This is a genomic window from Aliiruegeria sabulilitoris, assembly GCF_001558155.1.
GTDB lineage: Bacteria > Pseudomonadota > Alphaproteobacteria > Rhodobacterales > Rhodobacteraceae > Tropicimonas > Tropicimonas sabulilitoris.
The window spans coordinates 1-95,359 of sequence record NZ_LOAS01000024.1 but is presented as its reverse complement, the minus strand read 5'-3'; the positions used below and the strand labels follow the sequence as shown (position 1 = coordinate 95,359).

General features: G+C 62.9%; 91 protein-coding genes and 1 tRNA gene. 26 read left to right on the top strand and 66 right to left on the bottom strand.

Annotated elements, in window-relative coordinates:
* Positions 1-178 precede the first annotated feature (178 nt).
* The 5 genes from AX756_RS18905 to AX756_RS18885 all read right to left on the bottom strand — a co-directional run bounded on the left by AX756_RS18905 (position 179) and on the right by AX756_RS18885 (position 8,355).
* Entirely contained in the window at positions 179-1,630 is a 1,452-nt protein-coding gene (locus AX756_RS18905) for a TULIP family P47-like protein (protein ID WP_068315432.1), read from the bottom strand.
* A 41-nt stretch (positions 1,631-1,671) separates the two neighbouring features.
* The gene (locus AX756_RS18900; RefSeq protein ID WP_068315424.1) at positions 1,672-3,414 is read right to left on the bottom strand and encodes a TULIP family P47-like protein; all 1,743 of its coding nucleotides are present in this window, start codon (positions 3,412-3,414) and stop codon (positions 1,672-1,674) included.
* Positions 3,411-5,684 carry an SPRY domain-containing protein gene (locus AX756_RS18895; protein WP_068315421.1) on the bottom strand — a complete coding sequence of 758 codons (2,274 nt, stop codon included), beginning with the start codon at positions 5,682-5,684 and terminating at the stop codon, positions 3,411-3,413. Before AX756_RS18895 ends, AX756_RS18900 begins: the two co-directional genes overlap by 4 nt.
* A gap of 31 nt (positions 5,685-5,715) precedes the next feature.
* The gene (locus tag AX756_RS18890; protein ID WP_068315418.1) at positions 5,716-7,074 is read right to left on the bottom strand and encodes a TULIP family P47-like protein; all 1,359 of its coding nucleotides are present in this window, start codon (positions 7,072-7,074) and stop codon (positions 5,716-5,718) included.
* A 327-nt stretch (positions 7,075-7,401) separates the two neighbouring features.
* Positions 7,402-8,355: a LysR family transcriptional regulator gene (locus tag AX756_RS18885; RefSeq protein WP_068315415.1), complete on the bottom strand. Its 954-nt coding sequence runs from the start codon at positions 8,353-8,355 to the stop codon at positions 7,402-7,404.
* Positions 8,356-8,507: 152 nt separating this feature from the next.
* Between AX756_RS18885 and AX756_RS18880 the strand changes: the two genes are divergently transcribed.
* The 11 genes from AX756_RS18880 (at position 8,508) to AX756_RS18830 (ending at position 17,955) form a co-directional block, all read left to right on the top strand.
* On the top strand, positions 8,508-9,293 hold the full coding sequence (locus AX756_RS18880; protein WP_068315412.1) for a transporter substrate-binding domain-containing protein: 786 nt from the start codon (positions 8,508-8,510) through the stop codon (positions 9,291-9,293).
* Positions 9,294-9,359: 66 nt separating this feature from the next.
* On the top strand, positions 9,360-10,151 hold the full coding sequence (locus AX756_RS18875) for a creatininase family protein (protein WP_068315409.1): 792 nt from the start codon (positions 9,360-9,362) through the stop codon (positions 10,149-10,151).
* A gap of 8 nt (positions 10,152-10,159) precedes the next feature.
* Positions 10,160-10,810 carry an amino acid ABC transporter permease gene (locus tag AX756_RS18870; RefSeq protein WP_231701101.1) on the top strand — a complete coding sequence of 217 codons (651 nt, stop codon included), beginning with the start codon at positions 10,160-10,162 and terminating at the stop codon, positions 10,808-10,810.
* A gap of 39 nt (positions 10,811-10,849) precedes the next feature.
* Positions 10,850-11,506, top strand: a complete 657-nt coding sequence (locus AX756_RS18865) for an amino acid ABC transporter permease (RefSeq protein ID WP_068315407.1) — start codon at positions 10,850-10,852, stop codon at positions 11,504-11,506.
* 15 nt (positions 11,507-11,521) lie between these two features.
* Positions 11,522-12,292, top strand: a complete 771-nt coding sequence (locus AX756_RS18860; RefSeq protein WP_068315404.1) for an amino acid ABC transporter ATP-binding protein — start codon at positions 11,522-11,524, stop codon at positions 12,290-12,292.
* Positions 12,289-13,641 (top strand): aminotransferase family protein, encoded by a 1,353-nt coding sequence (locus AX756_RS18855; protein WP_068315401.1) that lies wholly within the window; start codon positions 12,289-12,291, stop codon positions 13,639-13,641. The genes AX756_RS18860 and AX756_RS18855 overlap by 4 nt, the downstream gene beginning before the upstream one ends.
* The gene (locus AX756_RS18850; RefSeq protein WP_068315398.1) at positions 13,638-14,135 is read left to right on the top strand and encodes a GNAT family N-acetyltransferase; all 498 of its coding nucleotides are present in this window, start codon (positions 13,638-13,640) and stop codon (positions 14,133-14,135) included. The genes AX756_RS18855 and AX756_RS18850 overlap by 4 nt, the downstream gene beginning before the upstream one ends.
* Positions 14,132-14,824 carry a CoA transferase subunit A gene (locus tag AX756_RS18845; RefSeq protein ID WP_068315395.1) on the top strand — a complete coding sequence of 231 codons (693 nt, stop codon included), beginning with the start codon at positions 14,132-14,134 and terminating at the stop codon, positions 14,822-14,824. The genes AX756_RS18850 and AX756_RS18845 overlap by 4 nt, the downstream gene beginning before the upstream one ends.
* Positions 14,811-15,464, top strand: a complete 654-nt coding sequence (locus AX756_RS18840; RefSeq protein ID WP_438938415.1) for a 3-oxoacid CoA-transferase subunit B — start codon at positions 14,811-14,813, stop codon at positions 15,462-15,464. The genes AX756_RS18845 and AX756_RS18840 overlap by 14 nt, the downstream gene beginning before the upstream one ends.
* A 10-nt stretch (positions 15,465-15,474) precedes the next feature.
* Positions 15,475-16,767 (top strand): ArgE/DapE family deacylase, encoded by a 1,293-nt coding sequence (locus AX756_RS18835; protein WP_068315388.1) that lies wholly within the window; start codon positions 15,475-15,477, stop codon positions 16,765-16,767.
* Positions 16,768-16,779: 12 nt separating this feature from the next.
* Entirely contained in the window at positions 16,780-17,955 is a 1,176-nt protein-coding gene (locus AX756_RS18830) for a thiolase family protein (RefSeq protein WP_068315385.1), read from the top strand.
* A 282-nt stretch (positions 17,956-18,237) separates the two neighbouring features.
* Here AX756_RS18830 and AX756_RS18825 read toward each other — a convergent pair whose 3' ends face one another.
* From AX756_RS18825 to AX756_RS18805, 5 genes are all read right to left on the bottom strand, one after another.
* A complete protein-coding gene (locus AX756_RS18825) occupies positions 18,238-18,924 on the bottom strand; it encodes a D-lyxose/D-mannose family sugar isomerase (RefSeq protein WP_068315382.1) in 687 nt (228 codons plus the stop codon).
* 28 nt (positions 18,925-18,952) lie between these two features.
* Positions 18,953-20,065: an ABC transporter ATP-binding protein gene (locus AX756_RS18820; RefSeq protein ID WP_068315379.1), complete on the bottom strand. Its 1,113-nt coding sequence runs from the start codon at positions 20,063-20,065 to the stop codon at positions 18,953-18,955.
* A 4-nt stretch (positions 20,066-20,069) separates the two neighbouring features.
* A complete protein-coding gene (locus tag AX756_RS18815; protein ID WP_068315376.1) occupies positions 20,070-20,951 on the bottom strand; it encodes a carbohydrate ABC transporter permease in 882 nt (293 codons plus the stop codon).
* On the bottom strand, positions 20,948-21,826 hold the full coding sequence (locus AX756_RS18810) for a carbohydrate ABC transporter permease (protein WP_068315374.1): 879 nt from the start codon (positions 21,824-21,826) through the stop codon (positions 20,948-20,950). The genes AX756_RS18815 and AX756_RS18810 overlap by 4 nt, the downstream gene beginning before the upstream one ends.
* 99 nt (positions 21,827-21,925) lie before the next feature.
* Entirely contained in the window at positions 21,926-23,167 is a 1,242-nt protein-coding gene (locus AX756_RS18805; protein WP_068315371.1) for an ABC transporter substrate-binding protein, read from the bottom strand.
* A gap of 248 nt (positions 23,168-23,415) precedes the next feature.
* Between AX756_RS18805 and AX756_RS18800 the strand changes: the two genes are divergently transcribed.
* Positions 23,416-24,393 carry a LacI family transcriptional regulator gene (locus AX756_RS18800; protein ID WP_197431092.1) on the top strand — a complete coding sequence of 326 codons (978 nt, stop codon included), beginning with the start codon at positions 23,416-23,418 and terminating at the stop codon, positions 24,391-24,393.
* A gap of 225 nt (positions 24,394-24,618) precedes the next feature.
* Here AX756_RS18800 and AX756_RS18795 read toward each other — a convergent pair whose 3' ends face one another.
* From AX756_RS18795 to AX756_RS18715, 17 genes are all read right to left on the bottom strand, one after another.
* Positions 24,619-25,767, bottom strand: coding sequence for a M56 family metallopeptidase (locus AX756_RS18795; protein ID WP_068315367.1), 1,149 nt, complete (start codon positions 25,765-25,767; stop codon positions 24,619-24,621).
* Positions 25,757-26,149 (bottom strand): BlaI/MecI/CopY family transcriptional regulator, encoded by a 393-nt coding sequence (locus tag AX756_RS18790; protein ID WP_068315364.1) that lies wholly within the window; start codon positions 26,147-26,149, stop codon positions 25,757-25,759. Before AX756_RS18790 ends, AX756_RS18795 begins: the two co-directional genes overlap by 11 nt.
* Positions 26,150-26,214: 65 nt before the next feature.
* Positions 26,215-26,493 carry a DUF2160 domain-containing protein gene (locus AX756_RS18785; RefSeq protein WP_068315361.1) on the bottom strand — a complete coding sequence of 93 codons (279 nt, stop codon included), beginning with the start codon at positions 26,491-26,493 and terminating at the stop codon, positions 26,215-26,217.
* Positions 26,493-27,290, bottom strand: a complete 798-nt coding sequence (locus AX756_RS18780; RefSeq protein WP_068315358.1) for a carbohydrate ABC transporter permease — start codon at positions 27,288-27,290, stop codon at positions 26,493-26,495. Before AX756_RS18780 ends, AX756_RS18785 begins: the two co-directional genes overlap by 1 nt.
* A gap of 11 nt (positions 27,291-27,301) precedes the next feature.
* Entirely contained in the window at positions 27,302-28,165 is an 864-nt protein-coding gene (locus AX756_RS18775) for a carbohydrate ABC transporter permease (RefSeq protein ID WP_068315356.1), read from the bottom strand.
* A complete protein-coding gene (locus AX756_RS18770; RefSeq protein WP_068315353.1) occupies positions 28,162-29,247 on the bottom strand; it encodes an ABC transporter ATP-binding protein in 1,086 nt (361 codons plus the stop codon). The genes AX756_RS18775 and AX756_RS18770 overlap by 4 nt, the downstream gene beginning before the upstream one ends.
* A gap of 7 nt (positions 29,248-29,254) precedes the next feature.
* Complete coding sequence (locus AX756_RS18765; RefSeq protein ID WP_068315351.1) at positions 29,255-30,319, bottom strand: ABC transporter ATP-binding protein; 1,065 nt, start codon at positions 30,317-30,319, stop codon at positions 29,255-29,257.
* Between the two features lie 141 nt (positions 30,320-30,460).
* The gene (locus AX756_RS18760; RefSeq protein WP_068315348.1) at positions 30,461-32,197 is read right to left on the bottom strand and encodes an ABC transporter substrate-binding protein; all 1,737 of its coding nucleotides are present in this window, start codon (positions 32,195-32,197) and stop codon (positions 30,461-30,463) included.
* 638 nt (positions 32,198-32,835) lie between these two features.
* Positions 32,836-34,110: a glycerol-3-phosphate dehydrogenase subunit GlpB gene (glpB, locus tag AX756_RS18755; RefSeq protein ID WP_068315345.1), complete on the bottom strand. Its 1,275-nt coding sequence runs from the start codon at positions 34,108-34,110 to the stop codon at positions 32,836-32,838.
* Positions 34,107-35,702, bottom strand: a complete 1,596-nt coding sequence (glpA, locus tag AX756_RS18750) for an anaerobic glycerol-3-phosphate dehydrogenase subunit A (protein ID WP_068315447.1) — start codon at positions 35,700-35,702, stop codon at positions 34,107-34,109. The genes glpB and glpA overlap by 4 nt, the downstream gene beginning before the upstream one ends.
* Positions 35,703-35,707: 5 nt before the next feature.
* Positions 35,708-37,003, bottom strand: coding sequence for a (Fe-S)-binding protein (locus tag AX756_RS18745; RefSeq protein WP_068315343.1), 1,296 nt, complete (start codon positions 37,001-37,003; stop codon positions 35,708-35,710).
* 282 nt (positions 37,004-37,285) lie between these two features.
* The gene (hypE, locus tag AX756_RS18740) at positions 37,286-38,302 is read right to left on the bottom strand and encodes a hydrogenase expression/formation protein HypE (protein ID WP_068315335.1); all 1,017 of its coding nucleotides are present in this window, start codon (positions 38,300-38,302) and stop codon (positions 37,286-37,288) included.
* The gene (gene hypF, locus AX756_RS18735) at positions 38,299-40,608 is read right to left on the bottom strand and encodes a carbamoyltransferase HypF (protein WP_170307752.1); all 2,310 of its coding nucleotides are present in this window, start codon (positions 40,606-40,608) and stop codon (positions 38,299-38,301) included. Before hypF ends, hypE begins: the two co-directional genes overlap by 4 nt.
* Positions 40,609-40,610: 2 nt before the next feature.
* Positions 40,611-41,720, bottom strand: a complete 1,110-nt coding sequence (gene hypD, locus AX756_RS18730; RefSeq protein WP_068315332.1) for a hydrogenase formation protein HypD — start codon at positions 41,718-41,720, stop codon at positions 40,611-40,613.
* A 2-nt stretch (positions 41,721-41,722) separates the two neighbouring features.
* Complete coding sequence (gene hypB, locus AX756_RS18725) at positions 41,723-42,475, bottom strand: hydrogenase nickel incorporation protein HypB (RefSeq protein WP_068315330.1); 753 nt, start codon at positions 42,473-42,475, stop codon at positions 41,723-41,725.
* Positions 42,468-42,860 (bottom strand): hydrogenase maturation nickel metallochaperone HypA, encoded by a 393-nt coding sequence (gene hypA / locus AX756_RS18720; RefSeq protein WP_068315327.1) that lies wholly within the window; start codon positions 42,858-42,860, stop codon positions 42,468-42,470. Before hypA ends, hypB begins: the two co-directional genes overlap by 8 nt.
* A complete protein-coding gene (locus AX756_RS18715; RefSeq protein WP_068315324.1) occupies positions 42,853-43,080 on the bottom strand; it encodes a HypC/HybG/HupF family hydrogenase formation chaperone in 228 nt (75 codons plus the stop codon). Before AX756_RS18715 ends, hypA begins: the two co-directional genes overlap by 8 nt.
* Before the next feature lie 137 nt (positions 43,081-43,217).
* Between AX756_RS18715 and AX756_RS18710 the strand changes: the two genes are divergently transcribed.
* Positions 43,218-43,682, top strand: a complete 465-nt coding sequence (locus tag AX756_RS18710; protein ID WP_068315321.1) for a HyaD/HybD family hydrogenase maturation endopeptidase — start codon at positions 43,218-43,220, stop codon at positions 43,680-43,682.
* A 78-nt stretch (positions 43,683-43,760) separates the two neighbouring features.
* Here the strand turns inward: AX756_RS18710 and AX756_RS18705 are convergent, their stop codons facing one another.
* The 14 genes from AX756_RS18705 to AX756_RS18640 all read right to left on the bottom strand — a co-directional run bounded on the left by AX756_RS18705 (position 43,761) and on the right by AX756_RS18640 (position 54,651).
* Positions 43,761-44,912 (bottom strand): rhodanese-like domain-containing protein, encoded by a 1,152-nt coding sequence (locus tag AX756_RS18705; RefSeq protein ID WP_082739188.1) that lies wholly within the window; start codon positions 44,910-44,912, stop codon positions 43,761-43,763.
* A gap of 66 nt (positions 44,913-44,978) precedes the next feature.
* On the bottom strand, positions 44,979-46,262 hold the full coding sequence (locus AX756_RS18700; RefSeq protein ID WP_068315315.1) for a YeeE/YedE thiosulfate transporter family protein: 1,284 nt from the start codon (positions 46,260-46,262) through the stop codon (positions 44,979-44,981).
* Between the two features lie 52 nt (positions 46,263-46,314).
* Complete coding sequence (locus AX756_RS26115; protein WP_163886963.1) at positions 46,315-46,701, bottom strand: hypothetical protein; 387 nt, start codon at positions 46,699-46,701, stop codon at positions 46,315-46,317.
* A gap of 258 nt (positions 46,702-46,959) precedes the next feature.
* On the bottom strand, positions 46,960-47,292 hold the full coding sequence (locus AX756_RS18690; protein WP_068315309.1) for a TusE/DsrC/DsvC family sulfur relay protein: 333 nt from the start codon (positions 47,290-47,292) through the stop codon (positions 46,960-46,962).
* Positions 47,293-47,345: 53 nt separating this feature from the next.
* Positions 47,346-47,654 carry a sulfurtransferase complex subunit TusB gene (tusB, locus tag AX756_RS18685; RefSeq protein ID WP_068315305.1) on the bottom strand — a complete coding sequence of 103 codons (309 nt, stop codon included), beginning with the start codon at positions 47,652-47,654 and terminating at the stop codon, positions 47,346-47,348.
* Positions 47,655-47,664: 10 nt separating this feature from the next.
* Positions 47,665-48,072: a sulfurtransferase complex subunit TusC gene (tusC, locus tag AX756_RS18680; protein WP_068315303.1), complete on the bottom strand. Its 408-nt coding sequence runs from the start codon at positions 48,070-48,072 to the stop codon at positions 47,665-47,667.
* Positions 48,073-48,083: 11 nt separating this feature from the next.
* Positions 48,084-48,476 (bottom strand): sulfurtransferase complex subunit TusD, encoded by a 393-nt coding sequence (gene tusD / locus AX756_RS18675; RefSeq protein ID WP_068315300.1) that lies wholly within the window; start codon positions 48,474-48,476, stop codon positions 48,084-48,086.
* Between the two features lie 154 nt (positions 48,477-48,630).
* Positions 48,631-48,855, bottom strand: a complete 225-nt coding sequence (locus tag AX756_RS18670; RefSeq protein WP_068315297.1) for a sulfurtransferase TusA family protein — start codon at positions 48,853-48,855, stop codon at positions 48,631-48,633.
* Positions 48,856-48,882: 27 nt separating this feature from the next.
* The gene (dsrE2, locus tag AX756_RS18665) at positions 48,883-49,386 is read right to left on the bottom strand and encodes a sulfur carrier protein DsrE2 (protein WP_068315295.1); all 504 of its coding nucleotides are present in this window, start codon (positions 49,384-49,386) and stop codon (positions 48,883-48,885) included.
* Between the two features lie 62 nt (positions 49,387-49,448).
* Positions 49,449-51,167 (bottom strand): nickel-dependent hydrogenase large subunit, encoded by a 1,719-nt coding sequence (locus AX756_RS18660; protein ID WP_068315292.1) that lies wholly within the window; start codon positions 51,165-51,167, stop codon positions 49,449-49,451.
* Between the two features lie 13 nt (positions 51,168-51,180).
* Positions 51,181-52,443 (bottom strand): (Fe-S)-binding protein, encoded by a 1,263-nt coding sequence (locus AX756_RS18655; protein ID WP_068315289.1) that lies wholly within the window; start codon positions 52,441-52,443, stop codon positions 51,181-51,183.
* Positions 52,440-53,105 (bottom strand): hypothetical protein, encoded by a 666-nt coding sequence (locus tag AX756_RS18650; protein WP_068315286.1) that lies wholly within the window; start codon positions 53,103-53,105, stop codon positions 52,440-52,442. The genes AX756_RS18655 and AX756_RS18650 overlap by 4 nt, the downstream gene beginning before the upstream one ends.
* On the bottom strand, positions 53,102-54,169 hold the full coding sequence (locus AX756_RS18645; RefSeq protein ID WP_269432963.1) for a hydrogenase small subunit: 1,068 nt from the start codon (positions 54,167-54,169) through the stop codon (positions 53,102-53,104). The genes AX756_RS18650 and AX756_RS18645 overlap by 4 nt, the downstream gene beginning before the upstream one ends.
* Positions 54,170-54,204: 35 nt before the next feature.
* A complete protein-coding gene (locus AX756_RS18640) occupies positions 54,205-54,651 on the bottom strand; it encodes a hydrogenase expression/formation C-terminal domain-containing protein (RefSeq protein ID WP_068315283.1) in 447 nt (148 codons plus the stop codon).
* A 698-nt stretch (positions 54,652-55,349) separates the two neighbouring features.
* Between AX756_RS18640 and AX756_RS18635 the strand changes: the two genes are divergently transcribed.
* The gene (locus tag AX756_RS18635) at positions 55,350-55,607 is read left to right on the top strand and encodes a DUF167 domain-containing protein (protein WP_068315280.1); all 258 of its coding nucleotides are present in this window, start codon (positions 55,350-55,352) and stop codon (positions 55,605-55,607) included.
* Positions 55,608-55,929: 322 nt separating this feature from the next.
* Here the strand turns inward: AX756_RS18635 and AX756_RS25735 are convergent, their stop codons facing one another.
* Both AX756_RS25735 and AX756_RS18630 read right to left on the bottom strand, forming a co-directional pair.
* Complete coding sequence (locus AX756_RS25735; RefSeq protein WP_156461566.1) at positions 55,930-56,103, bottom strand: helix-turn-helix transcriptional regulator; 174 nt, start codon at positions 56,101-56,103, stop codon at positions 55,930-55,932.
* 270 nt (positions 56,104-56,373) lie between these two features.
* Positions 56,374-56,450, bottom strand: a tRNA-Met gene (locus AX756_RS18630).
* A 194-nt stretch (positions 56,451-56,644) separates the two neighbouring features.
* On the opposite strand from AX756_RS18630, the gene selD reads away from it, so the two are divergent.
* Positions 56,645-58,822, top strand: a complete 2,178-nt coding sequence (selD, locus tag AX756_RS18625) for a selenide, water dikinase SelD (RefSeq protein ID WP_068315278.1) — start codon at positions 56,645-56,647, stop codon at positions 58,820-58,822.
* Here selD and mnmH read toward each other — a convergent pair.
* Positions 58,787-59,878, bottom strand: coding sequence for a tRNA 2-selenouridine(34) synthase MnmH (mnmH, locus tag AX756_RS18620; protein ID WP_068315275.1), 1,092 nt, complete (start codon positions 59,876-59,878; stop codon positions 58,787-58,789). The two genes, selD and mnmH, sit on opposite strands and share 36 nt — an antisense overlap.
* 147 nt (positions 59,879-60,025) lie before the next feature.
* On the opposite strand from mnmH, the gene AX756_RS18615 reads away from it, so the two are divergent.
* On the top strand, positions 60,026-60,949 hold the full coding sequence (locus AX756_RS18615) for an isopenicillin N synthase family dioxygenase (RefSeq protein WP_068315273.1): 924 nt from the start codon (positions 60,026-60,028) through the stop codon (positions 60,947-60,949).
* Positions 60,950-60,970: 21 nt separating this feature from the next.
* Here the strand turns inward: AX756_RS18615 and AX756_RS18610 are convergent, their stop codons facing one another.
* Both AX756_RS18610 and AX756_RS18605 read right to left on the bottom strand, forming a co-directional pair.
* A complete protein-coding gene (locus AX756_RS18610) occupies positions 60,971-63,493 on the bottom strand; it encodes an ABC transporter permease (protein WP_068315270.1) in 2,523 nt (840 codons plus the stop codon).
* Entirely contained in the window at positions 63,490-64,185 is a 696-nt protein-coding gene (locus AX756_RS18605) for an ABC transporter ATP-binding protein (protein ID WP_068315268.1), read from the bottom strand. The genes AX756_RS18610 and AX756_RS18605 overlap by 4 nt, the downstream gene beginning before the upstream one ends.
* On the opposite strand from AX756_RS18605, the gene AX756_RS18600 reads away from it, so the two are divergent.
* Positions 64,184-64,873, top strand: a complete 690-nt coding sequence (locus AX756_RS18600; RefSeq protein ID WP_068315264.1) for an arylesterase — start codon at positions 64,184-64,186, stop codon at positions 64,871-64,873. The genes AX756_RS18605 and AX756_RS18600 overlap by 2 nt on opposite strands.
* 1 nt (position 64,874) lies before the next feature.
* Positions 64,875-66,281, top strand: coding sequence for an FAD-binding oxidoreductase (locus tag AX756_RS18595; RefSeq protein ID WP_068315261.1), 1,407 nt, complete (start codon positions 64,875-64,877; stop codon positions 66,279-66,281).
* A gap of 134 nt (positions 66,282-66,415) precedes the next feature.
* Here AX756_RS18595 and AX756_RS18590 read toward each other — a convergent pair whose 3' ends face one another.
* Together AX756_RS18590 and AX756_RS18585 are read right to left on the bottom strand one after the other, a co-directional pair.
* Complete coding sequence (locus AX756_RS18590) at positions 66,416-66,781, bottom strand: Rap1a/Tai family immunity protein (RefSeq protein WP_068315258.1); 366 nt, start codon at positions 66,779-66,781, stop codon at positions 66,416-66,418.
* A gap of 67 nt (positions 66,782-66,848) precedes the next feature.
* A complete protein-coding gene (locus AX756_RS18585; protein ID WP_068315255.1) occupies positions 66,849-69,221 on the bottom strand; it encodes a cytochrome C in 2,373 nt (790 codons plus the stop codon).
* Between the two features lie 255 nt (positions 69,222-69,476).
* Between AX756_RS18585 and AX756_RS18580 the strand changes: the two genes are divergently transcribed.
* From AX756_RS18580 to ccmI, 4 genes are read left to right on the top strand one after another with little or no spacing between them, the layout of a single operon-like run.
* Positions 69,477-70,253, top strand: a complete 777-nt coding sequence (locus tag AX756_RS18580) for a Crp/Fnr family transcriptional regulator (protein WP_068315252.1) — start codon at positions 69,477-69,479, stop codon at positions 70,251-70,253.
* Positions 70,250-72,226 carry a heme lyase CcmF/NrfE family subunit gene (locus AX756_RS18575; protein ID WP_068315248.1) on the top strand — a complete coding sequence of 659 codons (1,977 nt, stop codon included), beginning with the start codon at positions 70,250-70,252 and terminating at the stop codon, positions 72,224-72,226. Before AX756_RS18580 ends, AX756_RS18575 begins: the two co-directional genes overlap by 4 nt.
* A gap of 9 nt (positions 72,227-72,235) precedes the next feature.
* The gene (locus AX756_RS18570; protein WP_082739185.1) at positions 72,236-72,736 is read left to right on the top strand and encodes a cytochrome c-type biogenesis protein; all 501 of its coding nucleotides are present in this window, start codon (positions 72,236-72,238) and stop codon (positions 72,734-72,736) included.
* Positions 72,733-74,151, top strand: a complete 1,419-nt coding sequence (gene ccmI / locus AX756_RS18565; protein WP_068315245.1) for a c-type cytochrome biogenesis protein CcmI — start codon at positions 72,733-72,735, stop codon at positions 74,149-74,151. The genes AX756_RS18570 and ccmI overlap by 4 nt, the downstream gene beginning before the upstream one ends.
* 255 nt (positions 74,152-74,406) lie before the next feature.
* Here the strand turns inward: ccmI and mgrA are convergent, their stop codons facing one another.
* From mgrA to AX756_RS18520, 10 genes are all read right to left on the bottom strand, one after another.
* A complete protein-coding gene (gene mgrA, locus AX756_RS18560) occupies positions 74,407-75,438 on the bottom strand; it encodes an L-glyceraldehyde 3-phosphate reductase (RefSeq protein ID WP_068315242.1) in 1,032 nt (343 codons plus the stop codon).
* Between the two features lie 97 nt (positions 75,439-75,535).
* The gene (locus AX756_RS26665) at positions 75,536-75,661 is read right to left on the bottom strand and encodes a hypothetical protein (protein WP_269432962.1); all 126 of its coding nucleotides are present in this window, start codon (positions 75,659-75,661) and stop codon (positions 75,536-75,538) included.
* 3 nt (positions 75,662-75,664) lie between these two features.
* A complete protein-coding gene (locus tag AX756_RS18555; RefSeq protein ID WP_068315239.1) occupies positions 75,665-76,963 on the bottom strand; it encodes a c-type cytochrome in 1,299 nt (432 codons plus the stop codon).
* The gene (locus tag AX756_RS18550) at positions 76,964-78,202 is read right to left on the bottom strand and encodes a formate dehydrogenase subunit gamma (RefSeq protein ID WP_068315236.1); all 1,239 of its coding nucleotides are present in this window, start codon (positions 78,200-78,202) and stop codon (positions 76,964-76,966) included.
* A 133-nt stretch (positions 78,203-78,335) separates the two neighbouring features.
* Entirely contained in the window at positions 78,336-78,929 is a 594-nt protein-coding gene (gene fdh3B, locus AX756_RS18545) for a formate dehydrogenase FDH3 subunit beta (RefSeq protein ID WP_068315233.1), read from the bottom strand.
* A 13-nt stretch (positions 78,930-78,942) separates the two neighbouring features.
* A complete protein-coding gene (locus AX756_RS18540; RefSeq protein WP_068315230.1) occupies positions 78,943-81,945 on the bottom strand; it encodes a formate dehydrogenase subunit alpha in 3,003 nt (1,000 codons plus the stop codon).
* Between the two features lie 121 nt (positions 81,946-82,066).
* Positions 82,067-82,255: a ubiquinol-cytochrome c reductase iron-sulfur subunit N-terminal domain-containing protein gene (locus AX756_RS18535; protein WP_438938416.1), complete on the bottom strand. Its 189-nt coding sequence runs from the start codon at positions 82,253-82,255 to the stop codon at positions 82,067-82,069.
* 44 nt (positions 82,256-82,299) lie between these two features.
* Complete coding sequence (locus AX756_RS18530) at positions 82,300-82,905, bottom strand: TorD/DmsD family molecular chaperone (protein WP_068315224.1); 606 nt, start codon at positions 82,903-82,905, stop codon at positions 82,300-82,302.
* Between the two features lie 21 nt (positions 82,906-82,926).
* Positions 82,927-83,565: a DUF3306 domain-containing protein gene (locus AX756_RS18525; RefSeq protein WP_068315221.1), complete on the bottom strand. Its 639-nt coding sequence runs from the start codon at positions 83,563-83,565 to the stop codon at positions 82,927-82,929.
* Positions 83,562-84,113: a DUF3305 domain-containing protein gene (locus tag AX756_RS18520; protein ID WP_068315435.1), complete on the bottom strand. Its 552-nt coding sequence runs from the start codon at positions 84,111-84,113 to the stop codon at positions 83,562-83,564. Before AX756_RS18520 ends, AX756_RS18525 begins: the two co-directional genes overlap by 4 nt.
* Positions 84,114-84,429: 316 nt before the next feature.
* Here AX756_RS18520 and AX756_RS18515 point away from each other — a divergent pair, with 316 nt between their 5' ends.
* Positions 84,430-86,394, top strand: coding sequence for a 4Fe-4S binding protein (locus AX756_RS18515; protein WP_068315218.1), 1,965 nt, complete (start codon positions 84,430-84,432; stop codon positions 86,392-86,394).
* Here AX756_RS18515 and AX756_RS18510 read toward each other — a convergent pair.
* The gene (locus tag AX756_RS18510; RefSeq protein WP_231701098.1) at positions 86,388-87,140 is read right to left on the bottom strand and encodes a cytochrome c family protein; all 753 of its coding nucleotides are present in this window, start codon (positions 87,138-87,140) and stop codon (positions 86,388-86,390) included. The two genes, AX756_RS18515 and AX756_RS18510, sit on opposite strands and share 7 nt — an antisense overlap.
* A 119-nt stretch (positions 87,141-87,259) precedes the next feature.
* Between AX756_RS18510 and AX756_RS18505 the strand changes: the two genes are divergently transcribed.
* Genes AX756_RS18505 through AX756_RS18495 form a run of 3 tightly spaced genes read left to right on the top strand, consistent with a single transcriptional unit; the run spans position 87,260 to position 89,504 of the window.
* The gene (locus AX756_RS18505) at positions 87,260-88,321 is read left to right on the top strand and encodes an Mrp/NBP35 family ATP-binding protein (protein WP_068315213.1); all 1,062 of its coding nucleotides are present in this window, start codon (positions 87,260-87,262) and stop codon (positions 88,319-88,321) included.
* Positions 88,318-89,028: a biotin/lipoate--protein ligase family protein gene (locus AX756_RS18500; RefSeq protein WP_068315210.1), complete on the top strand. Its 711-nt coding sequence runs from the start codon at positions 88,318-88,320 to the stop codon at positions 89,026-89,028. Before AX756_RS18505 ends, AX756_RS18500 begins: the two co-directional genes overlap by 4 nt.
* Positions 89,025-89,504 carry a DUF6505 family protein gene (locus tag AX756_RS18495; protein ID WP_068315208.1) on the top strand — a complete coding sequence of 160 codons (480 nt, stop codon included), beginning with the start codon at positions 89,025-89,027 and terminating at the stop codon, positions 89,502-89,504. The genes AX756_RS18500 and AX756_RS18495 overlap by 4 nt, the downstream gene beginning before the upstream one ends.
* Positions 89,505-89,589: 85 nt before the next feature.
* Here the strand turns inward: AX756_RS18495 and AX756_RS18490 are convergent, their stop codons facing one another.
* From AX756_RS18490 to AX756_RS18460, 7 genes are all read right to left on the bottom strand, one after another.
* Positions 89,590-90,399 (bottom strand): ABC transporter substrate-binding protein, encoded by an 810-nt coding sequence (locus AX756_RS18490; RefSeq protein ID WP_068315205.1) that lies wholly within the window; start codon positions 90,397-90,399, stop codon positions 89,590-89,592.
* Positions 90,396-91,115, bottom strand: coding sequence for an ATP-binding cassette domain-containing protein (locus tag AX756_RS18485; RefSeq protein ID WP_068315202.1), 720 nt, complete (start codon positions 91,113-91,115; stop codon positions 90,396-90,398). Before AX756_RS18485 ends, AX756_RS18490 begins: the two co-directional genes overlap by 4 nt.
* Positions 91,109-91,813 (bottom strand): ABC transporter permease, encoded by a 705-nt coding sequence (locus AX756_RS18480; protein WP_068315199.1) that lies wholly within the window; start codon positions 91,811-91,813, stop codon positions 91,109-91,111. The genes AX756_RS18485 and AX756_RS18480 overlap by 7 nt, the downstream gene beginning before the upstream one ends.
* Before the next feature lie 147 nt (positions 91,814-91,960).
* Entirely contained in the window at positions 91,961-93,223 is a 1,263-nt protein-coding gene (locus AX756_RS18475) for a molybdopterin-binding protein (RefSeq protein ID WP_197431091.1), read from the bottom strand.
* Positions 93,220-93,732: a molybdopterin-guanine dinucleotide biosynthesis protein B gene (gene mobB, locus AX756_RS18470; RefSeq protein WP_068315194.1), complete on the bottom strand. Its 513-nt coding sequence runs from the start codon at positions 93,730-93,732 to the stop codon at positions 93,220-93,222. Before mobB ends, AX756_RS18475 begins: the two co-directional genes overlap by 4 nt.
* Positions 93,729-94,358 carry a molybdenum cofactor guanylyltransferase MobA gene (mobA, locus tag AX756_RS18465; protein ID WP_068315190.1) on the bottom strand — a complete coding sequence of 210 codons (630 nt, stop codon included), beginning with the start codon at positions 94,356-94,358 and terminating at the stop codon, positions 93,729-93,731. Before mobA ends, mobB begins: the two co-directional genes overlap by 4 nt.
* Positions 94,351-95,241: a formate dehydrogenase accessory sulfurtransferase FdhD gene (locus tag AX756_RS18460; protein WP_068315187.1), complete on the bottom strand. Its 891-nt coding sequence runs from the start codon at positions 95,239-95,241 to the stop codon at positions 94,351-94,353. The genes mobA and AX756_RS18460 overlap by 8 nt, the downstream gene beginning before the upstream one ends.
* Positions 95,242-95,359 lie beyond the last annotated feature (118 nt).

Below are 95,359 nucleotides of genomic sequence, written 5' to 3'. Positions count from 1 at the left end.
AACTCAAATCATCCCTTGCGCCAACGGAGCCGTCCACACATGGCAGCACTCGAAACCAAGCTGCAACGCCCGGACATTGCGCAAATGCTCAGGACCTAGGAGACTGTTTCGCAGGACGCGGAGGAGTTGCCCGGAGCCTGCGGTCGCCTCACACCAATAGCTACGGTTTTCTCTGTCCTCAGGCGAAATTGCCCACCAGTTGCAGGGATTCGGCAAGCCCTCCCTTGGTCAGGGTAAGATCGGTATCCGTCCATGTGAACGGCCCGGTAAAGGCATCGTGCAGCGCGCTGATGTCAGGCGGATCTTCCTGGGCGGCTTCAACCGCATTGCTCATGTTCAGAGAGCCGGCCAGACACGTCAACAACAGCGCCCCGAGGATGATCGCACCCTCTCCATCCGCCAACAACGCCAACACGCCAAAGACGATTTCAGCCCCGGTCAGAACCTTGCCCGCCGTCGCCCGAGCCGGGTCCACCCAGTGCCCCTTGACCGGCGCGATCTTGCGACTTGGTGCATAGACGAGCGTCTGGGCGCCCTTCTTGTTCTTGCCCAGACCGATCCGATACCAGTTCGTACTCAGGCTTGTGGCGTACAGCCCCGGATCCGTCTCGGCCTCGACCAAGGTCTCGACCATGACTTCGTCGCCTTCCAGGGAAACCGTCAGATTGGTCAGGATCGGCAAAAAGGACTGGCCGCTCTTGGGGTCCGTGGTCTTGGGCAAGTTGATGCGCAGATTGCTCTTGAGCCGCAAAACCTTCTTGTTGGTATCCAGTTCCAGATCCGTCGTGGCCAGATTGGGCCAGATCTTCGTCAAAGACGGTGCAACCATATCCAGCAGGAACCGCTGGGGCGCGATCACGAAAGCGGCCCCCGATCCGGCAGGCACCGCCTCGGGCGACAGGGCGGCGGCCGTCGGCATCGGATCGCCGGATGTCATGCACAGGATTCCCAGCAGACCCGGCCCCTGGATCCGGTCCACATAGGCATAGGTGCTGTGAACGGGGGCACAGAAGGCGAAATCGCCCGTGGCAACCCGGTCATTTATGTCGATGAAGGCAAACACATGGTCAAAGAGACCGAGGTTGTTCTGGCACCAGTTCTCCATCGCGTCCGACAAGGGATCTTCCGCATCCACGCCGACTTGCGGCGCCAGCCAGGTCATCTGCTTGAACACCGCCACGGGGTCCTTGGGGTTTGTGCTCTTGATGCGCGGTTTCAAGGCGTGCCGCGTTGTGCCGGATTTGGGCGGCGGCAAAGCAGTGCCGTCGGGCTTGGTGGCGGGCCCCTGATGCGGCATGAGTTCAAGCTTGATTGCGAAGACGGCCTCGCAGGAATCGCATGTCGTGGTGTAGGGCGTGTTGTTGGCGACCGTCTTGCAGACCAGGTTTTTCATCGGAATGCTCAGGTACAGGGTTTGCGTGTCTCCGCCCTCGGTCACGCGCCAATGGCCGAAATCCGCTTTGACACGCGTTTGGAACTGTCCATAGGGCGCTGTATCGATGTTTGGCGGGGTCTTGTTCGCCTTCACGATATCCGCGTTGACCTGATCGAGCGTGACCGCAAACACGGTATCCCAGTTCTCGGTGGACACTCCCGGTGTCGAGGGGGGGGCGGCTGCGGCGGCAGGCATGAGGTCTCTCCCGTCTACAAGTTCTTTGAATATCGTTCGGCTCAAGTATCGATCTTGCCATAAACCAGCAGGCTACCGGCCAGACGGGCACTATGCGGTGTAAATTTCTTGTATCCGGGCCAGTTTGAGGGCCCCAGGACGTTGTTGAGGAAATCGTCGAAGGGCGGCACGCTGGAGGTATCGATCTCCCCGTCGTTCAGCACCTTGATTTGTCGGCCCATCTTGGCCCCTGTGAGGATCCCTGACAGGATCCCGGTGAGGATCCCGAACCGAACCAGGAACGTGGCGTAGTTCGCCAGAAGCGGGGCGCCGCCGGTGGTCAAGGCAGCCGCGGCCGCCAGATTGCCCTCGACCTCAACCGCTTCCAGGGCGTTGGCCATGTCATCTGCGTCGGCCATGATATCGAACACGGCTTCGCCCGCACCGATCGCCGCCCGCACGGACGCCGCAGCCTTGGCGGCTTTGGCCCCGCGGATTGCCCAGCCTGCAAGGCTGGACGACCCCATCGAGACCAAGGCCAGCGCCATCGAGACATATGTCAGGGTGCGGTCCGCATCCATCGCCGCCTTGTCGGGTGTCACCGTCACATTGCAGTCCCGCAGATCGGGAACGTTCTTGGAACTGGGATCGTTGGGATCCTGATTGAACGCCATCAGCGTGTAGCCGCTGCCGCCGGGAACCGGCACGAGCCCGAGATACATGTGTTGGGTGAAGGACAGGGTGTAATCCTCGTTCCCGCCCATGAACAGAGGTTTGAGATAGCTCAGGTGCTTGAACTGGATCTTTATCCGGTTCTCCTCCACCTCCATTATGAAACAGTCCTTGGGCACCGTCGGGGAAATCTTCGTGCCGTCCGGCAGAACCATGTCGCGCCAGAGGAGTGCTTTGTTATTGCTCAGAATTCGCCCGGTCGAATCCATGGTGAAATCCGTGTCTATCGACCCATCCAGGACGTGCACCGCCCCTTTCAGAAGCATCTGCGATGTGACCAGCTCCGCGCTCAGGGCAATCACGCCATTGCAGCCCTTCGGCATATGATCCAGCAGCGCGGGACTGATCTGATGGGCGAGCAATGCGTTCATGGGGGATACGGTCTGCGTCAGCGCCGCAAACAGGGCTCCACCGGTTTTCGTCGCGAGATTGGCGTAGCTCAAATGGCTCGGCTTGAGCCATTGGAACGTATCGTCCTTGGCGATCACGTTCAGAACCGCCTGATGAAAAGGCTGGTCGAAATCGGCGATGCCCTGTTTCGAGTTGAACCAATGCCGGAACTCGTTCTGGTAATCCAGATCGGCGCCGTTCTTCTTGATGCTGACGATCTGCACCGCCGAGACCGGGCCGGTCGCCTTGTCCGTCGCCCGAAGAACCCGAGTTTCGGCCTTCGGGTTCGGGGCGTCGGATGCCGTTGGATCGCTCAGGGGGTTCTGGGGGTCATATTGCGCCTCCAGATCGACGAGGATCGTCACCACGGCTCCGCTCAGGTCCTCGGTCGGCTTTCCCGGCGCCGCTCCCTGGCCCGCGGCGATCTCGCAGGTCATCTGCACCGTCTTGCCGGTCGCCTGTGGCGACGGTTCGATCTGCCATGGGCCCCAGTTGCCTTGAAGCCGCTTGTCGAACGGCTCCGACTTGTCTGGAACCCAGGAGAATGTCGTGGGCCAGGCCGCGTTCTTCTTGATCGTGGCGTTGAGCGTCTCCGGCAAGACCGCCTGAACCAGATCCCATCCCTCAAGGTCGACGGACCCGCTGCCAGCGGAAGGCGGGGGTGTGCCCCCCGCAGCCGTCATGACAGTTTGCCCTTGAAGATGAGCGAACCGTCCAACTCGATCTCGTCGAGTTTCCATTCCGTGGTGGACGGCCAGATGAATTTGGCCATGGCCTTCTCGATGAAGGACTGGACCGACAACTGCGTAGATACCTGTGAGAAATCCTCATCCGATATCGTTGCCTTCGTTATTCCCCAAAGCGTCCAGCTCGCGCCTGACCCGAGCGCCGCGATGCCCGAAAGCACGCCCGAACCCACCGCCAGTTTGGACAGGAACGGGATCCCTGCGCCGTCCATCTGAATCGCCAGCGGCGCATTGCCATAGATGCCATCGACGACGGCCATCGGGGGCGGGCCGTAACCTGCGGGCAAATTGCCAAGCTGGACCTCATTGCCTGCCGCCGCCACAAGTCGTGCGGCCCGTGCGCTCTTGATCACGAAACTGCCGGCAGAAAACATCGCCAAACCCACAGACAGAGCCGCCAGCACGATGCCCGAAATGAGCTCGATCCGCTTGTTGCGCTGCGCGTCATGATCCAGATGCGAGGTCACAGACAGATCCAGGATCTGGGGCGCGTCCTTGGCCGTCTGGTCCTGTGGATCGGCAAAGGTCGGATACAGGATCTGGGTCGGATTGCCATCGTCGTCGTTGGGGCCATCGTGAAGGATCAGATACAACTCCTGATTGAAGCTGAAATCCACGATCTCGTTGCCGCCCAGCACGACCATCGGGTGGGTGAAGGTCAGTTTCTCGAAAGAGATCCTGATCTTTCTGCCGTCCACTTTCAGCGTCAGACCACCTACCGGGATATTCGGTGTGATCGTGGTGCCGTCCGGCAGATTGATATCCTGCCAATCCAGCGCCTTGTTGTTCGAAACACTCCTGCCATCGGCCGCCACGATGAAGTCCTGACCCGTGGCGCCCTTTTTGACCAGGCTCGGCGCGGCACGCCACAGGATCTGGGACACCACCTGCTCGTTGCTCAGAACCATCACCGCGTTCTGCTGGCCCTTCATGTAACTCACGATCTCGGGCGGGATGGCCTGTTGCGGCCCGGTTTCCCCGGGCGCGAGATCCTCGATCAGAGACATGACCGCCAGCACACCGGTTGTCCCGCCGGGCTCGTCGGCGACCGCGTAGTCGAACCCGCCCTTTGGCGCGAGCCACTCGTAGCCAGTGTTCTTCGCGCCGGCGACCTGCCCGCTGGCATCCACGATGTGAAAGACGTTCTTGAACGTCGTCAGGTTGGCTGCCAGCCAGGTTTTCAGCGCCCCGCCATATTCGGATTCGAGGTCCTTGCCATTGGCATCGGTGAAGGTGTCGACCATCGCTGCGGGCAGCGTCGCGCCCTTTTCGCTCCCTGCCATCAGTTGCGGCACGCCATTGGGCCCCGGCACCTTGGCCAGCGTGATCAGGACTGTCGCCGTTGCGCCCGCCAGGTCCACGCCGCTTTTGCCCGAAGGCGCGGGCCAGCCGGACACAAATCCCAGCGGCGGCATGTTCACGAGCGGGCTCGCTCCGAAATTGACCGTCACTTTCGCATCCGTGCGAACACAGACCGCAGGCACATAGTCGACACCGGAGCCCAGGGTCGCATCCGCCCCCGTGCCCTTGGCGGGATCCGCTCCGGCCGTCCGCCACGCGCCTGAAGGCGTCTTGAACCACAACAGCCCATTGTCGAGGTCCACGGCCACGCCGACAACGGAACCCTTGGTATCCCAATCGGCCGCCGGGACTGCCTGTCCCGGGGCCCCTTTGGTGATGACCGCGCCATCGGTGCGCATCCCGAAAGCGTTCTGGGCAAGGAAAAACTCGGCATCCCGAGAGCCCTTGGGCGACACGCCAACGAAGACGATGTCGCTGATCTGTGTATTGACCGACCCGTCATTCGTCACTTCGAAGTAGAACTTGCCGCTGCTCCGCGCATTGTCGCCGAAAGCGCTGCCGATGGCCGTCTTTGCCGGGCTGGGGTTGATCACCGCCAGCCCCGAAATGCCCACCGTCAAGCCGCCAACAGTCACGGGATCGAGCTTTGAGAAAGACGGGAAGGCCGTGTCGCTTGCGTGGCCTGACGCAATGGTCATCTTCATCCTGAGCTGTGCGCCGGACCCACCGGGCACAACCTCCCAGGTTTTCCATTTCCCATTCAGGCTTTTGCCGGTGCCAGTATCCGTCTGATCGAAGCCCGGCGGCATCTTGTTCTGGGTCGCTATCGCGTCATTGACGCTCGAATACAGCGCGGCATTCACCACGTCCCAACCCTGAAGATCCAATTCCGTTAAACCGCTCATATGTCGTCTCCTGAAAAATCTGGCGGGTACGTCAGGCGAGCGAACCGCCTAGAATAATCCCGTCATTCAAACCACCGCTGGTCATGGTAAATCCGCTGTTGCCGGGCCACTGAATGGCCATCAGGCCGATGTCTCCAATACCGACCGTCTGGCCCGAACTGGTCACTGTATTGGCCACCGCGTTCGTCACGCCGTAAATCGTCAGATCCACAATCGCCACGACGACCGCGGTCACGATCAGTCCAAGGGGGAGCGCGGCCAGCCCGGTCACATAATAGTACCAGGGGATCTTCATGTCGGTGTCCGGTGGTTGCGATGTGCCCTTGACGATTTCAAAGGCGTTTGTTCCGGGCAGCACAGTCGCCTTCAGGCCTTGGGTGATCTTGAACGTCGCCGAGGCATGGGGCAGCCCGGTGATGTGAAAGCCGCCATTGGCCTTTATCTGTAACTGGCTGCCCTGAATGACCATTTCGAACCAGCTCAACGCCGGGTGATAGCCGGTACCGGCATGGGTCACCTCCTTGCAGGGGATCATTCCCATACCGACGATGTCGTCGCCCTGCAGCCGGAATGCCTCGGTGTCCATCTTGCCGTTTATGTACTGGGGCAAGCCCGTTGCGCCGGGAAAGGCCTTCCTGATCGCGGGCAGGAATACATGCTCCAGCGCGACATCCTTGGCAATGGCGACACAAACTTCCTCGCCACTGTTGCACAGGCTGCTGTCGATATCGCGCTGGCGTGTCTTTGGGTCCAGATCGCGCACCATCATCGCCACCGCCAGATAGCTCTGGCCACCCGTCCCACTGGTAAAGAAATACGCCTGGTCCTTTGGCTTCATCCAGCCCTCGCCGGCCCCCGGCAGCAGCGGCAGCGAACTGATCGCGTAGGAAAGCGCCGCCTTGTTCGAGATCAGGCATTGCGGAAGGTGCTTGGCCAGCTCGCGCCCGGCGGTTCCGGGCGCACCGGCCTTTTTCAGCGTGTCGTTCACGTCCGGCACCGTGACCGTAACAACCCCGTCGCCCGTATCCGTTGGCGCGGCGCCCGGCGTCGTCAGATCGAAAGTCAGATCGAGCGTCTTGCCGTCCGCCGCCGTGATGAAATCAAGATTGAGAGAAATCTCTACCTCGACCCCGTCCAACACCACCGGCGTCGGCCCCGCGAAGACACTCGTCGATTTGAACGTCCCCTTGGCGATCGGAAGGGTCATGTTGAGCCGGTTCGTGCCGCTCAGCTTGGTGATCTTCCACGGACCAAAGGTCAGATCCAGTTCGACGCCCTTGCCATCCTTGTAATTGGCCGTTGGCGGCGCCGTCTTCATCCTCTTGGCGAGCAAGGAATTCACCCGGTCCAGCCGACAGGCGGCCACGACGTCCCAACCATGGAAATCCATGTTCTGAAAACTCCTCAAATAATAATAATATTAGAGTAGCCGCCAAGGCGCGCAAAACGCGAGCCTCAAGTTTGGGCACGACCTCCGGGGGACTCCATCCTCCAGAGAACAAAGCGGAACTCCCGCCGCCACCCCTTGAAAAGAGCAAAATTATACAGCAACCGCTCAATCTTTGGGCGGGCCGCTCTCACATCCCCTGCGCAATGCCGTCGGACGCGGACCATCCAGGTGTTCAGCCCGGGCATCTGGCAATCAAACCGCCTGCCGGGATTGATGAAACACCACCCGCCCCCTCTGAAACTGGGACCGGATGCCTTCAAGCGCTCTTCATCGATAGGTTCGCTCGGAGATATCCGTCCGGGTGATCATTTCGCGGCAAGCCGACAGGAATGCGGCTTCGGGGGGCGACAATCGCCGAGCCGGGTTGGTGAGAAGGTAGATGTTGATCAGGGGAAGACCGTCATAGGGCGGCAACTGGCGGAGTTTCCCGAGTTCGACGTCGGTATTGGCGACATGAAGCGGCAACGCGCCAATGCCGATATCTGCCACGATCATCCGCCGAAGCTCATGCAGGTTCGACGAAACGCCGCTCCAGCGGGTCTCGATCTTCGCGCGTTCGCGAAGCCGTGCGACAGGGTTCAAGGGCCCGTCCTCGGTCTCCGTCTGGAAAGAGACGGAGGGCTCGCCCTCAATATCGGAAAGCGCGATCGTGTCGGCGTCGAACAACCTGTGGTGCGGGCCGCAGAACAGGCCGAAGAACTCCCGATAGAGAATCGAGGCCTCGAGATCCGCCGGGATCTCCTGCAGCAGGCAAATTCCAAAACTGGCGCGATTTTGACTAATACGGGCGCGAATTTCATCACTCTCCGCAACGGCGAATGAAAAGGTGACCTTCGGGTGCTGGCAAGCGAACTCGTGCAGCACCTTGTCGAGATGCGGGGAGATCACGTGGGTGGCGATGGCAACGGAGATGTGGCCGCGCAGAACTTCACCGCCCACCTCGAGCAGAGACGGCAGTTGCGAGACGGCGCCAAAAATCGACGAGCATTCGGCATAGAGCATCCGCCCTGCCCGCGTCACCTTGAATTCATGGGGTTTGCGGACAATCAGCGCCTTTCCCGTGGCCTGTTCGAGACGCTTTAGCGCGGCGGAGACCGTGGGTTGTTTGAGGCCGAGGAAACTGGCCGCGCGGGAAATGCCACGCTGCTCCACGATAACCATGAAGGTCCGCAGGAGATTCCAGTCGAGTTGCCAGGGGAATCGCTGTTCGTAGGGCTTCATTATCGATTTTATCTATGATGGAAATTCGTATTATTTATTTGCTCGATACAACAGGCCGTGCAAGCGTTTTTTTGCAAGGCGGATGGAACCGTCGTCCCGACACTGGCTACCCCCGGTGGGAGCCACTGTCACAGATCCAACAGGAGAGACAGATGACCAAGCGCAGAACCTTATTGCAAGCCGCTGCCGCCGCTGGCGGCCTTGCCCTCGCCGGCCTTGTGGCGGTATCACCCGCTATTGCCGACGAGCTGGAGGCGCTCAAGGAAAAGGGTGTGATCCGGATCGCCATGTCCGGCGCCTACCCGCCCTTCAACTTCGTCAACGACAAGAACGAAGTCGTCGGCTTCGATCCGGCCATCGGCACCGAGATCGCCAAGCGCATGGGGTTGGAGGCCGAGATCGTCACCACCGCGTGGGACGGCATCATCGGCGGCCTTCTGGCCAACAAATACGACGCCATCGTCGGCTCGATGACGATCACCGCGGAGCGTGACGAGGTGGTCGATTTCGTCGGCCCCTACTACACCACCAAGCGGGCGATCTTCACCAAGCCCGGCTCCGAGTTCACCTCCGTGAGCCAGCTTGGCGATGCCAAGGTCGGCGTGACGCTGGGCGAAACGCACGAGGAATGGGCCACCGAGCAGGGGTATGACATCAACACCTACAAGGGTCTGCCCGAACTGCTGCTGGAACTGGAGAACGGCCGCGTCGACGCGATCGTGAACGACTCGATTGCCGCGATCCTGGCGATGACCGAAAAGGGTCAGGAATTCGCGATCATCGAGGATCTGGAGACCGATGCATTCGGTGCCGGCATCGCGATCCGCGAAGGCAACCCGGAACTGGCCGCGGCGATGCAGGAAGCGCTCGACGCGATGATGGACGACGGCACCTATGTCGAGATCGCCATGGAGTGGATCGGCGCCGACATCCGCTGAGTTTTGCGGGTCCGCCGGCCTCGGTTGGCGGACCCTCCCTACAGAACATTTCCGAATGAGAGCGTCATGACAGCCGAATATGGCAAGCTGACATGGGAAGAGGTGCGCGATGCGGACAAGGATCGCGTCGTGATCCTCAACGTGTCGGCCACCGAGGACCACGGGCCCCACATGCCGCTGGACACCGACACCGTGCTCGGCATGGCGGTGGCGAATGGCGTGGCCGAACTGGCCCCCGACGAGGTCTTCGTGATGCCGCCCGTGGCCTATGGCTTCAACGAGCATCACAAGGATTTTCCGGGTGTCATCTGGATCCAGCCCGAGACCTTGATCGCCTTCGTGACCGACATCACGAAATCGCTCGCCCATCACGGCTTCCGGCGGATCTTGCTGCTCAATTCGCATGGCTCCAACCACCCGGTTCTGGACCTCGCCGCGCGCAAGACGGTGATCGAGACCGGCATCCTGTGTGTCTCGGCCTCCTACTGGAACCTCTGCGCCGACCGGATCAACGCGGACCGCAAATCCGAGATCGGCGGCATCGCCCATGCGGGCGAGTTCGAGGCGGCGATGTATGCGCATCTCCATCCCGAACATGTGCATCTTGAAAAGGCCGCCGAGCAGAACCTGCACAACCCCGACAGCCGCTTCTTCAACCTCGATCTCGCGCGCGGTGGCGGCAAGGCGATACTGATGCGCTGGTGGTCCGAAGTCTCGCCGGACGGAACGATGGGCGATCCGACCGTGGCCGACGCCGAGACCGGGGCGAAATTCCTGAAATCCGCTGTCGAGGAGACACTGGCACTGGTGCGCGAAATCCGCGCCCTGCCGATCCTCGCGCGCAAAGATCATCACTAGGGGGCAAGGTGCTGGATTTCGAGCTGATGATGCGGATCTATCCGTACTTTCTCCATGCCGCCTGGGTGACGGTACAGTTGTCGATCCTGACGACGATCCTCGGGCTCGCTTGCGGCTCGCTCGGGGCGGCGGCGCGGCTGTCGCGCCACTGGTACCTGCGCATGATCGGCGCAACCTATGTCAGCCTGTTCCGGGGCACTCCGGCACTCATCCAGCTTTTTCTGCTCTATTTCGGCGGCCCGCAGATCGGCATCCAGCTCGACGCTTTCGAGGCCGGCGTGATCGGGCTCGGGGTCAATATCGGTGCCTACATGACCGAGACGATGCGCGGCTCCATCATCGCCATCGACAAGGGCCAGACCGAGGCCGCCCGCACGCTCGGCCTGTCGCGCTTTCAGGCCTTACGCAATGTCGTGCTGCCGCAGGCGCTGCGGTTGATGATCCGCCCGCTCGGGGTGAACATCAACGCGCTGATCAAGGGCACGGCGCTGGTGGCCGCGATTTCCGTGGTCGAGCTGACCTATACCGCACAGCGTTATATCGGCTCCACCTACAAGCCCTTCGAGATGTTCCTGCTCTCCGGCCTTCTCTACATGGTCATCATCTACATCGTTGGCAAAGGCATCACCTATCTCGACAGGAAGGTGCGCCTGACATGACCCGCGACATGACCAAGATCCGCCAGAAAGGATCCCGCCATGGGGCTTGATTTCTCCGTTGTCCCGGCCTGGATGGACACGATCCTGCTGGGCGTGCTCTGGACCATCGCCATCACCGTCACCGCGGCGCTGCTGAGTTTCGTCGGCGGCATCCTGCTCGCGGTCATCGCGCTCTACGCGCCCTGGATCGTGCGCCAACCCTTCCGGTTCTTCGCCTGGCTCTTCATGGGCACGCCGCTGCTGTTGCAACTCTTCCTGATCTATTTCGGCCTGATCCAGATCGGCATCGACCTTCCGGCCTTCGTCGCCGGTTTCATCGGACTGGGGCTGCATTTCGCCGTCTACAACTCGGAACTGATCCAGACTGCCATCATCGCCGTCGACACGGGCCAGATGGAGGCGGCGCGCACGCTAGGCCTGTCGCGGACCCAGGCGTTGCGCAAGGTGGTGGTGCCGCAGGCGGTGCGCGACGTGATCCCGCCCATCGGCAACAACATGATCGCGCTTCTCAAGGATTCCGCACTGGTCTCGGTGATCGGCGTGACCGAGCTGACGCTCTCGGCGCAGCTCGCCATCGGCCGCACCTATCGGCCCTTCGAATTCTACCTCGTGGCCGCTGTCTGCTACTACGTCATCAATCTCGGGATGGAGGCCGTCCTGCGCCGCATCGAGCGCCGCATCGCGCTCTCCCGTTAACCCTGCGAGGCTCCCATGTCCGACCCCCAGCATTTTGTCGAAATCCGCCACGCGCGGAAGAATTACGGCTATATCGAGGTCCTGAAAGACATCAGCCTCAATGTCGAGCGCGGCCAGATCGTTGCCATCATCGGCCCGTCCGGCTCGGGCAAGTCGACCCTCCTGCGCGCCATCAACGATCTCGACCCATTGACGGAAGGCGAGGTGTGGCTCGACGGTGTGCAGGTCAACAAGCAGCTTCCGCACCGGCAATATGAAAAGCACATCAACCAGATGCGCGAGCATGTCGGCATGGTGTTCCAGCATTTCAACCTGTTCCCGCACCTGACGGTTCGGGAAAACGTGACGATGGCGCCGAAGCTGCTCAAGGGCATTTCCAACGACGAGGCCAACAAGCTCGCCGAGGAACAGCTTGCCCATGTCGGTCTGCTGGACAGGATCGATTATTACCCCTCGCGGCTCTCGGGCGGGCAAAAGCAGCGCTGTGCCATTGCGCGTGCGCTGGCGATGAAGCCCAAGCTGATGCTTTTCGACGAGGCGACCTCGGCGTTGGACCCGGAACTGGTCGAAGAGGTCAACCTTGTGATGAAGAAGCTCGCCGAGGAGCACATGACCATGATTATCGTCACCCACGAGATGGATTTCGCGGCCTCCGTCTGCGACCGGGTACTGTTCATGGACCAGGGATACGTGGTCGAGGAGGGCCCGCCCGAGGTGGTCTTCAAGAACCCCAAGGAAGAACGGACCCGCGCATTCCTGCGCAAGCATCTTGGAGGTGCGAAGTGACCGACACCCCCTCAAACCTCTTCTACCAATCGCGCAACCCGCGCCCGTTTCTCGACCGGGGCGAAGGGATCTACCTCTTCGACCAGTCCGGCAAGCGCTATATTGATGGCTCCTCGGGCGCGATGGTCTCCAATATCGGGCACTCCAACCCGCGCGTTCTGGCGGCGATGAAGGCGCAGATGGACCGGTCCACCTTCGGCTACCGGCTGCATTTTCGTACCGAAGCCTCCGAGGCGCTGGCGACAAAGACCGCGCAGATGATGCCCGGCGATCTCGACCGGGTGTTCTTCGTCTCCGGTGGGTCGGAAGCCGTGGAAAGCGCGGTGAAACTCGCCCGGCAATACGCGATCACCCAAGGCCAGCAGAGCCGCTGGAAGGTGATATCGCGCTTCCCGTCCTATCATGGCTGCACCCTTGGGGCGCTCGATCTGACCGGGTACGACCCGCTCGCGCGCCCCTTCGATCCGATGATGCGCGGCATGCCGAAGATCCCCGCGCCGGCGACCTATCTCGACCGGGACAACCTCACCGAGCACGACCGCGGGCTGAAATACGCAGAGATGCTGCGCGATAAAATTCTGGCGGAAGGCCCCGATACCGTCCTCGCCTTCATCATGGAGCCCGTCGGTGGCGCCTCGACCGGCGCGCTGGTGGCCCCCGACAGCTATTACGGGCGCATCCGCGAAATCTGTGACGAGTTCGGCATCCTGCTGATCTACGACGAAGTCATGACCGGCGCGGGGCGCACGGGGCGGTTTCTAGCCGCCGAACACTGGGGGATCGTGCCCGACATCGTGGCGCTCTCGAAGGGGTTCGGCGCCGGCTATGTGCCGCTCGGCGCGACGGTCGCGCCCGCGCGCCTTGTCGAGCCGATCCTCGATGCCGGCGGTTTCCTGCATGGCTTCACCTATGCCGGCAACCCGCTGGCCTGTTCCGCCGGCCTGGCGGTTCTCGAGGAGCTCGAGACGCAGGGCCTGATCGATAACGCCGCCGCGATGGGCGAGGTTCTGATCGGGCGGTTACAGAGCCTGATGGCGCGGTATCCCTTCATCGGCGATGTCCGGGGCAAGGGGCTGCTGACCGCCTTCGAGTTCGTTGCCGACCGTGACACGATGGAGCCGCTGCCCGTCGGTTTGAACGCCCATAGCCGGCTGGTCGAAATCGCCTATGAGCGCGGCCTCATCACCTATTCGCGCCGCACGCGAGGGGGCGTGGCCGGCGATCATTTCCTGGTGGCGCCCCCGCTCATCATCTCCGAAGCCCAGATCGACGAGATAATGGAAATCCTTGTCGACAGCCTCGACGCCTTCGCGTCCGAAGCCGGGCTGAAAACGGGAACCGCCGCATGACGATCCGCCATGCAACCATTGCGGATGCCGAGGCCATTGCCGCGATGCTATTCCGCCTAGCCGAGGAAACCGGCGACGGGCCGCATTTCTCGACGACGGCAGAAACCATCCGGGCGCATGGCTTCGGGGATGCCCCCCTGTTTGAAACGCTGATAGCCGAGCAGAACGGTGCACCGGCGGGGCTCGCGCTGTTCTTTCGCCATTTCTCCACGACGCGCGGCCAACCGGGGGTCTATGTGCAGGATCTCTGGATCGCGCCCGAAGGGCGCAGCAGCGGGCTCGGCGCGGCCTTGTTGATCGCCGCGGCCGCCTATGCCCGCAACAGCTGGGGGGCGGCGTATCTGGCGCTCACCCGTCATGGCCACAACGAAGGCGCGGATGCCTTCTACACGCGGTTCGGCTTCACGGCACAGGAGAGCGACGTGCCCATGTTCCTGTCCGGCGACGGTTTCACCCGCCTTGCCAACCGCTCCAAATCGGAGGCCGCCGCATGAGACTGCCCGACAAGACCACAACCCTCGAAGAGGCCGTTGCCGGGATTCCCGACCGGGCGGTGGTGATGGTGGGCGGCTTCGGCGTGCCCGGCACGCCGTTCACGCTGATCCGGGAGCTCGTCCGCCAGGGCCAGCGCGGGCTGACCCTCATCAAGAACGACGCCAACGAAGCGGGTATGGGGGTCGATCACTTGCTCGCGGCCGGCCAGGTGGACCGGCTGATCACGACCCATATCGGCCTTAACGCCCATGCGATCGCGATGATGAATGCCGGGGAAATCGAGGTCGAATTCTGCGCCCAGGGCATCCTCGCAGAACGCATCCGGGCCGGAGGGGCCGGACTTGCCGCGATCCTGACCGATATCGCCGCGGACACCGAACTGGCCGCGCACAAGCAGCGCGTCGAGGTCGATGGAAAATCCTATGTCGTGGAGACCGCGCTGCGAGCCGATGTCGCGCTAATCCATGCCAACAGCGCGGACCCGTTCGGCAATCTCGACTACGTCGCCACCGCGCGCAATTTCAACCCGCTGATGGCGATGGCGGCCTCTCGGGTAATCGTCGAGTCGGAGCGCCTGCAGCCCTTCGGTGGACTGGCCGCCGATGACGTTCACACCCCGGGCCCCTTTGTCGATTGCGTGGTGGAACTGGGCGATCTCAGCAAGGAATATGCCGTTGTCCGACGCTAGGAACAGGATGGTCGCGCGCGCCGCGGCCGAGATTGCCCCCGGCATGGTGGTCAATCTCGGGATCGGGTTGCCGACCAAGGTGGTGAATTATCTCGATGCCGATTTCCCGGTCTGCCTGCATACCGAGAACGGGCTGTCCGGGATCGGCCCGACGCTGCCGGTCGAGCGCGCCGACCGCAACCTGATCGACGCCGGCGGGGCCTATGTCTCGACCGTACCCGGCTCGGCCTTTTTCGACAGCGCGGTGAGCTTTGCGCTGGTGCGTTCGGGGCGGCTCGACCTGACGATGCTGGGCGCTTTCGAGGTGTCGCAGGCGGGCGATCTGGCCAACTGGAAAATCCCGGGCAAGTTCTCTCCCGGTGCTGGCGGCGGGATCGAGCTTGCGCAGAAGGCGCGCCGCGTCGTCGTGCTCACCACCCATACCGACCGCGCCGGCAACCCCAAGCTCAAGGCGGACTGCACGCTGCCGGTAACGGCGCGCGGCTGCGTTTCGCGGATCTTCACCGATCTCGCCGTGATCGACGTAACGCCCGAGGGCTTTGCCCTGCGGGAGCGCGCCGAGGGCGTAAGCGCGGCCGAGATCGTCGGGGCGACAGGCGCGCCGCTCGCGCTGCCCGCCGGTGACATACCAACATTCTGAGGAGGCCCGCATGGACCAGAACCTGCAAACCGGCCTGCTTGATTCGGTCGACGCCGCATTCGACGCGCAATGCGCGTTCCTGGCCGAGCTCGTGTCGCACCCGTCCACCCGTGGGCAAGAACAGAGCGCCCAGGACTTCATGGCCGGGGAGTTGGCTGCGCGGGGCTACGCGGTCGATCGCTGGCAGATCGACGTGGACGAGATCCGGCAACTGCCGGGCTTCTCGCCCGTGCTCGGCCCCTATGACGATGCGGTGAACGTTGTGGGCAGCCACCGCAGCCGGACGGGCGCGGGCCGGTCGCTGATCCTTAACGGGCATATCGACGTGGTGCCGGAAGGCCCGCTGGATATGTGGGACAGCCCGCCCTATGCGCCGCGCATCGCCGATGGCTGGATGTACGGACGCGGAGCGGGGGACATGAAGGCGGGGCTGGCCTCCAACCTCTTCGCGCTGGACGCGCTACGGGCCTGTGGCCTCGCGCCGGCGGCGGATGTGTTCTTCCAGTCCGTGGTCGAGGAGGAATGTACCGGCAACGGGGCGCTGGCCTGCCTCGCGCGGGGCTACAAGGCCGATGCGGCGCTGATCCCCGAACCCTTTGCCGAAAGTCTCGTCACCGCGCAGCTCGGCGTGATCTGGTTTCAGGTCCACCTCAAGGGCCTACCAACCCATGTCGCCTATGCCGGCAGCGGCTCCAACGCCATCGAGGCCGCGATACCGCTCATCTCGGCCCTGCACGCGATGGAAGCGCGCTGGAACCTGCCCGCCAATCGCCATGCCGATTACGTGCATATGGACCACGCGCTCAACCTCAATATCGGCAAGATCCAGGGCGGCGACTGGACCAGCTCCGTGCCCGCCTGGTGCGTGTTCGACGTGCGCATGGCGATCTTTCCCGGCCAGAGCATCGAAGTGGCCAAGGCCGAGATCGAAACGGTGCTGATGGACGCGGCGCGCGAAAACGCGTTTCTGAAGAATTCCTTGCCGGAGATCGTCTATCACGGCTTCCACGCCGAGGGTTACGCGCTCTCCGCCGATGGAAGCACCGCCGCCGCGCAGGCCGTGGGCGCGTTGGAGGCGGCCCATGGCGCGGTGACGGGCGACTCGCTCGACCGAGCCGCGATCACCGCGACCACGGATGCGCGCTTCTTCGGCCTATATGCCGACACGCCCGCGCTCGTCTACGGCCCGCGCGCGGAGGCGATCCACGGCTTCAACGAGCGGGTAGACCTCGAAAGCATGCGCCGTGTCACCAAGGCCACGGCGCTGTTCATTGCCGACTGGTGCGGCACCGAAGAAATCTGATCGGAAGACCCAATGCGCGAAGCTGTTATCGTTTCCACCGCCCGCACGCCCATCGGCAAGGCCTATCGCGGCGCGTTCAACAATCTCGAAGGGCCGAGCCTTGCCGCGCACGCGGTGCGTGCCGCCGTGGCCCGCGCCGGGCTGGAGGGTAGCGAGATCGAGGATGCCGCTTTCGGCTCGGCCCTTACGCAGGGCTCGACCGGCGTGAATGTCGCGCGCCATATCGCGCTGGCCTCCGGCCTGCCCGATAGCGTCGCGGGCGTCACGCTCGACCGGCAATGCGCCTCGGGACTCAACGCGCTCGCGGTGGCCGGCCACATGGTCGCCGCCGAGGGGGCGAACGTGGTACTGGCCGGCGGGCTGGAGAGCATTTCGCTCGTCCAGGAAAAGCATTGGAACGCCTATCGCTACCGCGACCCGGCGGTGTGCGACGGCTACTACATGTCGATGCTGGAGACGGCCGAGATCGTGGCCGCCCGCTACGGCGTGAGCCGCGCGGCGCAGGATGCCTATGCACTGGAAAGCCAGCTTCGCACCGCACGGGCGCAGGCCGCGGGTGTTTTCTCAGACGAGATCGTGCCAGTGGATGTGGTGAAGCAGGTCACCGACAAGGAAACCGGCGAGACGCGAAGCGAGGCGGTGCGGCTGGAGGCGGACGAGTGCAATCGGGCCGCGACCACCGCCGAGGGGCTGGCCCGCCTCCCGCCCGTCATGGGCGACGACAAGACCGTGACCGCGGGCAATGCCAGCCAGCTTTCCGACGGCGCGGCGGCGCTGGTGGTGATGGAAGCCGCCGAGGCCGCCCGGCGCGGGCTGGAGCCACTCGGTGCGCTGCGCGGTTTCGCGGTGGCCGGGGTTGCCCCGGAGGAGATGGGAATTGGCCCCGTGGTGGCGGTGCCGCGCCTGCTCGAACGGGCCGGGTTGCGCGTGGAGGATATCGACCTCTGGGAGATCAACGAGGCCTTCGCCGCCCAGCTTGTTTATTGTCGCGACCGGCTGAAAATCCCGGCCGAACGGCTGAACGTCAACGGCGGCGCGATCTCCATCGGTCACCCCTACGGCATGTCGGGCGCACGTATGGCGGGACATCTGCTGCTGGAGGGCCGGCGCCGTGCTGCGCGCTATGGCGTCGTTTCGATGTGCGTCGGTGGCGGACAGGGCGCGGCCGGTTTGATAGAGCTGCTATGACGTCCTCTGTTCACCAGACGTAACGGTGGACCAATTCAGATGGGGCAGCGTGTTGTTCTCGTCACATGCCGAAATGGAAGCGCGCGGGACGCCAGCTTTTGGAGCCTTGTATTCAGTTTCCCCTGAATAGCTCCATGGATCGCGGGCGCCTTCTGCCGGGCTCTTGCGGCAGGAAGGCCGCGATCAGCACAGGCAAGATCGACAGCCGCCAATCCTGCACCTCCGCGTGGCACAGAACCCGCCCACCCGCGCCGTGCGCAGGCGGGTGGGCGTCCGCCGAGCCTATTTCAGCCAGATATCGTAGTCGCTGACCAGCAGATGAGTCGGGTCGACGTCTTCCTCGATCTTGGCAAACCGTCCGATTGGCGCGCGGAAGATATTGTCGGTCAGGTCGTCATTGACGGTCGAGACCTCCCCGATCAGGACATCACCGCCCTCGCCCCAGAAGGCATGCCAGTCGCCCGGCATCAGCGTCACGCTCTCGCCCGGCTGGAACAGCAACACCTCGCCCGGCTTGAAGTCCCGCGCGATGCCGTCGCACATCACCGTGCCGCCGGCGGTCTCGTCGAAATTGCCGTCCCCATCCGAGCCGTAGAGCTCGATGGCCATCGTGGCGCCGCCGCGGTTGATGATGTCTTCGGCCTTGATCACATGGGTGTGGCAGGGGCTGATCTGGTCTTGCCGCGAGATCAGCAGTTTCTCGGCATAGCACATGCCGCCGCCGCGCTGCAGATCGGCCAGTTCGCCGTTGCGCAGGGTGAACAGGAACAGACCGAGCTTCTCGAAGTCCCCCTGTCCGTAATCGGTGATGTCCCAGCCCATGCGGGCGTCAATCAGCCGACGCGCGGTCCCGGCCCTGGCCTTGAATTCGTCCGGGGTCCAATAGGCAAAGGGCGGAAGGACAAATCCGTAGTGGCGGATCATCTCGTCGGCCGCGGCCATGATTTCGTTGATGGTGGAGCGTTTCATGGGAGGTCCCCTTTGGAATCCCGGGCGCTTATCGAATGCGCCCGGTCGTCTGCGGGTCGAAGAACACCGCTTTCGTCATGTTGAAGGAAATCGGAGAGAAAGCGCCAAGCTCGATGCGGGCATCGGCGCGGAACCGGGCGATACACTCCTTGCCGCCAAGCGGTGTGAGCGCGAAGGTGTCAGAGCCCGCAGGCTGGCTGACTTCAATGTAACAGTCGCGCGTCTCGATATGCGGCGAAGTGCGGTCGGCACCGTCGGGGTCGGTCATCGCCTCGGGGCGGATGCCGAAGACGATCGGACCTCCGACATGCTTGCGCATCTCGGCACCGTCCGGAACCGGCAGGGAGATGGAGGATCCGCCATGGCCTGCGATCTGCACTTCCAACGCGCCATCGCGCTCAACCAGCGTGCCATCGATCAGGTTCATCGAAGGTGAGCCCATGAAGTCGGCGACGAACATGTTGTTGGGATCGTTATAGATCTCGTCGGGTGTACCGAATTGCTGCAGGTAGCCGGCTTCGAGCACGGCGATCTTCGTCGCCAGCGTAAGCGCCTCGATCTGGTCATGGGTGACATAGACGATGGTGGTGCCCATGCGCTTGTGCAGCCGCTTGATCTCGGTGCGCATGTCGACGCGCAGCTTGGCGTCGAGGTTGGAGAGCGGCTCGTCGAAAAGGAAGACCTGCGGATGGCGTACAAGCGCGCGGCCCATGGCGACGCGCTGCCGTTGTCCGCCGGAGAGCTGCGAGGGCTTGCGGTCGAGCAACTCGCCGATCTGCAGGATGTCGGCCACTTCCTGGATGGCCTTCTCCTGTTCGGCCTTGTCGACGCCGCGGATCTCCATGCCGAAGGAGATGTTCCCGCGCACGGTCATGTTGGGGTAGAGCGCGTAGCTCTGGAACACCATGGCGATGTCGCGCTTGGAGGGGTGGAGCCCCTCCACGTTGCGCTCGCCGATGCGGATCTCGCCGGAGGTCGTCTTTTCCAGGCCGGCAATGCAGTTGAGCAGCGTGGACTTGCCGCAGCCAGAAGGGCCGACGAGGACGAGAAAGCCGCCATCCTCGATCTCAAGGTCGATCCCCTTGAGCACTTCGACGGCGCCGAAGCTCTTGATGAGTTTGTCGATTGTCAGAGAGGCCATGGGCTTATCCCTTCACGGCGCCGGCCATGAGGCCACGCACGAAGTAGCGTCCGGAGACGATGTAGACGATGAGGGTGGGCAAGGCCGCGAGGATCGCACCGGCGAAATGGACATTGTATTCCTTCACCCCCGTGGAGGAGTTCACCAGGTTGTTCAGCGCCACGGTGATGGGCGTTGAATCGTAGCTGGAGAAAGACGCCCCGAAGAGGAAGTCGTTCCAGACATTGGTGAATTGCCAGATGATGGTGACCACGATGATCGGCCCCGAAGAGGGGATCAGGATCCGCCAGAACACCTGGAAGAAGCTCGCGCCGTCGATCTGGGCTGCCCGCACCAGCTCTGTCGGGAAGGCCGCGTAGTAGTTGCGGAAGAAGAGCGTGGTGAAGCCGAGCCCGTAGACCGTGTGCACAAGGATCAACCCGCCAATGGTGCCGGCGAGGTTGAGCATGCCGAGGATGCGCGCCATCGGGATCAGCACGATCTGGAACGGGATGAAGCAGGCCAGCAGCATCAGGCCGAAGATGAGGTTGGAGCCGCGGAAGGCCCATTTCGTCAGCACGTAGCCGTTCAGCGCGCCGAGGAAGGTGGACAGGAACACCGCCGGCACGACCATGATGATCGAGTTGAGAAAATAGGGCTTGAGCCCCGTCGCCTCGACGCCGATCTGGGTTTTTGACCAGGCCTGCCGCCACGGCTCGAAGGTGATATCCTTCGGCGGGGCGAGCATGTCGCCGCCCCGGATCTCGTCAAGCGTCTTTAGAGAGTTGGCCACCATCACCCAGAGGGGCAGCAGGTAGTAGATCACGAAGAAGATCAGCAGCGTGTAGATCAGCGCCCGCACCAGCCGGCCGGATTCAATGGCGTTGTCTTGGGATGAATGGCTCATCGCTTGTCGGCCCCCACCCGAATTTCGCTGTAGAGATAGGGGATGATGATCGAGAAGATCATTATCAGCATGATGATCGCGGAACTTGCCCCGACCCCCATCTGGTTGCGGGTGAACGTGTAGGAATACATGAAGGTCGCGGGCATTTCCGTCGCCCGGCCCGGGCCGCCGCCGGTCATCGCCACGACGAGGTCGTAGGACTTGATGGCGAGGTGGGTCAGCACGACGAAGGCGGAGAGGAACACCGGGCGCATCATCGGGATGATGATCCGGCGGTAGATCAGGAAGCCCGAGGCGCCATCGACCTGCGCGGCCTTGATGATCTCGTTGTCGACGCCGCGCAGACCGGCAAGGAACATGGCCATGACATAGCCAGAGCTTTGCCAGATCGCGGCGATGACGATGGTGTAGATCGCGAAATCGCGGTCCTTGATCCACTTGAACTCGAAACTCTCCCAGCCCCATTGATGCATGGTGTTTTCAAGCCCGATGCCGGGATCGAGGAACCATTTCCACGCCACGCCGGTAACGATGAAGGAGATCGCCATCGGGTAGAGATAGACGGTTCGGATGAAGCCTTCAGTCCGAATTTGCTGGTCGAGCAGGATGGCGAGGAAAAGACCGAGCACGCTGGAGATCAGGATATAGAGCGTCCCGAAGATCGCCAGATTTGTCAGCGCGATGCTCCAGTGTTTCAACCCGAAAAGCTTGGTGTAGTTGGCAAGGCCGATGAACTCGTTATTTGGCAGCATCCGCGAATTCGTCATCGACAGCCACCCGGTGTAGAGGATGAAGCCGTAGACGACGATCAGCACAGCCACGAAACTGGGCGCGAGCACGATACGCGGCACCCATTCCTGCAGTCGGTCTCTCATGGGACCCCCTTCGGGAAGTGCGACTGGCAGGCCACGGGGCCCGCCAGTCAGATTTGGCGCGCGCGGGAGGAGGGAAAGGAGCGCGCGCCCTTGACGGGATTACTTCGCGGCCTCAACAGCGGCGGCGAGTTCCTCGGCGGCTTCTTCAGCACCGTATTCACCGTTCAGATGCGCGGTGACGACGTCGAAAATGGCCGACTTGATGTTCGAGCTGGCACCGTGGCCGTGGGCCATCGAGCCTTGCAGCGTGCCATTCGCGGCGGCTTCGGCGAGATCGGCCATGCCTTTTTTGCCGCACGCGTCGAACTCGGTGTCGGGAATGTCGGTACGCGCCGGCACCGAGCCCTTCACCAGGTTGAAGGCGACCTGGAAGTCCGGGTTCATGACCGCGGATGCCATCATCTTCTGTGCTTCAACTTGCTCTTCGGACACGTCGAACATCGCGAACTGGTCGGAGTTGAAAAGCACCGAACCCTGCGTGCCCGGGAAGCGGATGCAGACGAAATCCTCGCCCGGAACCTGCTTGGCCTTCACGAACTCGCCCTTGGCCCAGTCACCCATGGCCTGCATGCCAGCCTCGCCGTTGATGACCATGGCCGAGGCCAGGTTCCAGTCGCGGCCAGAGAAGTTCTCGTCGAAATAGCCGCGCAGCACTTCCATGCGCTTGAAGGCTTCGACCATCTTCTCGCTGCTGAGCGCGTCCGGGTCCTGATCGATGATGGCGGCCTTGTAGAAGTCGTCGCCAAGGCCGAGCACGACCGAGTCGAACACCGTGCCGTCTTGCCAGGCTTGTCCGCCATGCGCGAGAGGGATGATGCCATTGGCCTTCATCGCGTCAAGAACGGCGATCAGTTCTTCCCATGTCTCGGGGGCCTTGCCGCCAGCGGCATCCAGCGCGGATTTGTTGATCCACATCCAGTTGGTGGAGTGCACGTTCACCGGGGCGGCAATCCACTTGCCGTCGTACTTCGAGAATTCCTGCAGCGCCGGCGGGACCACTTCGCTCCAGCCTTCGGCTTCCGCGACGTCGCCGAGATCCCCGAGGAAGCCTTCGGCCGCCCAGTCCTTGATGTCGAAGCCCAGCATCTGCACGGCGGTCGGCGGATTGCCCGAGGTCACCCGGGCGCGCAGCACGGTCATGGCCTCGACACCGGAGCCGCCGGCGACCGGCATATCCTTCCAGGTCACACCTTTGCTTTCGAGATCCTCCTTGAGCACGTTGAGCGCCGCGGCTTCGCCGCCGGCGGTCCACCAGTGCAGGACCTCCACTTCGGCGGCCGATACGGCCGATGCCGCAAGGGCCAGAGCGGTGGTCATGGACAGGGCAAGCTTGAGTTTCATGTTTTCCTCCCAATGAAACATAGGCGTAGTGTCTTGTTGCGTTGTTATAACGATTCAATTTTTTTCGCCTGTCAACACCGTTGGCGCAAACACCTTTTTTACAATCGGTTTCTTGATGCATACGCTCGACGTGCTCGATTGAAAGTGCAACAATGTGCATCGATTTAACCTTGCAAATGAGGGCCTCAGACATGCGATCGGACGCGCCGTCCCCAGCGGCCCCAAAGACAGCGGCAGATCGCCCCACCTTGAAGACCATCGCAGACCTGTCGGGTTTCGCAGTGGCGACGGTGTCCCGTGCCCTGGCGGAGGATCCCAAGATCGCCGTGGCCACACGCCGGCGCGTGGCCGAGATCGCCCGGCAGATCGGCTATGAGCCAGACCGCGCCGCCCGGCGCCTGCGCACCGGCAGGACCATGGTCATCAACCTCATCCTCGATCCGCATTTCGAAGTCCTCGGTTTCGGAAATGCGCTCCTGATCGGCCTCACGACAGCGCTTGAAGGCAGTGGCTACAATCTCGTCGTCACGCCGCATTTCGACGATACCGACCAATTGGCCCCGATCCGGCATATCGTCGTCAACCGGCAGGCAGACGGCGTCATCTTTACCAGAACCGCGCCCTTCGATTCTCGTGTCCGCTTCCTGATGGAGCACGGGTTTCCTTTCGTCAGTCATGGCCGAACGGACTTCACGGAGGAGCACTCCTGGGTCGATTTCGACAATGAGGACTTCGCCTATCGGGGAACGCTGCGCCTGATCGAAAAGGGCTGTCGCAACGTCTGTGCGATCCTGCCCCCGAGAACACTCACCTTCCGGCAACATCTGCAATATGGCTTCATGCGCGCCGTCAGGGAATTCGGGGTCGACACTCTGGTTCCGGAAAGCATCACGCTTGACACTCCAGCAGACGAAATCCGCGACTGGGCCTGTGGCATTCTGGATGGGCCGAACCGACCAGACGGTTTTCTGTGCCCCGGCGAGGCGTCATACCTTGCAATCCGCAGCGCCTGCCAGAAACGCGGACTTGTTATCGGCCGGGATCTTCGGGTGGTTTCGAAGTCGATTTCGGGCGTCATTTCTCAGATCGATCCGGATGCAGACACGATTCAGGAGGATGTAGAGCAGGCTGGTCGCCTGATGGCGCAACACCTGCTCACAACGCTGTCCGAACCCTCTGTTCGGGCTCCAATGACCCTGCAATCTGCAAAGCCGCTGTTCGAGTGATCAAGATCAAAGCCGCTCTCATTGTGGCCGCCAGACGGGATCGATGGACGCAACGGCCCGGGATTCGCTTCGGTGCTCCAAATCTCAGCATCTTGAAGGTGGAGCAGGAACCGTGGGGCGAACGTGACAGAGGTGGCGCGGTTTGTCTGAACAGTTTCGAGCCGTTTTCTAAGTGGATCTTCCGCTCATTTATACCGCGACGGGTTGAGAGATGCTGAGGCGGGGTTATTCTCGTGCCAGTGGCGCTGTGTCTGTCGGAACGAACGAGCCGGACAGTCGAGGCTGAGATGCGTTGCGCGCGTCCAAACGCTCGAGGTTGACGATCGTGCTGAGCATGATGCGGTCATGGCTCCAGCCGGTCGGGCTACGCATGAGCACGGCACCAAGCGCGAGCAACGCGCAAAGCAGCAAGCCGATAGCTTTCCATGTCTTTTGCCCCAACGGCGACGGGGTCCGGCCCGTCAATGCCACGATCCGCCGCCCAAGTTGGCTGTTAAGCGCCGTCCCGTGCCGGGAATCGACAAAGCCAACAGCCGGTCCAACGGGAATAAACAACGCGCCATCCGCACGGGCCCGGCCGCAAGCACGGATCAGGCTGCGGCAATAGCCGCCGAGTTCGACCGGGCGACGCAGGGTGAGTGCCTGGTCGCAGGCCATTTCGCGCAGCTCCCGCAACTGGCGGCTGCAGATATGGAACGCCGGATTCCAGAAAAAGAACGGCCGCAGCGCTTCGACGGCAAACTCGTGCAGAAGGTCAGCCTGTCGCAGATGCTGAAACTCATGTGCCAGTGTGAAATGCAGGTCCTGCCCATGCGCAACCGCATCGGACGGCAACACGACGAACCGACGGCGCAAGCCGCAGGTCGAAAACGGTACATTGGCGTCGTCTGAGATCAGGAGCTCCAACCGGCCGAACCGACGCCAGACATGCGCACGGTTCAACATTCGACGCAGGCGCAGAACCGCAAGGCCGAGCCGCGCGACCGAAACCAACAATCCTAGCAGAAGCAGGACAAGAAGCCCTTGTGCCCAAGGGGCCTGCTGCAGAAGGAAAGCGTCGGTGAGGTCTGCCCGGAGGCCCAGAAGCGTTTCGAATTGGGTGGCGCTCATTTCGACGTTGCCGTCCAGGTACTGGGCGACGAGAAGGTCGGATAGATTGAACTGTCCGGCTGCGGGGCTGGACACCAGCCGCGCCAGGAAGGGCGCCACGACCACCGAGATGAAGATCCATTCCATCGCGCGCGCCTGCCCCATAAGCGCCTGGCCAAGCCAACCTTGCGCAAGGACACGACGCAAGGGCAACCAGGCCGCAACCAGCACGAGCAGCAAGATATTCGCGTCTATCCACGCATTCAGGATGCCTTCAGCCGCCATCCTCTAGCCTCTTGTTCACCAGGTTTCGGATTTCTTCCAAAGCGTCATCTGAAAGAGTATCATCATCCACCAACCTGGCAACAAGCGCGGAGGGGGTAGAGTCGAAGAGCTTGTTGGACAGGTTCTTGAGCGTCTGCTTCTGGTAGGCAACCTTTGGCACGGCCGGGCGGTAGACGAGCGAACGGTCGACCTTTGTGGACGTGAGATATCCCTTCTGGTCCAAGATCTTCAGGATGGTCGCCACCGACGTATAGGCCCGCTCCGTCTCGCGGTTGAGTGCGATGTGAATATCGCGCACCGTACCGCCGTCGGTCTCCCAGACCACGTTCATGAACTCCAGTTCGACCTCTGTCAGCATACCGCTCTCTTGACGTTTTCGCATGTCGGCTCCAAGTGCGGGCGGCGCGGGGGAGGAAGGGCCGCCTCTATCCTATTTCCGATATACGCTTAAACCTTCCAGAAACAGAAGACTGCCCAAGCAAATGCGACTGCGAGGGGCCACCAGAGTGGCATTCCAAACAACCCAAGGCCGGCCAGCAATATGTAGATCCCCCCCAGGATCGTCATGAAGAGGCGATCCCCGCGGGTTGTCACCAGCCCGAAGACGCCCTTGCGCTCCTGTCCGCCGGGATAGCGAAGCTCAAGCAGGGTCAGGACACCCATAGCCGAGAAAATCCCGATGAAGAACAGGGCCGTTGGCCAAGTCCATGCCATCCAGCTCATGATTACACCCTCCCCATCGCGAAGCCCTTCGCGATGTAATTGCGGACGAAATAGATGACGATGGCGCCGGGGATGATCGTCAGCGTTCCGGCCGCAGCCAGAAGCCCGAGCTCATAACCGGCCGAAGAGGCCGTCTTGGTCATCGTTGCCGCGATCGGTTTGGCCGCCACTGCGGTCAGCGTCTTGGCGAGCAGCAGTTCCACCCAGGAGAACATGAAGCAGAAGAACGCCGCCACGCCCACGCCGGCCTTGATCGACGGGATGAAGATCGTGGTGAAGAAGCGCGGGAAGGAATAGCCGTCGACGAAGGCCGTCTCGTCCAGCTCCTTGGGCACGCCGGACATGAAGCCTTCAAGGATCCAGACCGCCAGCGGGATGTTGAAAAGGCAATGCGCCAGCGCGACTGCGAGATGCGTGTCGAAAAGCCCGACCGCCGAATAGAGCTGGAAGAAGGGCAGTGCAAAGACCGCAGCCGGCGCCATACGATTGGTCAGCAACCAGAAGAAGAGGTGCTTGTCGCCGAGGAAACGGTAGCGCGAGAAGGCATAGGCTGCCGGCAGCGCCACAATCACGGAAATCACCGTGTTGATCGAGACGTAGAGAATGGAGTTGATATAGCCCCAGTACCACGTTGGATCGGTAAAGATGGTGATGTAGTTCTCCCAGGTGAAGGTCTGGGGGAAGAGCGAGAAGCCAGAGAGGATCTCGTTGGTTGTCTTGAAGCTCATCGCCACCAGCCAGTAGATCGGCAGCATCAGGAACAGGATGTAGACGATGGGAATGATGGATCGTTTCTGCATCTTGCCCTCCCTCAGTTCAGGTCGTCTTTGGTCATCAGCGTGTAGAACAGCCAGCTGACGCCAAGAGTGATTGCGAAATAGATGAGCGACATGGCGGCCGCCGGTCCGAGGTCGAACTGCCCAAGCGCCATTTTCACCAGGTCAATCGACAGCAGCGTGGTCGAGTTGCCGGGACCACCACCGGTGAGCACGAAGGGTTCGGTGTAGATGTTGAAACTGTCCATGAAGCGCAAAAGGATCGCGATGGTCAGGACGTTCTTCATCTTCGGCAGTTGGATGAAACGGAACACCGCCCAGTTGGAAGCGCCGTCGATCTTGGCCGCCTGATAATAGGCGTCGGGGATCGAGACGAGGCCCGCATAGGCCAACAGCACCACGAGCGAAGTCCAGTGCCAGACATCCATCGTGACGATGGTGATCCAGGCCGCAAGCGGATCCTGTGTCATATCGTAATTGATGCCGAGTGTGTGGTTCAGGAAATACCCCAGCAGGCCGATATCGGGCAGAGTGAAGATATTCCACATCGCACCGACCACATTCCACGGGATCAGCATCGGCAGCGCCATCAGCACCAGGCAGACAGGCACCCAGAAGCCCTGACGTGGCATGGAAAGTGCGATGATGATGCCCAACGGCACTTCGATCAAAAGGATCAGGCCAGTGAACATGAACTGCCGGCCAAGGGCGGCGTGGAACCGGTCGGACCGCAGGATCTGTTCGTACCAACCCAGCCCTTCCCAGAAGAACAGGTTATCGCCGAAAGTCTCCTGCACCGAGTAATTGACCACCGTCATCATCGGGATCAGCGCGTTGAACGCCACCAGGAACAACACCGGCAGCACGAGGAACCATGCGCGTTGGTTTACGGTTTTCATTGCGCCGCCTCCCCTGCGGTCGTCGCCAGCCAGCCGTCGCGATAGAGCCGCGTGCGGTCGGGCCGGAAATTCAGATGCACGGTTTCGCCCTTCTCTGGCGCGTTGTCCTTGACGATCGCCGCAACGCGGTCCTCGCCGATCAGGGTCTCGACAACGATGTGCCGGCCGACATCGGAGATCTTGCGCACGACAGCCTCTACGCCGCTCTCGGCAAGGGTCACGAATTCGGGCCGCACGCCGATCTCGGTGCGGGTGCCGTCGCCGGGCACGATCTCGCCCTCGAGTGCAATGTGCTGACCACGGAACATCGCGGCGCCGCCCTGCGTCTCGCAAGGCAGAATGTTCATGCCCGGTGAGCCGATGAAATGGCCGACAAAGGTGTGGGCCGGACGCTCGAACAGCTCGACGGGCGTGCCGATCTGGACGATTTCGCCGTCCTGCATCACCACGACCTGATCGGCAAAGGTGAGCGCCTCGGTCTGGTCATGGGTGACATAGATCATCGTCGCACGGACCCGCTGGTGCAGTTCCTTGAGCTTGGAGCGCAGCTTCCATTTCAGGTGCGGGTCGATCACCGTCAGCGGCTCGTCGAACATCACCACGTTGACATTCTCACGCACCAGACCGCGGCCCATCGAGACCTTCTGCTTGTTGTCGGGCGAGAGCGCGGCGGCCTTGCGGTCGAGGATATCGGTCACCTCGAGCATCTCGGCGATCTCGGCCACCCGGCGGGTCACCGTCGCTTCGTCCACCCCGCGATTGCGCAGCGGGAAGGCGAGGTTGTCGCGCACGCTCATCGTGTCGTAGATTACCGGGAACTGGAACACCTGGGCGATGTTGCGCTCAGTGGGGGCCAGTTCGGTGACGTCCTTATCGTCGAAGAGGATGCGGCCTTCGGACGGGACAAGAAGCCCCGAAATGATGTTGAGAAGGGTGGACTTCCCGCAACCCGACGGGCCGAGGAGCGCATAGGCCCCGCCGTCGTTCCAGTCGAGATCGATCATCTTGAGCGCGTAATCATCCGGCCCTTGCGGGTCCGGGTAATAGCTGTGGCGCAGGTTGGAGAGTGTTATCTTGGCCATGTCGTCCTCACGCCACCCGGATGCCGTCAGCGCCGAAATAGTGGCAATGCGCTGGTTCCATGAAAAATTCCTGCTCTTGGCCGACTTCGAAGGGGAAGACCCCGGCCGAGAGCGAAACCCAGTTCCTGTCGCCAAAGTGGAAATGGGCGCTGCTTTCGGAGCCGCTGAGCTCCGTGACCAGAACGGTACCGGTCAGCCGGACATTGGCGGTCTCGGTGCGGCGCGGCAGGACGCGGTTCGGGCGGATCGCCACGGTATAGGAGCCGTCCGGCAATGCGGCGGCCTCGCCTTCCAGCGGCCAGCGTGCGTGGCCGTTCAGGACGGCCTCGTTCCCCTGCTTGGAGATCTCGCCGATATTGATCGGCGGGTCCGAGAAGACATCCGCGGAGATCACATTTGCGGGCTTGCGATAGATCTCGGCTGTTGGGCCGAACTGCGTGACGTGGCCGTCATGCATCAGGGCGGTCATCCCGCCCAGCAGCAGCGCCTCCTCGGGCTCCGAGGTTGCGTAGACGACGACGGCGCCACGGCCGGCGAAGAGTTCTGGAAGCTGGTCGCGAAGCTCCTCGCGGAGTTTGTAGTCCAGGTTGGCCAGCGGTTCGTCGAGAAAGACCGCGCGGCTCTCCTTGGCAATTGCGCGGGCCAGCGCCGTGCGCTGTTGCTGGCCTCCCGACAACTCATGCGGGCGACGGAGCAGCATCGGGCGCAGCTGGAGAATATCGGCGGCCTCCTCGACACGTCCCTGGATCTCGGATTTCGCCATGCCGGCCACCTTGAGCGGCGAGGCGATATTGTCGAAAACCGTCATGTGCGGGTAGTTGATGAAGAACTGGTGCACGAGGCTGATGTTGCGCTTCTGCGTGCTCAGCTTCGAAACGTCCTCGCCATCCATCAGGATCTGGCCGGAGGCCAACGGATCGAGTCCGGCCATAAGCTTGATCAGCGACGTCTTCCCTGCGCCCGTCTCGCCGAGCAGCACGTTGAAATGCCCTGTTTCAAGCGTCAGGCTCGTCTCCTTGATATGGAGATTGGCGCCGACTCGCTTGGTCACGTTTCTGAGGTCTAGTGTCATTTTTTCCGTGCCCGTCCTGCGTCGGAGCCGAGCCCGCACGGCGCAGAATGTTGAGGGGAAGAGAGGCGACCGCCCGCCGCGAAAGCGGGCGATCTGGGGAGCCCCGGGCCGGTCCATGCACCGGCCCGAGAAGATGTCAGGTCACTGGGCGGCCCAGCGCGCGACCAGCTCGTCGTAGTTCACGGTCTCGCCTTGCGGCTTCTCGTTGTCGAGCTTGGCCTTCGGGCCATCAGGCTTGCCGAGCCACTCGGAGGGATCCATCTCCTCGTTGAGGCGCGGACCACAGCCGCCATAGACTTCGGCCTGCTCGTCGGCAGCCTGCATCCGGGCCATCACCTGGTCCATCTCGCTGGCGAGACGATCCATGGCTTCCTGCGGGGTGAAGGCACCCGAGTTCACGTCACCGATCTGCTGCCACCAGAGCTGCGCGAGCTTCGGATAATCAGGCACGTTGATGCCGGTGGGCGACCATGCCACGCGGTCCGGCGAGCGGTAGAACTCGACCAGGCCACCCAGCTTCGGTGCACGCTCGGTAAAGGACTCGTGGCGCACCGAGCTGTCGCGGATGAAGGTCAGACCGACATGCGACTTCTTGGTGTCGACGGTCTTGGAGACGACGAACTGGGCATAGAGCCAGGCCGCCTTGGCGCGATCTTCAGGCGTGGACTTGAGGATCGTCCAGGAACCCACGTCCTGGTAGCCAACCTTCTGGCCTTCTTCCCAGTAAGGGCCGTGCGGCGACGGCGCCATCCGCCAGAGCGGGTTGCCTTCGTCATCCACGGTGTTGTTGCCTTCGGACTTCGGCTTCACCATGTCGGCGGTGAAGGCGGTGTACCAGAAGATCTGCTGGGCGACATTGCCCTGGCTGAGCGCCGGCAGCGACTGGTAGAAGTCGTAGGAGGCCGCACCCGGCGGGGCGTAGGCACGCAGCCACTCGTCCCACTTGCGGATCGCGTAGACCGAAGCCGGACCGTTGGTTTCGCCACCGCGGGAAACACTGGCGCCGGCCGGGTTGCAGGAACCCGCTTCCATGCGAATGCCCCATTCGTCGATCGGCACACCGTTCGGCTCGCCCTGAGATCCGGCGCCTGCCATCGAAAGCCAGGCGTCGGTCATCCGCCAGCCCAGATCCGGCGCACGCTTGCCGTAGTCCATGTGGCCGTAGATCGTTGTACCGTCGATCTCCTTCACATCCTCGGAGAAGAACTGGGCGATGTCCTCGTATGCGGACCAGTTCACCGGTACGCCGAGATCGTAGCCATACTTCTCCTTGAACGCAGCCTGGAGATCCTCGCGGTCAAACCAATCCTTGCGGAACCAGTAAAGGTTCGCAAATTGCTGGTCGGGCAGCTGGTAGAGCTTGCCATCCGGACCGGTGGTGAACTGGATTCCCATGAAGTCGTCCAGATCGAGACCGGGGTTGGTCACGTCAGCGCCCGCTCCCGCCATCCAGTCGGTCAGGTTATAGGCGAGTTGCAGCCGCGAATGGGTGCCGATCAAGTCGGAATCGTTGACATAAGCGTCATAGAGATTCCGCTTGGTCTGCATCTGGGTTTGAACTGCCTGGACAACCTCTCCCTCGCCCAGGATCTGATGGTTCACCTTGATGCCGGTGATTTCCTCGAATGCTTTGGTCAGCACCTCGGATTCATAGGAATGGGTTGGAATGCCTTCCGACAGAACATTGATTTCCATGCCGCTGAAGGGCGCAGCCGCGGCGATGAACCACTTCATCTCCTCGAGTTGCTCCTCCTTTGACAGCACGGATGGTTGGAATTCTTCGTCGATCCATTTCGTGGCAGCCGCTTCGTCCGCATAGGCCGCTTGCACGGCTAGAACGGCCGGGAGCGCAACCGCTCCCAACAGGTATGTGCGCATCCTGGTCTCCTCCCTGATGAACGCTATTCCGGTCGTTGCCGGTAAGGAAATCATGCCCATACGAAGATGAGAGTTGTCAAACTAAATTCTTAGTAGGCGGCCGACATCAATTCAAATAATTGATTTAGATATATATTTTTATTTTTGAAATTGTTCGATCAAGGCCGTACGAGCTTGAAACGAGAAGTTCTCTCGGTGTTTGGCGCGGATAAGACGTGCTTCAAAGCGGTGTGAGGTCCAATGATCGGAACCGACAGGCAACAAACGATTCTCGATCTCCTTCGCGCTGAAGATTCGGTGGAAACCGAGAATTTGGCCCGGCACTCGACGTTTCACCACAAACCAGCCGGCGAGATTTGGTCGGGCTGTTGGAGCGAGGGCTTGCGTAAAGGACCCATGGGGGTGCGCGGCGCATGGTGACACCCTCTATGCTGGCCTACGAGAATCTTCCCTAGAGCTTTCTCCAGGCGGCCGCGGCTGCCCAAATCCGAGTGGTCTGTGCAAATTGCGAGGGCGCTGCCAGATTGTTCTTATCTCCACCTTTGATGGACAAGTAGCCAGTTTCCTGCCGGTCTAACGCAGCAGCCCCTGTCAGATCTGGCACCTCCCTCGGCCGCGAAATAATGCGTCTTGCCCGGTCAGCCAAGCGCAGCTGTGGCGGCCTCGGTCGCACTGTAGGCGGTCGCAATGGCCAAGCCGGCACCGCAGCGCTGCCGCGCCCAGTCCTGATGCGCAAGGATTGCGCCGGCCGCGAAGAGTTTTTCATGTACCGGGTCGCCATCCGGCCCGATGGGCCGGAAAGTGCTGTCGACCTCCACCCCGAGCCGGTTGACCGGATGCCCCCGCGGATCGAGATATTCCCGGCGAAACCACTCCTGCCGCCCCTCGGGCTGCCGGATCGGCAAGTCTAGCAGGGTCTCCGAAAGGCGATGCTGATCGGATCGCAACCCGCCGGACAGGAACCGACCCGTTGCGAGCAGGACCGCGGAGGCCTCGACCTGTAGGTCCTCCATCGGTCCGTGCAGGTACAAGGTCGCGCCCGAGACGCCGAACTCGACATTTGCGACCTTGAGCTGCGGCTCCAGCTTTGCGCCCATCTCCGGGAAGGCCCGCTCGAAGCATTCGCGCAGCCGGATCCCCGGTACGGCTGGCGGAATGGTCGGGATTTCGAAGAGCTTCACACCAATCGCCTCTTGCATCCGTGCCAGAACCGCATCGGGCGCGTGCATGCCGAGGATCGCTGGAAGTCCGACATATTCCGCGCCGTTCAGCAGCGGCCGGATTGCCTCTGCCAGCGCGTCCTGCGTCGCCCGTGTCTCCAGCGACCGTGCCAGAACCTCGGGGAAGACCTGGCGGTTTTCCATACCCGGGAAGGTCAGCCGCGCCGAGCGCAGGGCCGGCCATCGCTCGGCGAAATTGACCTCGAAAGCCTTGGCACTGAACCCCTGCAACCCGTCGAAATCGATCACCAGCGTCCTTGCGCCGGTCTCCAATGCCGTGATGCCTGCCAGCATGGTGTCCGGCACAGAGAGCGTCGGCTTGGCGATGCCGTTGGGCAGCAGCCCCGACAGGTTGCGCTCGCCGGCCCTGGTATAGCCGATCCCCATTTCACCGAGCGCATCGGTGAATCCGTCGAAGGCGGTGCGGATGGTCTGATTGCCGAGTCCGCTCATCGGATGGTGCGGCTCGTCCCGGCGCAGGTCGTCCAGTGCCGCCCAGGGGTCGGTCCGGACGCGTTGGTCGTGTACGCCAAGCAGGTCGAGATACCCGGTGGTATAGGCCATCGCGCCGCTGTGGCCGAACTGCGCAACATCCAGCCCGCGTTGCAAGGCGAAGATACTCGCGGCAAATCCGGCGATTCCGGTGCCTATGACGGCCAGTTGCGTCTCGATCCGGCGGGTTCCTCGTTTCATTTGCCCGTGCCCCCGTCTTCATCCGCCGCCAGGTCCATACCGGCCAGTCCGCAATGCAGGATCTCCGCAAGCTCTGCCTGGGGCATCTGTGCGCCCCATAGAACCGGTCGGACGCCCTTGTAGCGTTCCTGCACGAACTCTCGCATCAGGCGCAGCCCGTCCGGGCTGTCATAGACGCCGCGATCATAGAGATAGGACGTGACCCGCATCGAGCAGAATGCCCCCTGGCAGGCGCCCTTGCCGATCCGGCTGCGCAGCGCGATTGCCTTGAGGCTCATGTGGTCCTCGGCGCCCGGCGCGTCCTGCAGGATCGTGTCGACAGCGGAGCGGGCCACCATCTCGCATTCGCAGAGGATCATGTCGGTCGGATCTGACCGCTTGAACCAGTCGCGCGCGGCGGCCCCGGGTTCGGTCCAGCGCAACGCGTCGCCCGAGGGCAAAGGCTCGACATTTGTCTTGCAGGGCTCGGCATTGCCAAGCCGCTGTGCCACAAGGTCGCCCGCCTTCTCGGCCATCAGCCGGAAGGTCGTGAACTTGCCGCCCGCCACCGTGGCGAAATTCGTGAGGCCCTGATCCTCGTGGTCAAACAGCGCGAAACCGCGATTGGCCTTGCGTCCGTCCGCCTCGCTCCCGGCGGATTTCAGCAGCGGCCGGACCCCCGAAAAGGCCCGCACGAAGCGGGTCTCGTTCAGAACCGGCAGCATCGCGGCGCCCTCGGCAAGGATGCGGTCCACCTCAGGAATCGTCGGCGCAACGCCGTCCGGATCCTCGACGGTGACCGAAGAGGTCCCAAGCAGCGAGACCGTTCCACCCGGCACAAGTATGTCTCCGTCATCAGGAAGGCGCAGCCGGTTGACCACGCCATTGGTCACCCGGGTATTGCTGATCAGCAAGGTACCCTTGGAGTAGAGCAGGCTGACATCCTTGCAACCGGCGAGGCGTGCGACCTTCTCTGCCCAGGCGCCGCTGGCATTGATGAACTGCCGGGCACGAATCTCGATCGGGTCGCCACTTCTGCGATCGCGGCACTGCGCGCTGATGACCGTGCCGTCGACGATCTCGAATGCCTCGACCTCGGTGTGCGGGAGATAGCGGCTGTCGTTCTGCCGCTCTGCATGGCCTACATTTTCCAGCACCACCCGGAACGGGTCGATCGTGGCATCGGGCACCGCGTAGGCTGCGATGATCCCTTCCGGCAGGGCCGGTTCCCGCTCGCGCGCCTCGGCCGCAGTCAGGGGCTCGCAGGGGATGCCGGCGACGCGGCAATGCTCTGGGAAACGCGCTGCAAAGTCCACGTCATCGCCCTCGACCGCAACGAACACCCCGCCGCAATCGTCGATGCATTCCGGCGCGAGCCGCTTGAGGATCTCACCTTCGCGCATGCATTCCGCGGCTGTCTCGGCATCCGCGGCTGCGTAGCGACCACCGCTATGGAGCAGCCCGTGATTGCCGCCGGACGCCCCGGCATTCAGATCCTTGCGATCGATCAACAGGCAGGTGATCCCCCGCAGCGCAAGATCGCGCATGACCCCAGACCCGGTGGCACCGCCACCGATGACAAGAACGTCGGCTTCGTGAATCCGTTTGGCCATGGCGTTCATGTTCCTTCTGGAAGATTGATGTCTGCCAGGTCGGGGCCAAGATACTTGCGTTCATCCGGGCCGAGGATACCGAGCGACAGGCAGATCAGGGTCCACAGATGCGTCACCGTATAGGCGCCGCCAAAGTGCTCGCCCACGTCATCGATCTGAGAATGGCAGTTGTGGCAAGGGGTCAGCACATAGTCCGCCTCGGTGGCGATGATCTGGTCGAACTTGCGTTTTCCATAGGCGCGGCGTTCCTTGGACATGCCCGCCTGCAGGAAGCCGCCACCGCCGCCACAGCAGTAATTCGCGCTTCGGCAGGGCTGCATATCGATGAAATTCTCTTCGCCCACCAGCGTCTTGACCACGAAGCGCAGGTCGTCCGCCGCCTGATCGCCGATGGACTTGCGGACCAGTTGGCAAGGGTCCTGCACGGTGAATTTGAGGTTGCCCTTGTTCCAGTCCGAATTGACCGGCAACTTCCCTTCGCGGATCCACTGGGCGTAGTAGGTGACAAGGCTTTCCGCCTCGAAATTGGCCTCCAGCCCGAATTTCTCGATCCCCGCCCAGAGGGTGAAGAAAGAGTGCCCGCACTCGGTGTTGATCCAGGTTTCGCATTCGAGCGCGTTGATGGCGTTGACGCGGGTTTCGACCATGTCCTTCCAGGCATCGAGATCGCCGGTGAACATGCAGAAATTCTCGGCCGCCCAGCCCTTGGAGGCATAGGTCCAGTCTGCACCGACATAGTCGAGGATCTTCCAGAGCGGCGCCATTTCCTCGGGCTCCGTGGCGGGTTCCCTGGAGTTCTGATTGATGACGAATTTCGCACCCTTCTTGTCGATCGGCACCTTGAGGTCCGCGAAGCGGGAGTCGTTCTCCTTCAACTCCTCGACCGTCTCCTCGACGATCTCGACGAAATCCTCCGACATCAGCCCCATGGCGCTGGTGCTCTCATCGAGCCGTTGCGCTGCGCAGGAACGCACGATCCCGCTCGGCTTGTCCTCGGTCGGCCAGGCGCCGCGTGCAGCGCCGACAAGCAGCGATACGTCGATCCCCATCGGGCAGAGATAGGCGCAGCGTTTGCACTGCGTGCAGGCCCAGACCCATGGAGTGGTCGAGAGCTCCTCGTTCATGCCCAGCATGGCCATGTTGATGAAGCGGCGCGGATCCATCCCGAAGAGCCCGGAAGCCGGGCAGCCCGAGGCGCAAATGCCGCAGCCCACGCAAGCGTCATAGCTGGCGCCGCTCGGGAGCAGATCCTTGGCGACTTGCAGGAAGTCGAGTGTGTTTTCGCGAGAATGTGCGCCCATGCGTGTTTCCCCACAGCTGAAGCGGTTCAGTGCCCACGGTACCTCAGACATTCCGAAAAAAGAATGCGGCCAAGTCTCTCAACTGTCCGGATGCATGGGCAGCACATGTGTGTCTCGAGTGCCGCCCGGCCTGGCAGGAGGGGGATTCGGGGCTTTAACGACCGGCAGTATCTGGTGGCACTGCGCCTGGCTGCGCCCATCCGAACGGCGGCACGGGCCAGTGCGCAACGCTCCGCGCTGACAAGTGAGGAAGCCCCCTTGCCCGCGCGAGCCAGACCCCGATCAACAGATCCTTGGGAGGGGGTCGTCTTCCAGTTCCTGCAGGAAGCGCAGCCCGCCGACTTCCGTTTTCAGGGACACGCAGGCTTCGCCGGATTGCTGACGAACGCAGCCGATCACCTCGGCCAGTTCGCCGCCCGACTGACGCCTCATGGCGGAGAGGGCATCCTGTGCCGAACCGGGGTCGACCACGGCCACGACCCGACCCTCGCAGGCGAGATAATAGGGATCGTAGCCGAGCATATCGCAGACGGTGCGGACCGCCGGCCTCACCGGGATCGTCGGCTCGTCCAGGGCGACGGTGAGACCCGTGGCCCGGGCGATTTCATGGGCGACAGAAACAAGCCCGCCCCGGGTCGGATCACGCATGAAGCGGATGCCGGGAACCTCGCGCATCGCGCGGGTGATGTCCAGAACGCTTGCCGCGTCGGAGATGATATCCCCGCGAAGCCCGAACTGCTCTCGTGCGAGCATGACCGAGATTCCGTGGTCCCCGATCGGACCGCTCACGAGGATCGCATCGCCGTCCCGGATCTGCTTCATCCCCAGCGGGGTCGGATGCCGTAAAACACCGATACCGGTCGTCGCAAGGTAGATCCCGCCGCCTTGGCCGCGCGGTAGAACCTTGGTGTCGCCCGCCGCGACCGAGACGCCGATCTCGGATGCAGCACGCCCGAGATCGGCAACAATACGTTCGAGCTGTGCCACGTCGAACCCTTCTTCGATGAAGGCGTTCAGGCTCAGGTAGAGCGGGTCTGCACCGGCGACAGCGAGGTCGTTGGTCGTGCCATGCACGGCGAGAGAGCCGATGGAGCCACCCGGGAATTCCAGCGGCTGAACCGTGAAGCCGTCGGTCGTGAACAGGATCTCTTCCCCGGGCAGCGAAAGCCGCACGGCATCGGCCGTGGTGTCCAGCGTGTCGCTTGCGAGATGACGCGCGAAGACTTCGTCGATCAACTCGCGCATGAATCGACCGCCATTGCCGTGGGCAAGCGAGATGTGGCTGTCCTGAAGCGTCATTCGAGGGATCCTCCTGCCAAAGCGGCATATTCGACCACCTGCCCGAAGGAGATGGAGGCGTCGTTACAGGGCACTTTTCGATGCAGCCGCAGCAGATCCGGGGCGTGCGTCATCCGTCGCTGTATCTCGTGGACGAGGCGCGCATTCTGGAAGACGCCTCCTGTCAGGCCGATATTCGAGATGGCATGGCGCTCGGAAAGCCGGGTCGAAAGATCCACAAGGACCTGCGCCATGCTTGCATGAAAATCCGCCGCGCGCTGCCCCTGGCTTCGGGCACTGTCCGTCAACGTATCGAGCAGGGAAGCCCAGTCGGCAATTGCCATCCCGCTCTCGGTCTCATGGATCCGCACAGGGGTCGCATGCCCGGTTTCTCCCTTTGCCCATGCTTCCAGTTGCATGGGCCCTTGAGCTTCGAAACTCGCATGGGTCATTCCGCTGACAAGGCAGGCGGCCGCGTCGAACAGCCGTCCCGCTGCAGTGGTCTCATGCGTGTTGATGCCTTTCTCCCAAGCCTGCCGGGCGATCTCCGCGCCATCGGGCAAGACCGGCACATCTCGCCCGGCGTCCCAGCAAAGGGCTGCCGCGCTGCGCCACGGCTCTCGCCCGGCGCGGTCCCCGCCCGTCAGCCGGAAGCTGCGGAAATGGGCGACCCGCTGCCAGTTGCCCGGGCGGCCCAGCAGGGCATCGCCGCCCCAGAGCGTCCCGTCCTGCCCCAAACCGACGCCATCCCAGGTGAAGGTCAACCACGTCCCCTCCGCCTCAGGGTACTCACCGGCCAGCGCAGAGGCATGGGCGTGGTGATGCAGGATCGGCACCATCGGCAGCTCCTGCGTCCGGGCCCATCGATGAGTCGTGTAGCCCGAATGGGCATCGCAAAGCAGAACTTCTGCGCGCTGATCGTAGAGATCCTGTAGGCTTTGCGAGACACGCTGCAATATCTCGAGGCTCCGCGGGGCATCCATCTCGCCGATATGTGGGGAGACAACCGCCCGGTTCTCGAAGGCCAGCGCGACCGTGGCCTTCATGTGCGAGCCAAGCGCAAGCGCGGGCTTCGGGGTTGGCCGACGAAGCGACAGCTCGACCGGCGCCGTGCCGCGCCCGAGGCGGAAAGGAACGATCGCTCCGGCGATCTCGCGCAGGACAGGATCGTCCGCCGGGCGCGCAATCGGCCGGTTGTGATGCAGCGCCGCATCCGCAACGCCGACAAGCCGGGTGTCGATCTCATCGGGGTTGGTCAGCACCGGCTCTCCACTGAGATTCGCCGAAGTCGCAACGAGCGGACCGTCGAAAGCGTCGAGCAGGAGCGTGTGCAATGGACTGTAGGGCAGAAAGAGGCCGAGCTCGCCGCACCCCGGCGCAACCGACGGTGCCAGGTCAGCCTCGGGCAATCGTGGCAGAAGGATGATCGGGCGGCGCGGCGTGACCAGTTCCTTCCCGGCAACATCGGACAGCGTGACGAAGATGCGGACAGCATCCAGCCCGTCGTCGCCTGCCTGTGGAACCATGATTGCGAAGGGTTTGGCCGGACGGCGTTTCCTTGCCCGCAGTTGCGAAACTGCGGCCTCGTTGCGGGCGTCGCACATAAGGTGGTAGCCACCGATCCCACGCATCGCGAGAATTCCGCCAGAGACAAGGATCTGAACAGCCTCGGTCAGCGCGGCCTCGGTATCGGCAACCTCGCTGTGACCCTCGCGAACGAACCGGAGAGACGGGCCGCATCTGGGGCAGGCGACAGGCTCTGCGTGGAACCGACGGTTCGCCGGATCCTCGTACTCCGCGCGGCACGCCTCGCAGAGTGGAAACCCTGCCATGGTCGTGTTTGGCCGATCATAGGGCATCGCCTCGATCAGCGTGTAACGAGGTCCACATTGGGTGCAATTGATGAACGGGTAGCGATGGCGCCGATCTGCCGGGTCACGCAATTCCCGCAAGCACGCCTCGCAGACACAGGTGTCGACAGGCACGAAAATCGACGCTCCGGTGCCCTTCTCGCTGTCGAGGATCTCAAACCCTAAGAAGGGTTCGATAGCAACCGCTGTCACATCTCGAAGAGTGGGGGCAGAGAGGGGGGGCGCCGTCTCGATCACCTCGCGCAGGAACGCCTGTACATCAACTTCCGGCCCTTGCGCATGGGCGTAGACCTCGCCCATCCGGTTCTGCACCCAGCCTTTCAAACCCAGTCCTGTCGCGACGCGATAGACGTGCGGGCGAAACCCGACGCCCTGCACGTGACCGGTCAGCACGAGCCGTCGGGAGACGATTGTGGAGTCAGTGGAAGCAGGATCGTTTTCAGCGTCCGGCGCCATGATCACTCCGCGGCCTGTTCCACGCGCGTGCGTTTCCCACTGGACCACCAGATCCGGCAGGCGCCCTCGTCGGAGACCATGCAGGGACCAACCGGCGTGCGCGGGGTGCAGGCCGCACCAAAGATCCGGCACTGGTCGGGATAGATACGACCCAGCACCACCTGGGCGCAGTCGCAACCGGCCGGCATCTCCCCGACACGTCGGCGGGCGGCGTCGCCGTAATCCGGGAGCAGTTTTCGGGCGTCATGGGCCGCGTACACGTCCCGCAGCGAAAAGCCGGATGCGGGGATCGTGCCGATCCCGCGCCAGGTGGCATCGGTCACTTCCATGACTTGCGACAGGAATCGCCGCGCCGTCGGGTTGCCTCCCGGTTGGACAACCCGGGTATAACAATTGTCGAGAGCGGGTTTGCCCGACTGAAGCTGTCGCAGCACGGAGTAGATCGCGGCCAGCAGGCTGTCGCTGTCGAAACCGGCGATTGCGGCCGGCACATTGTGCTCTTCAACCACGAATTCCCACTCCTCCGGCCCCATCACTGTGCCGACATGCCCAGGCGCGATCAGCGCGTCGAACCCGACCTCTCCGGAGTTCAGCAGCATGGAGACCGCGGGCCAGGTGAGCCGTCCGGAAAGCAAAAGGAGCAGGTTGTCGGGAACGCCCTGCGCCATCATCGCAGCGACCGGCGCGGTTGTCGTCTCGAACCCTGCCGCAAAGAACACCACCCGGCGATCCGGATTGGCGCGGGCCAACGCGACAACCTCCTGCGGGCTGGCGACGGGAACGACATCTGCACCGGCAGCCTTGGCCTGCTCCAAGGAACGGACCTCGGTCTTGCGGACGTTCACCGGCACCCGCAACATGTCCCCGAAGGTGGCCAGCGTCAGGTCTTCGTTCATCGCCAGCTGGATTGCCTGGTAGACATCCTCCTCGGGGCAGACGCAAACGGGACAGCCCGGCCCGGGGATCAACTCGATAGCGGGCGGCAAGGCGTTGCGCAGACCGGCCTGGGTGATGGACCGTTCATGCCCGCCACACACGTTCATGATCCGCACTTTTTCCGGCAGGTCCAATGCCCTGATCCGCTCCAGCAACTCCGCGGCGCCGAGGCTCATGGTCAGCCTCCTGCCGCTGTGGTCGGAAAGGAGAGGTTCGAGCGAAGCTCGGCCACCCCGCGCTTCAACCAGTCGACCCAGCCATCCAGCCCGTCGCCGGACTTGGCAGAGACCTCGAGAATGGGCGCGGCATTGCCCAACTGGCGGACGAAGTTCACAGCCCGCGCCGTGTCGAACTCCGGCATATAGGGAGCGAGGTCCCGCTTGGTCAGGAGCACCATGTCGGCCGACCGGAACATGACCGGGTATTTTGCGGGCTTGTCGTCCCCTTCCGGCGTCGACAGCAGCGCGACGTTCCGATGCTGGCCGAGATCGAAGCTGGCCGGGCAGACAAGGTTGCCGACATTCTCGACAAAGAGCACGTCCAGCTTGGCCAGTTCCAGTTCATGCAGCGCGTCATGCACCATATGCGCGTCCAGATGACAGGCCGTGCCAGTGCAAATCTGAACGACCGGAACACCACAGGCGCGAATGCGGTCGGCGTCATTCTCGGTCTCCAGGTCGCCCTCGATCACGCCGATCCGCAGGCCGGACTTCACAAGCTCCGCCGTCGCTTCCAAAAGCGCTGTCTTGCCGGCGCCGGGGGAGGACATGAGATTGACCGAAAACACCCCGTGCTGGTTGAAATGGGTGCGGTTGTGCATGGCCTGAGAGTCGTTGACCTGCAGCAGGTTGCCGAGAACCTGCGTCGCTTGCCTGCCCTCGGCGAGGTCCCGGTTGCCGGGGGTCACGTTGCAGCCACAGGTATCACACATTGCCTTCCTCCTCGGATTGTCGCGCAGGCAGGTCGGATTCAGCATCCTCCAGCACCACCGACCTTAACAGCATTTCATCTCCGGAGCGCAGCTCCGTTCGCCAGTCGCCGCACTGGGCGCAGACCAGGCGGTTGATTTTCGCGTCGCTCTCGGCCTGACAGGCCTTGCACCAGACACGCACCGGCGACAGCTCGATTGTCAGGCTGGCGCCATCGGCCACGGAACCGGCCGCAGCAATGGAAAAGGCATTCGACAGCAAGTCCGGCACGACGCCGGATAACGGGCCGACCTCAAGGGTGATGCCGCTCACGCGCGAGGCGTTGTTGTCCCGTGCGACGGTAGTGACCTGGTCGATCAGGGCCTGGCAGATCGCGAGTTCATGCATCTGCTTGAAGGATCTCGTCGAAGGCTTCCCAGCTCAACCGGGCTTCCTCTTCCGACACCTTCTTGATCGCATACCCGACGTGGATCAGAACGTGATCCCCGACGGCCAGGTCCTCGCCCTGCATCATGAACAGGTTGACGTCCCGCTCGATCCCGCTGGCCTCACAGGTTGCAACAAATCCATCAATCGAACTTATACGCATCGGCACTGCAAGGCACATGGGTCGCATCCCTTTTTGTTGCTCTTATATTCGTGATGTTTAATACGTTTTCATTCCGGCTTCACGCTGGCGTTTTGTCTCGCACCTACCATAAAGACACGGCAGAGAAGCCAAGAAAAAGATCGGAGAAACGGGCGATGCGCATACTCATTCTGGGGATCGGCAATTCGATCATGTCCGACGAGGCGGCCGGGATCCGGGCCGTTGAACTGTTCGAAGAACTGCACGGATCGGACGACGACGTGACCTGCATCGATGGCGGCACGCTCAGCTTCACCCTTGCCGAACCAATTGGCGCCAGCGATCAACTCGTGGTGTTCGATGCAGCACAGTTCCATTCCGGCGCCGGCACCGTGCGGCGTCTGGAGGGCGAGGAGATGGACGCCTTCGTCCGTTCCGGAAAACTCAGCGTGCACGAGGTCGGACTGGCAGATCTCTTCGACATGTCCCGTTTGAGCGGCGATCTTCCCGAGCGTCGTGTTCTTGTCGGGATCGAACCCGAAACGCTTGGCTGGGGGCTCGAGTTGAGCCCCAAGGTTGCAGCGGCCATTCCCCAAGCCGTCGCGCTTGCGAAGGAAACCCTGGACGGCTGGAAGGCCTAGCAAGCTCGAACACCCTTGCCGAAGGGCGAAACCGGCCCGCATTTGAGGGCCGGCTCAGGTTCATTTGCACGCAATCGGTCAGCTATGGGGCGTGACTTCGATCGTGCCGTCCTTGTTGTACTTCACCACGGCGTCGAGGAACGCGACGTTCAGGCCCGGGTTCAGCAGCTTGGCAAGGTCGTAGGATTCCCCGCTGCGCCCGCCGGACGTACAGATGAAGACGATCCGCTTGTCGTCGGGCAGGTCGAACACCTTGTCTTCCAACTCACCGACCGGAATGTTGATCGTGTCCGCAAGCGCACCGGCAGCATACTCGTCGGCATCACGCACATCGACGATCAGAACATCGGCCGGACGTTCGGCAACGATCTTGTTGAACTCCTCGATACCCATCACGCCTTCACCCGGCGCGGGCATGTCTGGCGTGGCCATGGAGGCCGCTGCGTTGGTGTCGGGGGAAACAAGCATGGCGACCACACCGACAAGCTTCTTCCACTCGGGGTAGCCGGCAGGATAGGTGAAGACCTTGGTGTAGCCCATTTTCATTGCCGCCTGAGCGGAGTTGTCCGACAGTTTGCAGATGTATCCGCCGCAGTAGAACACAAGCGCGGTGTCCTTGTTTGCCGGAAGCAGGCCAGACATGGCGTCGAACTTGCTGTCAGGAAGGCTAATCGCACCGGGGATGTAACCCTTGTCATACTTGCTGCCCTTGGGGCGCGAGTCGACGATCAGCACCGGTTCTTCGCCGGCCATCAGTTGCTGCACGTAAGCCGTGTTGATCGAGACCGAGCCGCCCTTTTCCTTCCAGTCCGGGAAACCGGCCGCATAAACCTTGACGTTGGTATAACCCAGTTCCTCCGCCTTGAAGGCCGACTTGTGGCTGAGCTTGCAGGCATATCCGCCGCAATAGAAGATCAGCATCTGGTCTTTGGCTTCGGGAAGCATGTCGGTCATTTCCGCGAACTTGCTGTCGGGGATCAGCACCGAGGTCGGGATGTGGCCCGGGCCGAACATGCGGTCGGGGCGGGAATCGACGATCATCACGTCGTCGCGCTGCGGCAGCACGGCATAGGGTGCGATGAAGTCGTAGTCGACCACATGCTCCTCGTGATACCAGCCCGCCTTGTCTTCTGCGGTCGGCGCGGCTTGCTCGGCCCATGCGATGGATACCGGTGCGAAAGCCACCGCAACGGCCATGGCAAGTCTTGTCAACTTGGTCCTGGCGCTCATTTTTTCCTCCTGTTTGCTGTATTGGAAAGCGTGTGGCCCCCCGGGTCCTTCCGAGGGGCGCAATTCTTAGATGACGGTGAACTTCTCGGTGGTCTCGTTGTAGCGAACGAGGCACCACCAGATCGCGAGGATGGTGATCATGACCATGTAGGTCGGCCCCCATCCGCCCAGCATGTCAGGCAGGAAGGCCTGATAACCGAGCGCGCTGAACTCGACCATGCCGTCCATGAAATCGAGGTCGATCTCGCCCGTGGTCACGCCAAGGTTGCCAAAAGCTGCACTGGCGATGGAGCCGATCCAGGCGAAGAAGAACAGCACGACGACGAGTTTCAGATGCCCTTCGCCGATCCGCCAGAGCGTACCCGAGGCGCAGCCGCCCGCCAGTACCATGCCGATGCCAAAGATCAGGCCGCCAATCAGCGACCCAAGCCAGAAGCGCGTGGACAGCGCCACGTAGGGGTCGATATTGCCCTTCTGGATCAGGATCGAACCGAACAGGCAGCCGACAAAGATCGCGAGGATCATCGCCTTGGTCATCATGCCTTCGGCGGTCATGAACGGTTCACGGATGGCCCGCGCGAAGCAAAGCCGCGAGCGGTGCATCACGAAGCCGATGCCGAACCCGGCAAGCATCATCAACGCAAGGATCGAGGTGTAGTTGCTTTCGCTGCGCAACCAGGTCACACCCCACCAGAGCACGCCGAGCGCGATCACCAATCCGAAATAGGGGAAGTAGGGCTTGAGCGCCGGTGTCCTGTTCTTGGGCGCCCTGGTGCCCCAGGTGATGTTCTCCATCCCCCAAAGCAGCAGTTTGAGCCCGATGAAGGCACCGGCCAACAGGCCGATCCACATAGCCCAACCGGCGGGCGCACTGAAGGTCAGCGGGATGAAGAAGCCGCCCGTGGTGCAGCCACCGGCGATGGTTGCGCCGATCCCCATCAGCGAGCCGCCAACGGCTCCATAAGCGTATTCGCTCAAGGGAGCCTTCCGGATCGCGAATTGCATCGACATCAGTGCAGCGGTGAAGGCGCCAAGCAGCAGCGCGATGTTCATCACCGACATCTGGTGCTCCAGCGGACTCTTCAGATCTTCGCTGATACCCAGCATCGGGCCCAGTCCGATGGCGTTGTTGATGTAGTCTCCCCAGAGCTTCAACCCGCCGAAGACGCCCCAGAACACGCCGCTGGCCATGAGCATCATGGCGAGGCTGACGAGCAGCATGAACCCCAGGTAGGGCGACCATTCGTCGATGAAGATCTTCTTGTAGTCCTCGGCGAAACCCTCGGCCCATTCGGGCAACGACCGCTTTTCTTGCGGTGGCGCGCCGGCGGCAGTTTCGTTCGTAGCCATTTGGTGTCCTTTTCCCCGGTCAGTCGCGTTCAGGCGGTGACTGGGGACCTCTTCAGTTGCAGGTGGCCGGGGTGGCGGAATCCGCGGCGCCGTAGACGACAAAGGCGCGGATATCGGCCCAGAGATCGTCATTGGCGATTGGGGCGAACTTCTCCGCGACCTTGTTGTCGGATGCGATGCTGGCGCGGTACTCCTGGCTGACATACTCGGCCAGGTGCTCGGCGCCTTCAGGGGTCTCGATCCATTCCTCCCATTCGGCGATCTTCTTGGAAGCGGGTGAAATGGACTCGCCGATTTCCGCCGTGTGGCAGGACGTGCAGGCGGCGCGGTAGTAGATCCGGCCCCGCTTCCAGTTGCCGTCGCCTTCGGCAGAGCTGGGCAGCGCAGGCAGGATCAGCATCGCCGATGCGGCGAACAGGCAAGTTAGAGTGGCTTTCATGATTGACCTCCGTGGGTTTGCAATCACGTGCTCGGCAGGCATTCTTCTGGGCCGCAAATGTGGAGCCCTGCCGGGTCTCTCCACCCACTGTCCTGTCGATGTCGGATCTTTCGGCGCTTCGACAGGATGTGTCCCTTGCGGCCTGCAATCGATCGGAAGGCAGACCTTTCGTCTTCCGGTTCCTCCGTTCGGCGCCCCGTCCCGTGCGCTCGTCGTTCTGTTGCGCTCTCTTCGGGGCGGGGCGCCGCGTTTCGGAGGTCAGACGCAGCCGGTCGGCTTGGGAAGCCCGGCAATCTTGCAGCCCTGCTTGGCGGCGCCGTCCGGGAACATCGCTTCAAGCGTCTTGTTGTTGCCGATGTCCGGGCCGAGCTTCTTCTTTGCGTTCTTGACGAGGACGCGAATGGCGGGGGCAATCTGGAATTCGTCGTAGTAGTTCCGCAGGAAGTCGATCACCTTCCAGTGGTCGTCGGTCATCGCGAGGCCTTCGGCCTTGGCGATCTCTTCGGCCAGTTCTTTCGACCACTCGTCAAGGTTGACGATGTAGCCGTCTTCGTCGGCTTCAATGGCCGCGCCGTTTACTTGATAGGACATATGGGTGTTCCTTCTCTCTTCTCATCTTGTGTCCCGCGTCCGCGGGCGTCGTTTCAAAGCCAGGATTGGGTGCGATCATGTTCCGCGACCAGATCGACAAAACCGTCGTAGCCAACGGGCTTCACCTGTTGGATCAGTTTCCCGGCGGCCAATCCGCGTGCCTTTGTATCGCCGTCGAGGACGTAGAAGCTGACATCGCCAGCGCGTGCCTCGACATTCGCGGCCACCGCCGAGCCGGCCACCGCGCCATAGACGCCGTCCTCGATCAGCAAGACGGCATCGCCGGGTTTGCAATGCGCGAGGCAACTGTTGAATGCGCTGTCACCGAACGGGGACTTGTTGACTGTGTGAAGTGTGGACATGTTTCCCCCCTCAGAAACTCAGAACCACGTCCTGATCGGACATGATGTCGGCCATTTCAGAACGGGAAACGATCTGGATGGAGGGCTTCTCCTCCCAGTCGTCATCTTCGTCCTCGTACATGATCTCCTGAAGATCGGAGGGCTCCAGCCCGCGTTCCTCGAGCGACTCCTTCTCGACGAAAAGCTTGGTGACTTCGTAGTCGCCGAGTGCGCGGAAGGTGGGCGAGAAGTTCTTCACCCCGATCTCGTCGGTGTTCTGGTCCCTGGTAAGCTGGAACACACCGTCATCCAGGAATGCGAGCGACACATCCTGCTCGAAGGCGGCACCAATCAGCACCACTTCGAGGCTTTCGAGGGCGTAGATCGTCCCGTAGGGCGCCTTGCGGTTCACGTAGAGGAATTTCTTGGCTTCTGACATATTCGCTTTCCTCAATCGCCGAACGTGACGGTACGGTCACATTCGATGCCCATCTCGATGAGCTGTCCGAGTCCGGAGATGCGGAATCCCTCTGCGAGGTTGGAGGCATCCTTGCCTTGCCGCTTCGCTTCGTTCTCGTCGAGAATGCCGCGGCGCTGAGCGGCGGCGATGCAGACGACCATGTCGATGTCATTGGCCTTGGCGAGCGCGGTCCAGTTTTTCTGGATTTGGCGCTCGTCCTGGGGCGGAACCGACAGGTTCGTCGCGACGTTAACGCCATCATGGTAGAAGAAGACGCGAGGTACCTCGTGCCCCTTGTCCAGCGCCGCCTTGGCGAAGTGATAGGCGGTGTCAGCGGCCTGGTGGGTATACGGGCCCTCGCTGACGACAATTCCGAATTTCACGGAGTATCCTTTCCTTGGTGGAAGGGATCGGTCGCGTCGTGGTCGTGGCGGTCCTTGGCTCGAGGCGTTCTATCGTCCGGCCTTGTGCAAGGACCGGGTCAGCCACGGATTCAGCGGCTGACCAGACATGAACGGTCGCGATCCACGCGATTTGTCAGGCTTTCCTGATCTCGTAGGTGTAGACGTCGCCTTCGTTGCTCGTGCTGAGCAATTCGTTGCCCGTCTGGTTGCAGAAGGCGGCCATGTCGGCAACGGAGCCGGGATCGGTCGCGGTGATTTCAAGCACCTGGCCCGCACCCATGCCCTTGAGCGCTTTTTTCGCCTTCAAGATCGGCAGCGGACAGTTCAGGCCTTGGGCGTTGAGGGTTTGATCTGCCACGTTTCTTCTCCTGTGTGGTGGTGATGTTCAGATGAACAGGTTGATGTCGGATTTGAGGGCGGTTTCCATGTAGGTGGCCGCACCGCCCAGCTCGATCCCGTCGATCATGTCGTCCTTCGAGTATTCGAAGAGGTCGAGCGTCATCTGGCAGGCGATCATGCGGATTTCGAGATCCACCGCCGCCTCGCGCAGGTCCTCGATGGAGGCCACGCCCTTCTTGGCCATGAGGTTCTTCATCATGGTACCGGCAAGCGCGCCGGCTCCCGGCAGCATGGAGACCATGTTGGGCATCTTCATGTGTCCGCCCATCATCGGCATTTCCATCGCCGCGTTTCCGAGCGTCGAGAAGCCGAGATTGAGGTCTTTTTTGAGCAGGACAAGACCGTAGAAGGTGAAGAACATCGTCACCTCCACATCCATCGCAGCGGCGGTCGTGCCGAGGATGAATGGCGGATAAGCCCAGTCCAGTGTGCCCTTGGTGACGATGATCGACATGCTCTTGGCTTTTTCGAGTTGGCTGTCGTCAAGCATCTGGCATTTCCTTTCCCATTCGCGTCTTTGGCGCCGCCCCCGCTGGGGGCGGTGCGCGGGTCTCAGCGGACCTTGATCTTGAGTTTCTCGTCGCCGTCTTCGCCGACCATGTGCACCGCACAGGCGATGCAGGGATCGAAGCTGTGGATGGTGCGCAGGATCTCCAGCGGCTGGTCCGGATTGGCCAGTTCGTGCCCCTTCAGCGCCGCCTCGTAAGGGCCTGAGACGCCGTCGGAATCCCGCGGGCCGGCGTTCCACGTTGTCGGAACAATGGCCTGGTAATTGTCGATCTTGCGGTTCTTGATGACGATCCAGTGGCCGAGTGCGCCGCGCGGGGCCTCCATGTAGCCCGCGCCCTTGGCCACGCTTGGCCAGGTTGCGGGATCCCAGAATTCGTCGTTGTGGGTCTGGAGGTCGCCCGCAGCGATGTTGGCGACAAGGTCGTTGTACCAGCCGCGCATCATGTCGAGGTAGATCTTGGTCTCCAGCGTCCGCGCCGCTGTCCGGCCCAGCGTCGAGAACAGCGCCTCGACCGGCACGTCCAGCGTGCTGAGCGTGCTGTCGACCAGTTCCTTCGCCTGATCATGACCCTTGGCATAGAGCATCAGCATCCGGGAAAGCGGGCCAACTTCCATCGGCTTGCCCTTCCAGCGTGGCGATTTCAGCCAGGAATATCCCTGATCAACGTCGAGCTGCGTGTAGGGCGGTTTCGGCCCGGTGTAGTTCAGCTCGGTCTCGCCGTCATATGGGTGCAGGCCGGTGCCCTTGCCACCCTGGTACTTGTACCAGGCGTGATCGACATACTCCTCGATCTGGCCCTCCTCGTGCAGGTCCACGTCGTGGATCGTGGAAAGATCCCGGTCGAGGATCACGCCGCGCGGCACCAGGAAGGTCGATGGGTCGTTGTATTCGCCAGTCGGGAAGTCGCCATAGCACATGAAATTGCCGACGCCTTCACCGATGGCACCCCAATCCTTGTAGAAGGACGCGATGGCCAGCGTGTCCGGCAGATAGGCCTGGTTCACGAAGTCTTCCATCTGGGTGATCAGAGACGAGACCTGGCTCAAGGCTCCCATGTTGATGGCGGTTTCGGAATTGGGATCGATCGGGGAGGGCACACCGCCGCAGACGAAGTTCGGATGCGGGTTCTTGCCGCCGAAGATCGTGTGCAGCTTGGAGACCTCGCGTTGCCAGGCAAGCGCATCGAGGTAGTGCGCGACGGCCATAAGGTTCGCTTCGGGCGGCAGCCTGTAGCCCGGATGCCCCCAGTAGCCGCCGGAGAAGATCCCCAACTGCCCGGATTCAACGAAGCCTTTCAGCTTCTTCTTCACGTCCGCAAAATGTCCCGGCGAGGATCGCGGATAGCTGCTGAGCGATTGGGCCAACTCCGATGTCGCCTTGGGATCGGCCTCAAGCGCCGAGACCACATCCACCCAATCCAGCGCATGCAGGTGATAGAAGTGCATCACGTGGTCATGCACATATTGCGAGGCGATCATCAGGTTGCGGATCAGCTGCGCGTTCTTCGGAATCTTCCAGTTCAGCGCATCTTCAACCGCGCGGACCGAGGCCATGCCATGCACCAACGTACAGACACCGCATATCCGCTGGGCAAAGGCCCAGGCGTCGCGCGGGTCACGGTCGCGCAGGATGATCTCGATGCCGCGGACCATCGTGCCCGACGAATAGGCCTCGGCGATCCTGTTGCCGTCCATCTGCGCCTCGACGCGCAGGTGCCCCTCGATCCGTGTGATGGGGTCTACGACCAGTCTTTCTGCCATCTCGTATCTCCCCTCAATCCTCGTCGACCAGGTATTCGGCCATCATCTCGGTCAGGCCGGCCACCTCGATATCCATGTCGTTGTCTTCCAGCGCGTTCTCCAGCGTGTGGTGGCAGAAGGCGCACATGGTCACGATCTTGTCCGGCGCGACCTTCTCGAACTGCCGTTTCTTGAGCTGGAAGGCGGCGTTCTTGAGATCGGCCGCACGCTCGTTCGCGCCAACCCCGCCACCGGCGGAGCAGCACCAGTTCATCGTTCCGGCATCGTCTGTCTCGACGAAATTCTCTGCGACCATGTTCAGCAGCCGGCGCGGTTCCTTGTTGATGCCACCGCGGCGGTTGATCTGGCACGGGTCATGGAAGGTGATCTTGTCGCTGTCCTTGCCGGAGGTCTTGAGCTTGCCCTCGGCGCGGAGCTGGTCGAGCAGTTCGATGATGTGAACCACCTCGAAGTCATATTCACGGCCGATCAGGTTTGGCCCTTCCCAACGCATCGCCTGATAGGCGTGGCCGCATTCGGGGCTGATGACCTTCTTGACGCCCAGCCTCTCGGCAGCCTCGACCACGCGGGTGACGAGGTATTTCGCAACGTCCCGGTTGCCGATCTGGATGCCCACATTGGTGGCTTCGAAAGCCTCCAGTGAGATTGTCCAGGTAACGCCGGCCTGCTTGAATATCTTCGCCATAGCGCCGATCACTTCCGGGTATTCGGCAATTTCCTGCGCCGACAGGATGACGAGGTAGTCCACGCCCGGCTTGTCGAATTCGATCTCGATCCCGGTCTCGGCGCTGGCATGCTTGACCTGCGCCTGAATGGCCTTGCTGAGATCCCCCATCGGGCTGTTGCCCTTTGTATGCCGCTTGGCGGCTCCGATCAGCTCGACAGGCGCGTGACCAGCGGCCGACATGCCTTCGCGCATCTTGCGGATCATCAACGTGATGTCGTTGCCCACCGGGCAGACCATGGTGCAACGTCCGCACATGGTGCAGCTGTCATAGACCAGCCTTTCGGCCTCGGTGAAATCTTCATCGGTGATCTTGTTGCCAAGCCCGACCATGGATTTCACACGTCCGAAAAGCGTGTACTCGTTCTCCCAGACACGCCGCAGCAACTCGACCTTGCGGATCGGCGTGTATTGCGGGTCGTCTGTTTCATGGAAGAAAATGCAGGCATCGGCGCAGAGGCCACAGCTCACGCAGCTGGAAAAGAAGCTGGCAACCGGGGCGTCGATCTGTTCGCGAAGGGCATTTACGCCGCGTTCGGCAGTCGCACTCATGATTCAGCTCCTTTGCGGCCCTGGATCGATCCGTTGTAGTAGCGCGCCATCGCAAAGGTGAACGCGTGCATCAGTTTGGTGAATGGGAAGACGATCATCAGGATGTCGACCGACAGGATGTGCAGCGCCATCATGAAGGTCGGATCGCCGAAGAGCTTGTTGACGGCCACGTAGCCGGTGATCAACGGCAGCAGGCTGAGGATCAGAACCAGGTAGTCCACCCAGGTCGCGAGCTTTCGGCGAACCGGATCGCGCCAGCGGGTGTAGAGTAACGCAAGCCCCGCGATAACGGCCAGGACCGTCGAACTCTCGATGATGACCCGGCCAACGCCCGGCCAGCTCAGCCCGGTCAGTTCCTCGATCAGCGCGATATGCGGCACGAACAACAGGAACGCGATGAAGAAACCGATGTGGAAGACATAGCCACCGACGATGGTGATCGGGTTCGCCTTGATTGCGCCGGGGCGTGGGAAGGTCCGCGTGAAGATCGTCTTGATCCCCTGCTGAACAGGCTTGCCCTTGGCCTTGGAGAAATCCTTTTTCCGTCCAAGGACGAGGATCTCGACGACTCGGATCAGGACGCCGGCGACAAAGATCAGCAAGGCGATGTCAAAGAGCGGTCCGCGTGCGAACATCAGAAGGTCGAAGTTCGGGTTATTCATGACTCCTTCTCCTCCTTCTCGAGCGTGAAGGCATCGACGGTTTCGTGGTTGGCAAGCGCATCCGCCTTTCCTTTTCTGGCGAGATAGGCACCACCGGCGCCGGCAGCGACGCCAGCAATCACGGCTGCTTGCCCGACGCGGCGATAGTTGCCAGCGGGCGCGGAGAGTGGCTTGTAGAAGCCGCCATTGTCCCAGAAGTCGGGCTCCGTGCAGCCAAGGCATCCATGCCCGGCTTCGATCGGGAAGCTGGTCCCGTCGTTCCATTTCACCGTGGCGCAGACGCTCTTGGTGGTCGGGCCCTTGCAGCCGAGCTTGTAGAGGCACCAGCCCGCGCGCGCGCCCTCGTCGTCGAACCCTTCGGCGAAGAGCCCCTTGTCATAGAACGGGCGGCGGTAGCAGCGGTCATGGATCGACTCGGCGAAGAAGGCCTTGGGCCGGCCAAGCTCATCCAGATCGGGGATGCCGAATGTCAGGTAATGGGCCAGAACCGCCGTCATCACCATTGGAATGGGCGGGCAGCCCGGAACGTTGATGATCGGCTTGTCCTTGATGATATCCGAAACGGCCCCCGCGCCAGTCGGGTTCGGGTTTGCCTGTGGCAGGCCGCCATAGGCCGCGCAGGTGCCAACGCTGACAATCGCGGCGGCGCCTTCGGCGGTCTCTTTCAGCATGTCGAGGTTTGATATGCCGGCGATGGCGGAATAGCCCGGTTCGTCCAGCGGGATCGAACCATCGACGATCACAAGGTATTTGCCGTAATGCTCCCGCATGGCCTCTTCGCGGGCGTGCTCGGCGGCGGCGCCGGAGGCCGCCTGAAGGGTGTGGTGGTAGTCCAGTGAGATCGAGTCGAAGATCAGCTCTTCCAACGATGGTGCACTCGAACGGGTGATCGCCTCGGTACAACCGGTGCATTCCTGGAAGGAGAGCCAGATCACCGACGGCCGGGGAGCGGTCTCCAGAGCATGAGCGACCCGTGGCGCCATCGCGGGCGGCAGAGCCATGAGCGAGGTCAGAGACGCGCAGTACTTCATGAAACTCCTGCGACTCACCCCGTGTGCCTTCATCAGTTTTGGCAACAACGGACTACTCGGCATCTGCACTACCCTCCCTTTTTGTCGGCGCCAGTCTTCCCGTTCAGGCGTTCGGCCAGCATTTCGTGTCCACGCACGGCGTCTTCCCGGTGCGTTCTCAGGATGTCGGGGATGAACGTGACTTCGATGAACCTCGACTGGGTCTCACCCTGTTGGTCGTAATGGTCGACCCGCCACACGCCCGGAATCTCTGTTTCCTGAACAAAGCTCTCGCCCATCGCGTTCAGAACAGCGTTGACTTCACCTTCGCCGAGGACCTCTTGAAGGCGCTTTTCGTCTCCCCCCGTGAACGGTATCGACCCGAGGTCGATCACTGCGGTCGTTCCACTCTCGACCAACCGGCCGAGTGCCTCGTGGATCTCGGCCAGGATAGGCAGTGCATTTCCCGTCGGAAGGTTCGCTACCGCCTCCTTGAGCTGGACAACGTCCGCTCCTGATTTCGATATATTCTGCAATCTTGCGATCCCGTTTTTCCGACTCTCCGGGCCGGTTCGTGGGCTTTTTGACAAACCCGAACATACTCGTCCTTGATCTGCGTCATGCAGAAATTCGAATGCGTATACAATAAGATATTATGTAATTTGAAGGCAGGTTATCGCTACCGGTTTTTGAATTGAATTTCGGTAACTTACTGTTTGTCCCGGAACTTTTGGGTATTCTTCAGTGCCGACTGCGACAAATGAGGCGCGAATCCTGCCGATTGCTCCGCAATTTCGCCAATTGTGTAGGGATAAATAGTTGTAGGAATTTGTCAGAAATCGGAAGAGTAACCAGCTTTCCGCAGTCATAAATTATGAGTAGCTAATACGTATTAATTTCGTCAGCAGGTGCGCTCGGCGGACGGACAGAATTTGTCGGATTTGGGCTCCGGAATCAAATACCGGCCTCCCGGCCGAGACACCGCACTGGGCTTCCCGAGTCTTGTAGATGATGCTCTACCATACAAGCCGCCAAGAATTACTGGCTTGGAGTTGTCAACGCGCGTGCGGTTGAAACCGACGGGAACAGGTTTCGGGCTTGAAGACTTCACCGGACTGACACAATGCGGTCCCGAGTCTTGGCCGGGCAACATGGTGGCGTTACGACCCATTTTATGGTACATTAAAGATGCACCTATTGGAAAGGTGGGGACGCGCCACGGAAGGCTGCAACTATGAAACACGGTGTCCTGTCAGATCTATCGGTCCCCGGAACCGAGATCGAAGTCCGGGTTACGCCCAACGCCCCACATGACGATCTGTTGGTTGAATGCATGGGATTGCGGGTATTCATAACCGACAATATCGATAGCGAGAAGGCAAACGAATCGACGGCAGAGCTCTTGGCGGCCGCGCTAGGCATTCCTTCGGCGCATATGCACCTGACAGCGGGTGAGAATTCGCAAGACAAGGTATTTGTCGTCGACGAGTAGAAAGCGGAACTCAGTCGCCCGAACCCATCAACATTCATTTGTGCTGATCTCGGTATGGGCGGTGTCAGAGGGATTTCGTCAGGGCGAGGCACGTCGGTGGGTGGTGTCGGGCAGATTCGATCCCGTCTACGCAAGGACAGGATCGCTATCCCTTATGCCGCATCAAGTTGACCCCACTCGGCGAGAGCAGCGGCGCGGTTCGTCTTGAAATTGGCTCTGGGAGAGAGGCTGCGCTCCGAATTGAAACGGTTACAGACAGAAGCGTGGACGGCGACGAACATCTTCAAACTTAGCATCCGCGACAAGCTAACTTGCTCTGACATCACCGGGCCATGACTTCGAACATCAGCCAACGCGAGACACCACCCTGCTGCAACCGCGTTGGAAAGTCCCCGCGCTCGATAGCGCGGTAGATGCTTGCCCGCGAACGGTCGAGCATCTCGACAAGCGTTGCGATGCTGACGAGGCCTTCCGGAGTCGCTTGAGCGGTATGCATGATGATCTCCTCAGCTCTTGCGAACGCGAGGTCGGTTCAACTCGTTTGACGCGGAAAAAGAAAACCGTCCGGATGGCGGAACAAGTCCTGGCTTGGCTTCAGCATTCCCGGGTTGACCGGGCCTGCTCGCTTGCCATGCTGCCGGAAGGCTCGACTCGGGAGCCAATGCAGCAAGTTCAGTCTGCCACGCCGATGCCACCCAAAAAAACTGACGGCACGCTTCAGCGCAAACCGCACCAGAAGTAAGTCACAGAAATTACTGGGGAATTTTGGTAGCGGAGGAGGGACTTGAACCCCCGACACGCGGATTATGATTCCGCTGCTCTAACCAGCTGAGCTACTCCGCCCCAAAGCGTGGGCGGGAACTAAATGAGATGTGGGGGAGCGTCAAGGGGCAAGATGCGGTTTTCGGCAGATTAAGCCGCACAGATCCGGGCATCGATTGCAGCCGGGATTCGTACCGCCTTCAACCGGGAAATTCCGAGCCCTTTACCTTGTCCCGGGCCTCTGTTTCAGTCGGTGAAGGCAAACGGAGACACGCATGCACATGCCACTACCCCTGACCCGGGACCTCGTGCTCGTTGGCGGCGGGCACAGCCATGCCCTCCTGCTGCGGATGTGGGGCATGGATCCGCTTCCGGGCGTGCGCCTCACACTGGTCAATCCCGGCCCTGTTGCCTTCTATTCCGGCATGTTGCCGGGCCATATTGCCGGACATTATGTCCGCAACGAGCTGGAAATCGACCTCGTGCGGCTGGCGCGCTTCGCGGGCGCGCGCTTCGTAAACGCGGCAGCCACGGGGATCGATCCGGACAACCGGCAGGTGCTGCTGTCGACCGGAACCGGCCTCCGCTACGATGCACTGGCGGTGGATATCGGCATAACGACGGATATCCCCCAGATCCCGGGCTTTGCGGAACATGGTGTTCCGGCCAAGCCGCTCGACGGGTTCGCTCTTGCCTGGAACGCGTGGTGCGATCGGTTGCAGGCGGGCGCGGTTGCGCCGCGCATCTGTATCATCGGTGCCGGGATCGCCGGCGTCGAACTGGCACTGGCGATGCGCCACCGCAGCGACACGCTCGGCAAACCGGCACGGATCGAGATCGTGGATTCGGGCCGGGCTCTGGACGGGGTTTCGGGTGACAGTCGCTCCACACTCTTCGAGCGGTTGCGGCAGGGCGATATCATCCTCCACGAGCAATCGCCTGTCGCCAGGGTCGCGGCGAACGGCGTCGAGCTTGCCTCGGGGGCCTATATCGAGGCGTCTTTTGTGCTCGGCTGTGCTGGTGCGCGGCCACATGACTGGATCGCCGAGACAGGCTTACAGCATGCGGAGGGCTATCTCAGCGTCGACCGGCATCTGCGCAGCCTGAACGCGCCCGAAATCTTTGCCAGCGGTGATTGCGCCGATCTGAGCTTTGCACCACGCCCGAAGGCCGGCGTCTATGCCGTGCGCGCGGCGCCAATCCTGTTCCAGAACCTTCGCGCAACACTCGCCGGCGGCAGCCTGCGCCGCTTCCGTCCGCAAAAGGACTACCTCAAACTGGTCTCGCTCGGCGGCAAGGACGCACTGGCCGACAGGAGCGGCTTCACCCTGTCCGGGCGATGGCTCTGGCGGTGGAAAGACCGGATCGACCGGCGGTTCATGCACAAGATGCAGGATCTGCCACGCATGCCCGCGCCTCCCCTGCCCCCGCGCCGAGCCAAGGGGCTGGACGAACTCCATGGCGACCAACCGCTCTGCGGCGGCTGCGGCGCAAAGGTGGCGGGATCGGAGTTGCAACAGGCACTGGCGAAGCTGCCCGCGCCCATGCGTCCAGAAGTGGCCAGCCTGCCGGGGGACGATGCCGCGATCCTTTCCACGGGCGACGGGTTCCAGGTTCTCACAACCGATCACCTGCGCGCCTTCACCGAGGATCCGGCCCTGTTCGCCCGGATCGCGGCCATTCATGCGCTTGGCGATATCTGGGCGATGGGTGCCGCGCCGCAGGTGGCGCTGGCCAATGTCACCCTGCCGCCGATGCGCGGCGCGCTCCAGCAGCAGACGCTGGGCGAGATTCTGGGCGCGGCGACGGAGGTGTTCCGGGCCGAAGGCGCGGATCTCGTTGGCGGCCATACCAGCATCGGCGCGGAGTGCAGCATCGGCTTCACCCTCACCGGCCTGCGCCCTACCCCGCCGATCACGCTGGCCGGCGCCCGGGCGGGCGATGCTCTGATCCTGACCAAGCCGCTCGGAACGGGCACGATCCTGGCCGGCGAAATGCAAGGCAAGGCGCGCGGGGCGGACGTTCTGGACGCGCTTGCCTCAATGGCACGGCCACAGGGCACGGCCGCCCGCATCCTCTCCAGCGCCCATGCCATGACCGATGTCACCGGTTTCGGGCTGGCCGGGCACCTTCTGGGTATCTGTGACGCTTCGGAGTTGTCTGCGGAGATTCGGCTGGACGAGATCGCGTTCTATCGCGGGGCGGTGGGGTTGGCGGAAGCGGGCGTTCACTCCACGCTCCACCCCGCGAACCGGAATGTTGCCGGCAGAATGCTGCTGCCCGAAGGCCCCCGCGCGGAGTTGCTGTTCGATCCGCAGACGGCCGGCGGCCTGTTGGCAGCCGTGGCGCGAAGTGAAGCCCAGAACGCCCTGCAAGCCCTTCAGGACGCGGGTTTCGATGCGCGCCAGATCGGCGGCCTAGTCGAGGGGCCGGCTTTCCTGACCGTTCTGTGAACCGGCACCACGCAGTGTCTCGACCGCTTCCAGCACCCTGTCCGCGGCAGAACCGAGCCCCTCTGCGGAAAGGGCAATGTCCATCCGCACCGCCGGCTCGCCCGCAACACTGCGCGATTTCGCGTAGCGGCTGTCGTAGTGAAGGGTCACGAGGTCCAGCGCCAGCGCTTCGAACTGGCCCTGATCGACCATCTCTTTCCAGCCATTCACCCGCTCGTGGCCCTGCAGCCGGACCAGCAGCGATAGGATGTCCTTCAGCCCGTCCCGATCCGCCGAAATGTCGGCATAGGCACGGGCAAGGTATTTCGCCCGATCCTCCACGCTGGCCTGCACCCGGACACGCGGCGCCGCCCGCATCGCCTGCCAAACCGTTGGCGGCACCAGCAGATCGCCCACCTTGCTGCTCTCGGCTTCGACCAGAACCGGCCGTGCCGGGTCCAGCCGGGCAAGCGCGGCCACGAGGCGGCTCTCCAGCATCTTCTGGCTCGGCTGCCCGCCGGGGCGCGGCCCAAGCACGGAGCCGCGATGGTTCGCCAACCCTTCAAGGTCCAGAATCTGCCCGCCACGCGCGGCGACCAGATGCAGGATTTCGGTCTTGGCCGTGCCGGTATCGCCGTCGATCAGGACAAAACGATGCGGCAACACGTTCTCGTAGAGCCGCGCGACCACGGCCCGGCGGTACGTCTGGTAACCGCCCGTCAGCACATCGGCCCGCCAGCCCACTTGCTTGAAGATCGAGGCCAGCGAGTTCGACCGCTGCCCGCCGCGCCAGCAATAGACCAGCGGCTGCCAGGCCCCGTCCTTGTCTGCCAGCGGACCCTGCAAATGCCGGGCCGCGTTCTGCGCCACCAGCGCCGCGCCGACCTTGCGTGCCTTGAACGGGCTTTCCTGCTTGTAGATCGTGCCGACAATCGCCCGCTGTTCGTTATCCAGAACAGGCAGCGAGATCGCACCGGGCAAATGGTCCTCGGCAAATTCATCCGGTGAGCGCACATCGATCACATCATCGAAGGGCATCTCCAAGGGCGCAGAGAGGTCGGGCAGTTCATAAGCCATGACCGGCTCTTAGCGCAGGCAATGGGTGAGTGAAAGCGCCGCGCGCAAACGTATTCCTAGGGAAAGGCGCGAAACTGCGCCAGATAGGCGCTTGATTTCCTGTCCATAAATGTGGACCGTTACAGTAACGGGAGAAGGAAACGTATCATGATCCCAACGCTCGATTGGCGTCGCTTTTCGGAGGCGACGGACAAAGAAGGTTTCATTTCAGACCTTTCGACCGCCATTCACGGGCCGGGTATCTTCCGGCTGGCGCATCACGGAATCGACCCGGAGCTCATTTGCGATGCCTTCACTGGTTGCACCAACGTATTCGACTTGACCGAAGCCGAGAAACGCACGCTCGCCATGCAGGCCGGCCCCCATAATCGCGGCTGGGCGCGGCTGGGCGTGGAGCGCCTGGCCGATGGCTCCAGCGTCCTGGAACGGCGCGAGGCGTTCAATATCGGGCTGGAACTGCCCCGGACCGATCCGCGCGTGGCCACCCGCCAACCCTTCCGCACGCAGACCCCCTGGCCTGCCATACCCGGCTTCCGGGACACGATGCTGACCTATTACGACGCCGTTCTGGAACTCGGCCTTGCGCTGCATCGCGCCTTCGCCGCCGAACTGGGGATAGCTCTGGACTATTTCGATCCGCTCTTTGCCGATCCGCTGGCCACGCTGCGCCTGATCACCTATCCGCCCGGTACGGGGTCCCGGGCCGAGACCGGCGCAGGAACGCACACGGATTTCGGTTCGATCTCGCTTCTGCTGACCGATGACCAGCCCGGCTTGCAGGCAAAACTCCGCAACGGCGACTGGATCGATGTCGAACCGGATCCCGACAGTTTCATCATCTTGCTGGGAGACGCGCTGGAACGCTGGACGGACGGCAGATATGCCGCCACACCGCATCGCGTCCGATCTCCTGACCGACGGCGGCAGGCGATAAACTTCTACCTAGATCCGGCCCCCGAAGCGCCTCTGTGCCCCTTCCCCGGCTTTGGAAAAGCGGAACAGAGGCCGGTGAAATATGGGGACTACCTCGCCGAAGGTCTCTCGGCCGCGCACCTGGTGCCACAGCGCTGAGAACCCCAGGGCAGGCCGTCGCTATTCCCGCGCGCGCAGAACCCGCGCCGGGCGCGTCGCCAGTGGACGCCAGGCAAAGCCAAGCCCGGCCAGCAAGGTTGCCAGCACGCCGCCCGCAACGATGGCCAGCGCCGAGAGCGGCTCGAAGGCGAAATCGGTCTCCATGACGAAGGTCGTCACCGCCCAGCCCGACAACCCGCCGCAGAGGATCGCCACGCTGCCCGCCGCTGCGCCCAGAAGTGCCGAGCGGATGGCGAAATAGCTCAGCACCTGCCAGCGCGTCGCGCCCACCGTCTTGAGCACTGCCGCCTCGAACACCCGCGCCCGCTCGCCCGCCGCCGCCGCCCCGATCAGCACCACGACGCCCGTCACCAGCGTTGCCGCCGCACCATAGGTGATGGCAGCGGCGATACCGGCCAGCACTTCGCTGACGCGGTCGATGGCGTCGCGCACGCGGATCGCGGTGATGTTCGGATAGGTCTTGGCGAGGTCGCGCAGGATCGCCGCCTCGGCCTCCGGCGCGGCATAGATCGTGGCGATATGGCTATGCGGGGCACCGGCAACCGCCGCGGGGTTTATCGTCAGGACGAAACCGATGCCGGCGGTCGAGAAATCGACCTCCCGGAAGCTGGTGATCGTCGCCGCGATGTCCCGGCCAAGGATGTTGATCGTCATCTCGTCGCCGAGCTTCAGCCCCATCTCCTCGGCCTCCTCGGCGGCAAAACTCACCTGCGGCGGACCGGAATAATCCTCCGGCCACCATTCGCCGGCGATGACCGTTGTGCGTGCATCCGGTTGCGCGGCATAGGTCACACCCCGATCCCCGCGAACGACCCAATGCTCGCCGACCGCCTCACGCGCCGGCAGGCCGTTGATGCGGGTGACGATGCCGCGCAGCATCGGCGCGGTATCGACCCGGCTCACGGCTGGATCGCTCTCGACCCGCTCCAGAAAACCTTCGAGCTGTCCCGGCTGGATATCGACGACAAAATAGGAGGGCGCGACCTCGGGCAGGTCGCGCGCGATGGCGCTGCGCAGGTTGGCGTCGATCTGCCCGACGCTTGCCAGAACCGTCAGGCCCAGCCCGAGCGAGAGCACGACCGATGTGGCCTCCGTGCCCGGCCCGCCGACCGCACCAAGCGCGAGCCGCAGCGGCGTCCAGCCGCGCAGCAGCGGCAGCCGGGCCGCGCGCCGCGAGAGCGCCCGGATCCCGAGCGCGGCCACAACAAGCAGCAACAGCGAGCCCGCCACCCCGGCGGCAGCATAAAGCGCCAGTTGCGGCACGCCGGAGAGCGCCGCCGAGGTCCCGATCAGCGCGGCCAGCAGAAGCAGCGTCACCAGCACGTAGCGCAGGCGCGGCAGGTCGAACCGGGACGAGACGACATCGCGAAAGAGCGTCGCCGCCCGGATTTCTTCGGTCCGCGCCAGCGGCCAGAGCGTGAAAAGCAACGCCGTCAGAACGCCGTAAAGCGCCGCCTCGGCCAGTGGGCCGGGATAGAGCCCGAACTCCGCCGGCACCGGCAGGCGGGCCTCGATCACCGGGGCAAAGAGCAGCGGCAGAAGCCCGCCCAGCAGCAAGCCGATGGCAATGCCAAGCACGGCAAGCGCGCCGATCTGGAACAGGTAGGCGGCCAGGATCGTCCGGCTCTCGGCCCCGAGTGTCTTGAGCGTGGCGATCACCTCGCGCTTGCCCTCCAAGTAGGCCCGCACCGCCGCCGAGACACCAACCCCGCCCACGGCCAGCCCCGCCAACCCGACAAGCACAAGGAACGCGCCCAGACGTTCGACAAAGCGCGCCACGCCCGGCGCACCGTTGCGGCTGTCACGCCAGCGCAGGCCCTCGTCCCGGAACTGCCCTTCCGCCGCGCCCTTCAGCACGTGCAAATCGGCGCCTTCCGGAAATTGCAGCCGGTAGCGCGTCTCAAAGAGCGTCCCCGGCTCCAGCAGGGAAGAATTGGCCAGTGCCTCCGTGCGCAGCAGCGTACGCGGCCCGAGGCCGAAGCCGTCCCCGGCATTGTCCGGCTCCTGCGCCAGCACCGCCGACAGGACGAAATCCTGCGTTCCCAGCCGGAACTGCGCACCGGGCAAGAGGCCCAGCCGGTCCGCCAGAACGCGCTCCATGACCGCGCCGGGCACGCCGTCTTGGCCGTCCATCGCGGCTTCCAGCGTCATCTCCGGTTCCAGCACCACATCGCCATAAAGCGGGTAGGCCCCGTCGATCCCCTTGACCTGCGTCAGCCCGCGTTCCTCGCCGACCACGGCCATGGAGCGGAAATCAACGATCTCGGAGACCCGCTCGGCATTTTCCTCCATCCAGGCGCGCTCCTCGGGCAGCGCGTAGCGATAGGTGAATGTCATCTCGGCATCGCCGCCGAGCAGTACCGAGCCTTCGCGTGCCAGCCCCGCCTCGATCCCGGCCCGCACCGAGCCGACAGCGGCGATCGCGGCCACGCCAAGCGCAAGACACGCAAGAAACACCCAGAAGCCGCGAAGCCCCCCGCGCAACTCCCGACGCGCGATGCGCAGAGCGTTGGCGAAACTCACGCTGCTGCTCCCGCCGAGGCGTCGTCATCGACCCGGCCATCGACGAGCCGCACGATCCGGTCGCAGCGCTCGGCCAGTTCAGGCGCGTGGGTCACCAACACCAGCGTTGCCCCGTGCCGGTCGCGCAGCCCGAAGAGAAGTTCCATGATCGCTTCCCCCGTGGCCCCGTCGAGATTGCCCGTCGGCTCGTCGGCCAGCAGGATCCGCGGCCGCGGCGCCGCCGCCCGCGCCAGCGCCACGCGCTGCTGCTCGCCGCCCGAAAGCTGGGCGGGGTAGTGGTCCAGCCGCGCGCCAAGGCCAACGGCTTCCAACTCTGCCGCCGCGCGGTCAAACGCATCGCGCCGACCCGCCAGTTCCAACGGGGTTGCGACGTTTTCAAGCGCCGTCATCGTTGGAATTAGGTGGAAACTCTGGAAGACCACGCCCATATGATTACGTCGAAACCGGGCGAGCGAATCTTCTCCCATCGCGGAGAGATCATGCCCCGCTGCGGTGACTGTCCCCGATGAGGCGCGCTCCAGCCCGCCCATCACCATCAGGAGCGACGACTTGCCGGACCCGCTCGGCCCCACAAGCCCAAGAGTTTCGCCCTCGCGCAGATCGAGCGTTATCCCGTGCAGGATTTCGACCCGGCCGGCATTGCCATCCAATGCCAAGGTCACGTCACGCAGGGACAAGATCGTGTCTGTCATGGGCCGGGCCTCCAAATTGCTTCTCAGCCTTGCATATGGGGCAGTTGGCGGAGTCCGCAAGGCAGTGCTTGCTGCGGCTCTCCTGCTGGCGCTGCCGGCCTTGGCAGAACCGGTGAACCTCGCGGCCCTTGGCGACAGCCTGACACAGGGCTACGGCCTGCCGCCCGAGGAAGGCTTCGTGCCACAGCTCGAAGCCTGGTTGCGCGACAACGGGCATGACGTTTCGATCACCAATGCCGGCGTCTCCGGCGACACGACCGCCGGCGGGCTGTCCCGCGTTGGCTGGACGCTTACGCCTGAAATACGCGGCATGATCGTGGCGCTTGGTGGCAATGACATGCTGCGCGGCATCGACCCGGCCAATTCGCGCGAGAACCTGCGCGGCATCCTCGTCGCGGCCCGCGAGGCCGGGGTCGAGGTCCTTCTTGTGGGCATCCAGGCGCCCGGCAATTACGGGCCCGACTACAAGGCCGCCTTCGACAACATGTATCCCGAACTCGCCGAGGAATTCGGCACGCTTCACGCCGACAATTTCTTTGCCGGGCTGGCCGTTGAGGGCGATCCGTCCGCCGCAGCGACTTATCTGCAACCGGACGGATTGCACCCAAATGCTGCGGGTGTCAGCAAGATCGTCGCCGCGCTCGGCCCAAAGGTCGCGTTGCTGCTGGATCGCATTGACCGAGACTAGAATGACCCTGATCGAAAGACTTGCCCAGATTGTCGGCCCAGCCCATGTGCTCACCGGCGAGGATTGCGCCCGCTACAGCACGGACTGGACGGCCGTCTACCCCAGCACGCCCATTGCCGTCGTCCGGCCCGCCTCGACAGAAGACGTCTCCGCCGTGGTCAAGGCCGCGGCGGCCGAGGGCGTTCCCATCGTGCCGGTCTGCGGCAATACCGGCCTGTGCGGCGGCACCTATGGCGAGGGCGCGCTCATGGTCTCGCTGGAGCGGATGAACGCCGTGCGCGAGATCCGCAAGGAGGCGCGCGTGGCGGTGGTCGAGGCCGGCGTCGTGCTCGACAAGATGCATGAAGCCGTCGACCCGCATGGGCTCATCTTCCCGCTGATCTTTGGCGCGCGCGGCTCGGCGATGCTGGGCGGGTGCCTGTCGACCAATGCCGGCGGCTCCAACGTGGTGCGTTACGGCTCCACCCGGGCACTCTGCCTCGGGCTGGAGGTCGTGCTGCCCTCGGGCGAGGTGCTGGACCTGATGACCGCTCTGCACAAGGACAATTCCGGCTACGACCTGAAGGACCTGTTCATCGGCGCCGAGGGAACGCTCGGCATCATCACCGCCGCCACGCTGAAGCTGTTTCCCAAGCCCGCTGCCTATGCCACGGCCATGGTCGCGGTGGCCACGCTCGACGATGCGCTTGTCATGCTGAACCGCCTGCAATCGGCCACGGGCGGCGCGGTGGAAGCCTTCGAATACATGCCCGGTCCCACCATTGACGCGATCACCGCGCATTTCGACGGCATGCGTTCGCCCTTCGATGAGACCTATGACGTGAATATCCTTGTCGAGATCGGCGCCACCGCTGCACGCGACGCCATCCCGGGCGATGACGGCACGCTGCCAGTGGTGGCCTATCTGGAAGAAGTGCTCGGCGGCATGCTCGAGGAGGAAAGCGTCCTGGACGCGGTGGTCGCACAGAACGAGACCCAGCGGGCGGCGATGTGGGCAATCCGCGAGGGCAATGCCGAAGTGGCCCTGGAAAACCCGCCCTTCGTCAATACCGATGTCTGCGTGCCGCTGGACAGGGTCTCCGAGTTCCTCGAAAAGATTGAACCGCGCATGAAATCGCTGGACGAGGCCATGACCTCGATGTGCGTCTGCCACTTTGGCGATGGCAATATCCACTACACCGCGCAGCCGTCGCGGGACGACGACACGCTGCTCGACCGGATCCTTGAGGAGGTCGAGGAGCTGGCCATCGCGCTTGGCGGGTCCTTCTCGGCCGAACACGGGATTGGCAAGTCCAAGCTGGCCTCGATGCGGCGGCGCAAGAACCCGGTGGCGCTGGCGGTGATGCGGCAGATCAAGACCGCGCTGGACCCGCAGGGGATCATGAACCCGGGCAAGGTCCTGCCCTGACCTAGAGCGCAGGACAAAGCCGCTCTTCCTGCGCATCGGAATTTCCCAGGCCGACACCCGAACCCGGGCCAGACGTCGAAACTGAAAAGGCCCGGCAGTGCCGGGCCCTTCCTTTTCCTGTTGCTTCCGCTGGCTCAGTTCGAGCAGGCGAAATTGTCTTTCAGCGAGCCGAACACGGCGTCCTCGGCCGCGAGCTTCGTGCGCGCGGTGTAGGATTCGTGGATCCAGCGCATATAGGCCCAACGCACCTCGTCGGCGACGTTCTGTTCCGGCAGGCAGATGCCTTCCATCGCGCCGGCTGCCTTCAGCGCCCCGACGAACCCAAGCATGTATTGCTCGCATTCGATCTCGGCAAAGATGCCGTCACGGGCGTCGTTATCCGCGTCGAAACAGGGCTGAAGCAGGTCTTTGGCGCTATAGCCGGAAGCCATGTGGGAATCCGCCGCGGCAACCGTGGCCAGCCCCATGGCGGCAAGTGTGAAGATCAAGGTCTTGCGCATGTCGGTGTTCCCCCGAGTTCAAGAGACAGGCCCGGCCACCCGCGAGGAGCGGCCGGGCGTTCCGATATTACTCGGATTTCTTGTCGGCCAGGGCGTGGATCGCCTGATCCATCACATCCTGGTGCTCTTCGTTATTGACGAATTCGGGGCTGTTGACCTTATTCCACAGCTCTTCGTTCGTCATGTTCTGGTGGCAACCCATGCACAGGCCGGTGCGCTCCATCTTCTCGCGCATCTCCTGCGGCAGCGGGCCGGTCAGCGGCCAGTGCGACCCGATGGTCACGAGCTGCTGCCCATCCTCGGTCACGATCCGGCTTAGATCGTGGTCGAGTTCGGGAACCGGTTGCGACTGGAACTGGTGCTGACCCGGGATGATTTCCCCGGCAGCGGTTTCCAGATCCACCACGAAGCCCTTGGTGTAGTCGCTCAGGAAGCGACCACCGCTGATGCCGTAGCCCAGCGCTTTCGGGTTGTTGTGGCAGCTCTCGCAGGTCCGTGCCAGACGGCCAGCCGTGTGCGGCTGAACGGCAGCATGGTCGAGGCCCTTGGTGCCACCGGCATCCGGCGTCATCCAGATCTCGTTATGCGCAACCGTGTTGCCATCCTTGTCGATCACCGTGGTGATGACCTGGCAGCCCGGCATGAGCGGCGAAACGCGGCCTTCACCGTTGATCCCGAGGGTCGGCTCTTCCCAACGCAGGTAGGAGCGTGTCTCGGAGACCTTGCCGGCGCTCGTCAGACCGTTGGTGCCGAGCGGCGCATCCGCCGTCAGACCATTGGGCTCACGCGCATTGGCATTGGTGATCCAGTCGACATCCGTCTTGCCTTCCGAATAGTCCACGGTGATGTGGCAGCCGTAGCATTGCGGCGCCCAGTCGGCGTGACAGGCATAGCACTCCATGGACTCCATGTGCTTGCCAACCGACATCATCGCCACTTCGGCGTTCGGCGACTTCCAGGTACCGTCCATCGCGATCTGCTTCAGCACCGGAATCTCGAAGTCGACACCGGATGCGGAGTGCAGAATGACCTTGGAGCCCTTCTTCACCACGTTGCCGAACGGGTTGCCGCGTGCGGTCAGCAGGTAGCCATCCTCGGCGTCATAGACCTCGGCAAAGTACTGCTCGTCCGTCAGGTCGTCGGCAAGGCCGCGAGCGTCAGAAGCGATTTCCTGCTGGAACTCTTCGCCATAGCCGAGCGGCAGCTCCCACGGGAACTGGCCAACGGTGCCATGGCAGTCCTCGCACTCGATCTCCACCTGGGCAAGGGTCGTGCCGGGCATGTTGCCGTCGCCGTGCATATCCACGGTGGTGTGGCAGTCCTGGCAAAGCATACCGCCTTCGGGGTTGCCTTCGCGCGACTGGACCTGATGGTGCAGGTCGTCCTTGATGAACAGGTAGTTCTTGGTGTGAAGCTTGGGCTGCTTGCCACCGGTGGGCGAGTAGGGCGAGCCGTAGGGGAATTCCATGATGCCCTGGTAGCTCACGCCAATCCGCTTGCCGCGGTTGTGGCACGACGAGCAGGTCTCGTTGGGAATACCGGAATACTCGATATCGCCATGCTTGACCTTGGACTTCCGGGTCGCCTGAAGCTGGTGTGTCAGCAGCTTGCCGGGCTGGTCCTTGGCAATGGTCGGGTCGCCGCCCTCGTAGAAGCCCTCGTTCGAATAGGGAACGTGGCAGGAAGAGCAACCGGCACCGCGATAGTCACCGCGCTTTTCGCGGCCGTTCACGCCAACGTGGCAACGCTGACATTGCTGGCGCGAATAGGTGATACCGGCGAGATTCGGGTGCTCGGAAATCTGGTCGACATCCACTTCAGGCACCTGCTCCATCGAGTCAGGCATCTGGTCGGGGTGCGATTCGGCAAAGGCGACCATGTATTCCTTGTAGGCATCTGTGCCGACAGTCGGAACGTAGCCGTCTTCATCCACCAGGTCATAGTTGCCGTAAACCGAGCGATGCGTGTCGAGCACGCCCCAGGACCACAGGTTGCCCTGCAGCTTGCCGGCCTCGGTATTCATCAGCGACTTGGTCAGACGCTCGGCATAACCTTCGTGACAACCGGACTGGCCACAGGTGTTGTCCGCAATCCAGACGGAGCCGGGATCGGGGTAGAACATCTGCGGGCCGCCATCTTCGATCATCGTGGCATGTGCACCAGCATGGGCCTCGTCGACCGTGGTGCCAAGCACGTTGCCGCCGTGACAGACGGTGCAGCCGGCGGCATCGTCATAGTCGCCGCCCAGCGCCTCGATGGTCTCCATCATGACGCCTTCGGTGAATTTCTCGATGCCCTCATGGCACGAAAGGCAGCCCTTTTCGGCTGCCAGTTCGGCACTGACCGTCATCGGCTCTGCTTCCGCTGCCGCATTATCCTGGGCCACCGCAAGACCGGCGGACCCAAGAAGCAGGGTCAGTGTCAGGAATATACGTCTCACGCGCGTTTCCTCCCCTGGCTAAAGTTTCGTTCTCAATTTTGATAACGCGCGCGTGATCTGTGGCACCCTGACATTTGTCAGGTTTAAAACACTTGCTCAAATCGGAATGTTTCGCCCTTGCGCGCGTGGCCGATGATCAAGCCGCGGCCCACTGTCGAGAAATCACTGTCAGGCCTTGATCCAGCGCAAAGAACAGCCTCTGTTTGAACTATACTAAAATCAAACGCCCCCAGAACTCGCGAACAGGGCCACAGAATGTTGAGAAAACACAACGTCGTTGACGGCGCGGCGCCATGTGGCTCCTGCCAGCAGGTGCTGTGCACCTTCCTGCCGCCGCAGCCGGAAAATGCGATTCGAATCAAGCATGCGCTCAAGCGCGGCGACCGGCTGGATGCGGCCGAGGGCAATGCTTGCTTGAAATTCTGGATCGTGGTGCATGGCACGGCGGCTTCCTGCACCTCCTTCGAGGACGGACGACGCCAGATCGTCAGCCTTGAGACCAAGGGCGAGACGATCTGCTCGCTGATGGCCGGCCCCGGCACGCAGAACTGGCTTGAGGCGTTGAGCGATTGCCTGATCTGCGAAATCGATCTGAGCGCGCGTGCGCGGCAACTGCACACGGACCCGGCCTTCCTCGCTGCGTCCTTCCACGTCGTGCATCGCCGCCTCGAACGTTCCCAGTCCCACCTGACCACGCTTGGCCGCCTCGATTCCGTCGAGCGGGTTACACTCTTTCTTGCCGAGATGGCGGTTCGCGCCGGCGCCACGCCCGAGACCCAACCGATGGTCTCGCTGCCGATGTCGCGCGAGGACATTGCCGATTATCTCGGGCTGAACTCGGAGACGGTCAGCCGGATCCTCTCCAGGCTCAAGAAATCCAAGCTGGTGAAATTCCTCTCACCCTCCGAATTCATCATCCCCGACCTTGCCGAGCTTGATCGCCGCCTGCCGGTCGACATCCCCACACCGCAGGTCTTCCGCTCGGCGGTCGTTCCGGGTGGCCCGAGAACCTTGCGCGAGGTTTCGTCATGATCGTCGAACTCGGGCATCTGGCCCTCTGCATCGCCCTGATCGCGGCGGTCGTGCAATCCACGGTTCCGCTTTGGGGAACCCTGAATGGCTCGCCCGCCGCCATGCGATGCGCCGACACCGCGGCACAGATCCAGTTCCTCGGCACCGCGCTGGCCTTCGGCGCGCTGACATGGGCTTTCGTGTCCTCCGACTTCTCCGTCATGACCGTCGCGGCCAACTCTCATTCGAGCAAACCGATGCTCTACAAGGTGTCCGGCGTCTGGGCCAACCACGAGGGCTCGATGCTGCTCTGGGTGCTGATGCTGTCGCTTTTCGGCCTGCTGATCTCGGTTTTCGGCGGCGTTATCCCGGTTGTCATGCGCGCCACGGTGCTGGCGGTGCAGGCGATGATCGGCGTCGGCTTCTACGCCTTCATCCTGCTCACCTCGAACCCGTTCGAGCGGCTCGCCAATGCGCCGATCAACGGACAGGGCATGAACCCGCTCCTGCAGGACCCCGGCGTCGCCTTCCACCCGCCGCTGCTCTATCTCGGCTATGTCGGTTTCTCGACCGCCTTCTCCTTTGCTGTCGCCGCCCTCATCACAGGCCGGGTCGATCCCGCCTGGGCGCGCTGGATGCGCCCATGGGTGCTGCTCGCCTGGTCCGGGCTGACCGCCGGCATCGCGCTCGGCTCCTGGTGGGCCTATTACGAGCTTGGCTGGGGCGGCTTCTGGTTCTGGGACCCGGTGGAGAACGCCTCCTTCATGCCATGGCTTATCGGCACGGCGCTGCTGCATTCGGCCATCGTGGTCGAGAAGCGCAATGCGCTGCTGAAATGGACCATCCTGCTGGCGATCCTGACCTTTTCGCTCTCGCTGATCGGCACCTTCCTCGTCCGCTCCGGCATCCTGACCTCCGTCCATGCCTTCGCCACCGATCCCGAGCGCGGCGCCTTCATCCTGCTGCTGCTCACCATCGCCATTGGCGGCGCGCTCTCGCTCTATCTCTGGCGGGCGCCAAAGCTGAGCGATGGCGGGGTATTCGCGCTCTACTCGCGGGAAACCGGGTTGCTGCTGAATAACCTGCTGCTGGCTGCGGCCTGTGGCGTGGTCTTTGTCGGTACACTCTATCCGCTCTTTCTGGAGTTGTTGAACGGCGCGAAAATCTCGGTTGGCGCGCCCTATTTCAACAAGACCTTCCTGCCGATCTTCGGTTTCACCATGCTGATCGCGGGCATCGGTCCGTTCATGGCGTGGAAACGCGCCAACCGCGCCGACGTGGTCCGGCGGTGCACGCTGACAACCGGGCTGGCGCTTGCCATCACCGCCGGGCTCGCGCTCGGCTTCGGTTTGCGCGATGCCGTCGGCCTGCTGGGCGCTTTCGTCGTAACCTTCCTCGCCACCGCCACGCTGCTCGACTTCGGCCGCCGCATTGGCTTGCCCAAGGCCAACCCGCTCACCGCGCTGCGCCGTGCTGCCGGCCTGCCCGCCTCGGCCTATGGCCTCTATATCGGCCACGCGGGCCTTGCCGTCGCCGCCGCGGGTGTCATCGCCGTCTCCGTATGGAGCACCGAGTCCATCCAGACCGTCACCGCCGAGACGCCCGTTTCTGTCGGCCCCTACGAGTTCACGTTGCACGATGTGCGCTCCGGAAACGGTCCGAACTACCAGACCACATTCGCCAAAGTCGACGTCACGCGAAACGGCGCTCATGTGACCACGCTGGAGCCCGAACGGCGCTTCTACCCGGTGGAGCGCCAACCGACGACAGAGGCCGCCATCGAAACGCTCTGGCATGGCGATCTGTATGCCGTTCTGGGCGATGCCAACGGGCGAGGAGGTTACGTCACCCGGTATTACTACAACCCCGGCGTTCCCTGGATGTGGGCCGGCGCGCTCATGATCACGCTCGCGGCGCTGATCTCGCTGGCCGACCGTCGCCTGCGTATCGGTGCCCCCGCGCCGCGCAGACCGGTCGCGCAACCCGCGGAATAGGACAGAAGAATGCACATCCGTAGCAATTCCAGAAACGAACGCGGCATCCGTTCCGCCCTGCTTGCACTTGGCCTGTGTCTTCTTGCCACTGCTGCGCTCGCCCTCGACCCCGCCGAGATGTTCGAAGACCCGGAAAAGGAAGCCCGCGCCCGCGAGATCGGCCGCGAATTGCGCTGCCTTGTCTGCCAGAACCAGTCGATCTTCGATTCCAATGCCGGGCTTGCCCACGACCTCCGTGTCGTGGTGCGGGAACGTATGGAGGCAGGCGACAGCGATGCGGAAGTGCTCGAATATGTCCGCTCCCGGTTCGGTGATTACGTCCTGCTGGAGCCGCCCGTGACCGCCCAGACCACCCTGCTCTGGCTGGCGCCCATCGGCTTTATCGCCCTCGGTGCGCTCGCCATGCTGAGCTACCTGCGGGGCCGCCCGAAACCGGCCAATCCGCTGCCTGAACTGACCGAAGAAGAGACGGCCGAAGCCCGTCGCCTTCTAGAGGAGACCCGCACATGATCTTCTGGGCCGTCGCCACGCTTCTGGTCATCCTCTGCGGGCTCTGGATCGCCCGCCCCTTCCTGCGCCACGGTGCGATGGAAATGGAGGCCGCCGACAGCACGATCTCGATTTATCGCGACCAACTGGACGAGGTCGAACGCGACCGCGAGGCGGGCCTCATCAGCCCTGCCGAATGCGACGCCGCCCGGCAGGAGATCGAACGCCGTGCACTCGCTGCCGCACGGCGCATGGATCAGGGTTTCTTCATGGGGCACCGCTCCGTCCCGGCCGCGCTGAGCATATCCGCGATGGTCGTCGTGGCCGCACTCGGCACCTATCTCGCGCTTGGCACACCCCAAGCACCGGATCAGCCGCTGGCCGCGCGTCGCTCGGAGATGCTCACCCAACAAGCCGCCGCCGGAGACATTTCCAGTTCAATCCAGTTGCTGATCGATGCCACCGAGAAGACCCCGGAAGACCTCGACACCTGGTGGTTGCTGGGCAAGTCCTACGCGGCTGTTGGCGACCTGGGCGCGGCCGCCGAAGCCTACCGCCGTGCGGCAGAACTTTCGGAGAACGACCCCGAGGTGCTCGCCACCTATGCCGAGGCCATGATCAAGGCCAATGGCAACAAGGTTCCACCAGCAGCGCGTATCATCTTCGAGCAAGTGCTCGCGGAGACACCGGAGCCACGCGCCCGCTACTACATCGCGCTGGCCAAGGCCCAGGCGCAAGATTTCCAGGGCGCGATCGAGGATTGGGGCATGCTGCTCGCGGACTCGCCCGAGGGCGCGGGCTGGATCCCGATGGTCCGCCGCGACATGGCAAACATGGCGCGTTTCCTGAAGCAGGACCTGCGCACCTACCTGCCTGATGCCACCCCGGCCGAGATCGCGGCGTCCGGCGGCACAATCGCCGAGAGCGGCACCGCGCGTATCGCCGAACTCGAAGCGAGCCTCGGCACCGAGCCCGCCGACTACAAGGGCTGGATCGAGCTCGCCACTTTGCGCTCAGGCGCGGGGAACGGCGAAGGCGCGCTCGCCGCACTGAACGAAGGCCGCAGCCATTTCCGCGCCGCCCCCTTCGTGCTGCAGAAGTTCGATGAAACCGCTCGCGCGCTTGGTCTGGACATGCTCGACCGTGGCCCCGGCGTGTCCGGCCCGGATGCCGAACAGGTCGCCGCGATCTCTCAGCTCAGCCGCGAGGAGCAGGACGAGATGATCGACGGCATGGTGGCCGGGCTCGCCGCGAAGCTCGAAGAGAACCCGGACAACCTCGACGGCTGGATCATGCTCGTACGCTCCTATGCCAATCTTGGGCAGATGGAGACGGCGCGGGAGGCCTATGAGAGTGCGAAAGCGCAATTCTCCGGACGGCAAGCCGCACTCGATGCGCTTCGTTCTGGAGCCGGCGCCGTGCTGGGCGCCAATTGAGGCCTGAAACCGACAGCGTTTCTTTCGGCCATTCGGTGGCGCGTGCTTCGCACGTGGGAACGATCCTGCGGATCGTGCCTCCGGCGGGGATATTTCCTGAAAGAAGAAGACCTCAAGCGCTCCGGGACTTCCTCGTTCCTCACGAATCCTGAGGGAGCCCTCGCAAGAGCGGGGGGGGGCGGCGCCCCCCTTTACCGTCAACAAACGGCTCGAAGGCTACCTCCGGGCCGTCTTTCCTCTCGCGGCAATACCCTCTCAGACGCCTTCGGAGGACTGCGCCCAGATATTGATGTCTTCCTCTGAGGCCAACCGGTCGATCTCCGCCAGTTCCTCTTCCGTGAAGTGGAGATTGCCAACGGCCCCGGCGCAATCCACGACCTGCTCGGGCTTGCTGGCTCCGATCAACGCGGAGGTGATACCCTCATTGCGCAGCACCCAGGCAATTGCCATCTGTGCCAGCGTCTGCCCGCGCTGTTCCGCTACCTCGTTGAGCGCCCGAACCGAGTTCAGCGCGCTTTCGGTCAGGAAGCCGTCACGGAAGCTGCCGCCCTTGGTCGCCCGGCTGCCTTCCGGCACACCGCCAAGGTATTTCTTCGTCAGCATTCCCTGTGCCAGCGGCGAAAAGGCAATCGATCCAACGCCTAGCTCTTGAAGTGTCTCCTTCAACCCGTCGCGCTCCACCCAGCGGTTTAGCAGGCTGTAGCTCGGCTGGTGGATCAGGCAGGGCACGCCCATATCCTCCAGAAGACCGACCGCGTCGCGGGTGCGTGCGGAATTGTACGAAGACAGGCCAACATAGAGCGCCTTGCCGGCGATCACGAGATCGGCCAGCGCCCCCATCGTCTCCTCGAGCGGCGTGTCCGGGTCGAAGCGGTGCGAATAGAAGATATCGACATAGTCGAGCCCCATCCGTTTCAAGCTCTGATCACAGCTCGCGATCAGGTATTTGCGGCTGCCCATCTCGCCATAGGGCCCCGGCCACATCAGGTAGCCCGCCTTGGAGGAAATGATCAGCTCGTCCCGATGGTCGCGGAAATCCGTCCGCAGGATCTCGCCAAAAGCTTCCTCGGCCGAACCCGGGGGCGGGCCGTAGTTGTTGGCCAGGTCGAAATGGGTGATCCCGAGGTCAAAGGCCGTCCGACAGATCTCCTGTTTGGTGCGGTGCGGGGTGTCGTGGCCGAAATTGTGCCAAAGGCCAAGCGAAACTGCCGGAAGTTTCAGGCCCGAATGGCCACAGCGGCGGTATTCCATGCGGGAATAACGGTCGGGATGCGCGACATAGCTCATGAGAGATCTCCGGATAGGGCCCCGCCGGAGCAGCCCGGCAGGCTCGGCGCCACTTTCCTCCCGCAGCCGCCCCGATGCAACGGGATTTCGTGTCGCGTCAGTCCAACCGTACCGATGCGTTGGGGCTGCCGCTCGGGCCGACCGGGTCGACCTCGTCGATCACGTAATGCGCGCCGACAGAAACGACGACGATGGTTATACAGGCCAGTACGAAGGATCTCATTTGTCACTCTCCACGGGTCGCCTCGCGCAGGAATTCGACCAGATCGGCCCGGTCCTGCGCCCCGGCGATCCTTTGCATCGGCATTTTCGTTCCCGCCACATAGACCTCGGGCCCAAGGTCGAACAGCGCATCAATCGTCTCCGGCCCCCAGACAATCTCGGAATCTTCCAGGGTCTCTGAGTAGGTGTAGCCCGGTACGGTTCCGGCACGGCGCCCGAAAAGCGCGTGCAGACTCGGCCCGGCACGGCGATTTTCCTCGGGGCCGAGCGTGTGGCAGATCGAGCATTTGCGCTGGAACTGCCGCTCGCCATTGGACACATCATCGCCGCTGGCGAGGAAACTGCGCTCGCCCTCGACCATCCGCGGCCGCTCGCCCGCGCCTTCCACCGGCCAGGAGAACATCGCATCGTCCAACCCGCCGGCGTGGACATTCCCGCCATCGGGCGAGAAGGCCAGCGCCCAGACGGGGCCGCGCAGGGTGGCTCGAAAATCGAGCGTGAAGCGCCAGTTTTCGGTGTCGATCAGCGAGATATACCCCTCGCCATCGCCCACAGCGAGCAGGCGTTTATCGGGTCCGGCCGCCATACCAAGGATCGGGCGACGGTCCAGCGTCAGGTCTGCAATCACCGAGCCATCGGCGAGCGAGAGCGCCTTGGTCGCGCCATCGACGGCGCCATAGGCGATCCAGCCGGCGGTCTCGTTGAGCGCCAACGTGTTGATGCCGAAGCCGTTATTGGCGAGCTGGCCAAGCGCGGTGCCATCGGCCACGCGCCAGAGCCGCAGCGTTCCATCGGCGGCGCCGGAATAGAGCGTCGCGCCATCATCGGAGAAGGCAACCGCGTTCACGCCGGCCTCGTGCCCGGTGAGGAAACGCGCTTCGCTTCCCGGGTCTGCGAGGTTCCATATCCCGATCGAGCCATCCCAGCTTGCCGAGGCGATCATCTGCCCGTCCGGTGAGACCGTCAGCGACATGACCTTGCCCTTGTGGGTGCCCAGCCGTTGCCCCTGCCCTGTTTCAAGGTCCCACAGGAAGAGCGCGAAGTCGTCGCCCGCAGAGACTGCGCGGGTAGCATCGACGAAGGTCACCGTGTTCACGGCGGCCGCGTGCCCTTCCAGCCAGAGGGGTTCTCCCTCGCGCCAAAGCCCGACCGAATTGTCGAAACTCGCCGTGAGGATCGCCCCGTTCGCCCCGGCAGCGATACCCTTGACCGGACCGCCATGGCCTTCAAGCGTGAAGAACTCTCCCGCAGCGGCTAGCCGCGGGGCGATCAGGAACCCGGCTGTCAAAGCCGCGCGCAGCATCTATTCGGCGGGTGCCTGCGAGGCGGCCTCCTTGGCCTTTACCTCGTCAAGCCAGAGCGAATGGTGCTCGCGCGCCCATTGCTCCTCGACATAGCCCGTGCCCATTGCGTCGAAGGCGCCCTCCATACCGACCGTGCCGATGTAAATATGGCCGATGATCATCGCCATGAAGCCAAAGCCGACCGTGGCATGGACAAGCTGGGTGTATTGCATCTCCTGCTGCGGGGCGAGCGGGGTGGGCAGGTTGGACATGCCCAGCGCGCCGAGCAGGCCGGTATCGTTGATCCAGGCGAAGATGGGGGTGAAAACCGGCGCGTTGAAGGGCATGAGCAGGCTCAGCCCGCTGGCCACTATAAGGATGGACAGCGCAATGACGGACCAGAAGATCAGCTTCTGACCGGCATTGAACTTGCCCGCCGGCGGGTGGATCGAATGGTCGAACAGTCCGCCAAAGACCATCAGCCACTTCACATCATTCCAGTTGGGGATATTGAAACGGACCCATTTGAAGAAGATCAACGTCACCCCCAGCATGAAGGCCCAGCTGACATTGTTGTGGATCAGCTTGGACCAGAGCGCGAGCGTGGCATGCGCCTCGTGTCCCATGATCGGAATCAGGAGCGGGCGGCCATACATGGAGACGAGCCCCGTCAGGCCGAGCAGGATAAAGGAACCGGCGGTGGTCCAGTGGATCCAGCGATCGAGATGGCCGAAACGCAGGATGGTGCGGCCGGTACGCTCGCCGGCAATCGGCACCCGGCCGAACAGCAGGAGAACCACGGCGAGCAGGCCGATCATACCCATGAGCAGCCAGCCGCCATACTTGGCCAGCCGGTGGTCGCGCAGGATCAGCCAGCTCATGCCGCCATCCTGGATCAGTACATCGGCACCCGGCGTGCTGGCGGAAGCGGTCACGTCCGCCGTGCCATAGCGCAGGGCACGGAACATTTCGGCGTCCGAGACGCCGCCAAGCGTGCCAAGCTGGCCGGTGATGTCAGCGGCCTGTGACGGGTCGCCCAGCGCTTGCCGGCGGAAATCGAGGTCCACCTGTTCGCCGCGCTGGCGGGCCATGATGTCTTCGCGGGTCTGGGCGCCGCCTGTCGCTTCGCGGGCAGCCTGCATCGTGGCGGGATCGGTCTGGTCGGAATTCGGTGCAAACAGGCTCAGAACGAAGGCCGCTATCACGATGATCGCGAAGACAAGCACGAAGCCGCCAAATCCGCTTTTTCTCTCGGACATCCGGGTCTCACTCGGGTTCTGCGAGACGCGCTGGAGCACGCTCGAAATTAAATGGATCAAAACGTTCCCCGGAGCGGGCCGGGGAACGCGCGGGATGCCCGAGCCGGGCATCCCTTACCTTTGGAAAGTGGCCTCAGCCGCCTTTCTGGTCGTAGGCAGTGCCCCACCCCCAGGCGCCCGAGCCGAAGCCACGGGACACCACGCGCTCGCGGTAGATGGCGGAGACGACATCGCCGTCGCCGGCCAGCAGCGCCTTGGTGGAACACATCTCGGCGCAGATGGGCAGCTTGCCCTCGGCGATCCGGTTGCGGCCGTATTTGGAGAACTCGGCATTCGAGTGGGTCTCCTCCGGGCCACCGGCGCAGAAAGTGCATTTGTCCATCTTGCCGCGAGAACCGAAGTTGCCCGCCTGCGGGTATTGCGGCGCACCGAACGGGCACGCGTAGAAGCAATAACCACAGCCGATGCAGAGGTCCTTGCTGTGAAGCACGACCCCTTCCTCGTTCTGGTAGAAGCAATCCACCGGGCAGACGGCCATGCAGGGCGCGTCCGAGCAATGCATGCAGGCCACGGAAATCGACCGTTCGCCGGGCTGACCGTCATTGATGGTCACCACGCGACGGCGGTTGATGCCCCAGGGTACTTCATGCTCGTTCTTGCACGCCGTGACGCAGGCATTGCACTCAATGCAGCGCTCGGCGTCGCAGAGAAACTTGGATCTAGCCATTCTTCATTCCTCCTTATGCCGGCGAAATCTTGCAGAGAGTCGCCTTGGTCTCCTGCATCTGGGTGACCGAGTCGTAGCCATAGGTCTGGGCAGTATTGGTACTCTCGCCCAGCACGTATGGATCCGCGCCCGTGGGGTATTTGTCCCGCTGGTCGATGCCCTGGAAATGGCCGCCGAAATGGAAGGGCATGAAGGCAACGCCTTCGCCCACCCGTTGCGTGACCATCGCCATGACCTTGACCTTGCCGCCCTCTGGACCTTCGACCCAGACCTGTGCCCCGTCGCGCACGCCAAGGTTGTTGGCATCGCGCGGGTTGATCTCGACAAACATGTCCTGCTGGAGTTCCGCAAGCCACGGGTTGGACCGTGTCTCGTCGCCACCGCCCTCATATTCGACCAGACGGCCGGAGGTGAGGACGATCGGGAAGTCCTTCGAGAAGTCGTTCTTCTGGATCGAGGCATACATGGTCGGAAGGCGATAGAACTTCCGGTCCTCGTAGGTCGGATAATCCGCCACCAGATCGCGCCGCGGCGTATAGAGCGGCTCACGGTGCAGCGGCACCGGATCCGGGAAGGTCCATACGACGGCCCGGGCCTTGGCATTGCCGAAGGGCGCGCATTCATGCGCAATCGCGACCCGCTGGATACCACCAGACAGGTCGGTCTTCCAGTTGACCTTGCCGATGGCTTCGCCGGAGGTGGACCAGATCGCCTCGATCGCATCGGGCGTCTCGCCATCCTCGTAGTCCGCATCAGCCAGGTTCAGCGCCTCGACGCCTTCGAAACTGCCTTCTGCCACAGCCTGGATCACAGCCCACTCGGCTTTTGTCAGGTCCTGATCCCAGCCGAGATCATGGAGCATCGCCATGGTGAACTCGGGATATCCATCCTGGATCTCGGAACCCGCCGAATAGACGCCTTCGGCCAGAAGGTTGTCACCATCGCGCTCCACACCGAAACGGGCGCGGAAAGTGAGGCCGCCCTCGGAGACAGGCTTGGACATGTCATAGAGGTTCGGCGTGCCGGGATGACCCATTTCGGCCGTTCCCCAGCAGGGCCAGGGCATACCGTAGTAATCGCCATCGGCAGGGCCGCCTATCGCCTGCAGCGTCGTCCGGTCGAACGTGTGCTGGTTGGCCATGTGCAGCTTGATCCGCTCCGGGCTCTGCCCGGTATAGCCGACCGTCCACATGCCGCGGTTGAACTCGCGGGTCACGCTTTCGATATTCGGCGTCTCGGCGTCTTCCATCTCGATATTGCGGAAGAACCGGTCGGCGAAGCCGAACTTGTTGGCGAACTTGGCAATGATGACGTGGTCGGGGAGGCTCTCGAAGAGCGGGTCCATGATCTGATCGCGCCACTGGATCGAACGGTTGGAGGCCGTCACCGAGCCACGCGTCTCGAACTGGGTCGTAGCCGGCAGCAGGTAGACGCCATCGGTGCGGTCATGCAGTACGGCGGAAACGGTCGGGAACGGGTCCACCACGACAAGCATGTCGAGCTTCTCCATCGCCGTCTTCATCTCCGGCATCCGGGTCTGCGAGTTGGGGGCGTGCCCCCAGAGCACCATGGCACGCACCGCGTTGGGCTGGTCCGTGTTCTCGGGATCTTCCAGGACACCGTCGATCCAGCGGGACACCGGGATGCCCGTCAGGTTCATCAGGTTCTTGTCCTTGCCGTCGGAACCCTTGACGGTCTCGAACTGACCCTTCAGCCAATCGAGATCCTCTTCCCAGACCCGCGCCCAGTGCGCCCAGGCACCGCCCGCAAGGCCGTAATAGCCGGGCAGCGTGTGCGACAGCACGCCGAGATCGGTCGCGCCCTGCACGTTGTCATGGCCGCGGAAGATGTTGGTGCCACCACCGGAGGTGCCCATATTGCCCAGCGCGAGCTGCAGGATGCAGTAGGCGCGGGTGTTGTTGTTGCCGTTGGTGTGCTGCGTGCCACCCATGCACCAGATCACGGTGCCGGGGCGGTTATTGGCAAGCTGGCGGGCCACACGGCGAAGCTGCGAGCCCGGTGCACCGGTAACGCGCTCAACCTCTTCGGGGTTCCACTTGGCAACTTCTTCCTTGATCTGGTCCATGCCCCAGACACGGGTGCGGATGAACTCCTTGTCCTCCCAGCCATTCTCGAAGATGTGCCAGAGGATCCCCCAGACCAGTGCCACGTCGGTACCTGGACGGAACCGCACGTACTCGTCGGCATGCGCGGCCGTGCGGGTGAAGCGCGGGTCGCAGACGATGAGCGGCGCATTGTTGTTCTCCTTCGCCCGCAGCACGTGCAGAAGCGACACCGGGTGCGCCTCCGCCGGGTTGCCGCCGATGATGAAGATCGCCTTGGAATTGTGAATATCGTTGTAGGAGTTGGTCATGGCGCCGTAGCCCCATGTGTTCGCAACACCCGCAACGGTTGTGGAGTGGCAAATACGGGCCTGGTGATCCACGTTGTTCGTGCCCCAATAGGCTGCGAACTTGCGGAAAAGGTAGGCCTGCTCGTTGTTATGCTTGGCCGATCCGAGCCAGTACACGCTGTCAGGTCCGCTCTCTTCGCGGATCTTCATCATCCCGTCGCCGATCTCGTTGATCGCCTGCTCCCACGAGATGCGCTTCCACTCGCCACCCTCTTTCTTCATCGGGTACTTGAGCCGGCGCTCGCCATGGGCGTGCTCGCGAACCGCGGCACCCTTGGCACAATGCGAGCCGAGGTTGAACGGGCTGTCCCAACCGGGCTCTTGCCCGATCCAGACGCCGTTTCGGACTTCGGCAATGACCGTGCAGCCCACAGAACAATGGGTACAGACGGATTTCACGTTCTGGACAGCACCATCCACGGAAGACTGGGCATCCGCCCGCGTTACCGTTCCTCCAGTGGCGCCCAACGCGGCAAGGCCACCGATGGCCAGACCGGAGCCGCGCAGAAATGTGCGGCGATCGACGGTCTTCTCAGCCGCCGAAGTGAGGATACTTGTCCGCTGGGGGCGTCTCGCAACCCCGTTGGTCTTTTTCCTAAGCATTTCTTTCCCTCCCTTGCTTTCCCGAAATCGGGATCGCTTGGTACGAATGTTTTTCCTCGGGCAGTCGGGCGTCACGCAACCAGTCGCCTTCGGGCTTATGGGGCATCGTCCGGTTCGAAATCTAGAACCGGGCGCTGTCGTAATAGGCGCGGGTATGCGCGGTGTCCTGCATGCGCGTTTCGCCGGTCACCTCGTCGGCCACAGCTTCCTGCGGGGCGACAGTGGCCGCAACGGCGGCAGCGGGAACGGACAGGGCGGCGGCTTTCAGAAAGTCGCGGCGATTCGATTCCTTGACTTGCTCGGGCACGATACTTGCTCCTTGGTTGGGGGCCGGTTGCCCGACCGGTTGCGGTTTCACTCGCCGCTCATGCGGAAAGCCTGGCTCTCGATCTCCATGAAGGCGCGGCCGACGGAACCGACCGGCGCATAGAGGATCGAATTCTGAGCGCCCTCGAGATCACCGAAGAAGTGACCGGCCCAGGGCGCGATGTGACGGAAATAGAACTCCTTTTGACGCTCAAGCGACGCGGGCGCCCCGAACCGGCCCAGGATCATACCAGCCATCATCTCCATGAGGCTGGCGATATTGTCCTCCGGCTCGAACACGTTCGGCGCTCGCGCGATCCGCAGCGCGGCCATGTCGTCGCGCAGCTTCGAGAGCGGTTTTTCGTTGAGGAACCCGGTCATGTAATAGGAACCGTAGGGCAGCAATTCACCCCGTCCCAAACCGATGAAAAGCGCGTTGAACTCCGATTCCACCGCCTTGGGCGTCACCGCCTGCGCCACGCGCGAGAGGCTTCCGATCGCCCGACCCAGCTCGGACTCGTCACCGCCGAGCGCGGCGGCCTTTTCGAGCAGCGCCGCGTCGGGCGGAGCGGCCAGAAGGGCGCTCAGGAAGTCGTAGAGATCCGCGCGCAGGCGGTCCTCTGGCGAAATTGAGATATCTTGGGCGGCGGACATTTGGTTCTTCGGTCTCTCGGATCAGGTGAATTCAAAGCGCATGCGGCGGCGGGGCAACGGGGCGTCATCGGCGGAACCCAGGTCGGTTTCCTCCGGTGCTTCCATTGCGTTGGTGGTTTCGGACGGGGGGATTTCGGACGGCGAGGTCGTTGGCTCCGCCGCCGGGGTGTCGGCAAGCTCGGCAACGTCGGCAAGGGCCACAACATCTTCTTGCGGCGCGGCTTCAAGGCTTTCCGGATCAGCTGTGCCCTCGGCGTCTTCTTGCGCAGCGAGCGCCTCGACATGTTTCAACATGCCTTTGCCGACCTGGTAGGAGGTCTGGAGGTTGTCGACGACCATGGCCGCGTCGGTGAAATCCTCGCCGTAATCGACCATGCCATCGAGATTGGCCAGCGCCGGGTTGGACAGCCAGAGCCGCCGCAGTGCCCGGCGACGCAGCCGTTCCGGCACCGCAGCTTTCAGGAAAGCGGCAAAATCGTCTCCGGCCTCCAGCGTATCGGGATCTTTCAGGCCCAGCTCATCGAGGATCTCCTCGTCCGGCCGCTCCGCGAGCGCGGCCTGCGCCTGCTCGGCGTGCTCGACCTGCGCAGCGACCTGCTCGGCCTCGGCTTCCTCCGCGACGGCCGCCCGTCTCCGGCTCCAGAAATCCCCGCTGGTCAATGGAGCCTCCCGGCCTTGCGGCTCGTCGGCGAGCGATAGACGTCCGTAAGCTGCGGAATGCGCGCATCGCCGACACCATCGACCTTGCGGTCCGTCCGCTCCCGGTCGCGGCGGCGCTTCACGAAGGCTTCCTCCGTGTGGTGTTCCTCGACGAAGTCGCGGATCAGCGCGACCAGTCCCTCGGGCATCGGCACCAGTTCGACCAGCTCTTCGCCACTGTCGAGGTAGTCCTGCGTTTCATAGGGCGACGCCGTGGCCAGCAGTACCTGCGGCCTGTCCGGGTCGTTCGACATTATCACGCCGATGGAGGGCACGCGGGCAGACAGGGCGGAAAGGTAAGCTTCGGTGTCCGTCCGCCACAGCTCCAGGGTCACGGTCGCGGCATGATATTCCACCGCCTCGCCCTCTTCGCGCAGCACTTTCCACGCCGCCGGACCCGCCCCGGGCAGAAGGTCAACCGCCTTCCACACGTGACGCACCCAACGCGTTTTACCCGGCACCCTTCGGATCACGATCCCAAGGGGTAAGCAGACAGACGGCTGCTGCATTGAAGTTTTGTCCTCCCTGAAGCCGCCCCTGATTTCGCGCTCATTGACGGCTTTGGCTTCCAGCATTGTGCGAAATGCTCTCCAAGCCAAGGTTTTTTTGCTCTTTGTGTGCAGATTCGGGCCGACAACAACCATTTGAGCGAAAACGACAAAAAACACATAAACACATTCAAAACCGTTTAATTCACTCAAGTTTACTTTTTTAGGTTTCCGCGAGATTTCGCGGCTTACCGCTTTACCCAGCGATATATTCCCGCTTACCTCTTGTCTTTACGCGAGCAGTTCGAGGCCGGCATGTCCCGGTCATGGAGGAGATATGCCCGAAAAACTGATCCTGTGTAGCTGCCTCGGCAGCCAGGCTCCCGACGCAGAAGCGCTGAGTACGGTCGGCGGACTCAAATGTTCACGAATGCACAGCAACCTGTGCGGCGAGGAACTTCCCCTGGCCGAGAAGGCAATTTCCGAGGGCGGAGCAATCATCGCCTGCGCACAGGAGCAGGAGCGTTTCGAGGAGATCGCGGCCGATCTGGGCGTCGATATCCCCGGTTTTGTCGATCTGCGCGACCGGGCCGGTTGGTCTGACGAGGCTGACAGCGCTGGCCCGAAAATGGCCGCACTGCTGGCCGATGCGCTGCACCCCGCCCCGGCGGTCCGCACGATAGACATCGCTTCCGAGGGCACGTGTCTTGTGCTTGGCGCGCCGGAGATCGCCTTTCACGCAGCCGAACGGCTGGCCGGAGCACTCGCGCTCACCGTTCTGCTGGAGGAAGAAACAGAATTGCCGACCACCCGTCGGTACGACATCGCCCTTGGCCGGTTGCGCGGCGCAGAAGGCGCGCTTGGGCATTTCGAGTTGCGCATAGACCGTTTGCAGCAATTGGAGCCGGGGGGGCGCGGCGCGTTTCGCTTCGGCGCGCCGCGAGATGGTGCGCGCACCGCCTGCGACGTGATCTTGGACCTGCGACCGGCAAGCCAGCCGCCGCTCTTTCCCGCACCCGCCAAGCGCGAGGGCTACCTGCGCGCGGACCCGAAAAGCACATCCGCCGTCGAAGCGGCGCTCCTCGAAGCCTCCCAAATGGTCGGCACGTTCGAGAAACCGCTCTACCTGAGCCTGGACCCGGTGCTTTGCGCCCATTCCCGCGCCGGGCAGGAAGGTTGCCGTAACTGTCTCGACCTCTGCCCGACCGGCGCGATCCGCCCCGATGGCGAACATGTCGATATCGACCCGTTGATCTGCGCCGGTTGTGGCTCCTGTGCCGCGCGCTGCCCCTCAGGGGCGATCTCCTTCGAAGACCCACCGGTGGCCGCCCTGATGTCGCGAATCGCACGACTCGCCGAGAGCTTCACCAAGGCCGGCGGCGTCCTTCCCCGCCTGCTCGTTCATGACCGGGACTTCGGAAGTGAGATGATCTCGCTTTCCGCCCGCTACGGGCGCGGATTGCCGGCGGATGTGATCCCGATGGATCTCGAACGCGTCTCGGGCTTCGGCCATGCCGAGATGCTCGCCGCCCTTGCCTGCGGCTTCGGCGCGGTGGACGTGCTGCTGGCCCCGGGCACGGAACGCGAAGCGCTGGAGCAGGAAAATGCGCTTGCCCTGGCGCTCGGCGGACCGTCTCCCGCGCTGCGCCTGCTGGAGCCGAAGGACCCCGAGGCACTGGAAACCATGCTCTACGGTGCGGCAACGATCCAACCACCCGCCCCGATCCTGCCGCTCGGTTCCCGCCGGCAAGTGGCCCGGCTCGCTTCCAAGGCGCTCAACCCGGACGCGACCGAACCGCTGCCGCTTCCCGCTTCCAGCCCCTATGGCACGGTCGAGGTGAATGACGACACCTGCACGCTCTGCCTCTCCTGCGCCTCGCTCTGCCCCTCCGGTGCCTTGGGCGACAACCCGGACCGCCCGCAACTGCGTTTTCAGGAAGATGCCTGCCTTCAATGCGGGCTTTGCGTGACGATCTGCCCGGAAGACGCCATTACCCTGCAACCGCGCATGGACCTCAGCGACGCCGCTCTCGGCCAGCAGGTGCTACGCGAAGAGGATCCCTTCGAGTGCATCGAATGCGGCACGCCCTTCGGTGTGCGCTCGACCATCGAACGGATCATCGAGAAGCTCGAAGGCAAGAACCCGATGTTCGCCAACCCGGAGGCGACCCGCATGATCCGAATGTGCGACGATTGCCGCGTCCGCGCCCAGTACCATTCGCAGGACAACCCGTTTGCCGGCGCGGACCGACCGCGCGTGCGGACAACGGATGACTACCTGAGCAAGCGCCGCGATCACTGATGCTGGATCGGCGCGCCCAGATCGGCCGGCGAAAGGCTTGCGGCATAAGCCGTGATGTCGGCCAGCTCGTCCAACGTCAACTCCACGGGCGCGAGCGTCGGCTGAAGGCCCGCCGGGAAAGGAGGCGTGATCTCTGCTACCTGGGTGAAGGAGGGATGCGGCTTGAGCGCATAGAAGGCTGCGAAACGGTCGTGCCAGTTCTCCAGGGTCCGAAGGACGGCAAAGGACGGTGTGGACCCCACCCCGTTCATGGCATTCTGCGGCCCGATCACGTGGCAGCGCCCGCAATGCGTGAGCGACAGCGCCGCCCCGCGCACGAGATCGCCGGAGATTTCTTCCTCCTCGACTTCAGCCCGCAGGACAGCGGCGACAGAGAAGACCGGCGGTCCGGCAAAGCCTTCGATCGCTCGGCTTCCGGCGTCGCTGCCCAGCCAGTCGAGGAATTTGCTCAAATGCGGGTGGTCGCTGGCTTCCGGCGACAGGGCAACAAACCACAACGCCTCATCCTGCGCGAAAGCCGCCACATCCCCTTCGGGGGCGAATGTCGCCTGCGCAGGCTCTCCCGGCGCCACGAGCGTTATGGGTATGCTGTTCTTGAGCGAAAACCGCGGCAGGAGGTGCCGCAGAAACCCGGTTTCTACCAGTTCGGACGGGGCTGCGATGAACAGCCGTCGTTCCTCGGCCTGCGCCGAAAGCGCGCCGCCGAGCACAATGGCAATGACACTTGCCAAATGGCCAAGTCGCACGTTTCCTCCCTTTCCTGCTCGCAGTCTGCGTGCCTCAAGGGTAGGGTGCGTTTCGATATTCCGTCAACTGCACGGTCAGCCGACCGGCTACAGCCAAGAAAAGACGAGGTAATTTCGAGATGACGATTTCCCGCGAGGCGGTTCTGGAAGTGTTGCGGAAGTTCTCCCTTCCCGGTGGAACCGACATCGTGTCCGCCGGAACGGTACGGGCACTCAATGTCGAGGACGGCAATATCCGCTTCGTTATGGAGGTCGCTCCCGAAAGCGCGAAGGCGATGGAAACGGTCCGGGCAGAAGCCGAAGCCGCGCTGAAGGCGCTCGACGGCGTCGGGCAGGTATCTGCAGTGATGACAGCCCATTCCGCCTCCGCGCCGCCCGACCTGAAGCCGCAGCGCCCCGCCGAGCCCAAAGGGCCGCAAAAGATCCCCGGCATCGAGCGCATCATCGCCGTGGCGTCCGGCAAGGGCGGCGTCGGCAAATCCACCGTCGCCGCGAATCTCGCCGTTGCGCTCGCCGCCGAAGGCCGTCGCGTCGGTCTGCTCGATGCCGATGTCTACGGCCCCTCGCAACCAAGAATGCTCGGCGTCTCCGGCCGCCCCTCCTCGCCCGATGGCAAGACGATCCTGCCCATGCGCAACCATGGCGTTACCATGATGTCGCTCGGGCTGATGACACAGGAGGACGAGGCGGTCGTCTGGCGTGGCCCGATGCTGATGGGCGCGCTGCAACAGATGCTGACGCAGGTGCAATGGGGCGCGCTCGACGTGCTGATCGTGGACCTGCCGCCCGGCACCGGCGACGTGCAGATGACGCTGGCGCAGAAGGCGCAGGTGACCGGCGCTGTGATAGTCTCCACCCCGCAGGACATCGCCCTGCTCGACGCGCGCAAGGGGATCGACATGTTCAACAAGCTGAACGTGAAAATCGTCGGCATGATCGAGAACATGTCCACCCATATCTGCTCGCAATGCGGCCACGAGGAACATGTCTTCGGCCATGGCGGCGTGCGGGCGGAGGCCGAGAAGCTCGGCGTGCCGTTGCTGGCCGAGATCCCGCTATCAATGGATGTTCGCCTGGCTGCCGATGGCGGCGCGCCCATCGTCGCCTCCAACCCGAACGCGCCACAATCCATGGCCTTCCGAGCCGTCGCGCGCAGCCTGATCGACGGAGGCAACGCGTGACGCCGGAGCTTCCCGTTTTTCCGCCGCTCTTTCACGGCCACCCCGTCAACGGCGCAGCAGACCCCTTCGCCAAGGCCTGTGCGCAGGCGCTTCTGGGCTGCGACTCCGGGCTCGTGGCCTACAATATCGGCGCCGACACGCTCAGGGCGGCCATCGTGCTTGCCCCCGAAGTTCCGCTGGAACCGGCCATGTCCGCCTTCATCGCCTGCGGGGTCGGGTTCCAGAACGCGCTCGGCGCCCTCGCCCCGCCCGAGGTCGCCGTGCACCTGACATGGGAAGGCGGCATTCGCGTCAATGGCGCGGGCTGCGGGCGCCTTCGCGCTGCCGCGTCCACCGCAGACCCAACCGCGCTTCCCGACTGGCTCGTGATCGGTCTCGAAACCCCGCTCCTGCCCACCGGCGACCCATCGCATGAAACGACCAGCCTGTTCGACGAGGGCTGCGCCGAGGTCGAACCGCTACGCCTGCTGGAAGCTTGGATCCGCCACACGCTGGTTTGGCTCAACACTCTGGAAGAAGACGGCAATCGCCCGCTCCACGCCCAATGGCAGGGCATTGCAGACGGCATTGGCGAAGACATGACGCACGGCGCGCTCTCCGGCACCTTCCTCGGGACGGATGAGGATTTCGGCATGTTGCTCCGAGCGTCGGACGGAACCCATGTCATCCCGATCAGCAGCATTCTCGAAGGAAAGAACAGGACATGAAACTGGCCCGCGCCATCCATCTGGACGAAAGCGACATGCAGGTCTTCGCCAACCCGGCCCGCACCGGCGAATGGTGCCTGAGCGGCGGTTTCGAATTTTCCAACTGGACCGAGGCCGACCTCACCGGCAAACCGCGCCAGGCCTTCTCGAATGGCTGGCTCGGCTGCGAAACCTTCGGACGGGTCACCTTCGTTGCCGTGGCACGGATAGAGCCGGAAGAACTTGCCACGCTCGAAAACACCCTCGCCCAGCATTTCGTCGATCTCTACGGCGCGCCTTCCCGAGAAGCCGCCCTGCCTGTCGCCAAGGAAGAGCTCGCCCAAATGATCGATCTCTGCGAGGAGCACGCCCCAAACACCCTGCTCACCGTCGCCCGCAGTCTCACCGAGGCCGGCATCCGCGAGCAATTCCGGTCGATCAAAAGCGAAGAGGCCAGCCTCGATCAATTCGCCGTGCATATCACGCCGGACGAATAGGCCACGCCTTCCTCTTTCGACATAGATCCTCGGGGGAGCCTCCGACCAGGAGGCATGGGGGGGCAGAAAGCCCCCCGTACCGGCCTCAGTTCTGGCCCGCGTTAAAGGTAAAGAGCTGCTCCCCTTCCAGCCGGTAGCCGTCAATCAACGCCTTCGCCCGGTCCGAGACCAACCAGGCCTCCAGCTGCCCGGCCAGATCCGCCTTCACATGAGGGTGTTTCTCCGGGTTCACCGGCAAATAGGCGTATTGGTTGAACAGCACCGGATCACCGGCAAAGAGCAGCTCCAGATCGCCCTTGTTGCCGAATTTGAGCCAGCTCGCCCGGTCCGACATCACGTAGGCGTTCAGCCCGCTCGCCGTGTTCAGCGTCGCGCCCATGCCAGAGCCGGCTTCCTTGTACCACTCGACCTGGCGCGCATCCGCCCCCACACCGGCCTTGGTCCAGAGCGACAGCTCCATCTTGTGCGTTCCGCTATCATCGCCACGGCTGGCAAAGGGGGCCTTGGCCTCGCTGATCGCCACCAGCGCCGCCGTCGCGCTCTCGGCATTGGCAATCCCCGCCGGATCGTCTGCCGGACCGATCAGGACGAAATCGTTATACATGATCTCGGTGCGGTGCGTGCCGAAGCCGCCTTCCAGGAACGCTTCCTCGGCCGGACGTGAATGCACCAGGATCGCATCGACATCGCCCGCCTCGCCCAGCCGGATCGCCTGACCAGTGCCGACAACGAGCAATTGCACCTCCAGATCCAGATCCTTCTTGATCTCGGGCAGCAGAATCTCCGAAAGGCCGGAATTGTGAAAGGAGGTCGTGACCGCCATCTTCATCACGTCGGCCCCGGCCGCCCCGGCGGCAAAGGCCACTAACACAGCACTCAAGAACAGCTTTCTCATTCCACGATATCTCCCTGCAGAAATGCCCGTGCTTCGGACGTTTGTGGTTTTTCAAAAAACCGCGCAGCCGACCCGTCTTCATGGATCCGACCGCGATGAATGAACAGGACATCGCTGGCCAGCCGCCGCGCCTGCCCCATGTCGTGGGTGGACATCACGATCCGTGTTCCCTCTGAATGCGCGCTCAGCAAGACCGCCTCGATCTCGCGCATGGCGCGGCCATCGAGGCTGGCGCAAGGTTCGTCCAGAAACAGGATTTCCGGCTTGCGGATCAAGGCGCGCGCCAGCGCAAGCTTCTGCCGTTCCCCGCCCGACAGAACGGGCGCCGGCCGCTCGGCGGCATCGGCCAACCCGATCCGCTCAAGCCAGCGCGCTGCCTCCGCCCGCGCCTGCTTGCGCGAACTGCCATGCAGCTGCATCGGATAGGCGACGTTCTCCAACACGTTCCGGCGCATCATGACCGGGATCTGGAACACGAAAGCCTGCCGCTCACGCGCCTTTTTCTCCGACACCTGCCATTCGACCGCCCCGGAGGCGAGCCGTTCCATGCCGTGCATCATGCGCAGGAGTGTCGTCTTGCCGGCACCATTCGGGCCAATCACGATCGTGAAACCGTCCGCCGGCAATTCGTAATCGACCGGCCCGACAATGACCCGCCCATTCTTGCGAACACGCGCATCTCGGAGCCGGAGCGGCAAGATAGGTTGCGTCACCATTGGCCGCTGACCTCCGTGCGCGAGAGGACATGAATCATCCAGTTCACGGCGATTGCCAGCCCGATCAGAACGAATCCGAGCCCCAGGGCGAGCGCGAATTCCCCTTTGCCGGTCTCCAGAGCAATGGCCGTCGTCAACACCCGCGTCGCATGGTCGATATTGCCGCCGACGATCATGATCGCCCCGACCTCGCCAATGCCGCGCCCGAATCCGGCCAGCGACGCGGTCAGCAGCGCCCGCCGCCCGTCCCAGACCAGCGCCTTGATCCGCTGCCAGCGGGTCGTGTTGAGCGAAATCAGCAGGTCGTGGTACTCGGCCCACATCTCGCGCATCGCCTGATGGGCGATCGACGCAATGAGCGGGGTCAGGATGATAACCTGGGCGATGATCATCGCCGCCGGCGTGAACAGCAGGCCAAACACCCCGAAAGGCCCCGACCGCGACAAGAGCAGGTAGACAACCAGGCCCACTACGACCGGCGGAAGACCCATCAACGCGTTCAGAATGGCAATCGCCGCCCGCCGGTGGCGAAACCGTTTCACCGCCAGCCAGGCGCCAAAGGGGATCCCGAGCAGCGAGGAAATCAGCACTGCGCTCAGGGTCACTTCCAGTGAACGTATCGAGATTTCAATCAGATCGGGATCGAGCGTCACGACCAACCGGCCGGCTTCAAGAAGCCCTTGCAATATATCGTTCATGGAAAAATGTCGTGCTCGCCCTCACCCCGTAGAGCGACCCTATCGGCAGAACCCTGCAGGAAGCCAGAGAAAATCCGAACCATGGGCGCTCCGGCCATAGTGCGGCCGCTTGTGCATACCGGAACAGACGCTTTGGAGGCGTGACAGTCAGAAACCGGCATAGGGCAGGAAACGCACTGGATCGCCGGGTGTCACATGCTGCTCCGCCTCGTCGAACGCAACGAGTCCAGTCGACCAGCTAAGGCCCGAAATCCGTCCCGATCCCTCACTAGCGAAGGCCTCCGCCCGCCCATCCGGGCCGATACGTGCGCGCAGGAATTCCGCCCGCCCCGGTTTCTTGCGCTTCTCGAAAGCCGCCGGCACATCGAACCCCTGCGGCTCCCGCCATTGACCGCCGGCCAGAACTTCCAGCGCGGGGCGCGCAAAGAGCAGGGTACAGACAAAGGCAGCGACCGGGTTTCCCGGCAGGCCGAAAACGGGCACCCCTTTCCAAAGACCGAGCGCCAGCGGGCGGCCGGGCTTGATGGCAATCCTCCAGGACGTGATCTGCCCCTCGTCGCGCAGAAGCGCGGAGACATGGTCTTCATCCCCGGTAGAGACACCGCCGGATGTCAGGACCGCATCCACATCCGCCGCCGCCCTGTCAAACCGCGCACGCAGGTCATCGCGCGCATCCGAAGCACAACCAAGATCGACGGCCTCAAAGCCCCATTGCGCCAGTTGCGCCAACAACATCGGTCGGTTCGCGTCGAAAATGGCCCCCGGCCCGAGGGTTTCCGGGTCAGATTGACCTGCGGAAACCACCTCGTCGCCATTCGACAGGACGCCGACCCGAAGTCTTTTGAAAACAGACACTTCCGAAACGCCTGATGCGACGAGAAAACCAATGTCCTGCGGTTGCAACCGGTGCCCTGCAGGCAGAATCGGTTGGCCGACGCGAATATCTTCTCCGGCAAGACGGCGGTTCGCGCCCTTCTTCAAGGGGCCATTGAACGCGATCCGGTCGCCTTCGCGGGCCACGTCCTCTTGCAACACGACGCTGTCCACACCCTCGGGCAGAATCGCTCCTGTCAGAACCCGAATGGCCGAACGTTCCGGCACAACCCCTTCATAGGGAACGCCAGCGGCCGCACGCCCGTCGACCAGCGGCATTTCAACCGGACCGTCCGGAACCGGGCCGCAAAACCCATAGCCGTCGACCGCGGAATTATCCGCCGGTGGGTTGGCGCGTCGTGCCTGCGCCGGTGCGGCGAGTACCATGCCCGCAGCCTGTTCCACGGGAAGAACCCGCTCGCCGACAACAGGAGTCATACGGTCGCGCAGTGTGCCAAGCGCGGTATCCATCGGAATCCAGTCCACTCCGGGCGGAAGCGCGAAGCAATCGTTCCGGAGTTTCGGCGGCGAGATCATTCGAAACCACATTCCTTTCGGATAAACGCCGCGATTTGCGCGGTGTCGTCCAGATGAAAAACCAGCCGATCATCGGTCAGTTGCGCCCGAACGGCCTCCGGCGAATCCGTTGCCACGGCCTGAATGGTCGGATCATCGATCGCGATCAGCCGCTGTCGGGTCTCCATGCGGCAGGCTTCGATCTTGGGATGGCGATCCCGCTTGTACCCCTCGATCAGGACGAGATCCACGGAGCGCATCTTGGCCAGCATTTCTTCCAGTGGCGGCTCTGAATGATCGCGCAATTCGTCCATGAGAACCCAACGTTTTGACGTAACCAGCATGACCTGTTCCGCGCCGGCGGCGCGGTGGCGATAGCTATCCTTGCCCGGTTGATCGACGTCGAAACGGTGATGGGCGTGTTTCACCGTCGAAACGCGCAGACCGAACGCAGTCATATCGTCAATCAACCGCTCCATGAGGCCGGTTTTTCCAGAGTTCTTCCAACCTGTTACGCCGTATACCTTCAAACCTTGCCCTCTTCGAAGCGGCGCCGGGCAATATCGAGGTCCGCCGGCGTGTTGACGTTGAAAAACGGGTCCCTGCCGTCGGGCGCGTCGAAGACGACTTCAACCGTGGCATGGACATCGGTCCACTGAACCACCTTTCGCACACCGCTTTCAAGCGCTTGGCGAAGATCTTCGCGTAGTGCGACGGGCCACAGGCCAAATGTGGGCTGACGTAGAGCGCCTTTTGACGGGTGCGGGGTCGCGGCGAGGACGATCTGTGCCGCCCCCCTTTCGGTCCGGAAGCGGTCGACGAGGTCACGGGGAAAGAAGGGCGTATCTGCCGCCACCGACACAATTTCGCTCGCTCCCAGTTCCGCCGCCCAATCCAGCCCAGCCAGAACACCGGCCAATGGCCCCACGTAACCGGGCAGGGAATCCGGGATCACCGGAAGACCGAATGCGTCGAACCGCTCGGTCGGACCGTTCGCATTCAGGGCGATGGAAGATGCTTGGGGGGAAAGTCGGTCGATTACGAGATCGAGCAGGCGTCGGTTCCCGATTTCCCGCAATGGCTTGTCGCCGCCGCCCATTCGTCGGGCAAGACCGCCGGCCAGAATCACCGCCGGGATGTTCGCCGCCTTACCCATCCTTGTCGGCTCCCTTGCGTTGGTGCGCACGTTTCTCTTCCACAATTTCTGCGGGATCGACGTCGAAGACAACGCGTTCTTCTCCACTCACGCAGATGAAGCGTTTTCCGCGCAACCTCCCGATCAATGTCATTCCGAACTGGCGCGCCAGTTCCACCCCCCAGGCCGTGAAGCCAGATCGAGAGACGAGAACGGGGATGCCCATGTGTGCGGTCTTCAATACCATTTCCGAAGTCAACCGACCGGTCGTGTACAGGATCTTGTCGGTCGGATCGGTCGCATTCTGGAACATCCAACCCGCCACCTTGTCCACGGCATTATGGCGCCCGACATCTTCAAGGTAAATCAATGGCTTATCCTGTTCGCAAAGGATAGTACCGTGGATCGCCCCGGCTTCGAGATAGAGCGATGGAATGCGGTTTATCTTGTTCGAAAGCGTGTAGAGCCAGCTGGTTCGGACCTCGCCTTGCGGCAGGGAAAGCCCTTCCAGCCCGTCCATCATGTCGCCAAAGACCGTGCCTACGGCACATCCGCTGGTGCGGGTTTTCTTCTTCAGCTTCTCTTCGAAGTCCGTCTCCCGGTCCGTGCGCACCACGACCACGCCGAGATCATCGTCGTAATCTACGCCGGTGATACGCACATTGTCGGGGATCATTCCCTGGTTCCGGAGGAAGCCGATCGCCAACAGGTCCGGATGGTCCCCGATCGTCATCGCCGTCACGATTTCCCGCGCGTTCAGATAGATTGTCAGTGGGCGTTCCGTGACAACGCGAAGGTCGATTTTCTCGCCCGAATGGTTGGTCCCCTCAACAGAGGCCGTCAGACGTTCGTCCTGGGGAGTGGGGGCAATTTCGAGTTCGGGAAGGTCCTGCAATCGTGCCAATTCACGTTCTCCTGTGCGCGTTCCGAAGATGGATAGTCACGAACGATACGAGCAACTGGGTTTCGGTTCAAATTTGGATTTTTGTCATGCAAAAAGCCCCGCTGTTTTATTTGCGGGG

Coding starts and splice junctions, on each gene's coding strand:
- AX756_RS26115 (WP_163886963.1), bottom strand. CDS start 46,701: ATGAAAGCCACTCTAACTTGCCTGTTCGCCGCATCGGCGATGCTGATC.
- AX756_RS18835 (WP_068315388.1), top strand. CDS start 15,475: ATGGACCAGAACCTGCAAACCGGCCTGCTTGATTCGGTCGACGCCGCA.
- AX756_RS18480 (WP_068315199.1), bottom strand. CDS start 91,813: ATGAACGATATATTGCAAGGGCTTCTTGAAGCCGGCCGGTTGGTCGTG.
- hypB (WP_068315330.1), bottom strand. CDS start 42,475: ATGTGTGATACCTGTGGCTGCAACGTGACCCCCGGCAACCGGGACCTC.
- AX756_RS18895 (WP_068315421.1), bottom strand. CDS start 5,684: ATGAGCGGTTTAACGGAATTGGATCTTCAGGGTTGGGACGTGGTGAAT.
- AX756_RS18795 (WP_068315367.1), bottom strand. CDS start 25,767: ATGGCGGCTGAAGGCATCCTGAATGCGTGGATAGACGCGAATATCTTG.
- AX756_RS18765 (WP_068315351.1), bottom strand. CDS start 30,319: ATGACACTAGACCTCAGAAACGTGACCAAGCGAGTCGGCGCCAATCTC.
- AX756_RS18865 (WP_068315407.1), top strand. CDS start 10,850: ATGGGGCTTGATTTCTCCGTTGTCCCGGCCTGGATGGACACGATCCTG.
- AX756_RS18600 (WP_068315264.1), top strand. CDS start 64,184: ATGGGCCGGGCCTCCAAATTGCTTCTCAGCCTTGCATATGGGGCAGTT.
- AX756_RS18475 (WP_197431091.1), bottom strand. CDS start 93,223: ATGATCTCGCCGCCGAAACTCCGGAACGATTGCTTCGCGCTTCCGCCC.
- mobA (WP_068315190.1), bottom strand. CDS start 94,358: ATGGGTAAGGCGGCGAACATCCCGGCGGTGATTCTGGCCGGCGGTCTT.
- AX756_RS18580 (WP_068315252.1), top strand. CDS start 69,477: ATGTTGAGAAAACACAACGTCGTTGACGGCGCGGCGCCATGTGGCTCC.
- AX756_RS18520 (WP_068315435.1), bottom strand. CDS start 84,113: ATGCAGCAGCCGTCTGTCTGCTTACCCCTTGGGATCGTGATCCGAAGG.
- AX756_RS18655 (WP_068315289.1), bottom strand. CDS start 52,443: ATGAGTGCGACTGCCGAACGCGGCGTAAATGCCCTTCGCGAACAGATC.
- AX756_RS18570 (WP_082739185.1), top strand. CDS start 72,236: ATGCACATCCGTAGCAATTCCAGAAACGAACGCGGCATCCGTTCCGCC.
- mgrA (WP_068315242.1), bottom strand. CDS start 75,438: ATGAGCTATGTCGCGCATCCCGACCGTTATTCCCGCATGGAATACCGC.
- AX756_RS18490 (WP_068315205.1), bottom strand. CDS start 90,399: ATGAGAAAGCTGTTCTTGAGTGCTGTGTTAGTGGCCTTTGCCGCCGGG.
- AX756_RS18775 (WP_068315356.1), bottom strand. CDS start 28,165: ATGAAAACCGTAAACCAACGCGCATGGTTCCTCGTGCTGCCGGTGTTG.
- AX756_RS18875 (WP_068315409.1), top strand. CDS start 9,360: ATGACAGCCGAATATGGCAAGCTGACATGGGAAGAGGTGCGCGATGCG.
- AX756_RS25735 (WP_156461566.1), bottom strand. CDS start 56,103: ATGCATACCGCTCAAGCGACTCCGGAAGGCCTCGTCAGCATCGCAACG.
- AX756_RS18860 (WP_068315404.1), top strand. CDS start 11,522: ATGTCCGACCCCCAGCATTTTGTCGAAATCCGCCACGCGCGGAAGAAT.
- fdh3B (WP_068315233.1), bottom strand. CDS start 78,929: ATGGCTAGATCCAAGTTTCTCTGCGACGCCGAGCGCTGCATTGAGTGC.
- AX756_RS18705 (WP_082739188.1), bottom strand. CDS start 44,912: ATGAGCGCCAGGACCAAGTTGACAAGACTTGCCATGGCCGTTGCGGTG.
- AX756_RS18905 (WP_068315432.1), bottom strand. CDS start 1,630: ATGCCTGCCGCCGCAGCCGCCCCCCCCTCGACACCGGGAGTGTCCACC.
- mnmH (WP_068315275.1), bottom strand. CDS start 59,878: ATGGCTTATGAACTGCCCGACCTCTCTGCGCCCTTGGAGATGCCCTTC.
- AX756_RS18515 (WP_068315218.1), top strand. CDS start 84,430: ATGCCCGAAAAACTGATCCTGTGTAGCTGCCTCGGCAGCCAGGCTCCC.
- AX756_RS18815 (WP_068315376.1), bottom strand. CDS start 20,951: ATGAGCCATTCATCCCAAGACAACGCCATTGAATCCGGCCGGCTGGTG.
- AX756_RS18820 (WP_068315379.1), bottom strand. CDS start 20,065: ATGGCCTCTCTGACAATCGACAAACTCATCAAGAGCTTCGGCGCCGTC.
- AX756_RS18890 (WP_068315418.1), bottom strand. CDS start 7,074: ATGGATTTCCATGGTTGGGACGTCGTGGCCGCCTGTCGGCTGGACCGG.
- AX756_RS26665 (WP_269432962.1), bottom strand. CDS start 75,661: ATGAGATCCTTCGTACTGGCCTGTATAACCATCGTCGTCGTTTCTGTC.
- AX756_RS18745 (WP_068315343.1), bottom strand. CDS start 37,003: ATGGGCGCACATTCTCGCGAAAACACACTCGACTTCCTGCAAGTCGCC.
- glpB (WP_068315345.1), bottom strand. CDS start 34,110: ATGAAACGAGGAACCCGCCGGATCGAGACGCAACTGGCCGTCATAGGC.
- AX756_RS18540 (WP_068315230.1), bottom strand. CDS start 81,945: ATGCTTAGGAAAAAGACCAACGGGGTTGCGAGACGCCCCCAGCGGACA.
- AX756_RS18550 (WP_068315236.1), bottom strand. CDS start 78,202: ATGTCCGAGAGAAAAAGCGGATTTGGCGGCTTCGTGCTTGTCTTCGCG.
- AX756_RS18660 (WP_068315292.1), bottom strand. CDS start 51,167: ATGGCAGAAAGACTGGTCGTAGACCCCATCACACGGATCGAGGGGCAC.
- AX756_RS18495 (WP_068315208.1), top strand. CDS start 89,025: ATGAAACTGGCCCGCGCCATCCATCTGGACGAAAGCGACATGCAGGTC.
- hypF (WP_170307752.1), bottom strand. CDS start 40,608: ATGGCGCCGGACGCTGAAAACGATCCTGCTTCCACTGACTCCACAATC.
- AX756_RS18690 (WP_068315309.1), bottom strand. CDS start 47,292: ATGTCCTATCAAGTAAACGGCGCGGCCATTGAAGCCGACGAAGACGGC.
- hypE (WP_068315335.1), bottom strand. CDS start 38,302: ATGACGCTTCAGGACAGCCACATCTCGCTTGCCCACGGCAATGGCGGT.
- hypD (WP_068315332.1), bottom strand. CDS start 41,720: ATGAGCCTCGGCGCCGCGGAGTTGCTGGAGCGGATCAGGGCATTGGAC.
- AX756_RS18615 (WP_068315273.1), top strand. CDS start 60,026: ATGATCCCAACGCTCGATTGGCGTCGCTTTTCGGAGGCGACGGACAAA.
- AX756_RS18770 (WP_068315353.1), bottom strand. CDS start 29,247: ATGGCCAAGATAACACTCTCCAACCTGCGCCACAGCTATTACCCGGAC.
- AX756_RS18575 (WP_068315248.1), top strand. CDS start 70,250: ATGATCGTCGAACTCGGGCATCTGGCCCTCTGCATCGCCCTGATCGCG.
- AX756_RS18715 (WP_068315324.1), bottom strand. CDS start 43,080: ATGTGCCTTGCAGTGCCGATGCGTATAAGTTCGATTGATGGATTTGTT.
- AX756_RS18850 (WP_068315398.1), top strand. CDS start 13,638: ATGACGATCCGCCATGCAACCATTGCGGATGCCGAGGCCATTGCCGCG.
- AX756_RS18830 (WP_068315385.1), top strand. CDS start 16,780: ATGCGCGAAGCTGTTATCGTTTCCACCGCCCGCACGCCCATCGGCAAG.
- AX756_RS18700 (WP_068315315.1), bottom strand. CDS start 46,262: ATGGCTACGAACGAAACTGCCGCCGGCGCGCCACCGCAAGAAAAGCGG.
- hypA (WP_068315327.1), bottom strand. CDS start 42,860: ATGCATGAACTCGCGATCTGCCAGGCCCTGATCGACCAGGTCACTACC.
- tusB (WP_068315305.1), bottom strand. CDS start 47,654: ATGTCCACACTTCACACAGTCAACAAGTCCCCGTTCGGTGACAGCGCA.
- AX756_RS18505 (WP_068315213.1), top strand. CDS start 87,260: ATGACGATTTCCCGCGAGGCGGTTCTGGAAGTGTTGCGGAAGTTCTCC.
- AX756_RS18605 (WP_068315268.1), bottom strand. CDS start 64,185: ATGACAGACACGATCTTGTCCCTGCGTGACGTGACCTTGGCATTGGAT.
- AX756_RS18900 (WP_068315424.1), bottom strand. CDS start 3,414: ATGACGGCTGCGGGGGGCACACCCCCGCCTTCCGCTGGCAGCGGGTCC.
- AX756_RS18810 (WP_068315374.1), bottom strand. CDS start 21,826: ATGAGAGACCGACTGCAGGAATGGGTGCCGCGTATCGTGCTCGCGCCC.
- AX756_RS18645 (WP_269432963.1), bottom strand. CDS start 54,169: ATGAAGGCACACGGGGTGAGTCGCAGGAGTTTCATGAAGTACTGCGCG.
- AX756_RS18590 (WP_068315258.1), bottom strand. CDS start 66,781: ATGCGCAAGACCTTGATCTTCACACTTGCCGCCATGGGGCTGGCCACG.
- glpA (WP_068315447.1), bottom strand. CDS start 35,702: ATGGCCAAACGGATTCACGAAGCCGACGTTCTTGTCATCGGTGGCGGT.
- dsrE2 (WP_068315295.1), bottom strand. CDS start 49,386: ATGCTTGACGACAGCCAACTCGAAAAAGCCAAGAGCATGTCGATCATC.
- selD (WP_068315278.1), top strand. CDS start 56,645: ATGCACATGCCACTACCCCTGACCCGGGACCTCGTGCTCGTTGGCGGC.
- AX756_RS18650 (WP_068315286.1), bottom strand. CDS start 53,105: ATGAATAACCCGAACTTCGACCTTCTGATGTTCGCACGCGGACCGCTC.
- AX756_RS18530 (WP_068315224.1), bottom strand. CDS start 82,905: ATGTCCGCCGCCCAAGATATCTCAATTTCGCCAGAGGACCGCCTGCGC.
- tusC (WP_068315303.1), bottom strand. CDS start 48,072: ATGTCAGAAGCCAAGAAATTCCTCTACGTGAACCGCAAGGCGCCCTAC.
- AX756_RS18780 (WP_068315358.1), bottom strand. CDS start 27,290: ATGCAGAAACGATCCATCATTCCCATCGTCTACATCCTGTTCCTGATG.
- AX756_RS18880 (WP_068315412.1), top strand. CDS start 8,508: ATGACCAAGCGCAGAACCTTATTGCAAGCCGCTGCCGCCGCTGGCGGC.
- AX756_RS18845 (WP_068315395.1), top strand. CDS start 14,132: ATGAGACTGCCCGACAAGACCACAACCCTCGAAGAGGCCGTTGCCGGG.
- AX756_RS18790 (WP_068315364.1), bottom strand. CDS start 26,149: ATGCGAAAACGTCAAGAGAGCGGTATGCTGACAGAGGTCGAACTGGAG.
- AX756_RS18805 (WP_068315371.1), bottom strand. CDS start 23,167: ATGAAACTCAAGCTTGCCCTGTCCATGACCACCGCTCTGGCCCTTGCG.
- AX756_RS18635 (WP_068315280.1), top strand. CDS start 55,350: ATGAAACACGGTGTCCTGTCAGATCTATCGGTCCCCGGAACCGAGATC.
- AX756_RS18885 (WP_068315415.1), bottom strand. CDS start 8,355: ATGAAGCCCTACGAACAGCGATTCCCCTGGCAACTCGACTGGAATCTC.
- AX756_RS18710 (WP_068315321.1), top strand. CDS start 43,218: ATGCGCATACTCATTCTGGGGATCGGCAATTCGATCATGTCCGACGAG.
- AX756_RS18595 (WP_068315261.1), top strand. CDS start 64,875: ATGACCCTGATCGAAAGACTTGCCCAGATTGTCGGCCCAGCCCATGTG.
- AX756_RS18825 (WP_068315382.1), bottom strand. CDS start 18,924: ATGAAACGCTCCACCATCAACGAAATCATGGCCGCGGCCGACGAGATG.
- AX756_RS18760 (WP_068315348.1), bottom strand. CDS start 32,197: ATGCGCACATACCTGTTGGGAGCGGTTGCGCTCCCGGCCGTTCTAGCC.
- AX756_RS18555 (WP_068315239.1), bottom strand. CDS start 76,963: ATGCTGCGCGCGGCTTTGACAGCCGGGTTCCTGATCGCCCCGCGGCTA.
- ccmI (WP_068315245.1), top strand. CDS start 72,733: ATGATCTTCTGGGCCGTCGCCACGCTTCTGGTCATCCTCTGCGGGCTC.
- AX756_RS18485 (WP_068315202.1), bottom strand. CDS start 91,115: ATGGTGACGCAACCTATCTTGCCGCTCCGGCTCCGAGATGCGCGTGTT.